102 protein-coding genes, 4 tRNA genes, 1 pseudogene and 1 riboswitch (1 of these 108 running past the window's edge) are annotated in these 115,343 nt (G+C 38.7%); of the genes and pseudogenes, 61 read left to right on the plus strand and 46 right to left on the minus strand.

The window, feature by feature from the left end; translation table 11 throughout:
• Nucleotides 1–263: 263 nt before the first annotated feature.
• The 12 genes and pseudogenes from QZ738_RS10855 to QZ738_RS10905 form a co-directional block, all read right to left on the minus strand.
• On the minus strand, nt 264–737 hold the full coding sequence (locus tag QZ738_RS10855; protein ID WP_293787412.1) for a hypothetical protein: 474 nt from the start codon (nt 735–737) through the stop codon (nt 264–266).
• 83 nt (nt 738–820) lie between these two features.
• The gene (locus tag QZ738_RS10860; RefSeq protein ID WP_293787414.1) at nt 821–1,219 is read right to left on the minus strand and encodes a helix-turn-helix domain-containing protein; all 399 of its coding nucleotides are present in this window, start codon (nt 1,217–1,219) and stop codon (nt 821–823) included.
• A 121-nt stretch (nt 1,220–1,340) separates the two neighbouring features.
• Nucleotides 1,341–1,535: a hypothetical protein gene (locus tag QZ738_RS10865; RefSeq protein ID WP_090984532.1), complete on the minus strand. Its 195-nt coding sequence runs from the start codon at nt 1,533–1,535 to the stop codon at nt 1,341–1,343.
• Nucleotides 1,536–1,646: 111 nt separating this feature from the next.
• A complete protein-coding gene (locus QZ738_RS10870; RefSeq protein WP_293787416.1) occupies nt 1,647–1,871 on the minus strand; it encodes a CDGSH iron-sulfur domain-containing protein in 225 nt (74 codons plus the stop codon).
• A 90-nt stretch (nt 1,872–1,961) separates the two neighbouring features.
• Nucleotides 1,962–2,639, minus strand: a complete 678-nt coding sequence (locus QZ738_RS10875; RefSeq protein WP_293787418.1) for a GNAT family N-acetyltransferase — start codon at nt 2,637–2,639, stop codon at nt 1,962–1,964.
• 139 nt (nt 2,640–2,778) lie between these two features.
• Nucleotides 2,779–3,351, minus strand: a complete 573-nt coding sequence (locus QZ738_RS10880; protein WP_293787420.1) for a hypothetical protein — start codon at nt 3,349–3,351, stop codon at nt 2,779–2,781.
• A 42-nt stretch (nt 3,352–3,393) separates the two neighbouring features.
• Nucleotides 3,394–3,600, minus strand: coding sequence for a hypothetical protein (locus QZ738_RS10885; RefSeq protein WP_293787422.1), 207 nt, complete (start codon nt 3,598–3,600; stop codon nt 3,394–3,396).
• A gap of 74 nt (nt 3,601–3,674) precedes the next feature.
• Nucleotides 3,675–3,920 (minus strand): annotated as a pseudogene (locus tag QZ738_RS21320) (RNA polymerase sigma factor); the annotation flags it as partial.
• 33 nt (nt 3,921–3,953) lie between these two features.
• A complete protein-coding gene (locus QZ738_RS10890; protein ID WP_293787424.1) occupies nt 3,954–4,265 on the minus strand; it encodes a sigma factor in 312 nt (103 codons plus the stop codon).
• A gap of 260 nt (nt 4,266–4,525) precedes the next feature.
• Complete coding sequence (locus QZ738_RS10895) at nt 4,526–7,195, minus strand: carboxypeptidase-like regulatory domain-containing protein (RefSeq protein ID WP_293787426.1); 2,670 nt, start codon at nt 7,193–7,195, stop codon at nt 4,526–4,528.
• Between the two features lie 7 nt (nt 7,196–7,202).
• Entirely contained in the window at nt 7,203–8,036 is an 834-nt protein-coding gene (locus tag QZ738_RS10900; RefSeq protein ID WP_293787428.1) for a GLPGLI family protein, read from the minus strand.
• 109 nt (nt 8,037–8,145) lie between these two features.
• Nucleotides 8,146–8,424 (minus strand): hypothetical protein, encoded by a 279-nt coding sequence (locus QZ738_RS10905; RefSeq protein WP_293787429.1) that lies wholly within the window; start codon nt 8,422–8,424, stop codon nt 8,146–8,148.
• Nucleotides 8,425–8,822: 398 nt separating this feature from the next.
• On the opposite strand from QZ738_RS10905, the gene QZ738_RS10910 reads away from it, so the two are divergent.
• The 8 genes from QZ738_RS10910 to QZ738_RS10945 all read left to right on the plus strand — a co-directional run bounded on the left by QZ738_RS10910 (nt 8,823) and on the right by QZ738_RS10945 (nt 23,509).
• Nucleotides 8,823–10,748, plus strand: a complete 1,926-nt coding sequence (locus QZ738_RS10910; protein ID WP_293787430.1) for a histidine kinase — start codon at nt 8,823–8,825, stop codon at nt 10,746–10,748.
• A 12-nt stretch (nt 10,749–10,760) separates the two neighbouring features.
• Nucleotides 10,761–11,507 (plus strand): LytTR family DNA-binding domain-containing protein, encoded by a 747-nt coding sequence (locus QZ738_RS10915; protein WP_293787431.1) that lies wholly within the window; start codon nt 10,761–10,763, stop codon nt 11,505–11,507.
• Between the two features lie 288 nt (nt 11,508–11,795).
• A complete protein-coding gene (locus tag QZ738_RS10920; RefSeq protein WP_293787433.1) occupies nt 11,796–15,524 on the plus strand; it encodes a tetratricopeptide repeat protein in 3,729 nt (1,242 codons plus the stop codon).
• A gap of 813 nt (nt 15,525–16,337) precedes the next feature.
• A complete protein-coding gene (locus QZ738_RS10925) occupies nt 16,338–17,168 on the plus strand; it encodes a hypothetical protein (RefSeq protein ID WP_293787435.1) in 831 nt (276 codons plus the stop codon).
• A gap of 2 nt (nt 17,169–17,170) precedes the next feature.
• Complete coding sequence (locus tag QZ738_RS10930) at nt 17,171–18,403, plus strand: hypothetical protein (RefSeq protein ID WP_293787437.1); 1,233 nt, start codon at nt 17,171–17,173, stop codon at nt 18,401–18,403.
• A gap of 2 nt (nt 18,404–18,405) precedes the next feature.
• Complete coding sequence (locus QZ738_RS10935; protein ID WP_293787439.1) at nt 18,406–19,335, plus strand: glycosyltransferase family 2 protein; 930 nt, start codon at nt 18,406–18,408, stop codon at nt 19,333–19,335.
• On the plus strand, nt 19,332–20,501 hold the full coding sequence (locus tag QZ738_RS10940) for an AMP-binding protein (RefSeq protein ID WP_293787441.1): 1,170 nt from the start codon (nt 19,332–19,334) through the stop codon (nt 20,499–20,501). Before QZ738_RS10935 ends, QZ738_RS10940 begins: the two co-directional genes overlap by 4 nt.
• Before the next feature lie 665 nt (nt 20,502–21,166).
• The gene (locus QZ738_RS10945; RefSeq protein WP_293787443.1) at nt 21,167–23,509 is read left to right on the plus strand and encodes a glycoside hydrolase TIM-barrel-like domain-containing protein; all 2,343 of its coding nucleotides are present in this window, start codon (nt 21,167–21,169) and stop codon (nt 23,507–23,509) included.
• 144 nt (nt 23,510–23,653) lie between these two features.
• Here the strand turns inward: QZ738_RS10945 and QZ738_RS10950 are convergent, their stop codons facing one another.
• Nucleotides 23,654–24,793: a PepSY domain-containing protein gene (locus QZ738_RS10950; protein WP_293787445.1), complete on the minus strand. Its 1,140-nt coding sequence runs from the start codon at nt 24,791–24,793 to the stop codon at nt 23,654–23,656.
• 4 nt (nt 24,794–24,797) lie between these two features.
• Nucleotides 24,798–27,179 (minus strand): TonB-dependent receptor, encoded by a 2,382-nt coding sequence (locus tag QZ738_RS10955; RefSeq protein ID WP_293787447.1) that lies wholly within the window; start codon nt 27,177–27,179, stop codon nt 24,798–24,800.
• 800 nt (nt 27,180–27,979) lie between these two features.
• Between QZ738_RS10955 and QZ738_RS10960 the strand changes: the two genes are divergently transcribed.
• Nucleotides 27,980–29,737 (plus strand): T6SS effector amidase Tae4 family protein, encoded by a 1,758-nt coding sequence (locus QZ738_RS10960; RefSeq protein ID WP_293787449.1) that lies wholly within the window; start codon nt 27,980–27,982, stop codon nt 29,735–29,737.
• Nucleotides 29,734–30,153, plus strand: coding sequence for a hypothetical protein (locus QZ738_RS10965; RefSeq protein WP_293787451.1), 420 nt, complete (start codon nt 29,734–29,736; stop codon nt 30,151–30,153). Before QZ738_RS10960 ends, QZ738_RS10965 begins: the two co-directional genes overlap by 4 nt.
• 740 nt (nt 30,154–30,893) lie before the next feature.
• Here QZ738_RS10965 and QZ738_RS10970 read toward each other — a convergent pair.
• The 7 genes from QZ738_RS10970 to QZ738_RS10995 all read right to left on the minus strand — a co-directional run bounded on the left by QZ738_RS10970 (nt 30,894) and on the right by QZ738_RS10995 (nt 33,510).
• Nucleotides 30,894–31,103, minus strand: coding sequence for a helix-turn-helix transcriptional regulator (locus QZ738_RS10970; RefSeq protein WP_293787453.1), 210 nt, complete (start codon nt 31,101–31,103; stop codon nt 30,894–30,896).
• Nucleotides 31,100–31,366: an Arm DNA-binding domain-containing protein gene (locus QZ738_RS21325; RefSeq protein WP_367268582.1), complete on the minus strand. Its 267-nt coding sequence runs from the start codon at nt 31,364–31,366 to the stop codon at nt 31,100–31,102. The genes QZ738_RS10970 and QZ738_RS21325 overlap by 4 nt, the downstream gene beginning before the upstream one ends.
• Before the next feature lie 249 nt (nt 31,367–31,615).
• A tRNA-Glu gene (locus QZ738_RS10975) sits at nt 31,616–31,687 on the minus strand.
• 67 nt (nt 31,688–31,754) lie between these two features.
• Nucleotides 31,755–31,830: transfer RNA gene (locus QZ738_RS10980), tRNA-Met, on the minus strand.
• A gap of 287 nt (nt 31,831–32,117) precedes the next feature.
• Nucleotides 32,118–33,134, minus strand: a complete 1,017-nt coding sequence (locus tag QZ738_RS10985; protein ID WP_293787455.1) for a hypothetical protein — start codon at nt 33,132–33,134, stop codon at nt 32,118–32,120.
• Nucleotides 33,135–33,293: 159 nt separating this feature from the next.
• A tRNA-Glu gene (locus tag QZ738_RS10990) sits at nt 33,294–33,365 on the minus strand.
• Nucleotides 33,366–33,437: 72 nt separating this feature from the next.
• Nucleotides 33,438–33,510: transfer RNA gene (locus QZ738_RS10995), tRNA-Met, on the minus strand.
• A gap of 114 nt (nt 33,511–33,624) precedes the next feature.
• On the opposite strand from QZ738_RS10995, the gene era reads away from it, so the two are divergent.
• The 3 genes from era to QZ738_RS11010 all read left to right on the plus strand — a co-directional run bounded on the left by era (nt 33,625) and on the right by QZ738_RS11010 (nt 36,701).
• The gene (gene era / locus QZ738_RS11000) at nt 33,625–34,521 is read left to right on the plus strand and encodes a GTPase Era (RefSeq protein ID WP_293787457.1); all 897 of its coding nucleotides are present in this window, start codon (nt 33,625–33,627) and stop codon (nt 34,519–34,521) included.
• A gap of 185 nt (nt 34,522–34,706) precedes the next feature.
• The gene (der, locus tag QZ738_RS11005; protein WP_293787459.1) at nt 34,707–36,008 is read left to right on the plus strand and encodes a ribosome biogenesis GTPase Der; all 1,302 of its coding nucleotides are present in this window, start codon (nt 34,707–34,709) and stop codon (nt 36,006–36,008) included.
• A 183-nt stretch (nt 36,009–36,191) separates the two neighbouring features.
• The gene (locus tag QZ738_RS11010; protein WP_293787461.1) at nt 36,192–36,701 is read left to right on the plus strand and encodes an N-acetyltransferase; all 510 of its coding nucleotides are present in this window, start codon (nt 36,192–36,194) and stop codon (nt 36,699–36,701) included.
• A gap of 212 nt (nt 36,702–36,913) precedes the next feature.
• Here QZ738_RS11010 and blaB1PEDO read toward each other — a convergent pair whose 3' ends face one another.
• From blaB1PEDO to QZ738_RS11035, 5 genes are all read right to left on the minus strand, one after another.
• Nucleotides 36,914–37,627 carry a PEDO-3 family subclass B1 metallo-beta-lactamase gene (blaB1PEDO, locus tag QZ738_RS11015; protein WP_293787463.1) on the minus strand — a complete coding sequence of 238 codons (714 nt, stop codon included), beginning with the start codon at nt 37,625–37,627 and terminating at the stop codon, nt 36,914–36,916.
• 65 nt (nt 37,628–37,692) lie between these two features.
• Nucleotides 37,693–38,199 (minus strand): GNAT family protein, encoded by a 507-nt coding sequence (locus tag QZ738_RS11020; RefSeq protein ID WP_293787465.1) that lies wholly within the window; start codon nt 38,197–38,199, stop codon nt 37,693–37,695.
• A 114-nt stretch (nt 38,200–38,313) separates the two neighbouring features.
• Nucleotides 38,314–38,910 carry a short chain dehydrogenase gene (locus QZ738_RS11025; RefSeq protein ID WP_293787467.1) on the minus strand — a complete coding sequence of 199 codons (597 nt, stop codon included), beginning with the start codon at nt 38,908–38,910 and terminating at the stop codon, nt 38,314–38,316.
• A 63-nt stretch (nt 38,911–38,973) separates the two neighbouring features.
• A complete protein-coding gene (locus QZ738_RS11030; protein WP_293787469.1) occupies nt 38,974–40,107 on the minus strand; it encodes a histidine decarboxylase in 1,134 nt (377 codons plus the stop codon).
• A 153-nt stretch (nt 40,108–40,260) separates the two neighbouring features.
• Nucleotides 40,261–41,868: a S41 family peptidase gene (locus QZ738_RS11035; protein WP_293787471.1), complete on the minus strand. Its 1,608-nt coding sequence runs from the start codon at nt 41,866–41,868 to the stop codon at nt 40,261–40,263.
• A 190-nt stretch (nt 41,869–42,058) separates the two neighbouring features.
• Between QZ738_RS11035 and murQ the strand changes: the two genes are divergently transcribed.
• The 9 genes from murQ to QZ738_RS11075 all read left to right on the plus strand — a co-directional run bounded on the left by murQ (nt 42,059) and on the right by QZ738_RS11075 (nt 50,748).
• Entirely contained in the window at nt 42,059–42,862 is an 804-nt protein-coding gene (murQ, locus tag QZ738_RS11040; protein ID WP_293787473.1) for an N-acetylmuramic acid 6-phosphate etherase, read from the plus strand.
• Nucleotides 42,863–42,964: 102 nt separating this feature from the next.
• Nucleotides 42,965–43,531, plus strand: a complete 567-nt coding sequence (locus QZ738_RS11045; protein WP_293787475.1) for a hypothetical protein — start codon at nt 42,965–42,967, stop codon at nt 43,529–43,531.
• Nucleotides 43,532–43,563: 32 nt separating this feature from the next.
• Nucleotides 43,564–43,785, plus strand: a complete 222-nt coding sequence (locus QZ738_RS21330; protein ID WP_367268585.1) for a DUF4160 domain-containing protein — start codon at nt 43,564–43,566, stop codon at nt 43,783–43,785.
• On the plus strand, nt 43,775–43,990 hold the full coding sequence (locus tag QZ738_RS11050; RefSeq protein WP_293787477.1) for a DUF2442 domain-containing protein: 216 nt from the start codon (nt 43,775–43,777) through the stop codon (nt 43,988–43,990). The genes QZ738_RS21330 and QZ738_RS11050 overlap by 11 nt, the downstream gene beginning before the upstream one ends.
• Before the next feature lie 19 nt (nt 43,991–44,009).
• Nucleotides 44,010–44,753, plus strand: a complete 744-nt coding sequence (locus QZ738_RS11055; RefSeq protein WP_293787479.1) for a Bax inhibitor-1/YccA family protein — start codon at nt 44,010–44,012, stop codon at nt 44,751–44,753.
• A 115-nt stretch (nt 44,754–44,868) separates the two neighbouring features.
• Nucleotides 44,869–44,972: riboswitch (SAM riboswitch) on the plus strand.
• A 133-nt stretch (nt 44,973–45,105) separates the two neighbouring features.
• Nucleotides 45,106–48,804, plus strand: coding sequence for a methionine synthase (metH, locus tag QZ738_RS11060; RefSeq protein ID WP_293787481.1), 3,699 nt, complete (start codon nt 45,106–45,108; stop codon nt 48,802–48,804).
• A gap of 67 nt (nt 48,805–48,871) precedes the next feature.
• Nucleotides 48,872–49,825, plus strand: coding sequence for a methylenetetrahydrofolate reductase [NAD(P)H] (gene metF / locus QZ738_RS11065; RefSeq protein ID WP_293787483.1), 954 nt, complete (start codon nt 48,872–48,874; stop codon nt 49,823–49,825).
• Nucleotides 49,826–49,951: 126 nt separating this feature from the next.
• Nucleotides 49,952–50,254, plus strand: a complete 303-nt coding sequence (locus QZ738_RS11070) for a hypothetical protein (protein ID WP_293787485.1) — start codon at nt 49,952–49,954, stop codon at nt 50,252–50,254.
• An 80-nt stretch (nt 50,255–50,334) separates the two neighbouring features.
• Nucleotides 50,335–50,748, plus strand: coding sequence for a tail fiber domain-containing protein (locus tag QZ738_RS11075; protein WP_293787487.1), 414 nt, complete (start codon nt 50,335–50,337; stop codon nt 50,746–50,748).
• Between the two features lie 337 nt (nt 50,749–51,085).
• Here the strand turns inward: QZ738_RS11075 and QZ738_RS11080 are convergent, their stop codons facing one another.
• Entirely contained in the window at nt 51,086–51,628 is a 543-nt protein-coding gene (locus QZ738_RS11080) for a transposase (protein WP_293787489.1), read from the minus strand.
• Between the two features lie 298 nt (nt 51,629–51,926).
• On the opposite strand from QZ738_RS11080, the gene QZ738_RS11085 reads away from it, so the two are divergent.
• The gene (locus QZ738_RS11085) at nt 51,927–52,286 is read left to right on the plus strand and encodes a hypothetical protein (protein ID WP_293787491.1); all 360 of its coding nucleotides are present in this window, start codon (nt 51,927–51,929) and stop codon (nt 52,284–52,286) included.
• 310 nt (nt 52,287–52,596) lie between these two features.
• On the opposite strand, the gene thrC is transcribed toward QZ738_RS11085, so the two are convergent.
• The 3 genes from thrC to thrA form a co-directional block, all read right to left on the minus strand.
• Nucleotides 52,597–53,904: a threonine synthase gene (gene thrC, locus QZ738_RS11090; protein ID WP_293787492.1), complete on the minus strand. Its 1,308-nt coding sequence runs from the start codon at nt 53,902–53,904 to the stop codon at nt 52,597–52,599.
• A gap of 90 nt (nt 53,905–53,994) precedes the next feature.
• Complete coding sequence (locus QZ738_RS11095) at nt 53,995–54,927, minus strand: homoserine kinase (RefSeq protein ID WP_293787494.1); 933 nt, start codon at nt 54,925–54,927, stop codon at nt 53,995–53,997.
• Between the two features lie 16 nt (nt 54,928–54,943).
• Nucleotides 54,944–57,397, minus strand: a complete 2,454-nt coding sequence (thrA, locus tag QZ738_RS11100) for a bifunctional aspartate kinase/homoserine dehydrogenase I (RefSeq protein WP_293787496.1) — start codon at nt 57,395–57,397, stop codon at nt 54,944–54,946.
• Between the two features lie 908 nt (nt 57,398–58,305).
• Between thrA and pckA the strand changes: the two genes are divergently transcribed.
• From pckA to QZ738_RS11240, 28 genes are all read left to right on the plus strand, one after another.
• Nucleotides 58,306–59,901, plus strand: coding sequence for a phosphoenolpyruvate carboxykinase (ATP) (gene pckA / locus QZ738_RS11105; protein ID WP_293787498.1), 1,596 nt, complete (start codon nt 58,306–58,308; stop codon nt 59,899–59,901).
• Between the two features lie 297 nt (nt 59,902–60,198).
• Nucleotides 60,199–61,029 carry a MotA/TolQ/ExbB proton channel family protein gene (locus tag QZ738_RS11110; protein ID WP_293787500.1) on the plus strand — a complete coding sequence of 277 codons (831 nt, stop codon included), beginning with the start codon at nt 60,199–60,201 and terminating at the stop codon, nt 61,027–61,029.
• A gap of 78 nt (nt 61,030–61,107) precedes the next feature.
• Nucleotides 61,108–61,725, plus strand: a complete 618-nt coding sequence (locus QZ738_RS11115; RefSeq protein WP_293787502.1) for a biopolymer transporter ExbD — start codon at nt 61,108–61,110, stop codon at nt 61,723–61,725.
• Nucleotides 61,726–61,728: 3 nt separating this feature from the next.
• Entirely contained in the window at nt 61,729–62,235 is a 507-nt protein-coding gene (locus QZ738_RS11120; protein ID WP_293787504.1) for a biopolymer transporter ExbD, read from the plus strand.
• A gap of 18 nt (nt 62,236–62,253) precedes the next feature.
• On the plus strand, nt 62,254–63,072 hold the full coding sequence (locus QZ738_RS11125) for an energy transducer TonB (RefSeq protein ID WP_293787506.1): 819 nt from the start codon (nt 62,254–62,256) through the stop codon (nt 63,070–63,072).
• Nucleotides 63,073–63,313: 241 nt separating this feature from the next.
• Complete coding sequence (locus QZ738_RS11130; RefSeq protein ID WP_293787508.1) at nt 63,314–64,219, plus strand: PstS family phosphate ABC transporter substrate-binding protein; 906 nt, start codon at nt 63,314–63,316, stop codon at nt 64,217–64,219.
• 79 nt (nt 64,220–64,298) lie between these two features.
• A complete protein-coding gene (locus QZ738_RS11135) occupies nt 64,299–66,020 on the plus strand; it encodes a hypothetical protein (RefSeq protein ID WP_293787510.1) in 1,722 nt (573 codons plus the stop codon).
• Nucleotides 66,021–66,103: 83 nt separating this feature from the next.
• Nucleotides 66,104–66,475, plus strand: coding sequence for an NADH-quinone oxidoreductase subunit A (locus QZ738_RS11140; protein WP_293787512.1), 372 nt, complete (start codon nt 66,104–66,106; stop codon nt 66,473–66,475).
• Nucleotides 66,476–66,717: 242 nt separating this feature from the next.
• Nucleotides 66,718–67,260, plus strand: coding sequence for an NADH-quinone oxidoreductase subunit B (locus QZ738_RS11145; RefSeq protein ID WP_039472971.1), 543 nt, complete (start codon nt 66,718–66,720; stop codon nt 67,258–67,260).
• Nucleotides 67,260–67,760, plus strand: coding sequence for an NADH-quinone oxidoreductase subunit C (locus QZ738_RS11150; RefSeq protein ID WP_293787514.1), 501 nt, complete (start codon nt 67,260–67,262; stop codon nt 67,758–67,760). The genes QZ738_RS11145 and QZ738_RS11150 overlap by 1 nt, the downstream gene beginning before the upstream one ends.
• A 3-nt stretch (nt 67,761–67,763) precedes the next feature.
• Nucleotides 67,764–68,978, plus strand: a complete 1,215-nt coding sequence (locus tag QZ738_RS11155; RefSeq protein WP_293787516.1) for an NADH-quinone oxidoreductase subunit D — start codon at nt 67,764–67,766, stop codon at nt 68,976–68,978.
• Nucleotides 68,971–69,486: an NAD(P)H-dependent oxidoreductase subunit E gene (nuoE, locus tag QZ738_RS11160; RefSeq protein ID WP_293787518.1), complete on the plus strand. Its 516-nt coding sequence runs from the start codon at nt 68,971–68,973 to the stop codon at nt 69,484–69,486. Before QZ738_RS11155 ends, nuoE begins: the two co-directional genes overlap by 8 nt.
• 75 nt (nt 69,487–69,561) lie before the next feature.
• The gene (gene nuoF / locus QZ738_RS11165) at nt 69,562–70,929 is read left to right on the plus strand and encodes an NADH-quinone oxidoreductase subunit NuoF (protein WP_293787520.1); all 1,368 of its coding nucleotides are present in this window, start codon (nt 69,562–69,564) and stop codon (nt 70,927–70,929) included.
• 103 nt (nt 70,930–71,032) lie between these two features.
• Entirely contained in the window at nt 71,033–71,572 is a 540-nt protein-coding gene (locus tag QZ738_RS11170) for an ORF6N domain-containing protein (RefSeq protein ID WP_293787522.1), read from the plus strand.
• 69 nt (nt 71,573–71,641) lie between these two features.
• Nucleotides 71,642–72,652 (plus strand): 2Fe-2S iron-sulfur cluster-binding protein, encoded by a 1,011-nt coding sequence (locus tag QZ738_RS11175; RefSeq protein ID WP_090984390.1) that lies wholly within the window; start codon nt 71,642–71,644, stop codon nt 72,650–72,652.
• A complete protein-coding gene (nuoH, locus tag QZ738_RS11180) occupies nt 72,652–73,707 on the plus strand; it encodes an NADH-quinone oxidoreductase subunit NuoH (protein WP_293787526.1) in 1,056 nt (351 codons plus the stop codon). The genes QZ738_RS11175 and nuoH overlap by 1 nt, the downstream gene beginning before the upstream one ends.
• Before the next feature lie 2 nt (nt 73,708–73,709).
• A complete protein-coding gene (locus tag QZ738_RS11185; RefSeq protein ID WP_090504254.1) occupies nt 73,710–74,213 on the plus strand; it encodes an NADH-quinone oxidoreductase subunit I in 504 nt (167 codons plus the stop codon).
• A gap of 129 nt (nt 74,214–74,342) precedes the next feature.
• Nucleotides 74,343–74,846 carry an NADH-quinone oxidoreductase subunit J gene (locus QZ738_RS11190; RefSeq protein WP_293787528.1) on the plus strand — a complete coding sequence of 168 codons (504 nt, stop codon included), beginning with the start codon at nt 74,343–74,345 and terminating at the stop codon, nt 74,844–74,846.
• Nucleotides 74,846–75,175 (plus strand): NADH-quinone oxidoreductase subunit NuoK, encoded by a 330-nt coding sequence (gene nuoK, locus QZ738_RS11195; protein WP_055908793.1) that lies wholly within the window; start codon nt 74,846–74,848, stop codon nt 75,173–75,175. Before QZ738_RS11190 ends, nuoK begins: the two co-directional genes overlap by 1 nt.
• A gap of 19 nt (nt 75,176–75,194) precedes the next feature.
• Complete coding sequence (gene nuoL, locus QZ738_RS11200) at nt 75,195–77,090, plus strand: NADH-quinone oxidoreductase subunit L (RefSeq protein ID WP_293787702.1); 1,896 nt, start codon at nt 75,195–75,197, stop codon at nt 77,088–77,090.
• Nucleotides 77,091–77,109: 19 nt separating this feature from the next.
• The gene (locus tag QZ738_RS11205; RefSeq protein ID WP_293787530.1) at nt 77,110–78,573 is read left to right on the plus strand and encodes a NuoM family protein; all 1,464 of its coding nucleotides are present in this window, start codon (nt 77,110–77,112) and stop codon (nt 78,571–78,573) included.
• Between the two features lie 3 nt (nt 78,574–78,576).
• Nucleotides 78,577–79,947: an NADH-quinone oxidoreductase subunit N gene (locus tag QZ738_RS11210; RefSeq protein ID WP_293787532.1), complete on the plus strand. Its 1,371-nt coding sequence runs from the start codon at nt 78,577–78,579 to the stop codon at nt 79,945–79,947.
• A gap of 47 nt (nt 79,948–79,994) precedes the next feature.
• Nucleotides 79,995–80,654 carry a DedA family protein gene (locus tag QZ738_RS11215; RefSeq protein ID WP_293787534.1) on the plus strand — a complete coding sequence of 220 codons (660 nt, stop codon included), beginning with the start codon at nt 79,995–79,997 and terminating at the stop codon, nt 80,652–80,654.
• A 2-nt stretch (nt 80,655–80,656) separates the two neighbouring features.
• Nucleotides 80,657–81,208, plus strand: coding sequence for an inorganic diphosphatase (locus tag QZ738_RS11220; RefSeq protein WP_293787536.1), 552 nt, complete (start codon nt 80,657–80,659; stop codon nt 81,206–81,208).
• On the plus strand, nt 81,208–82,632 hold the full coding sequence (locus QZ738_RS11225) for a hemolysin family protein (RefSeq protein WP_293787538.1): 1,425 nt from the start codon (nt 81,208–81,210) through the stop codon (nt 82,630–82,632). The genes QZ738_RS11220 and QZ738_RS11225 overlap by 1 nt, the downstream gene beginning before the upstream one ends.
• Nucleotides 82,633–82,640: 8 nt before the next feature.
• Entirely contained in the window at nt 82,641–83,345 is a 705-nt protein-coding gene (locus tag QZ738_RS11230; RefSeq protein ID WP_293787540.1) for a 16S rRNA (uracil(1498)-N(3))-methyltransferase, read from the plus strand.
• 122 nt (nt 83,346–83,467) lie between these two features.
• Nucleotides 83,468–84,052 carry a DUF4159 domain-containing protein gene (locus tag QZ738_RS11235; protein WP_293787704.1) on the plus strand — a complete coding sequence of 195 codons (585 nt, stop codon included), beginning with the start codon at nt 83,468–83,470 and terminating at the stop codon, nt 84,050–84,052.
• A 3-nt stretch (nt 84,053–84,055) separates the two neighbouring features.
• On the plus strand, nt 84,056–84,556 hold the full coding sequence (locus tag QZ738_RS11240; protein ID WP_293787542.1) for an acetyl-CoA carboxylase biotin carboxyl carrier protein subunit: 501 nt from the start codon (nt 84,056–84,058) through the stop codon (nt 84,554–84,556).
• 524 nt (nt 84,557–85,080) lie between these two features.
• Here QZ738_RS11240 and QZ738_RS11245 read toward each other — a convergent pair.
• On the minus strand, nt 85,081–86,763 hold the full coding sequence (locus tag QZ738_RS11245) for an SUMF1/EgtB/PvdO family nonheme iron enzyme (protein ID WP_293787544.1): 1,683 nt from the start codon (nt 86,761–86,763) through the stop codon (nt 85,081–85,083).
• 629 nt (nt 86,764–87,392) lie between these two features.
• On the opposite strand from QZ738_RS11245, the gene porV reads away from it, so the two are divergent.
• Together porV and ispF are read left to right on the plus strand one after the other, a co-directional pair.
• Nucleotides 87,393–88,583, plus strand: coding sequence for a type IX secretion system outer membrane channel protein PorV (gene porV, locus QZ738_RS11250; RefSeq protein WP_293787546.1), 1,191 nt, complete (start codon nt 87,393–87,395; stop codon nt 88,581–88,583).
• A 17-nt stretch (nt 88,584–88,600) separates the two neighbouring features.
• The gene (gene ispF / locus QZ738_RS11255) at nt 88,601–89,077 is read left to right on the plus strand and encodes a 2-C-methyl-D-erythritol 2,4-cyclodiphosphate synthase (RefSeq protein WP_293787548.1); all 477 of its coding nucleotides are present in this window, start codon (nt 88,601–88,603) and stop codon (nt 89,075–89,077) included.
• 80 nt (nt 89,078–89,157) lie between these two features.
• Here ispF and QZ738_RS11260 read toward each other — a convergent pair whose 3' ends face one another.
• The 10 genes from QZ738_RS11260 to QZ738_RS11305 all read right to left on the minus strand — a co-directional run bounded on the left by QZ738_RS11260 (nt 89,158) and on the right by QZ738_RS11305 (nt 101,976).
• Nucleotides 89,158–92,562 carry a glycosyltransferase gene (locus QZ738_RS11260; RefSeq protein WP_293787550.1) on the minus strand — a complete coding sequence of 1,135 codons (3,405 nt, stop codon included), beginning with the start codon at nt 92,560–92,562 and terminating at the stop codon, nt 89,158–89,160.
• Between the two features lie 988 nt (nt 92,563–93,550).
• Nucleotides 93,551–94,420, minus strand: a complete 870-nt coding sequence (locus QZ738_RS11265; protein WP_293787552.1) for a pirin family protein — start codon at nt 94,418–94,420, stop codon at nt 93,551–93,553.
• 67 nt (nt 94,421–94,487) lie between these two features.
• Nucleotides 94,488–95,018 carry a YceI family protein gene (locus QZ738_RS11270; protein ID WP_293787554.1) on the minus strand — a complete coding sequence of 177 codons (531 nt, stop codon included), beginning with the start codon at nt 95,016–95,018 and terminating at the stop codon, nt 94,488–94,490.
• A 174-nt stretch (nt 95,019–95,192) separates the two neighbouring features.
• Nucleotides 95,193–95,780, minus strand: coding sequence for a Crp/Fnr family transcriptional regulator (locus QZ738_RS11275; RefSeq protein ID WP_293787556.1), 588 nt, complete (start codon nt 95,778–95,780; stop codon nt 95,193–95,195).
• 12 nt (nt 95,781–95,792) lie between these two features.
• The gene (locus QZ738_RS11280; RefSeq protein ID WP_082458743.1) at nt 95,793–95,951 is read right to left on the minus strand and encodes a FeoB-associated Cys-rich membrane protein; all 159 of its coding nucleotides are present in this window, start codon (nt 95,949–95,951) and stop codon (nt 95,793–95,795) included.
• 626 nt (nt 95,952–96,577) lie between these two features.
• Nucleotides 96,578–97,765, minus strand: a complete 1,188-nt coding sequence (locus QZ738_RS11285) for a hypothetical protein (protein ID WP_293787558.1) — start codon at nt 97,763–97,765, stop codon at nt 96,578–96,580.
• Between the two features lie 364 nt (nt 97,766–98,129).
• A complete protein-coding gene (locus QZ738_RS11290; RefSeq protein WP_293787560.1) occupies nt 98,130–98,957 on the minus strand; it encodes a GMP synthase in 828 nt (275 codons plus the stop codon).
• 8 nt (nt 98,958–98,965) lie between these two features.
• Nucleotides 98,966–100,066 (minus strand): carboxylate-amine ligase, encoded by a 1,101-nt coding sequence (locus QZ738_RS11295; protein ID WP_293787562.1) that lies wholly within the window; start codon nt 100,064–100,066, stop codon nt 98,966–98,968.
• A 28-nt stretch (nt 100,067–100,094) separates the two neighbouring features.
• Nucleotides 100,095–101,165, minus strand: a complete 1,071-nt coding sequence (locus QZ738_RS11300) for a hypothetical protein (RefSeq protein WP_293787564.1) — start codon at nt 101,163–101,165, stop codon at nt 100,095–100,097.
• 103 nt (nt 101,166–101,268) lie between these two features.
• Nucleotides 101,269–101,976: an alpha/beta hydrolase-fold protein gene (locus QZ738_RS11305; protein WP_293787566.1), complete on the minus strand. Its 708-nt coding sequence runs from the start codon at nt 101,974–101,976 to the stop codon at nt 101,269–101,271.
• A 181-nt stretch (nt 101,977–102,157) separates the two neighbouring features.
• Here QZ738_RS11305 and QZ738_RS11310 point away from each other — a divergent pair, with 181 nt between their 5' ends.
• The 3 genes from QZ738_RS11310 to QZ738_RS11320 all read left to right on the plus strand — a co-directional run bounded on the left by QZ738_RS11310 (nt 102,158) and on the right by QZ738_RS11320 (nt 105,716).
• Nucleotides 102,158–102,970, plus strand: coding sequence for an alpha/beta hydrolase-fold protein (locus QZ738_RS11310; RefSeq protein WP_293787568.1), 813 nt, complete (start codon nt 102,158–102,160; stop codon nt 102,968–102,970).
• A gap of 329 nt (nt 102,971–103,299) precedes the next feature.
• Nucleotides 103,300–104,967: a sensor histidine kinase gene (locus QZ738_RS11315; protein WP_293787570.1), complete on the plus strand. Its 1,668-nt coding sequence runs from the start codon at nt 103,300–103,302 to the stop codon at nt 104,965–104,967.
• Nucleotides 104,964–105,716: a LytTR family DNA-binding domain-containing protein gene (locus QZ738_RS11320; protein ID WP_293787572.1), complete on the plus strand. Its 753-nt coding sequence runs from the start codon at nt 104,964–104,966 to the stop codon at nt 105,714–105,716. Before QZ738_RS11315 ends, QZ738_RS11320 begins: the two co-directional genes overlap by 4 nt.
• 138 nt (nt 105,717–105,854) lie before the next feature.
• Here QZ738_RS11320 and QZ738_RS11325 read toward each other — a convergent pair whose 3' ends face one another.
• Entirely contained in the window at nt 105,855–106,532 is a 678-nt protein-coding gene (locus QZ738_RS11325) for a TIGR02117 family protein (RefSeq protein WP_293787574.1), read from the minus strand.
• A gap of 140 nt (nt 106,533–106,672) precedes the next feature.
• Here QZ738_RS11325 and QZ738_RS11330 point away from each other — a divergent pair, with 140 nt between their 5' ends.
• The gene (locus QZ738_RS11330; protein WP_293787576.1) at nt 106,673–107,125 is read left to right on the plus strand and encodes a VOC family protein; all 453 of its coding nucleotides are present in this window, start codon (nt 106,673–106,675) and stop codon (nt 107,123–107,125) included.
• An 84-nt stretch (nt 107,126–107,209) separates the two neighbouring features.
• Here QZ738_RS11330 and QZ738_RS11335 read toward each other — a convergent pair whose 3' ends face one another.
• Nucleotides 107,210–107,557: a hypothetical protein gene (locus tag QZ738_RS11335; RefSeq protein WP_293787577.1), complete on the minus strand. Its 348-nt coding sequence runs from the start codon at nt 107,555–107,557 to the stop codon at nt 107,210–107,212.
• Between the two features lie 281 nt (nt 107,558–107,838).
• On the opposite strand from QZ738_RS11335, the gene typA reads away from it, so the two are divergent.
• From typA to QZ738_RS11355, 4 genes are all read left to right on the plus strand, one after another.
• A complete protein-coding gene (gene typA / locus QZ738_RS11340) occupies nt 107,839–109,644 on the plus strand; it encodes a translational GTPase TypA (RefSeq protein WP_293787578.1) in 1,806 nt (601 codons plus the stop codon).
• A gap of 341 nt (nt 109,645–109,985) precedes the next feature.
• Nucleotides 109,986–110,861, plus strand: coding sequence for a lysophospholipid acyltransferase family protein (locus QZ738_RS11345; RefSeq protein ID WP_293787579.1), 876 nt, complete (start codon nt 109,986–109,988; stop codon nt 110,859–110,861).
• An 82-nt stretch (nt 110,862–110,943) separates the two neighbouring features.
• On the plus strand, nt 110,944–112,134 hold the full coding sequence (locus QZ738_RS11350; RefSeq protein WP_293787580.1) for a serine hydrolase: 1,191 nt from the start codon (nt 110,944–110,946) through the stop codon (nt 112,132–112,134).
• A gap of 163 nt (nt 112,135–112,297) precedes the next feature.
• A complete protein-coding gene (locus QZ738_RS11355) occupies nt 112,298–113,341 on the plus strand; it encodes a hypothetical protein (RefSeq protein WP_293787581.1) in 1,044 nt (347 codons plus the stop codon).
• 175 nt (nt 113,342–113,516) lie between these two features.
• On the opposite strand, the gene QZ738_RS11360 is transcribed toward QZ738_RS11355, so the two are convergent.
• The 3 genes from QZ738_RS11360 to QZ738_RS11370 form a co-directional block, all read right to left on the minus strand.
• Nucleotides 113,517–114,077 carry a type 1 glutamine amidotransferase domain-containing protein gene (locus QZ738_RS11360; protein WP_293787582.1) on the minus strand — a complete coding sequence of 187 codons (561 nt, stop codon included), beginning with the start codon at nt 114,075–114,077 and terminating at the stop codon, nt 113,517–113,519.
• 65 nt (nt 114,078–114,142) lie between these two features.
• The gene (locus QZ738_RS11365) at nt 114,143–114,844 is read right to left on the minus strand and encodes a hypothetical protein (RefSeq protein ID WP_293787583.1); all 702 of its coding nucleotides are present in this window, start codon (nt 114,842–114,844) and stop codon (nt 114,143–114,145) included.
• Between the two features lie 3 nt (nt 114,845–114,847).
• A protein-coding gene (locus QZ738_RS11370) for a glycosyltransferase family 2 protein (RefSeq protein ID WP_293787584.1) crosses the window boundary here: on the minus strand, nt 114,848–115,343 show its 3' portion. 251 nt of this gene lie beyond the right edge of the window; 496 of the gene's 747 nt are visible here — the last part of the coding sequence; its start codon lies off the right edge, out of view; it ends in the stop codon at nt 114,848–114,850.

Raw genomic sequence — 115,343 nt, forward strand, 5'->3', positions numbered from 1 at the left:
TTTGATGCCAAAAAGTAAGAGCCCTTCGGCGGCGGTGAGCCGAGGCAAGACTGTGCTGTATGGCATAAGAAATCAGTTACGTCATTTATATTGATTTTTATACCATAAATTATTCCTCAGCATGACAACGGAGAGTAACCGAATAAAAAGCTCAAAAAAGAACGGGGATAAATCATACCGACCTATCCCCGTCATCTAAATTAACGCTCTCATATATATAAACAACCAAAAAGGTGATTTATTATATTTGATGTAAAATATTTTTATTTTTTTGTTACAGGCTTTTTGGTTGCTCCTGATTTTGTTTTCTTTTCATCCAGGGGAGCTTCTTCTGTTGCCACTGCTTTTTTCTTTGCAGGAGTTTTAGCTTTTTTAACTTCTACTGTTGGCGTTTCAGCTGCTTCTGTCTTCTTCTTATCTGGAGTTTTGGCTGTTTTAACTTCGGTTGCAGGTAATTCTGTAACGGATTCTTCTTTAGCCTCTACTACTTTGGGCGTATGATTTTGTTGCAGGTAGTTGGCTAAGACCTGTTTTAAATATACCTCGGGTTTAGGCATATTGATGATGGTGCCAGGTTCTTTATCCTGAGATTGCTTAATATAGGCTGATTTAATTTTGCCCCAATCTTTAGAATATAGTTTAATAAACATTTCTACAAATTGTTCGTCTGTATATTTTTTAGGCAATCTGCCGAGCACTGCCTGAATTTTTTCTTCTTTTCTGTGTAATACCGCCATGGATTTTATTTTGTACAAAGATAGCTGAATTTTATCATTATCGGTTTTGCCCTTTCAGGTAGACGGATAGTTAACATTGCCCGCTAAAGGGATGCCGGTATTTCTGCAGCGGTAGATTCGATTTTTCGATTTTTAACCAACCGTTCGCGATGTTTTAGTCCCCATTCTCTTAGTTCATTAATCACTCGGTCAAGCGATTCGCTATAGGGGGTAAGTTCATAAGTTACGGTAACGGGAGTGGTAGAAAATACCTTTCGGACCAGAAACTCATTCAATTCCAAATCCTTAAGTTCTTTCGATAATATTTTTGGCGTAATCTCACCGAGCGATTTCTGGATCTCATTAAACCGCTTGGGTCCATCTTGCAATGCAATAATTAACGGAAACTTCCACTTCCCGTTTAATACATATAACGCGTCTTTTACTGCATTTAAACTTGCCGTACAGGTTTCTTTATTACGGTGTTGTTTTCTTGTTTCCATAACACAAAGGTACATGCTTTCATAAAGATAGTACTATTCGTTGGGATATTAATAGCTTTAAGATAGTTGTCAGTAAACAATTTTATTCAACGTATGAAAACAATGCCGTTAAACTTCGAAACTACTTCTTCCATCCTTTTTGCATTTTTTTGTAGGCTTTTTTGCTGATTTTTGACTTTTTCTTGGATCTTGATTTGCCTTTTTTCTTCCGGGCGTTAATATTATTTACCAATGAGTTTTTAACCCCTAGCTTGTTCTTTTTTTTGCCTTTCTTTTTATCTTTTTTCTTTTTGCTTTTTTTCTTTTCTTTTGCCATGATGTAAATTATTTATTAATTAACACCAAATTGCATCAAAAGGTTCCGGTAAAAGTTTCTTAAAATAAAAAAGCACCAACCGTGGAAGATTAATGCTTTTAATACTGTTGATTAAACCTTTTTTGGAGGAAGATCGAATGCAATGGCATCATGCTCAAAATGGCCTTTATGAGCACCATCGCAAAATGGTTTGTTTTTAGATAAGCCACAACGACAGATTGAAACGACTTCTCTGCCCTGTAAGCCATAAGCATTCCCGTTTCTATCTACTATTTCAAAATCGCCCTCTATTTTAACAGAGCCGTTATTGTTAATGGTAAGTTTTGTTTTAGACATGTATGTATTAGTTTGGTGCAAAACTAAAACATCGGCACATTATTTTCAGAGCAGTTTTCTATTTAGAAACATTCTCTTCTTGGTTTAAGCTTATTTTCTGATGACGTACGCTATCATATCTGTTCTGATTTCGAAACCTAGTTTCTGGTAAAGTTTAATAGCGCCTTCATTGTCATTTCTAACGTGAAGAAAAGGTATTTCCGAACGGAGTAATATCCTTTTAACCTGCTCTTGTAAAATCTTAAATGCATAACCTTTGCCTAAATGATCAGGGTGTGTACAAACGGCGCTTATTTCACGATAGGGGCTTGGGAAAAACCGGTGACCGGCCATTGCAGCTAGTTGTTCATCTACAAATATGCCCGTGTAATTACTGAGTTCAATAGTTCTGGCCAGGAACGGTCCTGGTTTGGTCAGTTCTACCAGATCGATCATTTCATTAACATGTTTTAAATCCAGTTCTGTAAGGCCGCTTGCATCTGGCGTTGGAATTTCTTTGCCACGGAAAATGAATTGAAACATATCAATCTGAGTTAACAGATTCCATTTTTCGGGTATTTCTACTGGGGTTTTTGAGAAAAATACGAAAAGACTTTCTGCCGGACTGATTTGATAGAGGGTATTTAGGTTCTCCTGCGAATTATCTTTCAAACCGGCGAATGCGGTGATATCTTCAACGTAGTATTTTACCTCATCAGTTCCTTTTGAGATATGGCTATGCCCTGATGTTAAGGCATAATAAATCGGATTATCTAATACTTCTTCCATCCAACAAAGATATTAAATGCGCGGTTAGGCAGGGGTAGATTTTGTTTAGGCTAACCGAATGAAATTTTTGGGATTGAAAAAAAATACCCGCGGTTTTTAATCGCGGGCATCTGAGCGTGCTGTTAATATTAAGCTAAATTTATTGATTTGATCCTGATCGCACCAGTTTCCATAGTGATTCAACAGGTACCGTATTTTTTACCACCATCTGTACACTGGGATTCATTTCACTATGCGTGTACATTTTTGTGTTAGAAACCGTTCCCACTACACGCCCATAAACATCCAATACCGGGCCATCGCTTGATCCGGTTGCATAATCTGCAGAAATAGCCATCATTTCCCTGAAGAAATGGGCATCATCTGGTCCTGCTTCTTCCATGTATTTATTTGTTACGTTACCCTGGCACTGCCCACCTTTTGGAGTGGATAAGGTAAAATTCTGAATTTGATCTTCTTTAGCGAGCAATGCTCCATCTTTGTAGCGGATCGTATTTTTATCGGCAATAATCTCTTGTTTACTGCCCTCTAATTGATAGACTTTACCATTAGTTGACTGTAACGTTGCCCGATGAGTACCAGGAAGGATGTCATGTGCAATATCTTTTCGAAGAGTATCTTTAAGATAATTGGATTTATAAATAAAAAATGTGGTGAATAAAAAAATCAAGATGGCTGCTGCGGCTGCTGCATATTGTAGAGATGAAAACAATTTCCGCTGCTTAGGCTGAACCTTTTCTATTTTCTGAGCGATTTAATTCCAGACTAAATCGCCAATAGCTTTAGATTTTGGATGAACTGAGTGAGATGTTGAATCAAAATATCCGCTAACTACCTCATCAAACTGTACCTCATCTTCATTATTCTGAAGAAGTTGGTTAAGTTCGGTCAATTCATCCTTTGTGATGACATCGTTTAGGTACTGATCAAATAAAAACTTAATTCTGTTTGGTTTGCTCATGGTAAACTAGGGAAAAATCATCCCTTTTAAGTAGAATACACATGAAAAAGAAAAAATAGCACCTCTTGGTAAAATTATTTTTTTAATATGGTGGGTAGCAGGAGAACAAATAGCTCAAATGATCTTGATTTTAATACCGTTTTTAGGTGTTTGTTAGCTTTTTGAATATGATGATTGATAACAGAAAGGCTGATATTCAGTTTTTCGCTAATTTCCTGATAGCTTAGACCCTCCAGTTTATGTAAGGTGTATACCTCCCGCTGTCGATTAGTAAGCTGATCCATGGCCTGATTTAAAATGGCCCTGGCCTGTTCTGCATCATCGCCTTCTTCTACAGGATGATATAATTCTTCTTAGCCAACCTCATGGCGCATAAGCTGATCGTAAACATTTTTCCGGATTACATTTTTAGACAGGTTTGAGGCGATCTTGTAAAGAAATGCGCCAAAACTTAGTTCTGTATCAATCATTTCGCGGTTGATCCAGATCTTTAGAAATACATCTTGTAAGATATCCTGGGCCAGGTCTTCAGATTTTAAAAGATAAATCAGTTTACTGGCGAGTTTCTCTGAATAAATCTGGTACAACTGCCTGAAGGCTGCCTGATCACCATCTTTTAATTCAATTAATAGCTTCTTTTCGACAGTAATAGGAGTAGACTTCACTTAACCTCAGTCGTTTAGTTTTGCTAATTTATATAAAAACTGAGTAGTGTCAATGTTTTTTTAAATAAAGTGGTCTGTTATTTAATAAAATATAGAAAACTAACTATTTTTTGATCGGTTTTTTACTTCATTTTGTCTTCTTCAATCGTTATATCCAAAAATGCTCAAAAAGCAGAATATATTAGCAAAATATCGTTTGCTAAACCTATGTTGAGATCTTTTTAAAAAGAAAAGTTTTTCAGAATTTGCCACATCGGTGTCTAGAAGTTGAAGCTGTATTTAATTAAAAATGTTCTTTGCCTTAAGGGCATGTCATAAATACTGAGTTCATTAGTATTGGAACTGCTCTGTGTATAAGCCTGCTGACCGATCAGGTTGATACATTGAAACTCAAAAACACCTGTTGTTTTACCTGGTGAATATCTAAAATTGAAATCTAAAAAAGATTGTTGATTCCGGTTCTGGAAGGACTGGTTAAAGCTGATTAAGTTATAGTTGAGTTGATAGGAAAGTTTATGTCCAATCCGGTGGTTCCATTCTGCCCTCAATTTATGATTGCTCACCACATTCTCGGTCAAGCTGCCGTTATAGGCTTTCTGCCGGTTAGTGGCCTTCATAAAATCGTACATCAGCAACAGGCTAAGCTGATTGGAAAATTTTCTTCTCAGAGAAGTGCCTGCATTTATCTGTGTACCATCATACGGAACAATGTCATTATTATAAAAGTTAAAGCCCTGCTGAAAGCCTATATTGGATCTGAACGAAAGGTTAAGCCCGGCAAAAAACAGGTATTTTGATATATTTGTACCAATATTATATTCTTTTAGCCGATTATCAAAATCTACGGCCACGGCACGGGTTTGTATACTTTCTACCGCATATGAACGGATATAGTTTTGCCTGCTTGCCACATAACTCAGATCAATGTTGAAAAAAAACATATTGATTGGCTTGCGGAAAGAATACCTTGCAGAAAGCGATGTTTGATCTAGTACGGGAATTGGGATGGCATTTGAATTGAACTGCCGGAAATTGACCAGGATAATGCCCTGGTAAATATCTTTTACGTCGCCAAAACTTTTATCAGCTGCGTAACTGAACTGCATATCTGCAAACTTTCCCGCATTTGTTCGAAAGGATACGGCGGGATTTAAACTAAAATATCTACTTTCTGTGGAGTACTGTTTAATCCGGTTATCATCACTGATAAAATTGTATCCGGGAGCTAACGTAACATTAAGTTCGCCTTTTTTTAAACGGTATAGCGCAGATGATTTTACCCTGACTTCCACATTCTGAAATCCGGTGTTATTAATATAATCATTTCCAGGATGATGTTCGCTGAGGGTATCCTGTAAAATCAGTAAACCGCTCTTTAAACTGTTTTTTTCAAGACCAAAGTTGACAGAAGAAGAGAGCACTACTCTGCCGGTTTTTTTACGGAGTGCAACACTTTCATCCACAAAAATATTATTGGTAAAAACTGACTGTTTGAGCTGCCGGTAATCTGCTCCATTGTTCAGAATTGACTTATGGATTCCAGGCATTATCTTCAGTTGTTCATCAACCTTTTGATATTGTAGCAATCCGTTGTATTCCAGTACTGTTTCAGTTCCCAAAACCTTTACCATTTTCGTTTGATTATACACGGAACGGGTTTTCATCGGTTGTTCCTGCGCAAAATCGGCATCATTCTGCGAAGCTTGCCCCCTGCGCTGCCAGTTGGGTATTTCCAAACTGGTTTGCGATTGGAAATAAAGTTTACTGCTGTTTTTTTCTATCTGCATCTTGGCTTTCCAACTGTTTAGGCGGTATACATTGTCCTGTTCTTCAACGTAGCTAACGGTATCTGCCCCTGTTAAAAAGTAACTCACGCTATTGTTAAAACGATAATGGCATTTAAGTTGCAGTGTCGATAAGTTAAATCTCAGGCGCCAGTCTTGCCCAAGGTTCAGCAGTGTATTTGCAGATGCACTAAGGTCGTTATTGAAGAGATAGTATTTGGGTTGTAAATCAGGAATGATTTCACTTTGCATGGATAAATAGCTTTGCGGATCTCTGGCTCTGAATTCATTCGCCGAAAGCTGGCCGGCTTCTTCCTGTTCTACCTGCAGATCGTTACCTATGTTGTTGGCTTTTAGGGTATTGATTCCCTTAATACCTTTTCTAAAAATCATATTGTTAAAGTCGGCCAGGTAAGCTTTATTCCCTGCACCTGCCTGTGCGTTATTGCTAATCATTGTTTTAACACTATCGCTCAAAGTGAGATTGAGCGCTACATCATCGCTGCTCACATAACCGTTTAAAGCTTTAACAGGCTGGTCGCGTTCAATTACCTGCAACTGGGAAATGGCCGAAGCCGGAATATTAGAGGTGGCAAGTTTGTAATTTCGGTCTAATAGATTTTCACCATCAATATAGACTTTTGATATTCTTTTACCATTAAAACTGATCCCTCCTTTATCATCAACCTGTAGGCCGGGCATGCGTCCAATCACATCGGCAATTACCCGATCCTGATTTTCTTTAAACCGTCTTACATCATATTTTAAGGTGTCGGCCATTTTGCTGACCGGACCTGACGATTTAACATTAACTTCCTGTAGGTTGATGATGCTGTGTTTAAGGATAATAAGAAGATTGTTAACTGATTTATTTTTGAGTTTCAAAGTGTAGGGTTTAAACCCAAGTACTGTGGCTTTGATAAGCAGGCTATCTTCGGCTGTTTCGAGCTTGCAAACGAAGTTACCAGTTTGATCAGTTTTGGAAAATAATAGGCCTGCGCCTTTATTGTTTATAACGGTTATTGAAGCACCTGGTATGGCGGTACCGCTACTATCGCGCACGGCACCTGCAATGACGCTTTGCGCATGTACCTGTTGTAGGCAGATGAGCAAAAAAAAGCAGATACAGATTACCCTTGTAAACATGAACTGTTTATTTTTCCAGTTCCAGAGGAAAGTTTATGCTCAATTTTTTTCCGTTTGTACTTTTCGTCTGTCCACTGCTCATCAGCATCATTACACTTTGTGGATCGAAAGCATCCATATCGAGATTTTCGGCGTAAGCTTTTTCCATCCGTTCATATTGGGCTAAGGTGGTAGTGGTTAATTCCCGAGGAAGATCTAACGAAACTGCAGAAGGCAGCTTTACAGGGGGCACCACTTTTGTACAACTAAAAGTTATCCTTCCGGTTTTATCATTCGCTTCAAGTATTAGGCCGGGTAGTCCATGGAGTTTCCACGGACCAAAACTGACAGGTATATCGGTTGTAAACCATGCGGTATAGGTTCGTCCCTTCCAGGTACCGGTTGCCTCCTGGCAGTTATAGCCTAAAATGGTTTTGGTTTCGGCGGAAATCTTCCAGTTTATTTTATCAGTGATTTCGTTAATAAGATAATCGGCACCATTAAAATTTTTAACAACAGCTAGCTTGTTGCCATTGTTAAAAACCTGTTCGGCAGTTACGGGTGTATAAGTGCCCATATCAACCTCTTCGCTTTCGCTTTCCTCGGCATTTTTAATGATCTCTGCATTCACAGAATCCTGTACAAGTTTAGTATGGCTGGTATAAATACTTTTATCTGCGTTAAATGCCAGTAAAAATTCTTCCGTCCATACTTTCGCATTTTGCGTAGAGTCTTTAATGTGGGTAAAACGATAATATGCTGCACGCGCTGCTTGTTTCTGTGCAAAAACAGATTCGCAGCATAAACTATACGCCAAAAAAAGTGAAAGCCCTAATAAACAATTTTTTAAATGTTTTTTCATAATGCCCTGTTTAAAGAGACCATCCTCTTCTAGATAAAATAAACAGGGGCGTAGTTCACACCCCTGTCTCGGTGTTCGCGCTGAATTTAGATTACAGCTGGTTTAGTATTTAGTGGCAGTTTTGCTGGTCCAGGTGGTTCCAGATCCCGCTCATTACACCTGGTGCATTGACAGCATCGGTGTAAACATTTACAACTACATCACCACAGGTTAAATGAAATACATATTTCTTGGTTTTTCTCCTCTGACTTTTGCTGGCTTGTTTTTCGGCAACTTTTTTTTCTGAGGTGTTTTTAGATAGGGGTAGGGCCTTTGTTGGTGCTACTTCGCCGGCGAATGCGCCGAATCCCATTGCTGTAAATGCTAGTGCAATAAATAAACGTTTCATAGTTTTTCTTGTTAAGTAAATGGTTAAAATATTTGAAAAAGAGGATGGTGCTCGTTTTTCTACCGTGAATTTCAATAGAAAAGCGTGGACAGAGAAGGGCCAACCCACATTCGGTAATTTCCGTTCCATATTCGCAATACTTTTCCAAAAATCTGTTAAGGCACTTTATCTGCTGTTCATTTTTTAAAGGAACTGGTGATGTACTGATTTTGTGTAAATAGTCTAAATCTCATTATTGCTTCAAATTCTAGCTTTAATCCTCAATCGAATAATCAAAGTTTATCAACGGATATAGCCTCAAAGTTCCCGAATATCGATAGGGGTTTTTGCGCTACCCTTTTGATTGATATATTTAGGCATTAATTCTGGGGAAGATCCTCAACGATCAATTAAGCAACATGAATCTTTTTTTTCGATATCGCTTTATTCCTGTTTTTACGCTTGCCCTGTTCTGCCTGCTATCGTGCCGGCAAAAGCCCGAGGCAAATGGCAGTGGTCAGTCCGTGTCAGCTCAGGGACAATCTACAGCGGATCTGCTCTCATTTATCATTTCATTAGATACACTAGTAGGATCTAAAAAGTTAAAGACAGTCATCGATAGGCAGGATAGTATCCTCTCTTTAATGCCGGCAAAGGAGAAAAATCCTTTTTACCATTATTTCAAAGCAAGAAAATTTTCCATTGCGAAGAAAAGGGATAGCGCGCTTGCTGCTTATGAGCAAATGAGGGGATACCGTAAAAATGACGATATTGAGTTGTTAAAGGAAAATGCAATCATTTCGTATGCCATAGGCAATGGCTCAATGGTAGAGGCCCGGCTTATGAACCGGATACTATCAGGTTTAAAGGCCGCAGAAATACAGAAAAGCCGGTTAACCTACCGTTATTATGATTTAATTGCGCAAGCCTATTATCAAAACGATAACGAACAAAAATCGTTGGAATACGCTGCCAGGTATTATGCGGCCCACCCTTATAAAAATTCTTCCGTTATCAAACAACGGTATTTTGATATCTCTTTTTTGCTTGCTTCGAGGCTTGGTGATTTGAACAAAATGTTATATTACAACAACCAGGCGCGCATACTGGCTGTTAACATCAAAGATAGCCTGGCGCTGGCCCGCACTTACGATAATCAGGCTCAGATTTACAGTAAGCAGAGAAAAAACGGAAAGGCACTTGAGTGTAGTCGTATATACTTTAACTTTTTGAAAAAGACGAATAACCTGAATGATATTGCTTACAGTAATCTCGCTACTTCTTTTATCCGTAATACCCAGCCAGACTCGGCTATTTTTTATTTCCGCGCAGGGATGGAAATGGAGAAAAAAGATCCATCAGGCAAGCGCAAAACTTCTCCCTACATGGGGCTTATTGATGCTTATAAGTTAAAAGGCAATTTCAAATCGGCATTGGCAGCTGCCGATTCTCTTTATAAAACTGAAATCAGCAACAGTAAAGCGATAGAGGCGGCAAGGATAGCTGAATTACATGAAAAATATGAGGTAGAAAAAAAAGACCGTAGTATTAACGAACTGAACAGCCGAAATCAGCTAAATGAGAAACTGATTAACCAACAGCGCTGGTTACTGTTTATGGTGTTGGTTATTTCCGTTGCCGCTGTGTCGCTGTTCATCATCATTTATCGCCAGCTTCGTTTAAAAGATAAGAACAAGCTTCTGGCAGCTGATAACCAGCGTTTGATTATGGAACAAAAACTTCTTCAGGTACAACTGAATCCACATTTCATATTTAATGCCATTTCCAATCTGCAAGGTCTGATTTCATCGGGCAATACCTCTGAGTCTGTAAGGTATTTAAAATCTTTTTCAGGTTTATTAAGGGCGGTTCTTGAACAAAACAGGAAGGATTTTATCTCCATCGAAGAAGAGATATCTTCGTTAAATAATTACCTTTTATTACAGCAGATGCGTTATGCCGATACCTTTACGTATCGGATTTCGGTTTCGAAAGAAATTGATGCACAGGCCACACTCATTCCTCCTATGTTTATCCAGCCTTTTGTCGAGAATTCGATTGAGCATGGATTTAGGAATATCCCTTATAAAGGATTACTTAAAATTTCTTTTCATCAGCAAGACAATCAGCTCGGAATAACAATAGACGACAATGGCTGCGGCTTAAATAATAAGGTAGCTGGAAATAAGCAAAAGCAGTCTTTGGCACAAACCATTCTGACCGAACGGTTCGAAGCGCTTTTTTGCCGTTATAGCCAAAATGCCAATTTTACGCTTACCAACAAAAATGATACTGGTGAGCATGGTGTGCTGGTGAAAATCAATATTCCGATTATCAACGATTAATTTACGTTCATTATGAAACTTTATATACTGGAAGACGAGCCGCGGATTATGCAGCATATTTTACAGATTGTAAGCCGGATCGATTATGTACAAGTGATAGGCGGGGCTGCAGAAATAGCTGTTGCCGCCGCTGAAATACCGGTTTTAAAGCCCGAAATCATTCTTGCTGATATCAGACTAAAGGATGGTGACAGTTTTGAGCTTTTTGAACGGATTGGCGTAACAGATTTTCAGGTCATCTTTTTAACTGCTTACGATCAATATGCGATACAGGCACTTAATCTTGGTGCTTTAGCTTATCTGCTTAAGCCAGTTGACGAAGAGTCGCTTACCTCTGCCATAAATAAATGCTTTCACCACCGTAAACAGGAGTTATTTGACCAACACCAATTAAGCATTGCCAAAGAACATTATCTATCCCAGGGTTTATCGGCCAACAAGCGTATTGCACTTAAAACACTCGAATATATTGAAGTGGTTGCTATAGAGAATATTATGTTCTGCAAAGGCGATAAAGGATATACCACTTTTGTGATCAAAGGATCAAATGAAATACTGGTATCAAAAGGTTTGAAAGATTATGAAAGCCTGCTGTCTCCTTTTGGCTTTTTAAGATGCCACCAATCCTATCTGGTCAATTTTGCCTATGTTAAAAAATATTTCAGGGAAGGCTATCTTCAAATGGATAATGGAGAGAAGATCCAGGTTTCCAGCAGAAAGAAAGAAGAGGTATTAAGGTATCTGGAGAATATTGCTTAAGCTTATCTGGGCAGAAAATTTTCAAAACGCTCATGTAAACCGGAAGTATATATTAAACTGGTTAATTCCTATACTTCTTATAAACACATTGATCCACGATCATTGCGGTGTTGACTATTGATACACTTGGTGATCAACATTTAGCTCTTCTTATTTGGCTAATCCTTTTCACTATGATTAAATATTTGGTTCAATATTCTAAATACTCACTGTAAATAAGGTGTTTTTATGTTTATTTTGATCAAAAATTGCTTTTGATTCAGATTTGTTTTTTTTTATAATTACAAAATGAAATTCAAACTATTAATTCTCTCTATTCTTGTTTCTTCGTCTATTCAGGCACAAACAAATTTAAACCCAGGTTGGGAATATTTTTTCAAAAACGACCGTACAGCAGCACGTGATTTTTTTACCAAAGCAGCCCTAAAACCTGCATCTTCAGATGAAGCAAATGTTGCGCTTTCTATGATGACTGAAATGGACCGTTCGGATAAAGAGGGCTTTGACTATTTAAATAAATTAGCCAATACCTCGAAAAACCCGCAACCATACCTGGTCGCACTCTGGAGTGATATGCCCAACAGGGCTTCCAGAATAAAAACAGCCGATCAGCTGGAGTTTTATAAAAAACTTGCAGCAAGAAAAGACGTTGACGGAACCCTAAATGCATTGGCCTATTCGTCATTAGGTTCGCATTACGAAGAGAAAAAGCAATATGCCGATGCAGATCAGTATTTCAATAAGATTGGCGAAATCGAAAATTGGTTAATTACTGGCGAGTATGAAAATATTTCGACCAGTGGTTTTGATAAACCATATGATGATATTTTAGCCCATCCGGAACTTAATTATGTTTTTACGGGGAAGAAGAACCGGAAATTTAGCTGGAGAACGGTACCTTATACCAGGCACGATAAATGGTTCGATTTTACCTATTACAATACTTACGAAAATGCATTACAGTTTGCCCAAACCTTTGTTAATGCACCTGTAAATACAACGGCGCAGTTGAGGATCGGCGTATCCGGATCGGTAAAGGTTTGGGTAAACGACCGGCTTGTCATCAGCGAATCTGAAGAAAGAAACAACGATCTTGATGCCTATATCGTTCCGGTTAACTTAAACCAGGGCTACAACCGGATTTTGGTACAGATTGGTGAAAGTTATGCAGGTAGATCGAATTTTATGCTGCGGTTAACAGATGCTAACGGAACCCCGTTAGATAAGCTTTCTGCCACAAGTACACCGCAAGCCTATTCAAAAGACACTAACCCTGTTGCTGCTCAGCTCAAGTCGGTTGGCTTTAAGTATTTTGAAGATGCCCTAAAAGCAAAACCTCAGAACTATTTAAATCAGTTAATGATGGCGAAGCTTTACCTGCGTTTAGGGAATGTATTTGATGCGAGATTGATCCTGGAGAAACTTAAAAAGCGTTTCCCCGAAAGCACCTATCTGAACCTGATGATGATAGAGCTTTTTGGGAAAGCGGACAATAGAACCGGAATAGAAACCCTGAAAGAAGAAATCAAAACTCACGACCCTGATTGTTCACTTGCGCTTGAACTGATGTACAACGAGCATTTTCAACAGAATGATTACGTACGGGCAAAAGAAATTATAGCCAAACTCGAAAAAATCTATGGTGAGAATGAAGCGGTTTTGATTAAAAAACTTAATATACTCGGGCAAGAGAAAAAACAACCGGAAATTATCGACCTGGTTGAAAAAATTTATCCTCAGCATTTAAGTTCAGCAGATATTGTGAATTTAAAATACCTGATTGAAGTGCAGATTAGGAAAAATCCTAAGGCTATTGATATTCTTCAAAAGTATATTAACGAAAATAACGATTATAAAGCGGCTAAATATGTAGCTAAATTATACATGGATAAAGGAGAAACTGATGCGGGGATTGATATCTATAAGAAAGAACTGAAAGATGATCCGATTGGTTTTTCAGTTTATACCGACCTGGCAGCCGTTTATTATAAGTTGCAACAGTATGATGAAGCTGAAAAATTATATTTAAAGGTACTGGAGATTGACCCTAACAACGCGTTTGTGTATTCGCAGTTGGGTATGTTGTATGATGCAAATAAGCAGAAAGAAAAAAGTATTAAGGCTTACGAAACGAGTTTACAGATCGATCCGAACAATTACACTGTGATTCAGTTGTTAAGAACCCTTCAGGATAAAAAGGCCGTTTTCGATTACTTCGAAAAACCCGACGTGAAAGCGATGGTTAGCCAGGCACCATCCAAAACCGAATATCCTGATGGGCAGGTTGTGGTTTTAAATAATGAGGTGCAGAAAGTTGTTTATGAAAACGGAGGATCGGAAGAGAAACACTTTTTTACGGCAAAAATCCTCACCCAGAAAGGGCTTGAAAGCTTTAAGGAGTACGCCATTCCTTATAACAATGATCAGAACTATGCTATCGAAATTGCTGAGGTGATAAAAACCAATGGAACGAAAGTTCCGGCCGAAACCAACAATAATGAATTGGTGTTTACCAACCTGGAAGTTGGCGACGTAATCAATATCCGCTATAAAATCGAAAATTTCCACATGGGAGCCATGTCGAGCCATTTTTGGGATGCCTTCTATTTTAGTGATGGACTCGATAATCTTAAAATTAAATATTCGCTGCTCATCCACCGCGACAAAGCGTTTAAATATGTGTTTTCGCAACAGGATATTGCTCCCCTTAAAACAACAAAGGATGAATTTGATTTGTACGTTTGGGAGAAGAATAAACAAGAAGCATTAAGATACGAAGATAAAATGCCGCCAATGGATGATGTAACCAATATGCTGTATTTATCATCTATTCCGGATTGGAAATTTATTGCAGATTGGTACGATAATATTGCTTCGGCCAAGGCAAGGAGCAGTTATGAAATTAAAACAGTAGTAAACGATTTGTTTGCGGGCAAAGGTAATCCGGATGATTTGACCAAAATCAAAATGATTTATAATTACATCATTACCAACATCGCATATAGCTCTGTATCGTTCAGGCAAAGTGGTATTATTCCACAAAACCCATCAACAGTGATTAATACCAGAATTGGCGATTGTAAAGATGTGTCTACACTTTTTGTTAGCATGTGTAAAGAAGCAGGTATTTCAGCAACGCTGGCTTTGGCAAATACCAGAGATCGGGGACAGCATACGCTATTATTGCCAAGTATCGAATTTAATCACTGCATTGCCAAATCTACCATAGGTGGAAAAGATTATTGGGTAGAACTCACTTCCGGAACCTTGCCTTTTAACACTTTCAGTAATACTTTTCTTGGTTCTAATATTCTGGAAATTAACAAAACGAGCATAGGCTTGACTCCATTTAATCCCGGTATAAGAGGAAAAAATATTATGGGTTACAAAACCGAAGTGAAGTTGGAAAATGCCGATATGATGGTAAAGGAAACGAATTGGAATACCGGATCAATGTCTAGCTACATGAGAAGTGTCTTTAACGATTTGAGCAATGCGGATCAAATCAAGAAAATGAAGGAAGATTTAACGGGTACTTATCCTGAAAATGAGATTTATAGCTTGAATTTTACCAACCTAAATGCCGCAAAGTCAACTTCTGATACAGTAGCGACCGCCTGCTCATATAAATTGCTCAATGTGAGCAAAAGTGTAGCAGGGATGTCTATATTCTCTATTCCATGGTCAAATAAATCATATGCCACCGCACTGCAGGTGATTTCACCGCGTAAATTTGGTTTAGATCTTACCCAATTGTTTGGCATTGATGAGTCTAACCAGGAATTATCATTAGAATTGCCAACGGGCAAAGCGATGGTTCAGCCTTTTAAAACTGTACAACTGACCAACGATTTTATTGATTTTAAGCTGGAAAGTGAACAACAGGGAAATAAAATCTTATTAAAGCGGCGTTTTGTATTAAAGAAAGATTACGTTCCTGTAGATAAGATCGATCAGTTTAAGGCATTTTATAAGGAAATGGCCGAAGCTGATGATCAGCAATTGGCGATGAAGTAGAACTGGAGTCCATACCGAAATAGATTTCCGTTTCAGATATATTTGTTTGTAAAAATTAATAGTGTAAATGGAAAAAACTAACGGTATGGGCATACATCTACCCGCATATCCAATGGCTTTTCATATAGCAGCAGTTTTCGCCAGCTTTTTTTCCGGCCAGTTTTCTGAAAATCAATGTCAAAACATATGGCCATTATTCAGGCAATAGAATTGCCTGGAATCTCTTAACGCCAAAAGGCCGCCGCTGCAGTTTGAGTAAAGGGCCATATTTTATTGTTTTTGAATCAAGGGCTCAATCTGTGTAAAATCAATAACCTCCTTCTGATTGTGAAGTTTGCATCAGACAAAATTCATTGCTTACGTTTTTGTATGGTTTTAATGGTAAACGGAAATACGTTTCCATAGTTGTGTGCTTGTGCCTGATGTTTACTTCATCATAAGATTTTATGTATTTTAAATTATACACAAATGTATTTTTAAAAAATATATTTGTGTATTTTTAATATATATTTCGTATGTATTTTTTTTAATAATAAAAAAGTACGTATCTATGTGTAAGTCAAATCCATCTTATCACTCAAACCGCTCATCAAAATGAAAAACGCTCATTCATCAATTATTCCAATCATTATAATTTAACTGCATATTGCTAAATATCAGTTAGTTGTATTTTGCTTGTCGTCAATATTAATATCATACCTGATCAGCCAAGTATGAAGCTAATACTGGTTTAGTTATTAATATTTTAAAACAAATTAACAATATTTTATCTGCCTTAATCTACTTTTTTAATAAACCTTAAACCTAACAAACGTGAAAAATTTATTATCAATTATCATTCCTGTACTCGAGGGGATGGAAGAATCTCCGTTGAAGCACCAACTTTTGGCCTATTTTCCAGAGCAAGCTGAACATTTTAAAACCATTGAAGACAGCTTTGTAAAACTCACCGCAGTGCTGCATGATCGGGATCATCTTAAACCTTTTTTTCATAGCTGGAGCCAAACAAACAATAGTGCCGTTACTGTTGCCGGATTGAGTAACCGCATGACCATGCTGATCCATAAAAATATACCTGTAGCAGACGAAGCGCAGCTTTTCAGATCGGTAGCCAGTTTAAACAGGATCGTTGATGAAGACCTGGCTGTTGTTGGCAAAGTATTACACTCTGATCTGTTCTATACCATGGCTACAAATACCTGCGGTGATGATGGATGGTTGTTGAGGCAATATCTTGATCCAAGTGCACGTGCCTTTAAATATTGGAAAGACCAGAACTCGTTGCGGAATAAAGATTTATTGATCGGCCTGTTAACCACGCTGGTGCATGAAATTTATACCCATGGAGAGGTGGAATTTATACTTCCAAAATTTACGCGTTGGCTGGAAGATGACTTTGGTTTTGACAAAGATACGCTAAAACATACATTGGCCTGGATAACCGTACATTGCGGACCAACAGAAAAAAACCATTTCTTTTATGCGGTTAGTGCTATCAATTATTACATTAAAGCGATGGACGTAAATTTGGCTGATTATGATCTGCGCGAGATTGTTGCCGATTACTTAAGTAAAAAAGCGGCCGTAATGGAAACCATTAGTGCCAGTTTGGAACCCGTAATGCATGAAGAAGAAATTGCATAAAGATGAGGGGCGAACTTGTAGCAGACCAAATCATCTGTAGTCGAGAGGCACTAAATGAAATGCTGATGAAGCACCTGGGCGAAATACCCTGCAATGGTGCTGATTCATTTTCTCCGGTTCCGGTGGCTGTAAACCGTGATGAAATTGCACAGATGGAAAAGCTATGTCAGGTATTGAATAAGGCATTAACCAGTGTAGTCAATGCGTATTTTGCTGATGAAAGGATACGTGCCTTTTATAATTTTGATGATTGTTTGAACGATATCTTAAACACTGCAAACATGCAGCCTTATGAAGTGGGCATGTACCGTCCTGATTTTTTACAGGCAGAAGATGGCAGCATCAAAATCTGCGAAATAGGAGCCAGGTATCCGGTTAACGGGTGGATGTTGAGTTACTACCTAAACTTGATTGCTGAAGATAGCCGTTTATCATCACTGGAGAACATTCCACATCAGCGTGATTTTATTGATGCTATTTTTAGCCGTTTCAACAGTAATGAGCCCGTTGTACTGGTACACGACAAAGAAAAAGGCACCGAAGTATTTTATCTGCTAAAGGAGTTCAGCAAACAGGGTTTAAATTATGTTTCTGCAAGTCCAGCCCAGTTAACATGCGAAAACGGATTTATTGTTTTGCACGGTAAACCTGTTCATCAGTTTATATTGGAAATGGACCGCGAAGAACTGCGTAATTTTGACCCTGAAGTGTTAAAGCTGATCATTAGTAAAGGAAACTATTTTAACGATGTCCGGACATTGATATTGGTCCATGACAAGCGCATCCTTGCTGTGCTGTATAGTGAAGAGATCATGAAAAATTATCTTTCTGAAGAAGAATATCTTTTTTTACGCTCTTTTTTAATACCTACTTATGCCTTGCATACACCCGAAAAACGAAATGAAGTAAGCAACTCATGCTTAAATTGGGTATTAAAGCGCAACAGCGGTGGCCGGGGTATTGATATGTATGTAAAAGGCGATTGTGAAGCCGTTGTTTGGTCTGATATTATTGATAAACAATGGCCCGAATACATGATACAGGAATATGTACCGCAACGTTGGTTTAAATACAGTAGTGGTGCAGAGAAAAGCCTGATCAATTTAGTAGGGATGTTGCTGTGTTACAATAACCGGTCATTTGGTCCCGGATTGTTCCGTGGTTCAGCAGAAAGCGTGGTTAATGTTCACCAGGGTAGGGGAGTCATTTTTCCCGCCATGATGTCGGCATCGTAAATATGACACATGCCGTCATTATACCATTGTTTAATAAAGCAGCTTATATTACGCAAACGTTAACTTCACTCATCCGGCAAAGTAAACTGCCGGATGAGTTGATTATTGTAGACGATTTAAGTACAGATAATAGCCTCTCCGTTGTCTATGATTTTTTACGTGATCATATTTCAGCTTTTGGCCATTGCAGGATACAGGTAATTAGACTCACCGAAAACAAAGGACCGGGTAATGCACGCAATATCGGTTTTGCGGCTATCCATTCCGAATTGGTAAGTTTTTTGGATGCTGACGATGAATACCATCCAGATTTACTAAGCGTTGCAGCTCGTGCATTTGAAATGCATCAGCTCGATTTTATGGTACTTAATATTGCTTTTATGCCAGGCAACGAAATATGCCCTAAGCTGAAACCATTGAAAAGATACCTGGAACCGCTGGAGACAGATTTATATCTGATTAAACATCCTTTATTGGCCGTTAGCGATCCGCATTTTATTATGGGGGTTGGCAGTAATGTAATTACACGAAGTAAGTGGATTGCCGCTAACCGATATGATTCGGAAGTACAGTTAAATGAAGGTATTGATTTTTGGTATCGGGTGCTTAAAGGAATATTGAGCAAAGTGCCCGGAAAAATAGTATTGCAAGCAGGAGCTTATCTTTATGTTAACGAGGTTCCGGAGAGCCTTTCCAGGAAAAAATACAGCCATTTTAAACAGATCGAATTGCCGCCGGTAATTGCGAGGTATAGGAACAGTAAAGATAAACACGACCAGCTGTTGATGGGCATGATCGGTGAACGCTGGTATAAATATGCTTTACAGAATTTACCCTCCAACAGCCAAAAAATCAGATTTTTATGGCATTATCGCCACTTCTGGGCGAAGTATCTTAGCTATTTGTTCATCAAAAGTTTAAACCTTGAATGATTAATCCTATCCTGAATCAATACTATCACATTGTTAAACAATCAGACCTTTTTAGGTCTCATTATCTTAACTATGATGATTATCGAAATGCACCCATTATAGGTAAAAAGGAATTAATTGGTCTGCTGAATGATAATTTTGACTTGCATAGTCAGAAACGAGGCGTTTATTTAGTACGATCGGGCGGATCTACCCAAAAACCACTGGTTTTTCCCGTTGATATTGCAGAAAATCTCGAACAGCGTGCAGCCCTTGCATCCGCATTAAAACAAGCTGAAGTATTTACACCAAAAACCATCGCACTTAATATGTTTGGTTACATGGATATGTACCGTACCGCTGCAATTATGGATGATCTGCTGGAGAGGTGTAATGCAACAACCTTAGTTGCCAGCGCCAGCCTACCTTACGAAGAGGCTTACCAGATGGCGCTAAATTTTAAGCCAGATTTATTATTGGGAACACCATCAAAATTATTCCTTTTCGCGCAATACCTTAAAAAAAAACAGCTTCGCTTATCCATTACCAACCTTTTATTTGGTGGCGAGTTTTTGCCGCCGTCACATATCAAACTTTTCGAAGATATTTTCGGAACCCGACAGATCTATTCATTATATGGTGCTGCAGAAACAGGGATATGGGCCTGGTGCAACTATAGCCGGTCGCCATCATTGTTCAGGGTAATTGATGGTCTGATAGTAGAACCAAACAATCCTGATGCTAATGGCTATGGCCCGCTACTCGTAAGCAATCTATTCCGTAAGCGTTTCCCCATCTTTAGGTATGATACCGGCGATATCGGCAAATGGGTAGAAGTTGAGGGGCAATTGTATCTGGAATTAAAAGGGAGGTATTCAAATTCTTTTATGTTTAACGAATGCAACTATGAGCTTGATGATTTTAATGCTGTTTTTGCGGATGTTGAACGGTTTCAGATACAAATTATACCTCATGAAGAACATACATCCATAATATTTATGCTGGTAACCGATATCACCAATGTTGACCAAAATGTATATGTTGAACAAAAACTCCGACAGCTATATGAGGTATTTGGTTACAAAGTAAAAAAATTAGAGGTTTTAGTCGGTCATGAGTTAAATCTGTATACCAATGTTGTTACTGGTAAAACACCCGCGTTGATTGATTATCGGATTTGTACCTGATAATTGATGTATTTTGGATATTAGTGGTATTCAGACCAATGCTTCTTCAAGTGTGCCTTTAAACTAAGCAAATTGGAAATTTCTCTAAGTTTTGAGAAAGTAAAACGCCGTGACAGGTTAAATATACGGCATGTATTGGCTTTCTCCGAAACGCTTAACTATTTTAATTTATACTGATTTTTAAGTATTGCTCTCCGATAGAATCAATTGTATCTTGTAAACAGATGCATGTACTTCTTTATAATTAGAAAAATTAGTTTTGATTTAAATGGCTAAAAATTCTAAAATGCACTATAGTCTATCCCGAATATAATCCTATTCATGTAGAGAATGATAACATCTACATAATGTATTCTTATTTCGGATTTTATATTTAGATATTATGTTTGAATTAGATTGATGATGTGTTAAATGGTTTTCACTTTTGAGGTATGTTATGCGGAAAAAAGAAATGGATTTTGATAGTTAAAAAATTCAAACCTGATAATTAGATAGTGCATGTTATGCCTGTTAGTAATTCCTGCGCTTGATAAGGAAAGAATTGATCAAAGCATTAAGATTCATACTGAAATCGCCTTTTAGCTCACCAGATACACAATCATGGTAATTACCATTCAAAAAATTAACTTATCACCTATTTATAGCACTTATTTGATATAAAAGTCATGGCAAAAATAACACCAATAACAGATGGATATATAAATGAAATCATCAAGGCATCTGGTCCTTTCAATCCAAATTTAAACAAAACACAGGGCATTAAGTTAAGGGAGCTTATAAAAAAACTGAGAGATGGGGCAGCAGACGAAACCAGTATTTATAATTTAATTAGTCCAGCCATTAATGCAGTAATGGTCACTAGCTTTGATGAATTTGGTTATGATACAACCATACGAAGCAATATTGGGGCAACTAAATATTTCAATGCTATTTACGAATCTTTGGTTATTGGCAGTTCATCGCCAGAGAAAACTGATTTTACCTATACTGTTGAAGAGAATCTTTCCAGGTTAACTGAGGTAGATACCTGTGTAATGTGGTTGAACTGGTTTAGTGAAGGCTTTATCAATCCAACGGTTGTAAAGGCTGGGATCAGTCAGGATGTAAAAGCGGAAATAGCTGATGGCGTGTGGACTGCTGGAGGTTATAGTAAGGATACAGCCCTTCAAATATCTAATGTTATTGATCTGGCCGGAACACAAAATGATCAAAGCTTCATCAATGGAGCGCGTTACCTTCAAGAGCGAGGCTATAAGGTTGGCTTTGCACCTATTGTCAGATTTATAAATAACAGCGATATCAACAATAAAGAGCGCTGGAGAGGAGAAGTCATATTCTCAGAAGAATCATCAGTGCATGCTTGGATAGAAAGTTATAGAACTTTCGTAGAATATTACCTTGAGCTTTCAAGTGATGCAGGTATTGATTTATCACTCATCTACATTGGATCGGAGATGGTTACACTGTCTACGAATAGCAATGCAGCCATCCGAAACAAATGGTTTGTAACGTTAAAACAACTTGCAGCATCTGCCAGGCATTATTTTCCTGCCTCAAAAATTACATATGCGGCAGATTGGACAGAGTTTGGTTATACAAATAATCAATTTTTTATGGATTGGCTTTGGGCAGATCCGAATATCGACCATCCTGGGATTGACTATTATATGCCCATATTGGAAGAGCATTCAGATGATGTAGGTACAATAAAAAAAGGATTTATTGCTGGAGAACTAATGGATTATTATTACAGCGGGCATACTAGTGAGTATAGGAAATATTCTGTTTCTAATGGTAAAGGTAAATCTGCATTGAGCAAAACAAAAATGAGTGTTCAGTATGGTTTAAAAAACATCCGTTCATTTATCAACAATCAACACTATCAAACAAAAAGAGAAGGCTTCATCGCCGATTCGTCTCCTCTGGTTATTGATAGCAATTATATTAATTCCATACAGGAGACTAATAAATTGATAAACGGACTTACCGGAAATGGGTTAGTTGATTCCGTTATGAAATCAGGTGCTAAAGGTGGGGTCGGAAAAGCACTTGGATTAAATAAAAAATGGTTACGGTTAAATGGTGCACAATTTGCAAAATGTGATTTGTCAAATATGCCTGGTAGCCCGCAAATCATAGATTTTTCTTTAAATTTTCTGATTGAGGAAATTCCAGGCGGATATGGACGTGTTTTCAAATGTGATCTTTTAGACTTATTCTTTGACGGAAATACCTTAAAATTGGCTATCAATAATAGTACTTATTTAGATGTCATCACTTCGGTAAATATAAATTCAGCCTATCACCTGACGGTAAAGATTGAAAATGGTTCTGCTATGGTTAAATGTGGAACTTTCGTAAATACATCTGCTGTCAGTCAGACTGGTTTAGGTAGCACATTTTTTCTCGGGGCTGGCGGAGAGACTTGGGATTTTGTAAAATGTAAAATATATCAGTGCAGAATTGCGGTAAAAAATGCTACCGATTGGTATGGGGGAACGTTTCATTTTGAAGATGAATATTTGGGGAGAAGAACAGAATGGGATGCCAATTTTATACTTGGACAAAACAAAACCTTAATGGCCACAGAACTGGGGGTTGCCTCTATTTCGGGTTCTTTAGTGGAGCCCAATGTTTTTCCACATATACGCAAATCGAATCAATCGGATGCTATTCTCCCACAAAATAACAGTAATGAATATTTTAGAAGATTGCAGTATTTTAGTTTTTACATTAATGAAATTTTTGGTCCATATGGCTCATCATTTGATATTGATGAAGTTCACCAATCACTAGGCCTGAGGCTTTTGATCGAGTTTTTAAAAGCTGCAGGTTGTTCTACCCAAGTTGTATACAACCTGGATGCAAGGTACCACCTCTCTTTAAAAGCCGTTACAGGAGGTGCCTTATATTATGTAGATGCACCAAACCATTTATTTAACCATGCATTAAATGGTAAATTGGTTAATCATTATATAAACGGGATAGATCAGGAAATCCGGCCTTAGCGGATTGCAATCAGTTCTTTGATATGCATGCTGCCAACCTTTAAGAGCAATTTTTAGAATTGTTCTTAAGGGTAGGTTTGACATCTACATCACATCCCGATAGAACTGAATTAAAGTCTTAGTTATTTTATGCTTGGTTTACCACTAAACTCTTGCCAATATTTTTAAAGAGCGCTGAACAGCCCTGGGCTTTTTTTTCTTTTTGCGTTTACCAAGCCAGATCAGAAAGCCGGTTACTGGCAGGCTTGCTGTAAACAGTGTAACCACAAATGTGAATATTTTTGTGCCCAAACCATATATACTTCCGGCATGCAAGGGCAAAACATATTTCTTGATCTTCGTACCCAAGCTTAAAGCGGCAAAAGGCTGCGGTTTGATGAGATGTCCGGTTTTGCTGTCAAAATAAGCTGCGTTTGTACATCCGGGAGGTAACTGCTCACTTTCTTTTTGCCCCATGATCGCCTGGCCACCTTTGGGTGGGAAATTGAAGTTAAGTCTGCCCGGATGAGGATACAGCTCATTCATAATATGTTCCATCTTCTGTAAGATGCCTGGACAGGCCGTTTTAATCTTGGCCTGATTTTTTGTAGGAGGTTCATTTTGCGATTTGCCATCCGCCAGTTGATAGATCAGGTTTTCGGCCCAATCGTAACTCATTACCAGGCCTGTAAGGGTAATCAGAATCAGGAAAAACGATAGATAAAAGCCGGTTACCGCATGCAGGTCCCAGTTAAGCCGTTTGCTTTTCGCATTCCACTTAATTTTAAAGCGTTGTTTGACGGCATTTTTATTCGCAGGCCACCAGATAAAAATCCCGCTGATAGTCAGAAACAAACAAATAAGGCAGGAAATACCTGTTATTGCCTTTCCTGTTTTATCCAGCAGCAAATAGCGGTGCAGGTTTCGGACTGTTCTGAAAAACTGTTGCTGGAAAAGGCCTTTGTATAATATCGTGCCATTAAATGGGTTGATGTAAACAACCTTCATTTCAGGGCCTTTACCAACACGAGCCTCTGCGCTTCGTTCAGGTGCTGCCTCCAAAATCAATTTAGATACCTTTTTGCCGGGGTAAATGCTGTTGGCGATATTAAATAGACTGTCTGCGGTTAAACGCTGCTGTGTGGGACGTACAAAATGACGCTCTTTAAAAAATACCAGTTCCAGTTCATCCTCAAAAGAAAGTAAGCAACCTGAAATGGCAACGACCATTAAAATAAGGCCAGTGATTAATCCTAGCCACAAATGCAGCCAGCCTGTAATGCCTTTAAACCGGTTATTAGCCATCCTATTAAAACTTAAGCGCAATGCTGCCAATAAATTGCGCCGGATTTTGCGGAGTCAACCTTACCGACCAGGCTTTTTCGCTGGTTAAATTATTTACCTTAAAGTTAACGCGGTATCTGGGCTGGTCATAAAACAGGGCGGCATCCAGCATGGTGTAAGCCGGTATGGTAATCTTGGTACTCTGTGTGTTGGTTTGGTATGATTTACTTCCATAATTACCCCCAAAGCCAATGCCTAATCCACGCAGGCTGCCCTTTTGTAAACGATAACTCACCCAAAGGTTAGCCATTTTGTCCGGTCCTGATAAGGCCGGGCGCAGATTATTTACTGTTGCATCAGCATTGGTAAATAAGCTGTAATTGTAAGCATAACCTGCTATGATATTTAAACCGCTGAAAGGATTTGCGATAATATCAACCTCAATTCCCCGGCTGAGTTGCGAACCGTCCTGGATAGAATAATTAATATCCCGTGGGTCTAAGCGTAAAACATTATCTACTTTTATATCATAGTAACTTATTGTTCCAGACAAACGGTTATTAAATAAGTCGCCTTTCAAACCGAATTCAAGCTGGTTGGCATGTTCTGGTTTGAATGCAGTACCATCAAGTGATTGACCATTTCGATTAAAAAATCCGCCCATATAATTACCGAATAACGACAGGTGGTCTTTACTGATTTCATAAACCAATCCTAACTTTTGTGAAACCGCCGTTTGTTTATAAGGGCCGGCAGATGTGCCGCTTGAACCTAATCCTCCTGTGATCTGCCCGGTTACAATGTTATAAACACCCTTGTAATCAAATCTGTTTACCCTGATGCTCGCCATGGCCAGCAATTGGTCGGTAATGTTAAATACGTCTGATACGTAAGCCCCATAAGTATTATCCCGGTTGTATTCTTTACGTAGCGTGCCCCTGCTGCTCAGAGAGTCTACTTTGAAACGGCTGATGCGATAGGCAGGCTGTGGGTTTATAAAGTTTACATCCTGGTTGTAATTAACCGTAACCCGGTCAAAATCGTTATAGTTGTTATAAAAATCTATCCCTGCAACGATACGGTTACGGAATTTGCCTACTTTGAAATCACCGATAAAGTTCTGCTGTATGTTTGTCGCAATGAAATTGGTATTTCCAACAATGATCTGCGGGCGTACCGTAGTTGCAGATCTTCCGTTCAGCGCGGTGATGTAGCCGTCAATGGTGGAGCGGTTTCTTGAAAGAATGGTTTGAGATGTCCAGCTACCGGATATTTTATAATTTACCTGTGCAAAGATGTTCAGCATCTGTGTGGAATAAGTAAGATCGTTGCTCAGGAATGTCTTATTATAGGGGAAGCCGATATCGGTAATAGACTGATTGGTATTTGGTGTGATAAAGGGATTGAAACGTACAACAGACGTACCTTTTTCCTGTCCGAATTCAACGTCCATCAAAAGGGATAATTTGTCAGTTATTTGATAGGAGAAACTTGGGGCTATTGCGATATTATTCGTGAAACCAAGATCCTGAAAGCTTTTTTGATGAGTGGTGGCGGCATTGAGGCGGAATAAAGCTGTCTTATCCGCATTAACGGGTGTGTTTACATCAAGTGTTAAACGGTTTAGGTTCCAGCTTCCTGCCGTATAGGCTACTTCCCCACCAAAATCATTATAAGGCTTTTTAGTTACACGGTTATATAATCCCCCGTAGCTGCTGGAAATATTGGTGCCAAACAACGTTGTGGACGGTCCTTTGATGGCTTCAATACGCTCCAGATTCACCGGGTCAATGAATGAAAAAGCTGGTCCGGCCACACCGTTGCGTGCATTCGGCTCAGTTTCAAAACCGCGAGAGCGGAAAGTTACCCGACCTTGGTTCAGAATTAAAGGGATGCCGGCTCCAGGTACGTTTTTTGAGATGCTACCCAAATCTATTACAGCTTGCTCCCGCATCAATTCTTTTGATACTGAATTGTAAACCTGCGGATTCTCCAGGTTTTTGAGCGGTAAACGCGCCACATAACGGCTTTCACGTTTTGAAAATTTATTGATGTTGGAAGCAATGGTCACTTCCTGTAAAGCCTGTACGTTTTCTGTAGGGAGTTGAAAATTGCCCATCGCGGTTTGTCCAGCAACAACGGCAACTTCTATAAGGTATTCCGGAGCACCCAAAACCTGGATTTTTAAATGATAACTTCCAGGGCTAATATGGTTGAAATGATAAGTACCCGTCTCATCTGTTAGTGTGGCCTTGTCGAGTTCGGTGATGGTAACGGATGCTGATGTATAGGGAGTGCCGTTTACCAGAAGAATTTTACCGATGATGTTTCCTGTATTTTGAGCTTTTGCTGTTACACTGGTGGATAATATAGAGATTACCAGGAGTATACGTAAATAACTTGCCATTAGTTTAAGGGATAGAAATAATGGCGCAAATATATTAATTAAAATAAGTCTAAATAAGTTTAGTGAAATAATATTTCATTTTAGGCACATTTTACACTAGAGAATTATTGCAATTCATTGAAGATAACTGAAAGTGGTAATTTTGGTGGCGTAAATCGATCGGTTTTACTGGGTATTGTTTTCGCTTTTGATGCTGTTATCCGAAATGGCAGACAGGTGAGACACTAAGCGTGTGAAATATTTACATGGAAAATCTCCGGAATTATTAAGTGTCAACTACGAACGAAGAAAATATGAAGGATACTCAGGATTAACAAATAGCAAAGGCTGCTCCATTTGGAGCAGCCTTTGAGTGTTTTGGGAGTTACTCCCTTCGTAGCCCGTAGGGGAATATGATCATATTCTTATCTTACTAGCTTTCAATATCTTAATGGCTGTTTGAATTCCTGCGCAACGAATTACTCACCCTTATCTTGATGAAGATTAACTCTGAAACTTACAATTCAAAGATGCAATTCGATATTCCAGAATACAAATATTGATCTGTCAATTTCTATCATGTATTGAAAGTTTTAAAGCAATCAAAACGTTATGAATCACTCTCGCATTAGATTATTGGTACGGGTCGTATCAACTTGAAATGTATTTTGATGTGATACATCAAAGAGTCTAAGTTAAATTATTATTTGTGTTCATTATAAGATAATTGAGAGTCTATTATATAATACAGCTATAACAAATTTGATAACAGATGTCAATATATCTATATTTACATCTTAATATAATAATCAAATAAATTAATGCGAAAATTTTTAACCCTTATCACTTGTCTTTTAGCATTTTCTTGTGCTAAAGAATCTCTACGATTTAAAAAAAATGACCAATTAACAACTTCAGAAGCGAAACAGTATTATGATAACCTAAGCAAGAACCAGCAGTTTAAATTTACTAATGGTAACGTGGCGCCGATTACGTCTGTGATTACGCCTAATTGGAAAAGTACCACTGAAGTTGTGATAAATTCTTACAGCATAGTCGAGGTAGCTATTGCAATCCAAAAAAATGAGATTTCAATTTACCATTTAAATGGTGAGCGTGCAAAAGATGATCTTAAAAGGTCAAAATTTTCATTATCAAGACTGATTGTTTTCAAAGACTCTTTGGCCTCTCTTAAATCAAGTATTATAACTTATATCCCAGACATTAGCTATATAGAAAAGGGAAAAAGCATACGGGAGAATACTTTTGCGAAGTTAGGCTCCTCTTTTACCGGATATATTGAGTTCAAGAAAATGGATGGAGCACCATATCGTCTGCTACGTATAGAAAACGGTAAGGTTATAGGGAAATATAAAATCAGCAATTCGTCGATGAATAAACAATTGAGCGCGAGTACTGAAATGTCTGCCTCATCTTGTGTTCCAATGTGTACGCCCATCTTTCAGACTATTTGCTCGGGTCCGGGTGGTCCCGGGAGTGGAGACGATAGCGATTGGATCTGTGAGACTCAGGAAATCGGGCAAAATTGTACATTAATATGTAGCGGTGGTGGTGATTATCCTGACCCAGGAACAGGAGGTCCGGGTACTCCAGGCGTATTTGGTATTAATGGTAGTAATGCAGTTGTACCAGTATCCAATTTTGGCGCTTTGATTGACTATGTTAAATCAATGGGATACTTCGTTTCAGATCAGTATCAAACGACCCTGACTGTTGACGGTGTAAGTTACACAGGAACAATGATAGAAATATATACTAACGAGGGACAGGTAATCTCGGCATATTTCCGTATAGACGCAACGCAAGGTCCTTTCGCAGAAGGTTATTACTATAATATAGGAAAAGGTAACGGAACGAATACATCCGGCGGGAACCCTCCTTCATTCCTTCCCGAAACCATAACCGGCACAGATATCACTTGGACGAATGGGACATCATCTTATTCTTCTGTTTCCGCTGAAGCGATTCCCAACCTTTCGGATACTGATCCGGAGGTAGCGGCGTGGAACGATCCGCCGCAAGCGCAATATGGTGTGAAGGTTGCTCCCTCTTATAGTACGATGTATGCCAACTATCCAAAAAATTCCACAGGCGGAGATATGCCAGCTCCAGATGTATATACATTGGTAGGTGGAAACATCCTAAGCTTATATCAGTCTGATCCGGTAGCATACGCAAATGCTTGCGCATTGCGCGTTTCGCGAGCTTTAAATTATTCGGGAATTGCCATTCCTTATATCCCGGGAAAGACAACAAGCGGTGCAGATGGTAAGTATTACTTCGTTTCATCAGCACATCTCTATAATTATGTAAAGCAGATTTTTTCAACCACTGATAAAGTTGAATTGAACGCTGCTGACGGCGGCCCCCAAGGAACGCTTTTTAGGGGGAAATTAAAAAACATAAAAGGTTTGTATATTATGCAACCGAACTACCCTTCAAAATTCGGGGCCATGGGGCATGCAACTTTGTGGACAGGAAGCATGGCTATTGGTGGTCACGATTATTTTAATGCAAAAGGCGGAACGGCAAAAGTTACAGTTTGGAAGTTACCATGAAAAAAACATTTTTGATAATGCCATTTATGAGCATTTTACTTTACACAGGAGGCTGTAAGGTGAGTAAAAAACAAGCCGAAGCGTCGGTCTTAAACGAAAAACGCCAATGGGCAAAGGAGTATGCATTGTGCAGTTGTTTGTCGTTGATAAGCAAGCAAGATACAGCGCTTCAAAACGACATCAGTAAAACAGTTTATGTAGAGATAACTGATTACAATCGTTCCGGCGCCCGAAACATTTACAAGGCTATTGACAGTCTTGCATACAAAATTTTTCTGTCTATTGAACCTTCCGAGATCGCAGATTATGAAGGGAGGAAGCCTTATATGAAGTCTTGTATCGAATTTTCACAGAGTAAGCAATTGGATTCATTAATTCGCAGCTATGATTCACAAATACAGGCTGATCCTCATTAAGCTACTCTAGGTATTCAAAAGTATACAACGCTATTAATAGTGAGGTGTCAATTCCAAGGGGTTGGTGCTTCACTATTCTACTATCAAACTAAACCGAATTTAAACTATTTTAAGACGCCTTGGGAATATGGACAACATTTTAAATCAGCCAGCATACCTTAATGAATGTAGTAAAATACACATGGTAATCCAGGATCCTATTATATATATAATAAATAATAATTTTGAGGCAATAATCAATAGCTAAATTGGGAATAACCTATTTGTTTTAAGTTGCTTTCTTTCAGATAGACTTCGATATCGAGTATCTTGAAAACGGGAATTAGAGAATTTCGCTAAAGTCCTACAATATTTGATTAGCAGAAATGTGGCTACGAAAAAATATGTAAACGTTACGATTAACGTTTCAGTATAACTTTCTTAATTCTTGGGGGCTGCTTTGTCAGCCCCTTTATTTTGTTATCTAACAGTATAGCAGAAGGTCGCTTACTTACTTAGTCAATCGGATCATGCCTGATTCATTAAGGGCTTATCTAAATTTGAAAAATTGCTCAATGAAAATATTCATCATTGAAAAAATCAGTCAAATTTATATCAAGGCAATTCATAATATATGGAACGATTTTATGGTATGTTTTTATTTTCTTAATTCAGAATTGCTCTTCTAGGATTTGCCAGCCTTGAGGTCTACATAAAGAATTTGGCTAATGACTATAATCAAATATTATTAAAAAAACTATTTATTTTTTAATAGAAACTAGCGAGTCACCTGCTTGGACATCTAAATAGGAAGAGATTTCAAACAATCTTTTTATTGAAGGTTTAGCAGAGTTTGTACACCAACTGGAAACAGTTTCTTGGGCTATCCTTAAAGCATCAGCCAAATCTTTATTTGTCTTTCCCTTTTCGGCTAGTACCGACTTGATGCGATTATAGATTGTTTTACTCATTTACAACTGTCGAGTAAAGCCTGATGAGCCATTCTCATCTTGCTTTGTAAGCTATCCAGATAGCTATTGAGTGATCTGACATCCTCCTTTTTGCCAATAGCACGCCCTGCCGAATTATTCCATTTGTCGGATTCACATTCACGACCAATAGACATCTCTGCCCGTCTACCATCTACGGTGATGCGCATATAAATGGCCCTAGGGCCTCCTTTGTAGACTTTTTGCTTTCTTAGATAATAAAGCAGGTGGAAATTACTTTTCATAAAACTTACTTAAAGTGAAACAAAAGTAAGGCAGCAGCTTATTCGCATCAAGATGGTTAATTGCTGAACATGTTGGCGTTCAGTTTGTTATTGAGAATTCGGTGCGTAGTGTTTTCCATTTTAGATACGCACCGAAATACACACTTTTTTATTGCGATTTGATGTATATTTTAAGTTTTTAATATCAATAAAAAAACCCTGCAAATGTTTGATTTGCAGGGTTTTGACATCATTTGATGATGATTTTCGTAGCCCGTAGGGGAATCGAACCCCTGTTTCCAGAATGAAAATCTGGCGTCCTCACCCCTAGACGAACGGGCCATTTCAGTATTTAAATTTTCAGTTTCCAATTTGCAGTAAACTGCCAACTGAGAACCACCAACTGAATTGGTAGCGGGGACACGACTCGAACGTGCGACCTTCGGGTTATGAGCCCGACGAGCTACCAACTGCTCCACCCCGCACTCTATTTTTCGCCCCAAATATCCGTTTGAGGGAGTGCAAAGGTATAAATTGTTTTGGTATCTGCAAAGTCATCCTTGATATTTTTTTTAATATTTTGAATTGCCTATTTATTTGAAATAACGCAATTCATCCAGATGGGTGCATTTTGATTTGATTATGAGTGGGTTATGTTTGGTAAGGCTTAACCGATGATAAAGATAATCTGATGAAATAATTTTTTTGCTTTTATTTCGGTAAAAGCCCTGGTTGCCCGATGCAATTCGATTCAGGCAATCAGGTAGCATTTTTAAAATATCTTTGGTTTCTCGATCTGAGGGGCATTATCTTTTACTACAATATTGGTAAATGGTGCAGTTTGCCTGAAGGCGACCGTATCTGCAGGGGTATTGGCCACAAAAACAGCGAGTTTTCCGTTGGTAAAACTATCGTTATGTATGGTAGACGGTTTAATGGCCAGGGCAGATCCATCGGCAGGAACCCTGAAAGTGGTAAATATAATTCTGGGGTTTTCTTTTTCCGGATCTGTAACCTCCACTTTGTGTCCTAATGTAACCTTCGCTTCGCAGTATACCGCTCCGTTTTCATTTGGTTTGGGAAGAAAAATATGTGGAAAAGGATGGTGTTCTACAAACATGCCGCCACCGCCAATGGGCGACAAGGCATAGTTACGGATATAATCTGGCAAAGAGGTGTTGTATTCCATACCAAATAAAATATCTTTAAAACCCATGTAAAAAGGTTCTTTTGGCCTGAGTAATCTGGCCCCGTAAAATGCCAGTGTTTCTTCATAATCCGGGTGGCTCGGATCCATAACGGGGAAAATTACGGCAGATTCATTCACATAAAGCGAACCTGTTTGTCCAAATACATTTGCAGCAGGGTCTAAATTGGGCAATCTTCCGCCTTTATCGCTGCTCACCCAGTTGGAATTAACGGTAGTGGCATTCCCCTCCTTAGGTGGTTGGGCATTTCGTGCGAGATTTTCCAGTTCCTCAATTAATGATATCTCCATTGGTTCGTTTGGAATTTCCATTACCCCGGTTCCTTCTCCTGGAGTTAAAACTACTCTTTTATGCGGATGTATCGGGCCATAAATTGCGGTAGTTGTCATTAAAGGAACACCCTCACTGCTTTGTCTTAAAACAACGGCGTCGTTTAAAAACCATATATTTTTTTTAAGGTCTTCTAATGATATTTTAATATCAACGGTTTGCCACTTCCGCTGTCCGATAATTTCTTTTAATTTACTTTCGGCTACTGTGTCTGGATCCTGTGTGTAGGATGTTCTGAATACGGAACTCATGAATTGCGTTTTAGATGTGACTTAGAATTTGTTATTGTTAAAAATAGGATTTAAAAACTGATAATCCTATGGGGAAGGAGTAACGATCGTTGATTGAGGTGGTTTTCGTTTCAAAAGAGAATAAACAAAAAAAGCCGCTTCAAATAGAAGCGGCTTTCGTAGCCCGTAGGGGAATCGAACCCCTGTTTCCAGAATGAAAATCTGGCGTCCTCACCCCTAGACGAACGGGCCATTTTCAGTTTTTAAATTCCCAGTTCCCAGCTTTCAGTTAAACTGATCACTGTAAACTGCCCACTGAATTAGTAGCGGGGACACGACTCGAACGTGCGACCTTCGGGTTATGAGCCCGACGAGCTACCAACTGCTCCACCCCGCACTCTACATACAACTCGTTTTTTAATGAATTAAATCCTTAACTCTGTTTCCGAATTGGAATGCAAAGATATAATTCGTTTCTTTGTACTGCAAATTTTTTTTAAAAAATATTTTAATGGCGCATAAAGCAGGTTTTGTTAGTATAATAGGTAAACCCAATGTAGGTAAATCCACCCTTATGAATGTGCTTGTAGGCGAGCGGCTTAGCATTATCACCCCTAAGGCGCAAACCACCAGGCACCGTATTTTAGGTATTGTAAATGAAGAAGATTATCAGATCGTTTTCTCTGATACACCGGGCATAATTAAGCCAAAATACAGTTTGCAGGAAAGTATGATGAGCTTTGTTAACGGATCTTTAACCGATGCTGATGTACTTTTATTCGTAACCGACATTAATGAGGTACATGATGAAGACGATGTTCTGGAAAAAATTCTGAATAAGAATATTCTAACAATTGTGTTGATCAATAAGATAGATCAGGCTACACAAGAACAGGTAGAAGAGAAAATTGCCTACTGGCAGGAAAAGTTAAACCCGGTTGCGGTTTATGCAATATCCGCTTTACATCAACACAATGTAGACGGATTACTGGATCGCGTACTCGATATGCTGCCGGAACATCCGCCATATTACGACAAAGAAGATTTAACCGACCGCTCGGAGCGTTTCTTTGTTTCGGAAATGATCCGCGAAAAAATCTTCCTGAATTACCAGAAAGAAATTCCTTACAGCACCGAAGTAATCGTAAAGAGCTTTAAGGAGGAAGAAATGAAAAATGGCAAAGGCTCCATGATCAGGATTACTGCAGAGATTGTGGTTGAACGCGATTCGCAAAAAAACATTTTAATTGGTACGGGCGGAAGCATGTTAAAAAAGGTAGGAACTGAAGCCCGGGCTGAGATCGAAAAATTTTTAGACAGCAAGGTGTTTCTGGAGATGTTCGTAAAGGTAATTCCCGACTGGAGAAGTAAAAAGAATTATTTAAAAAGTTTCGGTTACGATAATTAATTTCGATTTTAGAAAAGTATAAAAGTTAATATTAATAGCGGTTACGAAAAAAATAACCGTACCTTTGCAGCCCGAAATAAATCGGTTAGTAGTTGATAGTCAATGGCTGATAGCCAAATTTTTGAACAGCTTGTTTAAAACACCAGGACCATTAACTACGGCCATTAACTGTCAAAAGAGCACCCATGAGTAACATTATAGCCATCGTAGGCAGGCCAAACGTAGGCAAGAGCACCCTTTTTAATAGATTAACAGAAAGTCGCAAAGCTATTGTAGACGATATGAGCGGCGTAACCCGCGACAGGCACTATGGTGTGGGCGAATGGATTGATAAACAATTTACCGTAATTGATACGGGTGGTTACGTAGCTAACTCAGAAGATGTTTATGAAGCAGCCATTCGTGAGCAGGTGATGATTGCCATTGAAGAAGCTACGGTGTTGATTTTTATGGTAGATGTAACTACCGGTATTACCGATTTGGATGATGATATTGCCCAGGTATTGCGCAGAAGTAACAAACCCGTTTTTGTTTGCGCTAATAAAGTAGATAATACCGCTCTGTATAATGAAATACATACTTTTTATGGTTTTGGATTAGGCGAAGTCTATCCTTTATCATCTATGACAGGCTCCGGAACCGGCGAGTTGTTGGATGAAATTGTAAAAAATTTCGAAGATATCCAGGAGGAAGAAAATCAATTGCCTAAAGTGACCATTGCTGGTCGTCCGAATGTGGGTAAATCTTCTCTGGTTAATGCATTAATTGGCAAGGAACGGAATATTGTGACTGCAAACGCAGGTACAACCCGCGATTCTATCAAAATTCACTATAACCAATTCGGTCATGAGTTTATGCTGATCGATACGGCCGGATTACGTAAAAAGACCAAGGTTAAAGAAAATCTCGAGTTCTATTCTGTAATGCGTACCATTAAAGCTTTGGAAGAAGCTGATGTGGTGGTATTAATGATCGACGCCGTGGAAGGGATTGAAAGTCAGGATATCAATATTTTCCATTTGGCCGAGAAAAACAAAAAAGGCATTGTCATTCTGGTTAACAAATGGGATCTGATCGAAAAAAATACCCAAACCATGAAAGCTTTTGAAGAGCAGATTCATGAGCGTATCCGCCCGTTTACCGATGTACCGATCATTTTCACATCGGTACTGAACAAACAGCGTATTTTTAAAGCAATAGAGGCAGCCTTAGAGGTTTATAAAAACCGAAGCAAAAAAATTCCTACATCAAAATTAAATGATGTGATGTTGCCGCTGATCGAGAAATTCCCGCCGCCGGCTTTAAAAGGAAAACACATTAAGATCAAATATATCACACAGATTAACGGAAATTCGCCAATGTTTGCCTTTTTCTGTAATCTGCCACAGTACATTAAAGATCCGTATAAACGTTTCATCGAGAATAAACTAAGGGAAAACTTTGATTTTTCAGGTGCACCGATCCAGATTTATTTCAGACAGAAATAGATGTGAGGTTTAAGGTTTAAAGGTAGAGGGCGTAAGGCCTAAAATAAAATTATTTAGACAGGGTTGTTTCTTAAAGAAGCAGCCCTGTTTTTATTTTTAGTTAATAACAGTACGGCGGCATCTCGACTTCGCTGAGCTCCGCTCAAAATGACGATATTTATTAATTACCCTTACCTTTACAGCATGCAGTTACAAGTACAAAACAGTTTGTCAGCAGAGATCGATACCATTTTCGGATTTTACGATATGGCCATTGCCCATCAAAAGAAAGTATTTAACAAACACTGGCAAGGCTTTAGCCGAGAAATGATACAAACCGAAATTGATGAAAGCCGTCAGTATAAAATTCTGGCAGATGGCACTGCTGCCTGTGTTTTTGCGGTTACGTTTAACGATCAGTTGATCTGGGGAGAACGAGATCATAATGCGATTTATATCCATAGGATTGTCACCCATCCCGCATTTAGAGGCTATTCTTTTGTAAAAGAAATTATTAAATGGGCCAAAGTTTTTGCTGCAGAAAACGGGATTAAATTTATCAGAATGGATACCTGGGCCGATAATGAAAAACTGCTCGAATATTACACGGGTTGTGGTTTCGATTATGTTGGTGTGGTAAGCATGGAAAAAACTGATGGTTTACCAAAACATTATGAAGGAATCAGTTTAAGTTTGTTTGAAATTGCACTATAGCAACTGAAAATTATCATAAATGATCATTGAGGCTATACCATAAGTATAAAATTGTAATCCTGAGCTTATCTAATAACTTCTTTTAGATGTTTTAGACGCTTTGATACAATCATCGGGGTCATTTCAGGCTGAGCTCAACGTTAAAATTTTCGATGGAAAACTACTATTAGTGATACAGGCTCTTTTTAATTTTATAACGTTATAGGTATATTTTACTTTTTCTCCGTCAAAAGCTTTAGCGTATGATCTAAAGATTCCCTGTTGCCCCAGGCATCGTGTCCTGTGATAACAAATTTGGTATCGGGATATTTCTGCTTTAATTTCTGGATGCTTTTTGGCCATTCTGCTAAATCTGCTTCTCTGATATAGCCCAGATTATCTGCTTCAGTGCTTTTAATTAAACAGCCGCCGAATAAAACTTTATCTTTTGGAAACCAGACCACTATATTGTCTTTGGTATGTCCCTTGCCGGCATAGTAAGTGCTTATTTTATATTGTCCAACTGTAAAAGTGGTATCATTGGTAAAAGTATAAGCCGCACGTGGCTCTTTGTTGGTTTTCAATAGCTCGTCGGTTAGTTTACTGGTATAGGTTTTTATACCTTTGCTTTTAAAAAAAGCCAAGCCACCCGCACGGTCGCCATGCGAATGTGTGGCAATAGCCAATACTACTTTTTGATGATGTTTGGCAGCGATAGAATCTAAAAATTGCTGAAATTGTTTGGAATCCCAAGGTGCGTCAATTACCACAACTCCTCTGTTGGTCACCAGGTATACTGCATTAGCATCTGTTACAGCGCCATTATAAGTGTTATAAGTAGTGTAGGCATAAAGATCGCCGGTTAAATGTTTGATTTTTAATTTCGGATTTTGTGCGAAAGAGGCAAATGCAGATAAACCAAATAAAAAGGAAAGAAAATAACGCATAAGGTAAAATTTAATAATTCTTTAAAATTAATGTCTTTAATGCAAACGAATAGCATTCATAGAAATTACTTCAATTCAATTTTCCAGCTTAACATATCATCAACTTCGCCCACATGGATAAAGTTATTCTTTTCTAAAATGGTGTAAGAGGCCACATTATCTTTTGTAGTAGCGGCAAAAATCGATTTCACTTTGGGCTGTTCCCGGGCCCAAGCAATTAATCTGCCAATGGCTTCAGTCATAAATCCTTTACCTCTAAATTCTTCATAAGTACCATAACCGATCTCGATCTCGCCATTTTGATCAGGCTCACCCACAAAACAGATATCACCTACCATTCTGTGGTCTGGTTTCGATATAATCGTCCATAAGGTATGATATAAATAATCCTTATCCTGATCAGATACGTTAGGTAAAATCGTTTGTTTCAATGCCTCCTGAAGCGAAGGGGAAATATTTTTCTTAGTCGGTAATAGGCCAAATTCTTGTTCTAAAGAATGATCATCCTTAATATACTTTAACAGCTGATCATGTGTTAATGGTTTCAAAATGAGGCGTTCTGTTTCTATCATACCCGTTTGCTTATAAAGGCTAATCTATACTTTGTACTTTTGAATAAGTGAAATTTTACGAGAAGTTTTGGTTAAGTCATCATATTACAGCCTTTTTTAAAATACTTCAGGTGGTTAATAAACTCTAATTACCTGGCCCGTAATAATACCCAATACACTTTTTTCATAAGCTTTAATTACCTTTTCCATGGTAACCGGAATCTCTCCGGGGAAAGAGTCAAAGTAGGCAGGCGAATCTTCAACTACGTTAGGACTGACGGCATTGATGCGGATGCCGTTTCCAAGTTCCGGAGCGGCCGCTGTGATAAAAGCATTTAAGCCTCCGTTTATGGTACTCAATACCGAACCTGCGGCCACGGGGTTTTCGGCTAATATACCTGAAGTTAATGTGAATGATCCGCTTTTGTTGATATAATGCTGGCCAATTAATACCAGGTTAATCTGTCCCAACAATTTATCCAGCAGACCACCTTTAAATACTTCACCCGTTAGTTGACTTACAGGGGCAAATGGGCCTTTCCCGCTCGTACTGATCAGGGCATCAAAAGACCCGATCTGCTCAAACATATTTTTAATCGATGCTTCATTGGTTATGTCAACCTGGACATCGCCTTTGGTATTTCCAACACGGATGATTTCGTGTTTTTGCGAAAAATTTTCAGCTACTCTTTTACCTAATGTGCCTGTAGCACCTACAATGATTATTTTCATTTAAGTCTGTTCAACATGTATATCATCATTAAACGTCAGCTGTATTGAAATGTTTGTCTAAACTCAATCTTGCAATACCGATTCGGCTTTAAGGTCGGTAATGAGCAGGTCGATGTGCGATTGCGTGACATTTGGCATGCAGATGATATGCGAATTTCCATGCTCAGCTGCAAGCTGCCATTTTTTGCATATTTCTGCTGAAGGAGTAGGGAAGTTGACGGTGATGGCATTGGTATTCCGCCAGGCTGAGATGCCTAACGCTTTAAGTTTTTGTTCAGTGTAAGCGGCAGTTGCTAAACTGTGCATGGCTCTGTTTTTTAAACCTGCTATGCCCAAATGTTTAATGGTGTACCATAAAAATAAGGGGCTATGGCCATTTCTTGATCCCGTAATGGTTGTATCAATATTTCCAATATAAGCCACAGAACGGGCGATCCGATCACGGTTTGATTTTTTGGCTAATACTACGCCACAAGGCATCGGTGAACCAAAAAACTTATGACCGCTAATAGCGATACTGTCTGCACCATCTTCAAAATCAAAGGCAGGCCTTGGTTCAATTAGTGCGCTGTAGGTGCCAGAAAGTGCCGCGTCAGCGTGAATATAATAATGTTGGATGGCCAGTTTTTTCAAAATGGCTTTAATTTTGCCTACATCATCACGTGCTTCAGTCATGGTGGTGCCAATATTGGCCATAATAATAACAGGCATGTGGCGGTTCATTCTAATGGTATACTCCAGATCCTTATAGTCAATTTCTCCGTTTGCAAGCGTGCGGATCACAATATTGGGCATATTGAGTAAATGCAGGTTTTTCTGCACACTGTAGTGCGTAGCTTCTGAGTAATAGGTCATTCCTTTAGGATGTAACTCACGGGCAAGGTACAAGCCATAAAGATTACCTTCAGAACCACCATTGGTTACATAGCCCCACCAATTATCAGCCGGTGCACGAAAAAGCTCGGCAAAAAATTGCACTACTTCTTTTTCCAGTTCGCGTGAACCTACACCATAAGTAGAGTTAACGAAGGGATCACCCAGGTTATTCATCGGGTATTTTAAGAAGTCGGAAAGCGGCTGGTAATCAAAATCTTTAGCCACAGGGTAACCTAAAAATAAATCGGTTTGTTGCTTAACTTTTTCCAGAAGGTCTTTTAATACTTTTTGATCTTTTCCTGCTAATTTGCTCGCTTCCATAAATGACATGATTTGCAGGCAAATTTACTTAAAACAGAATATGATATTGATTATTATGTTTAAATAAGAATATTATATTATTTTATGTTTATTAATTAAAATATAATTTTAAATCGGTAAGTTAATCATATAGCCGAAACATATAAAATACGGCTATTGAAGGTTAAGGAGTGCTTGCCTTACCGCATTGTCGGTTTGGTTTACAGCCTTATAATAGCCTACATCGCCCAGATAATAGCGACACAATAAAGCTTTAAGATCGTTTAAGATCACATTTTTTGAATTGTACAATTGAAAGCGATCTATGGCTATGTTTTTGCGTTGAAGAAATCCGATAAAATCCTTAAAATCGTTGTCATTTATCGTAAAGATATTAATGTTCTGTTCTACAAAACTGGCGCTGTATTTATTTGTAAGTACATTAAACACGTAATCCGAAAGTATTTTTTTGCTAACTAAATTGCTGTAAAACTTATTATAGCCATTGGTGTCCAATTTTACAAATATATCTGGCTGGATTCCGCCAACCGGTCTGACTTTTTTGCTCGGTTGAATATTTACTCCTTCGGCTTTCTCGATAGAATCCTGGAAAGAAGTACGGTCTCCTGTAAGTTCCCCGTCCATCATCCGTTCGTCTAACTCATGTTTATAAGCGTCATAACCTTTTTTATACGATTTTTGGATACTTCTGCCGGATGGTGTATAATATCGTGCGATAGTTAAATTCAGTGCAGAGCCATCGCCAAAAGCAAATTGCTCTTGTACCAGACCTTTACCAAAAGAACGGCGGCCAACAATAATTCCACGGCCTAAATCTTGTATAGCTCCGGCTACAATCTCGCTGGCCGAAGCGGTATTTTCATTAATCAAAACAGCCAGTTTGCCATTTTGGAAAGATCCGGTTCCGGTAGAAAAATAATCGGTGCGTGGCTCATGCTTTCCCTGTGTATACACAATGAGTTTGTTCTCGCCCAAAAACTGATCTGCCAGACCTGTAGCTGCGGTAAAATAACCACCTCCGTTATCGCGTAAATCGAGAATCAATTTTTTCATGCCCTTCGCCTTCAGGTTATTGGCTGCAGCAGCGAAATCATTATCTGTATTGGCGCCGAATTTACTGATCCTCACATAACCGGTTTCGTTGTTAATCATATAAGCGGCATCAATGCTGCTGATGTTTACTTTGCCACGGGTAACCATAATGCGGTTGCTCTGTGATGCGCCCGGGTGTAAAAGCACTACGCTTACCCCGGTTCCGGATTTGCCTTTAAAACGACCGGAAAGCTGATCTTTAGGTAGGTTTCGTCCGCTCACTACAGCAGTATCAATACTTAGGATTTTATCGCCCAGTTTAATTCCTGCCTGGTATGCTGGTCCATCCTTCACTACACCCGTAACCATCATGGTATCGTTAAGCATATAATATTCTATACCTACACCTTCGAAATTTCCTTCCAGGTTATCGGTCATATCCTGCGCATCGGTTGGTGGAAGGTAAACGCTATGCGGATCTAGCTGGTGCAGAACACTATCTATCGGTAAATTCTGAAGTGAATCGGTATTGATGTCATCAACATAATTACCGTTGATGATATGTAAGATTTCGCTTAGTTTTTCATCGCTGTTCTGAGCAAGCTGAGGATTTTTTTTAACGCCAAAGCCTTGATCTTTAATGAATTTGATGCCCAAAAACATGCCTACTATCAAGATAACAGAATAGCTTAAGGCGATGAGTATGTTGTTTCTGGTATTTTTTTTCATTGGCGCTACTGCAAATTTATGAAAATTAGCGGGTTGATATATTTTTTAACTGCATTTTCATGTCTTTTGTTTATAATATTTAACATTAAATAACACCTGGTACCGTTGGTTAAAATTAATAGCAGATATTTTTTAGATTTTTAGCCTAGTTTTTAAAAAGAATTTACCGAATTTTATCAAAATTAAATTTATGAATAGAGTTACCGAGCAAGAATCTAACTATAACCACATTGATCAGATGTCGGTATTGGAAGTTTTGCAGGGCATTAATAACGAAGATAAAACTGTCGCATTCGCGGTTGAAAAATCTTTGCCTCAAATCGAGAAGTTAACATCGGCCGTGGCCAGGCGAATGAAAAAAGGCGGTCGCCTCTTTTATATTGGTGCAGGGACCAGCGGTCGCTTAGGTGTAGTAGATGCCTCAGAATGTCCGCCTACTTACGGTGTGCCCTTTGATTGGGTTGTTGGGATTATCGCCGGCGGAGATACTGCGATTAGAAGAGCAGTAGAATTTGCTGAAGACGACGCGGAGCAGGCCTGGAAAGACCTACAGGAATTTGAGATCAATGAAAAGGACTGTTTGGTTGGCCTGGCAGCATCAGGTACTACTCCCTATGTGGTTGGCGGATTAAAAACGGCACGTAAGCATGGAGTTTTGACAGGCTGCATTGTTTGTAACACCGGTGGACCTATTGCCGCAGCCTCGGATTTTCCGGTTGAGGTGGTGGTTGGCCCTGAATTTATTACCGGCTCTACCCGCATGAAATCTGGTACAGCGCAGAAAATGGTATTAAACATGTTGAGTACCACAGTTATGGTTCAACTGGGGCGTGTAGTTGGCAATAAAATGGTCGATATGCAGTTAACTAATCATAAGCTGGTCGACCGTGGTACACAAATGGTGGCCAACGAACTGAACATTGGCTACGATGAAGCAGCTGAATTGTTAACCCGTTATGGAAGTGTACGTAAAGCGGTGGAAGCAGGACATTAAAAATGAGAGAATGATAAATGAGTAGCTGAAGATTGATGTGATGCAGAAAGGATCTTAACATTCACTCATTCAAAACTCAATTCTTCAATAATTAAAAAAAGTATGCACGAGATTGAGCCTTATTACCAGTGGAGAGATGATTATATTTCGGCAGAAGATGAGCGTTCGCCATTTTACAATACCGAATATTCGGAACTTTACTTCGATAAGCAGATTTATAACTTTTTGCTGCACCCGCAGTGGGATGAATTTGGCTCGAATACCTTATACATGAAGGTATTGTATGCTGATTATGATCGAAGTTACGTCATTATAGAATTTATAGGGGAGTGGAACGACGCCATTAATAATGATATCATGTTGCTGAAACGCGATATTTTGGAGATGATGATGGATGAAGGGCTTAATAAATTTATCCTGATCGGTGAAAATGTACTGAATTTTCATGCATCAGATGATAGCTATTATGAAGAATGGTTTCAGGAAGTGGAAGATGGCTGGATTGTTGGGGTGAATTTTCAGGAACACGTGATCAGCGAATTCCGTGATAACAGCATTGATTACTACATTAACTTTGGCGGTGCATTCGATAATCTGCCATGGCGTACGCTAAAACCATTACAGTTTTTTAAAAAAGTTGAAGAACTGCTGACAAAAAGATTGAACTAAGTTTTTATTTTAGAGTTTATAATGCCTACGTTATTTATAATTTTTGGACTGCGTTTCTTTTTTATTCAAATGATCATTTGCCGATACACGTACATGTCAGAAATGCAGATGGTGAGGCTAAATTTGAAGTTGAAGAAGTTAAACTTGTCAGTAATAAGGGGCTGAAGAACAAAGATATAAATCTTGCACAATCTTTGATAGAAGAGAATAAAGAAATTATTATTGCAAAGTGGCACGAATATCATGGAAAATAAAATAAAAGTGTGGTTTGAAAATAATCGAATCTTCATTAAGACGTTAAAAGGAGAAAGTAAAAGCCATCCCTTAAGCTGGTTTCCAAAACTATTAAACGCGAGTGAAGAGGAGCGAGAGGATTATACCATTTCACCTTTTGGAATACATTGGGAGAAAATAGATGAAGATTTAAGTTTTGAAGGTTTTACTTCTTTCTACAAATAATTGCTAAAATAAATTTAAAATGGAACAACAAAATTATCAATATCAAGACAACAGTGTTTTCGTTCAGGAACGATCTGTTTCTAAAAAATTCTTTGCCAACGTTTTCTTATGGATGTTTGTGGCGTTAAGTTTATCTACAATCGCTGCCTTTTATATTTCTAATAGCGAGCCTGCTTTGCACGCATTGATCAATTTCGAAACCGGACAAAGAACGGGTTTAGGTTATGTAGCCATGTTTGCACCATTAGGCCTAGTTCTGCTAATGGGTGCTGGTTTTAACAAATTATCTTACGGAGCCCTTTTAGGGGTTTTTGTGCTTTTCTCGGTACTTTTAGGTGTTAGTTTAAGTTTTATTCTGCTTATTTATACCGGTGCATCTGTAATTACCTGTTTTGCTGCTGCAGCCGGAATATTTGGAATTATGGCATTTATGGGATACACCACTAATATTGATTTAAGTAAATTTGGCCCGATTTTAATGGTAGGAGTAGCAGGCTTATTCATTGCCAGTATTCTTAATATGTTTATTAAAAGTGAGCAGTTTAGCTTGATCATGGCTTTTATAGGTATTGCAGTGTTTACAGCGTTAACAGCTTACGATGTTCAGAAAATTAAAAGAATTGGAATGGGGATTCAAGAAAGCGGAGAAGCTATTCCCGAGGCTGATACTAAGAAATTAGCTATAATGGCTGCTTTGAATTTATATCTTGATTTTATCAACATTTTCCTCTTCTTACTACGTATTTTCGGTAGCAGAAGATAGATCTTATAACAGAATAATATTCTTAAGGCCGTGCAGAATTGCATGGCCTTTGTAATTTTATTTGGCGGCAAAGCGATATTTTTTGGAATTGATCATGCTTTGTTGCATTTTTGTACGCTTATTAAGAAAGACGGAGGGATTAGACCCAACGAAGTCTTAGCAACCTGTAGCCTACAAGGTGCTAAATTCTATTCTGCAAATAGCGGAAACAGATAAGTTTAGGATTACGATTCACGTACCAACTTTTTCAATAAGCCTTTAGAGACTCGAGAAAGTAGATTTGAGATTTTAGACATTACGTCTAATCCATTCTCATATCTAACCTCTCATATCTCAAATCTTACAACAGCAAATGGGTATAAGAGAAGAATTAGAGAAACGTATTTTGGTGATCGATGGTGCAATGGGTACCATGATTCAGCGATATAACTTAAGCGAAGCGGATTTTAGGGGAGAGCGGTTTAAATCCCATCCTTGTGACGTGAAAGGCAATAACGATTTGCTCAACATTACGCGTCCGGATATCATCAAAACCATACACCTGGAATACCTGGCGGCTGGTGCCGATATTATTGAAACCAATACATTCAGTACACAGCGCATTTCCATGGCCGATTACCAAATGGAAGATCTTTCTTACGAAATGAGTTTTGAAGGCGCACGGGTGGCAAAAGAAGCTGTAAATGAATTTATGGCAGCAAATCCTGATCGTAAATGTTTCGTCGCCGGTGCTATCGGCCCAACAAACCGCACCCTTTCCATGTCGCCGAATGTAAACGATCCTGGTTTTAGGGCAGTTTATTTTGATGAGCTGGAAGAAGCTTATTATGAGCAGGTACGTGGTTTGGTAGATGGTGGTTCGGATGTATTGTTGATTGAAACTATTTTTGATACTTTAAATGCTAAAGTGGCTATTGTAGCCATTAAAAAATATGAAGAGGTAATCGGGCGTAAACTCGAAATCATGATTTCTGGTACCATTACCGATGCTTCCGGACGAACACTTTCCGGGCAAACTGCCGAAGCTTTCTTAAACTCTGTAATGCACGCAAAACCGCTCAGTATTGGTTTTAACTGTGCTTTGGGCGCAAAAGAAATGCGCCCGCATATTGAAGAGCTGGCTACAAAAGCAGGTTGTTATGTTTCGGCTTATCCAAATGCAGGTTTACCGAACGAGTTTGGTGCTTACGATGAACAGCCGCACGAAACCGCCCACCTGGTTGATGATTTTATTGCCTCGGGTTTTGTGAATATTGTTGGGGGCTGCTGTGGTACTACGCCAGAACATATTGGCTGCATTGCAAAAAATGCACGAAAAGCCAAACCCAGAAAATTGCCTGAACTTCCACAATATATGCGTTTAAGCGGTTTGGAGCCGGTAACCATTACGCCAGAAAGTATTTTTGTGAACATTGGAGAGCGGACCAATATTACCGGATCTCCAAAATTCTCCAAACTGATTTTGGGTGGAGATTATGAGGCTGCATTGGCCGTTGCACTGCAGCAGGTTGAAGGCGGTGCACAGGTAATTGATGTGAACATGGACGAAGGAATGCTGGATTCGGAAGCTGCCATGACTAAATTCTTAAACCTCATTGCCTCCGAACCAGATATCGCCAAACTACCGATCATGGTTGATTCATCAAAATGGTCGGTGATTGAAAACGGCTTAAAATGCCTGCAGGGAAAGGGGATCGTTAACTCCATTTCTTTAAAAGAAGGTGAAGATAAATTCCGCGAGAGTGCCCGTAAAATTATGCAATATGGTGCAGCTGTAGTGGTAATGGCTTTTGATGAGCAGGGTCAGGCCGACAATTATGAGCGCCGGATCGAAATCTGCAAACGCAGTTACGATATTTTGGTAAATGAAATCGGCTTTCCGCCGGAAGATATTATTTTCGACCCTAATATTTTAACGGTGGCAACCGGACTGGAGGAACATAATAATTATGCAGTCGATTTTATTAATGCCACCCGATGGATCAAAGAAAATCTGCCTCACGCCAAGGTAAGCGGCGGGGTTTCTAATATTTCTTTCTCCTTTAGGGGAAATAATGTTGTGCGCGAAGCCATGCATTCGGCTTTCCTATATCATGCCATACGTGCGGGTTTAGATATGGGTATCGTAAATGCCGGTATGCTGGAGGTTTACCAGGAAATTCCGCCTGAGTTGCTGGAAAGGGTGGAGGATGTACTGTTAAATCGCAGGGAAGATGCAACCGAACGGTTGGTTGAATATGCCGATACGGTAAAAACCAAAGGCAAAGAAGTGGTTAAAGACGAAGGCTGGAGAAAAGGTTCAGTAGAGGAAAGATTATCCCATGCCTTGGTTAAGGGGATTGTTGAGTACCTGGATGATGATGTAGAAGAAGCCCGTCAGAAATACGACCGTCCAATCCAGGTTATTGAAGGACCATTGATGGACGGGATGAATATTGTGGGCGATTTATTTGGGGCCGGAAAGATGTTCTTGCCCCAGGTGGTAAAATCGGCCCGGGTAATGAAAAAAGCGGTTGCTTATCTCTTGCCTTTTATTGAGCAGGAGAAACTGAACAATCCCGATCAGGATCAGAATTCTTCAGCCGGAAAAGTGTTGATGGCTACCGTGAAAGGCGATGTACACGATATCGGTAAAAATATTGTAGGCGTAGTACTGGCCTGTAATAACTTCGAAATTGTAGACATGGGTGTGATGGTTCCGGCGCAGGATATCATCAAAAAAGCCAAAGAAATAAATGCTGATATTATTGGTTTGAGTGGTTTAATCACGCCTTCGCTGGACGAAATGGTTCACTTTGCCAAGGAAATGGAACGCGAAGGTTTTACTATTCCATTGATTATTGGTGGAGCTACTACTTCACGTATCCATGCAGCGGTTAAAGTGGCGCCAAATTACTCAGGACCAGCTATCCACGTATTAGATGCCTCAAGAAGTGTTACCGTTTGCAGTACCTTGATGAACCCTGAAACGAGAGATGACTATATAGCTGGCATCAAAGCTGAATATGATAAAGCACGAGAAGCGCATTTAAATAAACGTTCAGATAAACGCTTTAAAACTTTAGAAGAAGCGCGTGCAAACAAGTTCAAGATTAATTTTCAGCCGAACTTGCCTGTTCCGGAATTTACAGGCACCAGGGTTTTTGATCATTATCCCTTAGAAGAACTGATTCCATATATCGATTGGACACCATTTTTTCACACCTGGGAGCTCCGGGGCAGTTATCCTAAAATTTTCGACGATAAAAATGTAGGCGATGAAGCAAAAAAACTGTTTGACGATGCACAGGTTCTGTTAAAACGCATCCTCGACGAGAAATTACTAACCGCAAGAGCTGTAATTGGTTTTTGGCCAGCGAATGCGGTAGGAGACGACATCGAGTTGAGCGTTGAGAGTGATGAGTTGGGAGACTCCAAACCCCAAACTCCAAACTCCAAATTAGTCAAAATCCACACCCTTCGCCAACAGGCAGAAAAAGTAGATGGACAGCCTTATTATGCTTTATCAGATTTTATTGCACCGAAAGAAAGCGGAATTCAGGATTATTTTGGTGGATTTGCGATTACTGCAGGGATCGGGATTGACGAACTGGTGAATGAGTTTGAATCCAATTACGATGATTACAACAGCATTATGGCCAAAGCACTGGCCGATCGTTTGGCAGAAGCCTTTGCCGAGCGCATGCACGAACGTGTACGTAAAGAATTTTGGGGTTATGCCCAGGATGAAAACCTAAGCAACCAGGAATTGATTAAGGAAGAATATGCGGGGATCCGTCCGGCACCAGGTTATCCTGCGTGCCCGGAGCATACTGAAAAAGGAACATTGTTCGAATTACTTGATGCCGAAAATAAAATCGGATTACGCTTAACCGAAAGTTATGCCATGTATCCAACAGCTGCGGTAAGTGGATTTTACTTTGCCCATCCTGATTCGAGGTATTTTGGATTGGGAAAAATTACCAAAGACCAGATTGAAGATTACGCCACCAGGAAAAATATGCCGGTTGAAGAAGTGGAGCGGTGGTTAAGTCCGAATTTAGCTTATTAATCCCCAGCCCCTAAAGGGGAGGGAATCGTTTACAAATTAAAATTAAAGCCCCTTTAGGGGTTGGGGTATGAAGATTACAGACCATATAAAAAATGCAAAGGGTAAAACCCTGTTCTCTTTTGAATTATTGCCGCCCATTAAAGGGCAAAGCATCCAATGGATTTATGATGCGATAGAGCCATTGTTAGAATTTAATCCGCCTTTTATCGATGTAACTTCACTTCGTGAAGATTATATTTACAAAGAACAGGCCAATGGTTTGCTACAAAAGGTATCTTACCGTAAACGCCCGGGTACCATTGCCATTTGTGCAGCTATTATTCATAAATATAAAGTTGATGCCGTTCCACATCTTATCTGTGGTGGATTCACCAAGGAAGAAACCGAAAATGCATTGATCGACCTACAGTTTTTGGGGATTGATAACGTTTTGGCTTTGCGTGGCGATGCCCGTAAGGCAGATGGGAATTTCGTGCCAACCCCCGGCGGACACTGTTATGCCACAGATTTAATTGAGCACATCAAGAACCACAATGAAGGTAAATTTCTGCACGAAGATGTAGAAACTTTTAAAAGTGATTTCTGTATTGGTGTGGCAGGTTATCCGGAAAAACACTTCGAAGCACCCAATATGAATACCGATTTTAAGTATTTGAAAAAGAAGGTTGAAGCGGGAGCAGAGTTTATTGTTACCCAGATGTTCTTCGATAATCAGAAGTATTTCGATTTCGTGAAGAAATGTAGGGAAAATGATATCAATATTCCAATTATACCAGGCTTGAAACCCATCAGTACCTTATCACAATTAAACGTATTGCCCAAAATATTTCATATTGATTTACCTGATGAATTAACAGATGCATTATCGCATGCGAAAAATAACAATGAAGCAAAAGAAATCGGTACGGAAGCCATGATTAAACAATGCAAAGAACTGATTGATTTTGGTGCGCCAGTGTTACATTTTTATACCATGGGCCGCCCCGAGCAGACCAAGCAAATTGCGAAAGATATTTTTTAGCAAAAATAACCCGCAGGTTTCAAAAATCTGCGGGGTCGTATACAAACCATCATCAATATCTCAAATTCTTACAGAACATTAAGCTTAAATTATTGTTTTAGTAGGATAGCAATTATATTTGTAGCAATGAAATCTGATGGTCTTAAATATATATTGATTGCCTGCATTACACTTGCTTTTTTATTAAAAGTGAGTCATGTGGTTTCGTATTTAAGCTATTATGTCCAGAATGTTGAGCTTTCATCTACAAATGATGATGCGGCTGAGAAGGAAGAAAAGAAGACAGAAAGCGAATTTGTAGTGCATGGAGTCTTATTTAATGCCAGCTTATACTTCCCATTTCAGCCAACAAAAAAGGTGATCATACCTGATCGTACTTTCCAACTGGCATACTTTCCAGAGGTTTTAACGCCGCCGCCATCCGTTTAATACATCTCTTTAAATTTACTTCCTGTTTTCAAACAAACAGAACCAATTCTCTATTTCAAAAATTCAAATACTTAATAGATATGAAACGAGCAATTTCATTCGCAGTGCTTTTGATCGCTGCCTCTTTTAAAATCAGTGCACAGGAAGTGGTGCAAAATAATGTAAAACCTGTAGAGAATGCTTTAAGCCAGGTTACTAAATTGGAGCCCGTAAGTTTTAATTATGATAAAGTCTGGGCTGAAAAGTTAAAGTTATCAGCCAGGCCGCAATATGGTTTTGTAGGTGCTGATGCAAAAGCAGCAATTCCCGGTATTGTTTCGGTACAATCCAAAGATTATAGTGCCGGGAAGAATGCTTTTAAAAGTGCTACCATTACCAAGGTGGATTATGAGAACTTAGTTCCGCTTTTGGTAGCGAGCATAAAAGAGCAACAGCAACAGATCGAAGCACTGAGGCATGAGCTAAAAATGCTGAAATCGCAAGGCGCTAAGTAGTAATTGTTAAGTTGGTCCGGATTTGTAATCCGGACCGATTGTATTCCAGATTTGTAATCTGGTTAATTAATATCCGATCATAAATAAACAACTTTAAGTCGGTCCTGATTTGTAATCTGGGCCAATATTTTTTCAGATTCAAAATCTTGTACGAATAGCTAATCATAAATGAACAATTTTGGGTTGTTCTGGATTTGCAATCCAGACCTATAATGCTCCAGATTTACAATCTGGTTATAGGCTCTCAATCATAAATAAACAGCTTCTGACGTTAGTCCGGATTTTGTAATCCGGGTTTATAGTTCTCCAGATTTATAATCTGGTTCATAACTCCTCATCATAAATAAACAACTTCCAACAGGCCTAAACCACCAGCGTAGTTTATAGCAGAGCTATAATTATAATGTTCCGCTTCAGAAACAATTCCTGATTCAATAGGATTATGATGGATATAATCTAATTTTTGATCTTTAAATTCGTTTGAATATAAAGCAATGGGATGGAAGCCATCTTGCCAAAATTTATATTCCTTGTTTTTCATATTGATCCGCGCCGCAAACGAAAACTTATCTAAGAGCCATTCTCTACTTTCATTGATTTCTCCAATCGTTTTGATGATCTTTTTAGAAGTGAATTTTTTAAAGTCCCTGATAATGTCCGAAAGTTTGTAATTTTCTTTTGCACTAACAATCATATGTAAATGGCTTGGCATTAAACACCATGCATAAATAACTAATCCTTTTTCTGATTGGCAATATCGAAGACTCTCGATGATAACTTCGGCCAGTTCTTTTCTTGTAGACGCATCAATCCATCCCACTACCGTTGTAGTAATGAAGTAAATATCATTTCGATCGGTAACAGCATATTTGAAAGCCATATTTTATGAATTTCACTAAGAATAAGGATTATAAATCCTAAGTCCAAAAGTCGGGATTGCAAATCCCGACTAACTTCAGCTATTCCATGTGTTGTTCCCGGATTTGTAATCCGGACCTATGGAGAATTGTAATTTGGTTTAAGCTAGTTCCCAAAAAAAATAAGTCTGGTCGGGATTGGATTGTATTAATGAACATATTGGTATGACTATTTATTTTTACAAATGTCATCCTACTTAATGCTTTATTTGTTATTTTTATATTATTAACCAATATAAATCTACACTAAAAACAATTCTTATGAGAAAGCTTATTCAATTATTCCTGTTTTGTACAGCGCTGGCTGTATTACCTTTGCAAAATACCCGGGCTGAAATTAGCGCCAGGAAGTTTTTTAGCATTGGTTTGAATTTAAGTAATGGAACTACTGATAACGGTTCTATTTACCTGTACGGACCTACGCCAGTGAGTGCTTATTTTGGCCCCGGTGGAAGTTCATATGGTCCATTAACCGCCGGCACCTATACGGTTATCATTTATACTTCAGCGCCGGGCTCACGCACTTTTAGATTTAATGGACAAGCGATTACCACCAGCTCGGGAAGCGCGACATTTAATAACGTGAGCATTACTTCTACAGCTTTCGCTTCTGTTAATTAAATATATTTCCCAGAAGAGGTTATATCATATTTTGTATTTTACCTCTAATTTGTCCATGTTGAGCATGTCGAAACGTCCTTAAAATATTTAAGCTGGTCCGGATTTGCAATCCGGACCTTTGTGTTGTATGACTTTTTTGATTAAGGATTACAAATCCCGGCTAACTTTAGAGATAGGTCAGAAGTTGGAATGGATTTGCATTTTTATAAATCGTCATCTCGACTGTAGCGTAGCGGAACGGAGAGATCTATCTCTAGACAGATTTCTCGACTTCGTTGCACTCCGCTCGAAATGACGATCAATCTAATTATTACCCTTTAAGCAAATATTCTTTAAATCCTTCAAAACCCACATCCAACTGATCAGCATGTTTAGGTTTGCTTTCCAAAGTTTTTACCTGCGCTGGGATTTCGATTTTAGCAGCAATTTCCGACGGAAAAATATCAGGGAATTTACAGGCATGTGCAGTGGATAAGAAAACAGCGGCACTGCTATCTGCAGGGTTTTCATTTCTGTATTTTTCAATGGCCAGGTAAGCTATCGCGGTATGTGGGCAAGCTACGTAATGTAATTTGCTGTCTATTTCTTTAATACCCTCAAGTGTTTCATCATCCGTAAAACGGTAAGAAGTAACCACTTTTTTAAGCGCTTCTACATCCTGATCAAATAAATCCATAATGCGGACCCAATTGCTTGGTGCACCAACATCCATGGCATTCGAATAGGTTTGCGTTGAAGGCCTGGTTTCATAAATGCCACTTTCTAAGAAGCGTGGCACCGTATCATTAACATTGGTAGCCGCTATAAATTGTTTAACCGGTAATCCCAATTTGTAAGCCAATAAACCTGCGCCAATGTTTCCGAAATTTCCACTTGGAACAGAAAATATCACATCCTTAAATCCTTGCTTTTTAAGCTGCGCATAAGTGTTAAAATAATAAAATGTTTGTGGAATCAATCGGGAGATATTGATTGAATTTGCGGAAGTTAACCTGAATTTTGCGTTCAGTTCATCATCCGCAAAAGCCTGTTTAACCAAAGCCTGGCAATCATCAAATGTTCCCTTTACCTCGATAGCCCTGATATTTTCACCATTAGTGGTCAACTGCAGTTCCTGTATCGGGCTTACTTTTCCTTCCGGATAAAGTATCGTTACCCTGGTATTGGGTACGCCTAAAAAACCTAAAGCTACCGCGCCGCCCGTATCTCCTGAGGTTGCAACCAAAACATCCAGGAGCTGTTCGCCATCTTTTAAGAAATAAGACATTACGCGGCTCATAAAACGGGCGCCAAAATCCTTAAAAGCCAAAGATGGGCCATGGAAGAGTTCCAAAACAAATGTTTTACCATCTAATTGAACAGCCGGCGCATCAAAATTTATGGCATCGTTAATCAATGCTTTTAGATCTTCAGCCGGAATTTCTTCTTTTAATAGCGTTGAAGCGACTTTGTAAGCAATTTCAGGTAAAGAATACTGCTCAATATTTTGAATGAATTCGGTATCAAGCTGTGGTATTTCAACAGGCATGTATAAGCCCTTATCCTGCGGCATGCTGTTAAAAACGGCTTCTTTAAAAGAAACACGTAAATCTTTATTGTTAGTTGAGTATAGTTTCATTTTAGGGTGTAGGGTTTAGGGTGGAAGGTTTAGGGTTAAAACGTTGAATTTATATTCCATACGCCTTAAACCTTTTGCCTTATACCTTATTTACATTACGCTAGGTCCTTCGGCATTCACCGGAGAAACAAAAGCTTTGCTGTTAATATTTATTTTGTGTAAATGTTGTTGTTGCGATTTGGTAATTTTTCTGGCCGTTTCTTCGTCTTTGGTTAAAGCGAAAACCGATGGCCCGGAACCTGAAATCCCAAATCCAATCGCACCGTTCTCTGTTGCCAGTTTTCTCATTTCTTCAAAACCGGGAATCAGGATTGAACGGGTTGGTTCTACCAGAACATCTTGCATGCTTCTTCCAATCAGGTCGAAATCATTCATGAATAGTCCGCTTACCAAACCTGCAACATTCCCCCATTGCTTAACTGCATCTTTTAAGGCCACCTTACTGCGAATCATCTGGCGGGCATCTTTGGTGGGTACATCAACTTCCGGATAAACAATTGCAGCGTACATGCCTGCAGGAGTGGGTAGTGAGATTACATCCAAGGGTTCATAACTTCTCACCAGTACAAAACCACCTAGCAAAGCCGGTGCAACATTGTCAGCATGGCCATAACCGCAGGCCAGTTCTTCGCCTTTCATGGCGAAAGGAACCAGTTCCTTAGCGGTTAATAAATCGCCCATCAATTTGTTAATGGCAAATAAACCGGCAACGGTACTGGCAGAACTTGAACCTAAGCCACTGCCAATAGGCATTTTTTTATGCAGTTCAATTTCTACGCCTACATCTAACCGGTTGATGTGTTTTAAATAATGCTGAACACTGGCGCTTACGGTATTTTTTTCTGCATCTAAAGGTAAACGGCCATCATCGCCGGTAATTCTTTTGATTACCACACCCGGTGTATCGGTAAATCGCATTTCAACTTCGTCGCCAGGCTCGTTTACGGCGAAACCCAACACATCGAAACCACAAACTACGTTTGCAACGGTTGCCGGAGCGAAAACTTTTATACTATTTTTCATTATTTTAATTGGCTAGCTATTTGTTTAAGGTACCTACATTGATAATATCGGCAAAAACTCCGGCAGCCGTAACTTCAGCACCGGCACCTGGTCCTTTTACCACCAACGGGCGGGTTTTGTAGCGGTCTGTAGTGAAAGAGATGATGTTGTCACTGCCCGATAGCATATAAAAAGGGTGATTGTCATCCACCATTTGCAGGCTGATTCCTACCTGACCGTTTTCCAGTTTGCCGATGTAACGTAAAACTTTTCCCTCACTGGCTGCCGTATTTTTTAAATTTTCGAAGTAAGCAGTGTTGGCTTGTAATTCTGAATAAAAATCTTCAACAGATGCTGCATTTAAGCAGGCATCAGGTAAAATATTGTCGATTTTCACATCACTGGCTTCCAAAGGATAACCAGCATCTCGGGCGAGGATCAGCATCTTACGCATAAAATCTTTTCCATTTAAGTCGTCGCGGGGATCAGGTTCAGTATAGCCCAATTCCTGTGCTTCTTTTACTGTTTCGTAAAAGCCGGCATCGCCTTTAAAGTTATTGAAGATATAAGAAATCGTTCCTGATAAAATGGCTTCAATCCGTGCTACCTTATCGCCACTCATCATCAGCTCGCGCAGGGTGCGGATAATTGGTAAGCCCGCGCCAACATTGGTTTCGTAATAAAAATCAACACCAAATTTACGGGCAGTATCTTTGAATGATTTGTACTGTGCATAATCAGCTGAGTTTCCCTTTTTATTACAGGTTACCACCGAAATACTGCTTTCGAATATACCCTGATAAAATTCGATTGGCTGTTCGGCGGCCGTATTATCTACGAAAACACAGTTGGGTAAGTTTAAAGCTTTCATTTTGGCAACAAAGCCGGCTAAATCTGCTTGTTCACCATCGGTATTCAATTCTGTTTCCCAATTTTCTAAAGAAAGTCCGTCGGCATTGAAGATCATTTTACGTGTATTACTGATACCTGTTACTTTCACCTGGAGATCGTTATTGGCTGCGAGAAAAGGCATCTGCTCTCTTAACTGTTTAAATAAAGTTTTGCCGATGTTTCCGGTGCCCAAACAGAAAACGTTCAATGTTCTTTTCAGGTCAGTAAAAAAAGCATCATGCACTGCATTTACGGCTTTTGATAAATCAGCTGCACTGATAATTACCGAGATGTTGTATTCTGAAGAACCTTGGGCGATTGCTCTTACGTTGATACCATTACGGCCTAATGCGCTGAACAAACGTCCGCTCATGCCTGGAGTGCGTTTCATGTTTTCGCCAACAATGGCCAAAACGGCAAGGTTATTTTCAACTTCCGGCAGTTCCAGTTTTTTAGCATCCAGTTCCAGCTCGAATTCTTTTTTGATTAACCAAATGGCCTGTGAAGCATCTGTTGGTTTTACAGCGAAAGTAATGCTGTGTTCTGATGAAGATTGTGTAATTAATACCACATTGATCTGTTCGCGCGAAAGCAGTGAGAATAACCTTCCGCTAAAGCCTGCTTTACCCACCATACCACTTCCGGTAAGGTTGATAATACTGATATGATCAATAGAAGAAATTCCTTTGATGGGCAAATTTGATGTTTTTACATCGCTTTTGATATAGGTGCCCGCGAAATCAGGCTCGAAAGTGTTTTTAATCACAATCGGAATCTTTTTCATGAAAGCAGGTATCATGGTTGGCGGGTAAATCACTTTCGCCCCGAAATAACTCAGTTCCATTGCTTCGGTATAGCTCAGTTCAGGCAGGGAGAAGGCTTTCTTCACCATACGCGGATCGGCGGTCATCATGCCGTTTACATCCGTCCATATTTCTATTTCTTCGGCATTTAATGCCGCACCCCAAACCGCCGCGGTATAATCAGAACCACCACGGCCCAGGGTAGTCACTCTGCCGGTGGCATTGCTGGCGATAAAACCAGTTACAAAAAGTACCTTATCTTTATTTTCCTGATAAAAATTGTTGATCAGTAGCTCGGTCAGTTCAGTATCAACCTTAGCTTGTCCAAAATTGCTGTCGGTTTTGATCAGGTCAGATCCATTCACATAAAGCGCATCACCAATGTTTTGCGAAGCAATATGGCTGATCATAAAGGTAGAACAGCGTTCGCCATAACTCAAAATCTGATCTTTTGTCTGTAAACTTAATTCACGCAGATTGTTTACGGCCTGTAGCAGGTCGTCTAACTCGTTAAAAAAGATTTTTAAGCGGGTAAACACAGGGTTTTGTGCTGCCGCAGGCAAAAGCGCACGGATGACAGCAAAGTGTCTGGCCTCAATTTCCTTTAAATGTGCGTTATAATCTTCACCCCGTTCAGCCATTTCGGCCATGTCGGTAAGCAAATTGGTTACACCACTCATTGCCGATAATACAACTACCGGACTATTTTTCTGTTTTTCTTCGCCAACCAGGAGTAAAAGCGTTTTAATGTTCTCGGCCGAACCTACGGATGTGCCGCCGAATTTGAGTACTTTCATTGTTTATATGAGGTTTAACTGTCTGTTGCTGCATTCAACTTTGGTTTGAAATGCCCGTTTGTGCAGGTTCATTCAGCATGGGTTAAAAAAAAAGCGTCCCGATCTTCATCGGGACGCTTTCTGTGTTTTATGTTTTTTCAATTTATAACAAATTAGCCCCGCTGGTTTATACCGGTGGTAATAATAATCGTTGTAATAATTGAAGTATTAAAATTCATCTTGTCTTTGTGTACTTTGTACACCGTAAAGTAGAAGATTATTTTTTTAAAATGCAAATGTTTTTTGATTTTTATTTCCAAATTGCTATTAAAACGTTTAAGCAAATGAAATAGCTGTATTTTTTGAACCTGAAACCAAATCATTCCACTATGAACAGTGCCTGCAGGACGAGCAGGTTTGATTTGTGTTTTTTTGAAAAGATGCTTCAGCAGCTTTTTGGATAGGGCAGCCCTGCTTACCGCTATAGTCCCGATGTCAGTGCTGTTTTATTGTTTTTGCAATTGGGAGCTGCCGCTTTTATCAGGTTTAGTTCATGCGGGCTGGTGCTGCTATTTAAGCGGCTTGCCTTTACAGCGTTGATTGTTTTCTCCTTCGGAGCGTCTGCTCCGATTTTTTCGGAGTCGTTCGTAGTTTAGGTGATCAATTGATGTTGAATCGAAAAAGCATAAGTTCTTCAACTCATGATAAGTGTGTATAACCATGAAAACTTAAACGTACTAAAACCTTTTATCAGATTTTACTTAGTGTATATTTTTAATTTTTTTAAGGTTTAAAAATATGTGTTAATTAGTTTTAAATCAGATGATTAAATCATAGTGTATTTGCTACAATATGTAAAAAATACGTTTTAAAACTCGTTTTTGTATGTAATAAGTCTTTACCTTTGCCTCACTAACTAACTTATTGTTATGAGCAAAAAGAAACTGCAAACGCCAGATTTAAGCTATTTGAATCTCGGTGATATTATTGCTGTAAAGTACCAATTATCTCCAGCGGAGTTAATTGATGAGGCCTTATTAAATAAAGAAGGTACGTTGGCCACTTCAGGAGCACTTGCGGTTGATACCGGAAAGTTTACCGGGCGTTCTCCTAAAGATCGTTTTATTGTATGCGACGACATCACCGAAGATCAGGTGTGGTGGGGCGATGTTAACATCAAAATTTCTCCTGAAAAATTCGATCAGTTATTTTATAAGCTAACCAATTACCTTAAAGACAAGAAAATCTATGTCCGTGATTCTTCTGCCTGTGCCCATACGGAATATTCCATATCCATTAGGGTAATTACCGAAACAGCTTATCAGAATCTTTTTGCCCATCATTTGTTTATTCGTCCGGATGAAGATCATTTAGAGGTAACACCAGCGTGGACCATCCTTGCGGCACCAGGCTTCTTTGCCGATCCGGCACTAGATGGAACCAGGCAGGAAAATTTTTCCATCATCAATTTTACCAAAAAAATGATTTTGATTGGCGGAACCGGTTATACAGGTGAAATAAAAAAAGGAATTTTTTCTGTCCTAAATTTTATTTTACCCGTATATCATAATACCTTATCCATGCACTGCTCGGCCAATAGGGGTAAAAATGGCGATACAGCTATATTCTTCGGTTTATCGGGAACAGGAAAAACCACGCTTTCCGCCGATCCCGAAAGAGAGCTGATTGGCGATGATGAACATGGTTGGGGCGAAGATTCGGTATTTAACTTTGAAGGCGGTTGCTATGCCAAATGTGTGGATTTAACCGAAGAGAAAGAACCCCAGATATTTAGAGCAGTCAGATTTGGGGCATTATTGGAGAATGTTAATTTTTTTCCGGGTACACAGGAGGTTGATTATCGTAACATCAGTAAAACGGAGAATACCCGTGTAGCCTATCCGATAGATTACATTGACAATGCGATCTTACCCTCAATAGGAGCCATTCCCAAAAATATTTTTTTCTTAACTGCAGATGCGTTTGGCGTTTTGCCTCCCATTTCAAAGTTAAATGTAGAGCAGGCCATGTTTCACTTCATGAGCGGTTATACCGCAAAGGTTGCCGGAACCGAAACTGGGGTAACAGAGCCACAATTAACTTTTTCCGCTTGCTTTGGTAAGGCCTTTTTACCGCTGCATCCGTCAAAATATGCCGCGTTATTAGGCAAAAAGATGGGGCAACACCAGGTAAATGTGTGGCTAGTGAATACCGGTTGGAGTGGAGGGCCTTACGGTGTGGGTAAAAGGATGAAACTGAACTACACCAGAGCAATGATTGCTGCAGCCTTAAATGGCGGTTTAGATCACAATAGATATAAGCAGCACCACGTGTTTAAATTGATGATGCCATTAAGCTGTCCCGGGGTGCCAGACGAAATTTTAGATCCTGCGAAAACATGGAACAACCAGGAAGAATACTTTTTAAAAGCCTATGAACTCTCCAATGCTTTTACGGAGAATTTCAGGCAATTTGAACTGACAAAAGTGCCAAAAAGCAGACACACGGCGTTAAAATTATGTTAAATGTGCTTTAAAATGCATTTTTTGAACGAAAAATTTGCAATTCGATTTTTTTTTAGTTTTTATTGTGAAAGAATTGCCTCGGCTGGGGCAATTTTTTTGTTATACACCCGTAGTGATTACCGGAACAAAATTCTAAGTAACGATTTAATTGCTGATTGATTTATTAATTTGTAATTTAAAATCAATTTATAAATTTGTTTTTCGCAACAATTTCGGATATGAAACGTTGAGTGTAGTACAAAAAGAACAAACAGCTAAAATTAAAAACAAGAACTAAAACTAAAAATTCAAAAAAAAATGGCAAACGCACCAAAACCAGCAACTGTTAAAAAAGAGAGCTCTTCTAGTGCTTCAAATGTTTTCGCAACATTAGTTATTCCTATTTGTATCATTATCGGATTCGTGATTTGGAAATATGTATTGGGAGATCCGTCGAACTTCATCGATAACAACAACGAAAACTTACCATTACCAAACAACTATCCAGGTACAGCTTACAAAGGAGGTCCTATTGTTGCCGTTTTGATCGGTTTATTATTAACTACAATCGTTTTCTCTATCGAGCGTTTAATTGTTATTGGTAAAGCTAGTGGTAAATCAAGCTTAGATTCTTTCATCATTAAAGTAAAAGGTTTATTAAACGCAGGTAATATCGAAGCAGCTAAAGCTGAATGTGATAAACAACAAGGTTCAGTTGCTAACGTAATTAAATCTGGTTTGAAAAAATATAGCGAAGTTGAAGCGGATACTAATATGGATGTTGAGCAATCTATCGTTGCCATCCAAAAAGAAGTTGAAGAAGCTACTGCTTTAGAAATGCCAATGTTAGAGCAAAACTTAACTATCATTGCTACTTTGGTATCAATCGGTACTTTGATCGGTTTATTGGGTACGGTAACAGGTATGATCCGTGCATTCGCCGGTTTAGCTAACTCTGGCGCTCCGGATCAGGCAGCATTAGCGGTAGGTATCTCTGAGGCTTTGATCAATACCATGACAGGTATCTCGGTATCAACTTTGGCGATCATCATGTACAACATCTTAACATCTAAAATTGATAAGTTAACTTACGCAATCGATGAGGCTGGTTTCAGCATCGTTCAAACATACGCTAGTTCGCATAAATAAGAATTTTGAAAAAATTTTTACCGGCTTTATGGAAAACCGGAAAAAAGATCATCATTATTAAAACTAGTAAAAAAAATTATGCCTAGAATTAAAGTAAAAAGGACAAGTACAGTAACAGACATGACCGCAATGTGCGATGTGGCGGCATTGTTACTGACGTTCTTCATTTTAACTGCTACGGCAAGACAACCAGAACCCCTAGCTGTTTCTACCCCTTCATCTACATATGAGTTTAAGGTGCCGGTAGAAAACAATGCAATATTAACCATTGGCCAGGGAAAAGTTTTCTTTGAAGTAGCAGGACCGAAAGTGAGAGAAAAAACATTGCAGTTGATGGGTGAGCAATATGGCGTGAAATTCACACCAGAAGAAACAGTTAGATTCTCAGGAATCGGAAGTTTCGGTGTTCCTATTCAAAGCTTGAAGCAGTTAATTGCGATGAATGCGGGCGATCGTATGAAACCAGGTATTCAGCCAGGTATCCCTACTGATTCAACCGACAACCAACTGAATGCTTGGGTGCTGAACGCACGTAAGGCTACAAAAGAGATCAACAATCAGGATATGCGGATCAGTATCAAAGGTGATGCTAAAGAAGAGTATCCGGTTGTGAAAAAGGTTATTGATGTACTTCAGAAACAGAGTGTAAACAAATTTTTGTTGGTAACTAACTCTGAAGCTAAAAAGAAGAAATAAGAAATGGCAGAATTAAACACGGGCGGGAAGAAAGCCACGCCAAGGGTTGATATGACCCCAATGGTGGATCTAATGTTTCTTTTGGTAACTTTCTTTATCTTAACAACAGTAATCTCTACGCCCCAAGCGATGGATATTGCAAAGCCGGATAAAAACGAGAAGTTACCTGAAAATAGATTAGAGCTGAAAGCAAGTAAAACGATGACCATTTTATTGGGTAAAAACAATAAGGTAGCATGGTACATGGGAGTAGCTGGAGAAAGCGCACCAACAATCGAATCAGCTTCACAGATCGAAGATGCTATTGTTAAAAACAGAAAAGTAGCTGATGCTTCTGGTGTTGCAGGCGACTTCGTTGTCCTGGTAAAACCAACATCGGGTTCTACCTTTCAGAACTTTGTTGATATTATGGATGAGTTGGAAATCCTCAAGGTAAAAGTTCGTCAGATCGATGATGATAATATCATGCCTATTGAGAAACAGTTCATGAAAGAGCAAGGAATTTTATAATCAAATAAAACCAATTTTATGTCGAAGTTAGATATATTCAGAAAAGAATGGCTTGAAGTGGTTTTTGAAGATAAAAACAAAAGCTATGGTGCGTACCAATTGCGTAAAACCAATGGTGCTAACACTACAAGAGCCTTAATTATTGGATCTATTATCTTCCTTATTTTATTTTTCTCTCCAAAGATCTATAGCCTGATTAAGGGCTCCATGGATCAGCCGGAAGAACAGGTAAAAGCACAGGAAGTGATTTTAGCTCCACCACCACCGGTAAACCCGGAAACACCTCCACCGCCACCGGTAGAGCCACCGCCACCAAAGGTTGACCAGGTGAAAATGCCACCTCCAATTGTAAAACCTGATATTGAGGTTCGTGATGAACCACCTACAGTTGAAAAGTTGAAGGAAGCTGATCCAGGTCAGAGAGATATCAAAGGCGATCCGACTGCCGATATCGTGATCAACGAGCCGGTAGGTGAAGGACCAAAAAGAGAAGCTGCTGTTGCGGTTGATGACAATAAAGTTTATGACTTTGTGAGTATCGAGAAACAGCCAGAATTTCCGGGAGGTATCTCTAAATTTTATGCCTACCTGGGTAGAGCAATAAAATACCCTCCAATGGCGCAAGAAAACAACGTTCAGGGTAAAGTATTTTTATCTTTCGTTGTGGAAAAAGATGGTAAACTAACTGATATCACAGTTACCCGTGGTTTGGGTAGCGGAACTGATGAGGAGGCCATCCGCGTATTGAAAGCGAGTCCGCGCTGGAACCCAGGTATCCAGAATGGTAAGCCGGTAAGGGTAAAATATAACATCAACGTTAACTTTACATTGAACTAATCGTAAATGTTAAATTTCGATATCTTTAAGCAAAAATCGCCTAAACAGCGGTTTTTGCTCATTTTAGGGCTAATCATGTTCATCTTTTATGTGATACTGGGTGTCGCATTTATATTTTATAAACCTATTGCACTTCGGTTAAGTGCTATTCCGGAATGGGGGCGTATTACAATTGGTATCTTCCTCATTATTTATGCTTTTGTACGACTTTTAAGCCTAGGTAGGCGCGATTAATCATTTAATGAAAAAAATCCTTTTAATATTTTGTGTACTGGCTTTATTCCTATCCTGCAAACGCAGGAATAAAGCAGTTGTGGTTAAAGAAACCAGAACAAGTGGCACATTAAAAATATTGGTTGATGAAAGTGTTGGGCCGATTGTTCAAAATCAGATCGATATCTTCAGTTTAGATTATCCGGATGCCAAATTTCAGGCTACAGTTAAACCGGAAGAAAAATTATTGCCTGCATTCCTGAATGATAGCGTAAGGGTAATTGTTTTACCCAGATTATTAACCAAAGCAGAAGAAAAATATTACAATCAACGTCATATTAAAATCAATACTTCACGTTTTGCCATTGATGGAATCGCTTTAATAACCAATAAAGGCAATATTGACAGTACAATTACCGTTAAAGAAGTAATTGACATCTTACAGGAGAAGAAATCGGACAAAAAATTGGTTTTTGATAACGCTTATTCAAGTACCTTTCAGTATTTTAAAGAGTTGGCTCATATCAGCCAATTTCCCGCTACAGGTGTTTACTCAAAAAATTCTAGCAAAGAAGTAATTAAATTTATTGCAGAAGATAAAAATTTTATTGGTATTTTGGGCGTGAATTGGATCACGGACAAAGACGCAGAAATGAGCAAATACCTTTCTCAGGTAAAGATGTTGGGGGTGAAGAATGTGAAAGGTAAGGTAGGAGACGATCAGTTCTATAAACCAACTCAGGATAACCTGATTAATGGTGTCTATCCTTTCCTAAGAAATATAAATATTATTGATTGCGAGGGAAGAGATGGTTTAGGCACAGGATTTGCAACATGGTTAAGAAGTCAGCGGGGGCAATTGATCGTACTTAAATCTGGACTTGGTCCACATAAATTGATGCCGAGACAAATTAACCTGACCAAAGGAAATTAAATTAAAAATTATAAATTGAACCACGAAGTAAATCTAAAGAGACACTTCATTTTTATTAAATAAAAAAACAGGATATCCGATGAAAATTTTAAAGAAAGCAATAACCTTAAATGTAGGTTTGGTGTTGATGGGTTCTGCAGTTTTTGCTCAAGATTTAAATGACGCGAAAAAAGCCATCGACGCGGAGCAGTATCAAAAAGCATCATCAATGCTTAAATCATTGGTGAACTCAAAGGCTTCAGAAGGTGATAATTATTACAATCTTGGTTTGGTTTACTTAAAAACCGGTTATATCGACTCTGCCAGAGCTGTATTTACTAAAGGGCTTACAGCTGATCCTAAAAATAACTTGAACTTAATTGGCCTTGGCGAAGCGGATATATTATCCAATGATCCAACCTCTGCAAAGACTAATTTTGATAAAGCTGTAGCATTAGCTCCTAAAGATTACAAAACTTATTTGTATATCGGTAAAGCTTATTTAGCACAGGATAAACCAAGTGATGATGTGTCAAAACCTGACTTTACCAATGCTTTAGCCAATATTACCAAAGCTGATGAGCTGGATTCGAAAGATAAAGATGCCGAGGTATTCCTGGCGCAGGGTGATGCGTATGCTTTGCAAAAGAAAAACTCTGAAGCATTGGGGCCATACATGCGTGTAAATGATGTTGATCCGAACAACAGAAGAGCTAAAACGCAGATCGGTAAAATGTTTAAAGAATCGAGGGCTTTTCCGGAAGGAGAGAAAGAATTACAAGATGTAATTGCAGCTGATCCAAATTATGGTCCTGCCTACCGTGAGTTAGGTGAATTATACTTACAGTGGAGTAGCTTTGGTGTTGATAAAGAAAAAGCAGCAAAAGCAATTGAGAATTACAAAAAATACATGGATTTAACCGATAAATCTTTAGAATCTCAGTTACGTTATGCGCAGTTCTTGTTTTATGCGAAAGATTATAAAGCCTTAGAGCAAGTTGCTTCTTCTTTACAGGTTCCCGCAAATGACCCTAAAGGTAATGTTGTTGCCAGGATGAAAGGTTGGGCAGCTTATGAGAATGGTAACTACCCTCAGGCATTAACCAGCTTGACAGAGTTTTTTGCTAAAGAGAAAGATAAATCTAAAATTTTAGGTAACGATTACCTTTATTTAGGTAAAGCGCAGTTAAAAGCTGGCCAGGATAGTTTAGGTGTAATTAATATTATTGAAGCAGCTAAAATCGATTCAACAAACGCTGATGCCTTAGCTGAGGCTGGTTTAGCCTTGTACAAAGCGAAGAAATATGGCAAAGCGGCAGAAATTTACACTTTGGCGACTAAATATAATCCAAACGGTAAAGGTTCGTTAACCAATTACTATTATATCGGTCAAACCAGGTTTTTGGAGGGATATTTTGCCCAAAGAGAGAAAAAACCTTTGAATACTGCGGCTTTAGTTGAGGCAGACTCAGCATTGAGCCACCTTAATAAGGTTTCTCCTGATTTTGCATTAGGTTATTTTACAAGAGCAAGGATTGCCAATCTTTTAGAAGATAAAGCGAACCCAAAATATGCTTCAATTCCATATTTCGAAAAATATATTAGCTTGGTTAAACCAGAAGAACAAGCAGCTAATAAAACAAACCTGGTTGAAGCTTATGACTATCTCGGAGCATATTATGCCGATAAGGATAAAGCGAAAGCTATCGACTTTTTAAACAAAAGTATAGCGCTGGATCCACAGGGCCCTTTTGCATCAGCAAAGCTTAAAGAATTGCAATCACCTGCTGCGGCTTCAAAAGCTAAAGGTAAAGGCAAATAATTTAAAAGTTAAATAATTTAGAAAAGGCAGAGTTTGGTTACTCTGCCTTTTTCTTTTACTTTTGCATCACAAAAATTAAAATTATGCAAGCGCAAAGTTCGGCTATAGATTTTTTACCAATTATATTTCAGGTAATTGTTGCTTTAGGTTTTGTGGTAACTACCTTGGTTGCTACCCACTTTTTAGGACCAAAACGCAAGACCAGCGATAAGCTGGAGACTTTTGAAGCCGGAGTAAAATCAATAGGTAATGCACGCCAGCCCTTCTCTATCAAATATTTCGTAGTAGCCATACTCTTTGTGTTATTTGATGTAGAGGTGATCTTTATGTATCCCTGGGCAGTTAATTTCCGTGCATTACAAATGAATGGAATGATTGAAATGTTCATTTTCATGGGTACTTTATTACTCGGTTTCATTTACGTTATCAAGAAGAAAGTTTTAGACTGGAACTAGTCAGTTCGCAGTTATCAATTTGCCGTTATCAGTTTGCAATTGGCGGTTGTTTATCTGGTGTTTTCAAATCAGTAACTGTAAACTGACAACTATAAACTGAGACGTGTATGCTTTACACTAACTCATGGCGGTTTTTTTATTTAGAAAGGTTCTAAATCAAGTAAAGCTCGCTTTTTTGCCTTTAAAATATTGTAAATTTGTTGCTCATTCTTTAAAGGGATGAGCATTTTTTGTTTACAAACATGAGTGAAATTAATATAGTTGATGCGCCTCCAGGAACCGAAGGACCTGGCTATTTTGCCACTTCGCTTGACAAGGTGATTGGTTTGGCACGGTCAAATTCATTATGGCCTTTACCTTTCGCAACTTCTTGTTGTGGGATTGAGTTTATGGCGACCATGGGTTCTCACTATGATTTGGGTCGTTTTGGTGCAGAGCGTTTAAGCTTTTCTCCCCGCCAGGCAGATGTTTTGATGGTAATGGGTACCATCGCAAAAAAAATGGCCCCGGTATTAAAGCAGGTTTATATCCAGATGGCGGAGCCACGTTGGGTAATGGCTGTTGGCGCCTGTGCAAGTAGTGGTGGTATTTTCGATACTTATTCCGTATTGCAAGGCATTGATGAGGTAATTCCTGTAGATGTTTATGTTCCGGGATGCCCGCCAAGACCAGAAGCTATCTTGGATGGTTTTCAGCGTATTCAGGATTTAGTGAAGAACGAATCAGGCAGAAGAAGAAATTCCGATTATTATAAAGAACTTTTAGGTCAATACGGCATTAAATAATGGAAGAAACGACATTAAATAACGGAATACACGTTAAGCTGACTGAAAAGTTTGGCGAAAAAGTTACTGCTGTTTCTGAACCTTATGGCCTGTTAACTTTTGTAACCTACAAAGATGTTATCGTAAATGTGCTTTCGCATCTTAAAGAGGAATTAAAATTTAATTTCCTGACTGATATTACAGCTGTTCATTATCCTGGTAAGGATCATGGTATCGCAGTAGTTTACCACTTGCATAACATGGTTGAAAAACTAAGGATCAGGATAAAAGTATTTATTTCAGAGCAGAACCCTACCATCCCAACGGCAACCACTATATGGAAAGGCGCCAATTGGATGGAGCGTGAAACTTATGATCTGTTTGGGGTTAAATTCGAAGGTCACCCCGATCTACGCCGTATTTTAAACATGGATGATTTAGGTGTTCATCCCATGCTCAAACAATATCCATTGGAAGATCCGAACAGGGTAGATAAAAAAGATGAATTTTTTGGAAGGTAAACTATGAATCATAACCATCCGGTATTTACAGATAACGATCCGCAAAGTGAACTGGTAACCCTAAACTTAGGGCCCACACACCCAGCAACCCACGGCGTTTTTCAAAATGTTCTGCAGTTAGACGGCGAACGTATTGTAAGCGGCGTTTCCACTATTGGGTACATACACCGTGCTTTCGAAAAGATTGCCGAGCATCGCCCGTTTTATCAAATTACACCACTCACTGACCGTTTAAACTATTGTTCTTCGCCTATCAATAACATGGGCTGGCACATGACGGTGGAGAAGTTGTTAAATATTCAGACACCAAAACGTGTAGATTATCTTCGGGTAATCATTATGGAACTTTCGCGTATTGCCGATCATATTATCTGTAATACGATTATTGGTCAGGATACGGGAGCAACCACCACTTTTTTATATCTTTTTCAGTTCCGTGAGCATATCTACGAAATCTTTGAAGAAGTGTGTGGTGCGCGTTTAACCACTAATATTGGACGTATAGGTGGTTTTGAAAGAGATTTCAATGATATCGCCTTTGCCAAAATCGATAAATTTTTAAAAGAATTTCCCAAAGCATTAAAGGAGTTCGAAAACCTGTTAACTCGTAACCGTATTTTTATTGACAGAACGGCTGGTGTTGCAGAAGTAAGTAAAGAAACTGCTTTAGAATACAGCTGGACTGGCCCTTTATTGCGTGCAACTGGAGTAGATTATGATGTGCGTGTAAGCGATCCGTATTCTTCCTATCAGGATTTTGATTTTGATATACCTGTTGGTACAAGTGGTGATATTTACGACCGTTATTTAGTGCGTAACGAAGAGATGTGGCAAAGTGTCCGCATTATCGAACAAGCTGTTGTAAAGTTAAAAACAGAGCCAAAAGGTATTTTCCATGCCAATGTTCCTGAATTTTACCTTCCTCCAAAACAGGAAGTTTACAACAATATGGAGGCATTAATCTATCACTTTAAAATTGTGATGGGTGAGATTGATGCGCCAAAAGCAGAAGTTTATCACGCTGTAGAAGGTGGGAATGGTGAATTGGGATTTTATCTGATTAACGATGGAGGCCGTACACCATACCGTTTACACTTCCGCAGACCAAGTTTTATAAACTACCAGATGTTTGCACCGATGAGCGAAGGCATGTTATTGTCTGACGCTATTATCAACATGAGTAGTATGAATATTATTGCAGGAGAATTAGATGCTTAAAGTAGAAGAACAAACACCTGTAGTGTTTTCATCAGAATTGCTGGCCAAATTTGATGAAGTAAAAAGCCGTTATCCGGAAGGAAAACAAAAATCAGCTTTATTGCCATTGTTACATTTGGTACAGGCTGAATTTCTGTGGGTACCTACTTCAGCCATGGATCAGGTTGCTGAATATTTGAACATTCAGCCGATTGAAGTTTACGAGGTAGCTACATTTTATACCATGTACTTTTTAAAACCACAGGGTAAATATGCCTTAGAGGTTTGCCGTACCGGCCCTTGTTGCCTGGTGGGAGCGGAAAAAATATTAAGTCACCTGGAAAACAAATTAGGGGTGAAAGAAGGTGAAGTTACCGCCGATGGTTTATTCAGCTTTAGAGGAGTTGAATGTTTGGCCGCCTGTGGTTATGGACCGGTATTGCAGATTAGCCCGGAATATACTTTCTATGAAAACTTAACTACTGAAAGTGTAGATAAATTGATTGAAGATTTGAAAAATAAGTCCTAAGTCGAAAGTCTTAAGTCATGAGTCGATTTGATTCAGGACTATAGACTACGGACTACAGACTATAGACTAATAAAAATGTCTCGAAAACTGTTACTTGAGCATATAAACGTACCAGGCATTAACACACTTGAGGTCTATCGCCAGAAAGGCGGGTACCGTGCCGTGGAAAAAGCCCTGAAAACCTTAACACCAGAAGAGATTGTAGAAGAGGTTAAAAAGTCAGGTCTACGCGGTCGCGGTGGTGCGGGTTTCCCTACAGGGATGAAATGGAGCTTTTTGGCTAAACCAGAAGGTGTTGCGCGTTATTTGGTATGCAATGCTGACGAATCTGAGCCAGGAACTTTTAAAGACCGTTATTTGATGACTTATATTCCTCATGCATTAATTGAGGGGATGATTGTATCAAGTTTCGCATTGGGAGCCAATACATCTTACATCTATGTACGTGGCGAGATGATGCCTCAGATCCGTATTTTAGAAAAAGCAATTGCCGAAGCTAAAGCTGCCGGATGGTTGGGTAAAAACATTTTAGGAACCGGTTATGATTTAGAATTATACGTTCAGCCGGGTGGTGGTGCTTACATTTGCGGTGAAGAAACTGCTTTGTTAGAATCATTGGAAGGCAAAAGAGGTAACCCGCGCATTAAACCACCATTTCCGGCTATCGCAGGTTTATATGGTTGCCCTACTGTGGTCAATAATGTTGAATCTATTGCTGCAGTAGTGCCGATTATCAATGATGGTGGCGATGAATATGCCAAAATTGGTATCGGTAGAAGTACAGGTACAAAATTAATATCAGCATCCGGTAATTTGGTAAAACCAGGTGTTTATGAAATAGAATTAGGTTTACCCGTAGAAGAATTTATTTATTCGGATGAATATTGTGGTGGTATCGCCAATGGCAAACGCCTTAAAGCAACAGTTGCAGGTGGTTCTTCCGTACCTGTTTTGCCTGCTAACCTCACGTTAAAATTAGCTAACGGTGAACCTCGTTTAATGAGTTACGAATCATTATCAGAAGGTGGATTTGCAACAGGGACTATGCTAGGTTCGGGTGGTTTTATCGCTTTTGATGAAGATCAGTGTATTGTTCGGAATACCTGGAACTTCTCCCGTTTTTATCATCACGAAAGTTGTGGACAGTGTTCTCCTTGTCGTGAAGGTACAGGATGGATGGAAAAAGTATTGCACAAAATCGAACATGGCCATGGAACTATGGAAGATGTGGATTTATTGTGGGATATCCAACGCAAAATTGAGGGAAATACCATTTGTCCGTTGGGCGATGCGGCAGCCTGGCCGGTTGCCAGTGCAATCCGTCATTTCAGGGATGAATTTGAATGGCACATTAAAGAACCGGTAAAAAGTCAGAGCCAAAATTATGGTATTGCCGATTATGCAACACCGATTGAAAAAGCTCCGGTAGCGGAAGAGAAATAAGATCTTAAGGTCGCAATTTGCGACCTTAGAAGTTTGTTTAATTACTTTGATTTTAGAGCCGGTCGCAATTTGCGACCACCTTTGAGAGATGTAACATACGAATATGAGCGAAGAAAAGTTATCCGTAAAGATACCTGCTGAAATTATCCTTAACAAAATAATTGAAATGAGAGGTAAGAAAGTTATGGTTGACAGCGACTTGGCCGAACTTTATGGAGTAACTACAAAGAGATTAAATGAACAAGTAAAGAGAAATATAAAACGTTTTCCAGAGGATTTTATGTTTCAGGTTACAAAAGAGGAAAAAGACGCTGTTATTTTGCAATTTGAACATTTAAATAAACTAAAATTCTCTTCAACTTTACCATATGTTTTTACAGAGCACGGTGCAGTGATGCTGGCAAGTGTATTAAATAGTGATAAAGCGGTAGAAGTAAATATCCAAATTGTGAGGGTATTTACACAGATTAGAGAATTGTTAGCTTCGAATCTGAATTTAAGATTAGAAGTAGAAAAGATAAAAAAAAAGATAGATAATCAGGATAAGAATATTGAAGTGATCTTTAGATATTTTGATGAATTACTAGAGCAGCAACAACAGCCAAGGAAAGAAATTGGTTATAAAATCTCGAAAGAGAAATAATATAAATAGAATTGGTTCGCGGAGACACGAACCAAGGCAGATAAAGAAATAAAAAGAATATCATTAACCATGAGTGAAAAAGTTAAGGTTACGATAGATGGGATAACAGTAGAGGTTGATAACGGAACGACCATTCTGAATGCTGCAAGGCAGATCGGGGGGGATATTGTTCCGCCAGCCATGTGCTATTATTCTAAATTACAGGGCAGTGGCGGTAAATGCCGTACCTGTATTGTAAAGGTGACTAAAGGTTCGGAAAAGGATCCCCGCCCCATGCCTAAATTGGTGGCTTCCTGCCGAACCACGGTAATGGATGGGATGGAGGTACTTAACATTACTTCGCCGGAAGTTTTGGAAGCCCGTGCAGGTGTGGTAGAGATCTTATTGATTAACCATCCTTTAGATTGTCCGGTTTGTGACCAGGCAGGTGAATGTGATTTGCAGAATTTAGGTTACGAGCATGGTTTACAAAAAACACGTTATGAGTTTGAGCGCCGTACTTTCGAACGGATAGATATAGGCGATAAGATTCAGTTGCATATGAACCGTTGCATTTTATGCTATCGTTGTGTTTTTACTGCAGATCAGATTACCAATAAACGTGTTCACGGTATCTTAAACCGTGGCGATCATTCAGAAATTTCTACTTATATCCAGCAGGCGGTTGATAACGATTTTTCAGGAAACGTAATCGATGTCTGCCCGGTAGGTGCTTTAACCGATAAAACTTTCCGTTTTAAAAACCGCGTTTGGTTTACCAAACCTGTTGATGCGCACCGCGATTGCGATCATGAAAAATGTAGTGGTAAGGTAACACTTTGGTATAAAGGAGCAGATGTTTTACGTGTTACTGCCCGTAAAGATCAGTTTGGCGAGGTAGAAGACTTTATTTGCAATACCTGCCGCTTCGATAAAAAAGCAACTGCTGATTGGGTAATTGAACGCCCGACGCACATTGATGATACCTCAGTAATTGCATCTAACCACTACGAAACATTAAAACCTTTGCATGTAATTCAGCCAAATGAGGCTTTACAGGCTGCAAATGAAATTGAACTACATAAAACAGTTAAATACTAATGGATAGTGCTTTTGTTATAGAAAAATTTATCCTGGTAGCTGTAATTTTCGGCATCAGTTTAGTTATTGCCATGTATTCTACTTATGCAGAGCGTAAAGTTGCTGCATATTTACAGGATCGTTTAGGTCCGGATAGAGCTGGCCCCTTCGGTATCCTACAACCACTTGCCGATGGTGTTAAAATGTTTATGAAAGAGGAGATTATTCCCGCTTCGTCTAACAGGTGGTTGTTTATTGTTGGTCCGGGTTTAGCATTGCTATGTGCTTGCATTGGTACCGCTGTAATTCCATGGGGTAGTCCAATTGAAATCGGGGGTAAAATTGTTCCGCTTCAGGTTGCTGATATTAACGTAGGAGTTTTATACATCTTTGGTGTAGTTTCTTTAGGTGTTTATGGGGTAATGATTGGCGGTTGGGCATCCAATAATAAATATTCTTTATTAAGTGCCATTCGTGCCGCATCACAGAATATCAGTTATGAAATTGCAATGGGATTATCGATCATCGCTTTGCTATTGGTTACTAACTCGTTGAGTTTGAAAGAAATCGTAGATAAACAACACGGTTTTTGGGAAAATGGATGGTTTACCTGGTATTTTTTCAAACAGCCACTAGGATTTTTAATCTTTATGGTTTGTTCTTTTGCTGAAACCAACCGGGCACCTTTTGATTTACCTGAATGTGAAACGGAGTTAATTGGCGGTTACCATACAGAGTATTCATCAATGAAGTTAGGCTTTTATCTATTTGCCGAATATATCAATATGTTTGTGTCATCGGCAGTAATGGCTACCTTGTATTTCGGAGGCTTTAATTATCCATTTATGGATTCAGCTGTTACCCACCTAGGGCAGAATTGGGCATCAATAATCGGTGTTGCTGCATTATTCGGTAAAATCGTCTTTTTCATCTTTTTCTTTATGTGGGTACGCTGGACAATCCCTCGTTTCCGTTACGATCAATTGATGAATTTAGGCTGGAAAGGTTTAATACCTTTGGCTATTGCCAATATTATAATAACAGGGGTTGTGATTGCGATTATCGAGAAGTTTTAATTATGGAATCATTAAGTAATAAGAAAAAAGTACTGGAACAAAAGCCCTTAAGCTTTATGGAACGGATGTACCTGCCGGCAATTGCCAAGGGTATGGGCATCACTATCAGTCACTTATTTAAAAAAGAGGCTACCGTAAGATATCCTGAAGTAGAACGCGAATTCTCGACCAACTTCAGGGGGATGCACTCGCTAAAACGAGATGAGAACGGTAAAGAACGTTGTACTGCTTGTGGTTTATGTGCTTTATCTTGTCCGGCTGAAGCCATTACCATGATTGCCGCTGAACGTAAGCCGGAAGAGAAACATTTATACCGTGAAGAAAAATATGCAGCCACGTATGAAATCAATATGTTACGCTGTATTTTCTGTGGTTTATGTGAAGAAGCTTGCCCAAAAGAGGCTATTTATTTAGATGGCCCGATTGTACCTGCTGATTATTTACGTAAAGATTTCATTTACGGAAAAGATAAGCTGGTAGAGGCGCCATTGGAAATGAAAAAATAAAGTAATGCTTCGTGAGTACACGAACAATATCAATAAGATAATCGTCATGCCGAATTTATTTCAGCATCTCCTTCAAAGACCCTGAAATAAATTCAGGGTGACGAAAACAAATAAAATAAATAATAATTAATGAGTACACAAGTATTCTATTTCGTAGCCACATTAAGTATCATCTTTTCGCTGCTGGTGATTTTTGCAAAAAATCCGATCCACAGTGTATTGTACTTAATCCTTACCTTTTTTACTTTCACTGTTCACTATGTACTGCTAAACGCACAGTTTTTGGCAGTGGTAAACTTTATCGTTTACATGGGAGCAATTATGGTACTTTTCTTATTTGTACTGATGTTGCTTAACCTGAATAAAGAGACCGAACCCAGTAAATCACCACTGATTAAAATCGTTGGGGTGATTGCCGGTGGCTGTCTGGTGGTAACCTTAATCGGCTCTTTAAAATCAGCCAGTATCTCCAGTCCGTTGATGTTGAAAAATCCGGGATTGGGACTGGTAGAAAATCTAGGTAAGGAGCTTTTTGGGCCATTCTTATTACCGTTCGAATTGTCATCTCTATTACTATTGGCAGCAATGGTTGGAGCAGTTTTATTATCTAAAAGAGATGAGGTAGAAGCATAATGGAAAATTTAACATCACAACTTCAGGGCGTTCCGCTAAACCACTACATCTATTTAAGTGCCATTATTTTTTCTATTGGCGTAATCGGTGTACTTACCCGTAGAAATGCCATCGTAATCTTCATGTCGGTTGAGCTGATGCTTAATGCTGTTAACTTGCTGTTAACCGCCTTCTCTGTGCATAGCAATGACCCATCCGGACAGGTTTTCGTATTCTTCATTATGGCATTGGCAGCTGCAGAGGTTGCGGTTGGCTTAGCCATCATTGTAATGGTTTACAGAAATACGAAATCGATAGATATTAATGTTTTAAATCGCCTTAAGTGGTAAATATATAATAAGAATGACAATAGAACAATTGATTTGGTTGGTTCCGTTACTTCCTTTCTTAGGGTTTGTAATTAATGGACTGGGCAGAAACTCTTTATCTAAAGGACTTGTTGGTATCATCGGTAGCGGGGTAATTTTAGCCTCTTTTATCATCAGCATAGTTATTTTCTTTAGTTTACAAGGCGGCACACAAAAATCTCACGAAGTATTTTTATTCGATTGGATCAGTGCCGGTACATTACACATTCCATTATCATTCCTCGTTGATCCTTTAAGCGCTATTATGCTTTTGATCATTACCGGAATTGGTTTTCTGATCCATTTATATTCCACCAGTTATATGCATGGTGATGCAGGGTTTGGTAAGTTCTTTGCTTATCTTAACCTGTTTGTATTTTTCATGCTTTTGCTGGTATTGGGTTCAAATTATATCGTGATGTTTATCGGTTGGGAAGGAGTAGGTTTATGTTCTTACCTGCTCATTGGGTTCTGGTACACTAACAACGCTTATGCATCGGCAGCAAAAAAAGCTTTTATAATGAACCGCATTGGCGATTTGGGCTTTCTACTAGGTGTGTTTTTAGTATTCACTACTTTTGGCAGTGTAGAATTTGCTAAAGTTTTCCCTCAGGCAGCCAATATGTTGCCTGGCAATGAGACTTTGGTTTTAATTACCATTTTATTGTTCATCGGCGCCTGTGGTAAATCGGCTCAATTGCCTTTATTTACCTGGTTACCTGATGCAATGGCCGGACCAACACCGGTTTCAGCTTTAATCCATGCTGCAACGATGGTAACTGCCGGTATTTATATGATTGCACGTTCGAGCATATTATTTGATCTTGCTCCATTTACTCAACATATTATTGCTGTTATAGGTGCAGCAACCGCTTTAGTTGCCGCAATTATTGCCCTAACGCAAACTGATATTAAAAAGGTATTGGCTTACTCTACGGTGTCGCAATTGGGATATATGTTTTTAGGTTTAGGCGTTGGTGCTTATACTGGTTCATTCTTCCATGTATTAACGCACGCATTCTTTAAAGCATTATTGTTTTTGGGTGCAGGTTCTGTAATTCATGCCATGCACCATGAACAGGATATGCGCCACATGGGTGGTTTGAGAAAGAAACTTCCGGTTACTTTTTTAACGATGATGATCGGTACCATTGCCATTGCCGGTTTACCACCACTCTCAGGTTTTTTCTCTAAAGATGAAATTTTGGCACATGCTTTCCAGGCGAGTCCAGTATTGTGGGGAATTGGCGTTTTAACTGCGTTTTTAACAGCCTTCTATATGTTTAGAATGATGTTCTTAACCTTCTCCGGTAAATATCGAGGAACACATCATGAGGAGAGCCATGTGCACGAATCGCCAACAGCGATGACTTTGCCTTTAATTATTTTAGCGATTCTGGCTGCATTTGGTGGAGCAATTAATTTCCCTCATGTTTTTGGTGGAAATGAATGGCTGGCCCATTGGTTATCGGGTGCTGGAGTTTCTCAGCATGAGCTGGAACTAAGCCATTCAACAGAATATTCTTTAATGGCAGTTTCGGTAGCGGCAGCTGTAATTGCTCTACTGTATGCTTACACCAGATATGTTAAGGGAGCGCGGGTTCCTGTTGCTGATGAAGCACCACGTTCGCCATTGGCAAAACTATCCTACAACAAATTCTATTTGGATGAGATTTATGATTTCATCATCACAAAACCTTTGGATGCACTCTCGAAATTCTTTTATAGAATTATCGACAATAAATTTATTGATGGAATCGTAAATGGATTGGGATGGAGCACAAATGAGGCCAGTAAAGGTATTCGTTTATTGCAAAGCGGAAACGTAGGCTTCTATATATTTATGATGGTATTCGGTATCGTCGCGTTGCTATTGTATACATTTTTCTACATATAAAAAGGGTTCAAAATAAATAATGGAACAACTTTTACTACTTATATTCTTACCGCTTGCAGGAGCAATTATTACAGCACTTGCTGGCAAGTCGGCAAAAATCGTTTCTACCGTATCTTCGGTGGCTTCTTTAGTGCTGGCTTTGGTAATCGCCTGTAATTTCATTCCTGATGCAAGTACCCAGTTGGAGGTCAACCTGCCATGGATTGCTGATCTGGGTATTAATTTCCATGCAGGTATTGATGGCATTAGCCTTTTGGTGGTTTTACTTACCAATTTGCTGGTCCCGATCATTATTTTATCGAGCTACAACCATGAGTATAAAAATCCGGCTGCATTTTATGCCTTGATTTTATTTATGCAAACCGGCTTGTTATTGGTATTTACCGCATTGGATGCTTTCTTGTTTTATATTGGATGGGAAGCAGCATTAATCCCGATTTACTTTATCTGTGCCATTTGGGGCGGAAAAGACCGTATCCGGATCAACATGAAGTTTTTCGTGTATACTATTGCAGGTTCGTTATTTATGTTAATGGGGATTATTTACTTATATCTTCAAAATCCGGCACATAATTTTAACATTCAGGCTTTTTATGCTTTAAACTTAGATAGTACGCAACAGGGATGGATTTTCTGGGCTTTCTTTATCTCCTTTGCGATCAAGATGCCAATTTTTCCTTTCCACACCTGGCAGCCTGATACCTATACTGCAGCACCCGCACAGGGAACGATGTTACTTTCAGGTATTATGTTAAAAATGGGTATTTATGGTGTAATCAGGTGGTTATTGCCAATTGTTCCGGCTGGCGTTCATGATTGGGGCCAGGTGGCCATTATTTTATCAATCATCGGTATCGTCTATGCTTCACTGATTGCTTTTACCCAGAAGGATGCAAAACGTTTAGTTGCCTATTCATCTATCGCTCACGTTGGATTAATATCCGCAGGAATCTTTGCTTTTAACCAGCAGGGTATGCAAGGGGCAATGGTGCAGATGTTGAGCCATGGTATCAATGTGGTGGGCTTATTCTTTGTTTTAGACATTATCTTCTCTCGTGTTAAAACCAATAAGATTGAAGAGTTAGGTGGAATTGCAAAAGTAGCACCACAGTTGGCGCTTAGTTTTCTGATCATTGTTTTAGGCACCGTAGCCTTACCAGGAACGAACGGATTTATAGGTGAGTTTTTATTGCTGATGGGCGTTTACAACTATGGTATCTGGGCAGCTGCTGTTGCCGGTTTAACCATTATTTTCGGAGCAGTTTACATGTTACGCATGTATCAGAATGTGATGCTGGGGCAAACCAATAGCTTAACCATCACTTTTACCGATATTAAAGGAACCGAAAAGTTGGTTCTCTATACCATATGTGCATTAATTATTGTTTTGGGTGTTTATCCAAAACCGGTTTTGCATTTAACAGAGGCATCTGTACAACATTTATTAGAACAGGTAAATCAAAAATTAAACACAGTAAATTAAGCGATGAATATTATAATAACCATTAGTATAACAGCTTTTATAGTGCTTTATGCAGGTTTGTTTAAGGCAAATAAAGCATTACTACCTCTTACCGTTATTGGCTTACTTACTGCATTAGTGTTTACTTGTTCAGCATGGAATGGTAATGCTGTTCATTTCGGAATGATGCAGACTGATAACTTTGCTCTGGCATTTTCGGGGATTTGTATTGCAGGTACCCTTTTAATCTTCTTATTAACACAAAACTATTTCCACGCCAAAAGCGATAACATAGCTGAATATTACACCTTGATTCTTTTCGCACTAGCGGGCATGATCATGATGATATCGTATAAAAATATGGCCATGTTATTTGTAGGTCTGGAAATCATGTCTGTGAGTTTGTATATTTTGGCGGGTATCCGTAAAAAGGATTTTGCCTCAAACGAAGCTTCATTAAAGTATTTTTTGATGGGGGCCTTCTCAACCGGTTTTCTGTTATTTGGAATCACCTTAATTTATGGTGCTACAGGTTCATTCGATTTAGATAAAATACAAGCTTACCTGGTAAATAATCAGGCCATTTCACCAATATTTTATCCTGGTGTGATCCTGATGATGATTGGTTTAAGCTTTAAGGTTGGTGCTGCGCCGTTCCATTTCTGGACGCCAGATGTGTATGAAGGTTCGCCATCCCTGATCACCACTTTTATGAGTACGGTGGTTAAAACTGCAGGTTTCGCGGCATTTTTACGGTTGTTTGCTGATGCATTTGCACCACTTCACGATTTTTGGGTTGCACCACTTGTAGTAATAGTTTGTTTAACTTTATTTATTGGTAATGTAACTGCACTATTCCAGAAGAATTTCAAGCGTATGTTAGCATACTCCAGTATTTCACATGCCGGTTATCTGTTGTTCTCGTTAATTGTACTCACTAAAAACTCCGGAAATAATGTATTGGTTTATGCAGCAGCCTATACTTTTGCATCAATTATCGCTTTTGCCGTATTAATATTAGTAAAGCAAAAAACAGGTAGTGATAGCTTCGAAAGCTTTAATGGGCTGGCTAAACGGAATCCATTAGTTGCATTATGCTTAACTGTAGCTATGCTTTCACTGGCAGGTATTCCGCTCACAGCTGGCTTTATTGGAAAATATTTGATGTTCCTCAATGTAATGACAGAATATAAGACCCTGCTTGTTGCATTTGCCATTTTAAATGCATTGGTTGGCTTCTATTATTATTTCAGGGTGATTGTAGCCATGTGGTTTAAAGACGGTGCAGAAACAGAACTTTCAACACCTTCGCAATATAAAGTGGTTTTATTGGTTTCAGTAGCCATAACATTGGTTTTGGGTATTTACCCTGCAATTATTTTAAACCTGATATAGGTATGCTGTTGTTTAATAATTATTTGTAGTTTTACGAATAATTGAATATGCACGATTTTTGGAATAACCTGCATCAGCTACTTGATCCCGAGAAATTATTGAGGGAGGGCGGGTTCTATTTAGTCGTATTCGTTATATATGCAGAAACAGGTCTGTTTTTTGGCTTCTTTCTTCCTGGTGACTATTTATTGTTTTTGGCAGGAATGTTTGTGGCAACGGGCAAGCTTGACGTAAACATTGCTGTGCTCCTGGCTGGTTTGTGTATTGCGGCCGTCTCCGGAAATTTTACAGGTTATTGGTTCGGACGTAAAACAGGCCCGGTATTGTATACCAGAAAAGACAGTTTCTTTTTTAAGAAGAGATATTTAAAGGCAGCAGAAGATTATTATCATAAACAAGGTGCCTTTGCTTTGATAATGGGCAGATTTGTACCGATTGTGAGAACTTTTGCTCCGATTTTTGCAGGGGTTGTAAAACTAGACTTTAAAAAATTTGCTTTATATAATATCGTAGGTGGGGTACTCTGGATCTGTTCCTTAACTTTGCTTGGTTATTTTTTAGGCAGACGATTTGAAAAAGAAATAAACGATTATTTATTATATATTATTATTGGCTTTATCCTTATTACAACTATACCATTATTAATTACCTTTGTAAAAAGTAAAGTAGTGAGTGGGGTTGAAGAGGATAAAACAGATTTAAATTAAAAATGACAAAAGACGATCATCACGCGTGGCATAGCGTATCGCCAGGACATAATGTTCCAGAAATTGTAAACGCAATTATTGAAATTCCTAAGGGCTCAAAAGCGAAATATGAAATAGATAAAGAATCTGGCTTGATTAAGTTAGACAGGGTTCTTTTTTCATCTGTAATGTATCCTGCAAACTATGGCTTTATTCCGCAAACGTATTGCGATGATAAAGATCCATTAGATATTTTGGTGCTTTGTTCAGTAGATGTCTATCCAATGACATTGATTGAGGCTAAAGTAGTTGGTGTAATGCACATGGTAGATAATGGTGAGCAGGATGATAAAATTATAGCTGTAGCTGCTCACGATATGTCGGTAAACTATATCAACGATTTAGATGAGTTGCCTCCACACCAGATGAAGGAAATTGTTCGTTTCTTTCAGGATTATAAAGCATTAGAAGATAAAAATGTAACTATCGAACATTTACTTGGTGTTCGCTACGCGCATAAAGTAATAAAAGAAAGCATAGAACTTTATAACACAACATTTAGAGAATTAGCATAATGGATTTACCCACGGTCTGTTTGTTTTTAAATTTAGAGCTTAGTGCAATCCTGCCTGCAAACGGAATTGTAGCTGCGGTACAGGAAACCGATACCAACGCTGTTGGCTGGAGATTATTCCTTGCACTATTTTTGGTGTTACTTAACGGATTTTTTGTTGCAGCGGAGTTTGCAATTGTAAAAGTTCGGGCATCACAGATCGAAATTAAAGCAAAAACAGGCAGTCGGGTTGGCAAAATGGCCAAAGGGATTATCCATAATCTCGATGGATATTTAGCCGCCACACAGCTAGGTATAACGCTTGCATCACTCGGCTTAGGTTGGGTAGGTGAAGGCGTTATGCATACTATTTTTAAAAATCTCTTCGATAGTTTGGAATGGGGTTTAAGCGATGCTTCTATCCACACCGCATCAACAATCGTCGCATTCTCGCTCATTACGATCATGCATATCGTATTTGGCGAACTGGCACCAAAATCTTTTGCCATTCAAAGACCTGTAGCCACAACACTTTTTGTTTCTATACCGCTCCAATTATTCTATGTGGTATTTAAACCGTTCATCTGGACACTAAATAGTCTTGCAGCCATTATCCTTAAACCTTTTGGTATCGATACCTCTGCTGGCCATGAGTCTATCCACAGTACCGAAGAACTACAGTATTTACTGGATCAAGGTAAAGAAAGTGGTGCATTGGATAATAATGAACATGAGCTGATTAAAAATGTATTTGATTTTAATGAGCGTGTGGTGAAGAATATCATGGTGCCCAGAACCAAGATTTCTGGCATAGAGCTAACTTCTCCAAAAGAAGAAGTGATTGATACCATTATTAAAGAGGGATATTCCCGCTTGCCGGTTTACGATGACATTATGGATAAAATTGTCGGTATTATCCATGCAAAAGATATTTTACCATTAGTAGCAGCAGGTAACCAACACTGGACACTAAAAGATATTATCAGAAAACCATATTTCGTTACCGAAACCAAAAAAATTAATGATCTGATGAGCGAACTGCAAAGTAATCGCATACAGATTGCGATTGTATTGGATGAGTTTGGTGGTACAGCAGGTATGGTTACCCTGGAAGATATTGTAGAAGAGCTTGTAGGGGAAATACAAGACGAATACGATGAGGAAAAACCATTGGTAGAAAAGGTATCCGATAATGAGTTTATCGTTAATGCATTTGCTACAGTATATGATGTGAATGAATATCTGCCTCATGATCTGCCAGAAGATGAAGATTTTGATACCGTTGGTGGATTGGTATCTCACATTTTTGAACGTATTCCAGAGGTGGGTGAAAGCAATGAATCATATGGTTATTTGTTTACGATCTTAAAAAAGACAGAACAAAATATCGAGACCATTAAATTAGAACTGGTGATCAATGAAGAAGATATGGTTGATAATCATTAATTTCAACCATGCATATTTTTTACACACCAGATATTACCCAAAATACTTATACACTTAACGAAGAAGAGAGTAAACACTGCGTTAGGGTACTTAGGCTTACTATTGGCGCTGTTGTTAATCTGGTTGATGGGAAAGGGGGCTTTTATACTGCCGAAATAACCTCTGATAATCCGAAGAAAGTTTCTTTATCTGTTTTAAACATTGAAACCGAGTTTCATAAAAGAAACCATTATCTGCATATTGCGGTTGCGCCAACTAAAAATATTGATCGTATAGAATGGTTTTTAGAAAAAGCCACAGAGTTGGGTATTGATGAAATTACGCCAATTATCACTGATCGATCGGAGCGCAGGATAGTAAAAGAAGATCGGCTTAATAAGGTCATTACATCCGCAGTAAAACAATCTATCAAAGCTTACCACCCTAAATTAAACGATGCCATCGCTTTTGAAACTTTTTTAAAGGAACCTTTTGATGGTAATAGATTAATTGCGCATTGTATTGATAATGGAGAAAAACAATATATATCCAAACTGGTAGCTCCACATCAAAAATATTTAATTCTTATTGGCCCTGAAGGAGATTTCACACCAAATGAAGTTAATTTAGCTTTGAACAAAGGCTTTAAAGCATTAACTTTAGGTGATAACAGGTTGCGCACAGAAACGGCGGCTTTATCTGTTTGTTTTGAAATCAATTACCTTAACCGATAATCAGTTTGAAGTTTTCAGTTTCTAGTTTTCAATTTTCAAAAGGGGTAAAGTTTTTAACTTTTGGCTTTGGTATTTTAGCTTTAAGCTTTATTCTTATCGCTTCTATTCCGCCTACTTATCGCATGGCTAAATTAAAGTATAGCGGCGGCGGAGATTGGTATGCAGACAGAACGGCATTACCCAATTTAATTGCCTATTGTAATGCCAATCTGAAGACTAATTTTTATGCGGAAGAAAGCATCGTGGAAGTTGGTTCAAAAGAAATTTTCAATTATCCGTTTATTTATATGACGGGACATGGAAATGTTGTTTTTAGCGATCAGGAAATTAAAAATTTACGGCAATACCTTATAGGAGGTGGATTTCTTCATATAGATGATAACTATGGTTTAGATAAGTTTATCAGGCCCCAGATGAAAAAGGTATTCCCGGAACTTAGTTTTGTAGAATTGCCTTCCAGCCATCCTATTTACAATCAAAAGTTTAAATTTCCCGGGGGCTTGCCCAAAATCCATGAACATGACAACAAACGTCCGCAGGGATTTGCTCTAATTTACAAGGGTAGAGTGGTTTGTTATTATACCTTTGAGTGCGATTTAGGGAACGGCTGGGAAGATTTTGGTACTTATCCTGAAGATACCCAGGAAACACGGACCAAAGCGCTAAAAATGGGTGCAAATTTAGTTCAATATGCCTTAACACAATAGTTTATGTATAAAGTAAAGGTAAACGATCAGTTTTCATTCGAGGTCGAGAATGAGGACTCTGCTTTTTCAATAAATGGAGATCGGGTGCAGCTCGACCTACGGCAGATTGGGGATCATAGTACCCATGTGTTATACCAAAATAGGTCTTTCAACACGGAACTTATTGATATAAATAAAAACGAAAAAACCTGTAAAATAAGGGTAAACGGAAATATTTATCAAATCAGTATCGAAGATCAGTTTGATGTTTTATTAAAACAACTCGGTCTGGATAATTTGTCTGCTAATAAAGTTTTAGAGATAAAAGCACCTATGCCAGGTTTAGCACTTAAGGTTTTAGTAGAAGAAGATGCTGAAGTAAAAAAAGGTGATAATCTTTTGATATTGGAGGCGATGAAAATGGAGAATATCCTAAAATCATCGACAGATGGAGTGGTTAAAAAGATTTTGATTAAACAAGGAGATAAGGTAGAAAAAAACCAGATTTTGGTACAGTTTAGGTAGGCAATTGGCAACCTGCAAACTGGATTCAAGATTGAATAAATGCCTGGAACAATGTTTTGATCACATACCTATTGATTCGTGTCGTAGAGGCTGTATCAGAAATAATTTTGGAGATTTTTACCGGAATAATATTTGGAACGATCGGCATTCCCGAGAAAACGGGAACCACGAAGTGTTCGGCGAAGCTAATTTTAATACGCTGGAACGGCAGATAAGTAAGCCCTACTGAAAATCATTAAGATGCCTATCCGATAGCAATCGGATCAGGCTGAACATGACGAAACCGCCAAATTTAGTTCTTTTACCAGCTTTAAATCTTTTATTTTGATGCAACCCCCTTTCAAAGTATCTTTTTTAAATGTTATTTAGATTCATTTCTAACCACCAGTTTTGAACAGGCCTGTCCGCATTGGCAGGCATGAAGTTGCCGATGAAAATCGACAAGTTCCAGTTGAAAAGGACGATTCCCCACAAAACATAACGTACAAAAAAAAGTCCCGATTTGGTGTCGGGACTTTTCGTTATTATCTGCCTCTGCTAACCCTGTAAGGTTTTTGTGGAGGGTTTTTAAAACTTCTTTTGCCTACGGTACTAATTTCAGGGGCACCAAGCATGGTCATGGCACAACGGAAACCTACTTCAGCTGATGATTCGTCCTGCTGCATGAAGCGACGGGTTGCCGGGTTTAACCAGTAAGCCATATCATTCCAGGAACCGCCTTTATAAACTCTTGATTTATCGTTTACAAGCGTTACACCTTCTTCATTTAATAGCGTGTTTTGTCTGTCGCGATAGCCTCTTTGATCGGCTTGATAAGTGGTTGATGCTAATGGTGATTGTGGATCAGTCGATTTTGAAATCGAATCAGCGCGTTTTGCTTGCGCCTGTTTTTCTGCCCAGGTTTGTTTTCTTCCGGAATAAGCATTTTCCTTGATCGGATTGCCATATTTATCCAACGCGATTTTCCCACTTTGCGGGTCGGCTAACTTTTTGTTGGTAAAATAGTTACCACGGTAAGGGTTAAATGCATCTGCATCAGTAAAAGTACCTGTTCTGTAAACATCATTCACCCATTCGTTTACGTTTCCTGCCATATTATATAAGCCAAAATCGTTTGGAGCATATTGAATAACAGGAACCGTTAAATCTCCTTTATCGTTTAAGGAACCGCCAACACCCATATAATCACCAGGTGCCCTTTTAAAGTTGGCCTGAATCATACCTCTGGTTTTCTTTTTAGCAGAACTAACACCTAAGCCATTCCAGGGATAAATTTTATTTTGATTGATGTTCTCATATTCGGTGTTGCCAATTAAACCTAAGGCAGCGTATTCCCACTCGGCCTCAGTTGGCAGGCGGTATGGTTGCATAATTACCCCATCTTCTAAGGTAGCCGTTCTTCTTGGCTGATTGTTTCTACCTGTCCCTGCAGCTGCTGTTCCTCCGGCTGTGGTTGTAGCGGCACCAGATTTGGTATTGTAATCAATAAATGCATTTTTACCTTTATCATCATACTGGCCATTGAGGTAGGCGTCTGTATTAAAAGGTTTATCCGGTTTAGGCGTTGCAGCAGCAGTGGTCGCGCCAGCTCTACCTTTTCCATTGCCTGCAAGCGTTTTATAATCAGTTAGGATTCCTTTTTCGCGTAATATAAATTCGTTTGCTCTTGAAGTCCTCCACTCACAATACCGTGAGGCCTGTTCCCAGGAAACACCTACTACAGGATAATCACGGTAAGCAGGGTGCCTCAAATAATTATCTACGTAAGGTTCATTGTAAGATAATGCCTGGCGCCAAACCAAAGTATCAGGAAGCTCATTGTAATAGTATTCCTGATCTTCAGGATAATTGTACCTGATCCAATGCAGGTATTCTAACCAGTCGGTATTTGATACCTCAGTTTCATCCATGTAAAAAGAAGGTACAGTTACCTGTCTTTTGTAATTATAAATATTGGGTTCAACACCTGGTATTTCGATGGCACTACCACCAACAACTAAAACCCCTCCTTCGATTGGAATTAATCCAGGTCCTGGTGCTCTTTTATACTGGGTAGCAACGGCAAAAGCACCCGACTGGTTGTTTTTACTTTTCCTATTGGCATAAGGAATACCTGTTTTGCTTGAACTCGCGCTTTTAGAGCTACAACCCGAAAGCAAGGCGGCTAATGTTAAACAAGTAAAAGAATATAGTATTAGTTTTTTCATATGAAGCAACTGGATATGGCCTAATGGCCTTTCAACCGATAAAATTAAACAAATTTTAAATGAATATATCAATAATGTAACAATAAAATATCTAATATATTTTTGAGCGATGGCGTATTATTTTAACTGTGTGATGTTTGTTTTGTATGTAAACGAAATTATTGCTAAATAATTATAAATAAGCAAGATAAAATTATCAGTTCACGGTGGTGCTGTCAATTGATAAGTAATTACCATTTGTTTTAATTGAAGTTTATAACAGGATAATCAATTAAAATTGACGTATATCTGATCTTACACAAGAGATATGGTTGATGTAATCGGTGGCAACATCATCATAAATAATATTTATTTTGGAATCTCAATGGATTGGCTACATTTGGTTTTTGACTTTAGGCTGTGAGGTTGGTTTTTTACCAGCGAGATAAAGAAATAGCTTATTCGCTAAATGGCTATTAGCTTTGTACTTGCAGGTTAAGCACGAACACCCATCTGTAAAAATCGTATGCTTAATTAGTAAATAAGCTTAGAATTCGTATTTTGGTGAAATATAAGTTTTGGTTTTACGTTACTGATATATTCTTCCAGTGATTATTATACCAAAATCTAAAATTACGTACCTTTAAAGGATGAATTTCAAGTACATCAGTAAACTTGCTTTTTCTGCACTCTCAATGGCCTTGGTGTTTGGTAAAACAAATGCGCAGGTTACTATAGGCAATACCCAAACTAACGGTAGCGAGGCAAACAATATTGTAACGGCAGTTCCATTTCTGCTCATTACGCCCGATGCCCGTGCCGGTGCAATGGGCAATGCCGGCGTAGCCGTAGCAGGTGATGTAAATTCAGCCAGTATTAATGCTTCTAAATTTGCTTTTCTAGATAAACCTTACGGATTTTCTGTTTCATACAGCCCATGGCTAAAAAGTTTGGTTCCAGATATTAATCTCGCTTATTTAAGCGGATTTTATAAGCTGGACGACCGCAACACCATTGGTGCATCTTTGCGATATTTTTCTTTGGGGTCCATCCAGCTTACCGATATTAATCAACAGGATCTTGGGATTGCCAATCCTAACGAACTGGCTTTTGATGTTTCTTTTGCACGTAATTTTGGTAAGGAGTTTTCGCTAGGCACTTCATTAAGATATATTTATTCAAATTTGGCTTCCGGTCAGTTTTCTTCTTCAGGGCAGGTACGCGGTGGAAATGCTATAGCGGTTGATGTTTCTGGTTTGTATAAAACAGCCACCATATTATTTGGCAAACAGGCAATTCTTTCTGCCGGCGCCAATATTTCAAATATTGGAACCAAAATGAGCTATTCAGACGGAGGCGAGAATTTCTTTTTGCCCACCAATTTTAAAATCGGAGGAGCATCTACATTTACCGTAGATGATTTTAGCACTTTAACTTTTGCCCTTGATTTTAACAAATTACTGGTACCCACACAACCTATATACGATTCAAACAATAACATAGTCAGCGGAAAAAATCCAAACCGTTCGGTACCTGCCGGAATTTTTGGTTCGTTTAGCGATGCACCTGGTGGTTTTAGCGAAGAACTGAAGGAAGTCGGGATTTCAACAGGCCTGGAATACTGGTATAATCAACAGTTTGCAGTTAGGGCAGGTTACAACTATCAGAGTCCTATGAAAGGTGATAGCCGGTATTTTACTTTGGGACTTGGATTAAAATACAATGTTTTTAACATTGATTTTTCTTATTTGATTGCTAATGCACAAACTAGTCCGCTGGCAAATACCTTACGTTTTGGTCTATTGTTTAACTTTGGCGAAAATAAAGCAAAAGATAAATAAGACTAAAGCAAATAGACATGAAAATTAGAGTAGGTTTCGGATTCGATGTACATCAGTTAAAAGATCATCATCCTTTTGTTGTTGGCGGTGTTGTTCTGGATCACCATAAGGGAGCTTTCGGACACTCGGATGCTGATGTTTTACTTCATGCCATCTGCGATGCGCTTTTAGGTGCAGCTAACCTTCGCGATATTGGTTTCCATTTTAAAAATACCGATGAAAGATGGAAAGGCATCAGTAGCTTGATCCTGCTGAAAGAAACGGTTAAATTACTGGCTGAAAAAGGCTGGCGGATCGGAAATATCGATGCTATGCTTTGTTTAGAAGCCCCGAAAATCAACCCTCATATTCCAGCCATGCAACAAAACATTGCTGATGCCATTGGAATTTCAACTGAAGATATCTCGATAAAAGCAACCACCAATGAACAGATGGGTTTTATCGGTAGGGAAGAAGGGGTTGTTTCTTATGCCGTTTGTTTAATCGAAAAGTAAAAGATTTTTTCTAACTGAATCAAAGAAGTCAAGTTTTTTATAGTACACTGGCTATTAACTTGACTTCTTTTGAAATTCTATTACGCTACCTGTTGCTTCACATTCCCCGTTCTTTTTATGGTGCCCCAGGTTTCCAGTTCACCTTTAATCGCTTTCCTGAACGAACGGAATAACACTACATACATTAACTGTCTCCAGAAAAAACGCTGAGGAAAAATGTAAAGTAAATTCTTATATCTTTCTTTTTCCATCCTAAAAGCAATCGCCGCAAAAATCATGTCTACAAAGATAAAGATGATATAATAGAACAATACCTGACCAAAACCATTGTGGAGACTTAAAATTCCTGAAAATCCAGTGAGTGTTAGATTATTGATCGCGCTTAGTGAGAACAGACCGTTAATTAAAGAAATAAGCATAAAAAGGTCGGCAAGCGGTGAAAATAGTGGTAAAATAATCTGGTAGATCAAGATATTAGGCATCCCCACCATCCCAAAATAGCCATACTTCTTATTTAGCAATGTTTTTCTGTTTTTCCAGAAACTTTGCATTACACCAAAACTCCAGCGAAAACGTTGTTTTAGCAGCATATTTACGGTTTCTGGTGCTTCTGTGTAAGCAATTGCACTGTCGCAGTTTTTAACTTTATAACCGGCCTTCAGAATGCGCATGGTTAAGTCACAGTCTTCAGCAAGGGTATCAATGGTAAAACCACCAATTTCAAGGATCACCTTTTTTCTAAAGGCACCTATCGCTCCTGGCACTACTGTAATCGTATTTAGCAGATCGAAAGCCCTTCTATCCATGTTTTGAGCAGTGATATATTCTATCGATTGCCATTTGGTAATGATGTTGTTGGTGTTTCCAACTTTTACGGTTCCGGCTACGGCTGCTACTTTGTCACTGTAGAAATAGCGCATAAGCTCGGTTACCGCATCATTTTTTAATTGTGTATCAGCATCTATACAGACTACAAATTCAGCAGCAGCTTTTGATATACCGTAATTTAATGCAGATGCTTTACCGCCATTTTCTTTACGGAAAACCTTCACCTGAGGATGATTGCCAAAATGTTCATTAACGATTTGAAAGGTTTTATCCTTTGAACCATCATCCACAAAAATCAATTCGAAGTCAGGGTAGGTGGTTTTTAAAAGGCTATTGATGGTTTGAATTGCGGTAACTTCTTCATTGTAGGCAGGAATGATAATACTGACTTTTTCAGAAGGATGCTGTATCAATTTGCCCACACTGCGTTTTGATCTTTTGCGCTGCCTAATGGCTAAGTAAGCGATAAATATGGTCCTTAATATCGCCAGTACAATGGCAATAGAAAAAATAATATTTAAAATCATGTTTCCATAATAGAAGAAATTGATAAAAAAGTAATCACCAGAACCTGAAAAGCCACTGTTTGCGGTAGATTTTACTGCAGGCATGAGTTCTGATCTTTTTTTGCCCATCAAATCGCCCACTGTGGTAAAGGTATAACCTTTGGCTTTAAAGAATTTTATAATCCGCGGTAAGGCTGCCACGGTAGCTTCACGGTTTCCTCCTGCATCGTGTAATAAAAGGATATTACCGTTATTTTGCTGTTTTACCACCTCTTTAAAAATCTGATCGGCAGTTTTACCCGGCTCCCAATCTTCGGGGTCAATGTATTCACCAATGTTGATATAGTTTTCTTTACGGCTTTGTGCAACCGGTAAAATTTCTGAAATATTTTGTGGCTCGGCATCGGCATTAAATGGTGCACGGAACAGAATGGTGCTGTGGCCGGTAACTGCTTCAATTAACCTACGTGTTGCATTGAGCTCAAATTTAACTCTTCTGGGGCCAATCGCCGACATATCAGGATGGAAAAACGTATGATTGCCGATTTCGTAACCATCATTGTATTCCTGTCTTAACAACTCCATGTTCTGTTCGGCCATAATGCCAACCACAAAGAAACAGCCAGGCACTTTCTCCCGTTTCAAAATATTTAATATCTGCGGGGTATAAACCGGATCGGGACCGTCATCAAAAGTCAAGGCAATCTTTTTATCCGCCTCCCCAAACCTTTTAATTACATATTGCTCTGGAAGTCTGGTATATTTTTGGTCTGCAATGGAGAAATTTTCTTTATTTAAAGTGAATTTTACACTGCCTGGTTTGGGGGTAGAAATAAGGTCTAATATTTCGCCATCGCCTAAATAAGAGATACCGCCCATGTTTAACGAAGCAATTTTGCGTAGATCAAAAGGTTTTTTCTTTAAGGTATCCAGACTGAGGTCGTTGGAAATAAATGACCATAAACGTTTGTCTTCCGAGCCTAAGCGCCACAGGGCAATACCAGCAATATCCCAGTCGTCTGCTTTTCGGATCAAATTAAAATAAGTAGCGGCATCTGTAAAATATACTTCATGTTTAATACCGCTTCCATCATTGTAGGTGTAATTTAAATTGGCAGAGGCCGGGTCGTAGTTTATTTTGCTTTTATAAGTAACAGCCCTTGTCATTGCCTGCTCGTAGGTAAGCGGCTCCCCAACGCTATTTTTCGGCCAATCGTAACCATAACAGGCCAAAGCCAGAATAACCTTATCCGGATTTACCTTATTACAGATATCATCAAGCTTCTCTTCAACCCATTCCTGATGCGAAATATCGCCGGCATTACTTTGTTCAGTATGTTGGTCATAAGCCATTAATATCAGGTAATCGTTATATTTCTGAAGAATTTCTGGTTTATAATCGTCATTTTCAGGGGAAATATCTTGAGAAACAATCAGTTTTTCAGCGTGAAACTGATTATATAGATTTTTCATAAAAGCGTTAAAACTATCGCTGTTTTTAAGGTTTAGTTCTTCAAAATCTATGTTTATTCCGCGATAGCCATACTTTTTTGTTATGGCTATGAGGTCATAGATCAGTTTTTGCTGGGCTGGCTGATCCGTTAATAATCTCCTTACTGCTGCGCCGTCCCAGTGGTCCTGATTATAATTTGAAACTACTGCCAGAGCAGACTTTTTACTGGCATGTATCACCTTTAGGGCTGCAGTATCTACTTTGTTTACAATAGAATCGCCGTTTAAAAAAAATGATTCTGTAGCCACCATATCCAGGTGGCTGATGTTGCGTTTCAAGTCCGATATTGACGCTTCTTTACTTGCCGCCCAACTTACGTAAAAGGCCATGTTGATACGCTTATTATCGCCATGACGGGTCAAGATGCGGCGTTCACGGTCTTTTCTTATCTTTTGCAACTTTGATTTTTCGATGGTAAAATCCTTATACCGTTGCGATTTTTTTAATTTCTCTAATTGCTTTTGTGTTAAGGGTGTATTCGTATTAATAAAAGGCAAATTAGGCGCCTGTACCGAAGACAGCGTGTACACTACACAAATGATAGCAATGATGAAGACTATAAAAAACGTACGACTTACCCAGGTAAATGCGTGCCAGCGTGTTTTAGTCTCAGTTTGAAATATTTGTTTTCCGGACATTTTTCTTTTCTGATTTATTAATCAAATGTCACTAACGAATATGAAGATTGGATGAAAGATTTAAAAATTAGGCGCCGTAAATTTAGATCGTTAGTTTTACCGAAGATACTAATTTAATCGTCTGTTGAAATTTTTAAAAAGAGTCGTTATCCCGTTTTAAAGATCCTCAAGCTTAGTGCTTAAAAAATAATTGTTTGTGAAAAAAGTAATTAAACCAGTTTTCCAGGTTTTGGAAACGAAAGGGCCGTGTTTCATAGGGGTATGCAGTCCTGCTGTTCGCTGTAGCCCTCATTCTTCGGGGCTGCCGCTGCCATCAGGTTTATGAATATCATTTTTGCAGCTTGTATACCAAATGAAATACTGTTTTGGCCTTATAGCCCTGGGTGCAGCGGTACCCCGCAGGGTTGAGGAACGATGCCCGAAGCGTACAAGCGGAACACAGGAACTCTGCTGTTTTCTTGCAGAGTCATTGCGCTCCCAAAGAAGATAAACAAACCATCATCGAGGCATGCGCCCCTGCTATTGGTTCCAGGCAATGGAAAGCTACATAATAAAAATCCTCAAGCTTAGTGCTTAAAAAATAATTGTTTGTGAAAAAAAGTAGTTGGGCCAGTTTTCCAGGTTTTGGAAACGAAAGGGCCGTGTTTCATAGGGGTATGCAGTCCTGCTGTTCGCTGTAGCCCTCATTCTTCGGGACTGCCGCTACCATCAGGTTTATGAACATCATTTTTATACCATTAAAATGGAATACTGTCTTGGCCTTATAGCCCTGGGTGCAGCGGTACCCTGCAGGGCAGAGAAACGATGCCCGAAGCGTACAAGCGGAACACAGGAACACCATTATTTTCTTGCAGATTCATTGCGCTCCCAAAGAAGATAAAAACTACCTTATATGCAGTATAAAGCAAAAAAAAACGGCAATTTTCTAAAAAAAAAGCGCCGTTTTTAAATTTCGTTTTAAAAATAATATTAGGTAACAATGAGCAGTTTATTCTTCTAAATAACCAAATTTACCGTGATTGTAATCTTCAATGGCCTGATGAATCTCAGCCTCGGTATTCATTAAAAATGGACCATATTGTGCAATAGGCTCATCTATGGGCTCTCCGCTCAATATTAAAATCACACTATTTTCCAGGGCTTCGATTTTAATCATTGTGCCTTTGTTGCCGAAGTAAACAAAAGTATCTGCCGCCACATTTTCTGACCCATTTACTTTAATCGAACCTTCAATGATCATCAATCCGGTGTTAGAATGCTCGGGAAAGTTAAAAGTAGCCTGCCCATCTTTATTTAACCGGGAATTATAAAGTTCTATCGGGCTAAAAGTTTTGGCATTGCCTTTTACGCCTTCATAATTGCCCGCTATAATTTCAATTTTACCGCCACTTTCAGGGAGGTCAAAACGGGCCATATCAGCTTGTTTAATTGCTTGATAGCCTGGTTTTCCCATTTTATATTTGGCAGGTAAATTAACCCATAACTGCACCATCTGGAACGGTCCGCCAGCTAAGCTATAGTTGGTTTCATGATATTCCTTATGTAATATACCACTTGCTGCCGTCATCCATTGTATATCACCAGGGTAAATTACTCCGCTGTTTCCGGAGCTATCATGATGTGCAACCGCGCCATGATAGGCAATCGTTACCGTTTCGAAGCCACGATGTGGATGAACGCCAACACCCCTTGGTTCTTTCCTTGCAGAAAATTCGATCTTTGAACCATAATCCATCAGGAAAAAAGGGTTCATATTGATCTGATAACCATTTGGAAAAAAATTATGTACCCTAAACCCATCGCCAACCATATGTGGCGCTGGTGCTTTTAGTACATTCTCTACTTGTTTTGTTTCCATGATTGGAACCTTTCAGTTATGCGTTTGGCGTTTTGCGGAATTACGCTAATCGCCAAACGCCTATCGCTTATACGCTTTTCACAAACTGTAATTCACCTAAAATGCGCACTTCTTCACTTACCATTACACCGCCGGTTTCTAATGCAGCATTCCAGGTTAAACCAAAATCAGAGCGGTTGATTTTTCCACTTAAGGTAAAACCGGCTTTGGTGTTGCCCCATGGATCGGCAGCAATACCACCAAATTCTGCGGTTAATTTAACCGGTTTAGTTTCTCCCTTGATGGTTAAATCGCCTTTAACGATATAATCACTGCCATCTTTTTCTACTGAACTGGATTTAAATTCGATGTGGGCAAATTTTTCAGCATCGAAGAAATCACCACTTTTTAAATGGTTATCACGATCAGTGTTTCCGGTATCAAGCGAACCGATATCACCTTTGAAAGAAATTTCCGCATTTTCGAACTCATCACCGTCAGACAATAATTCTGCTGAGAAAGATTTTAAACTACCTGTAACCGTAGTAATCATCAAGTGTTTTACTTTAAACTGTAATTCGCTGTGGGTTGGATCCAATGTCCATTTCTGTTGTGCCATATCTTTTGTTTTTTGAGTTTTTATATTAACAACACAAAAGTAAAGCGTAGGTTTTCGCTACCTATTGATGTATGATAAGTAATTGGAAATGATTGGATGAGCGAATGTTGAAAGCTGAAAACTTAGATTTAACTCAAGCATTTACAGATTCAAAACTCACTCCTTCAAGATTGCCTATGGCCTGAAATGTTTATTTGCCAGTTCTTTCCTTACCCGGCTTAACGATTCGGGCGTAATACCCAGATAGGATGCAATCATCCATTGTGGCACACGGAGGGTAAGGTTTGGATAAAGTTTGATAAAATCGAGGTATCTTTCTTCTGCCGTCGCACTAAGCAGCATATTAATGCGCTTTTGCATAAAGCGGATCGAATTGTTGAGTAGTCTAATTTGCATAGGCTGTAAGCATGGTACCTGCCTGGCTGCTTCTTCCATGAAATTGTTGGGCATTAACACAGCTTCGGTTGCTTCTATGGCATCGATGAAAAATATCGAGGGTTCGTTATTCATGTTGTTGCGATCAGAAACCAACCAGTTTTCGGGTGCGAACTGGAGGATGTGTTCCTTGCCTTTCGCATCAATTGAATAAGCACGTAACAAACCTTTGCCAACAAAATACCCGTGCTTGAAGTTATCACCTGTATATTGTACGATTTCGTTTTTCTCGAATTTTTTAATCTTTAAAACAGATGATATGCTTTCGAACTGTTCATCAGTGATCTCTATTTTTTCCTGTAAGTATTTTTGAAACTGATGAATCATAAAGGTAAGCTGTTATTTTTTTACAGGCTTAATATCGGAAAAATCTACGCCACATTTACAATTGCCACCACATCCATCTTTTTTTACCTGTAAAGATTTAAAAACCAAACGGCCAACATATACCAATGCTACCGCAAAAAGTAAAAAGACTAAAATCGTTTGAATATCCATAATACAAATATAAAGGGTTTTAGGAGGAAGGTGTTCAGTTAAATGTAAATTATTGGAATGCTACTTATTATTAACCGCAAACTATACGAACGGTTTCGCGAAGAGCGCTAAGTTTTTTACCACAGAGTGAACGGAGTTTTACACGGAGGAAAAAAGAGGTTTTTATGTGTACGGATGGTCTATGATTAACCGCAAAGTACACGAAGGTTTTTCGCGAAGGGCGCTAAGTTTGTTTAACCACAGAGAAAAATGAGTTTAACACAAAGGATAAAGAGGGGTTTTTATGTATATGCATAGTTTATTGTTAAACGCAAACTATACGAAGGGTTTGGCGAAGAGCGCTAAGTTTTTTACCAAGGAGAGAACGGAGTTTTACACGGAGAAAAAAAAGGTCTTTATGTGTACGGACGGTCTATTATTAACCGCAAAGTACACGAAGGTTTTAGCGAAGAGCGCTAAGTTTGTTTAACCACAGAGAAAAAGAGTTTACACAGAGGGCATAGAGCATGTGTTATTCGTTATCGGATCAGGTTCATTTTTTAAGTTTACCATAGAATTACGGAGTGTATCTCAGCGTTCCTCTGTGTCTTATTCTTAGTGATCTCTGTGGTTAAGGAAAACATAGTTTATTTCTCCATAAAACATACTGTACCTCCAACCCAATCAAAATCGGCATTGTAGCGTACGCCGATCATTTTACCACGGCTTAGCCGGGCGAGATTAATGCATAGTTGGGGTTCGCCACCATCTGGCCATAAATACATCATCCTGATTTCAGCTTTTACACCACCATCGGGCGATTGTACAGCAGGTTCATAATTTACTTTCCGCTGTAAAATCCAGTTTTCAGGATCCTTGATGTTGGCAATATCCGTTTTGGTCACATCAATCATAACGCCCATACCTGCAAAAGAAAATAAGGGTTTCAGTACATAGTTTTCTAAATCCCCTGGAAGTTTTTCTATTTCGTTTAAAAAGCGTGTTTCGGGTATAAATTCACTTTTCAGGAAAGGCATGGTGAACTTACTGATCCGATAAAACCAATTGGGATGTGTTACCCATTCCACTTCGAGTTCTTCACGCGGATCGAAACTGTTTTTGAAGATTTCGGTGTTATTGGCTACTTCATCAAAGATCAGTCGGTTATAAATTCTTTTTAACTGGATCTTTTCGCCATTTTCTTCGTAAAAGAGCTTTGTGCCTGCTTGTTTAATCTCTTCCAGTGCCAAAATTTTAATACCAAGCATTTTCTGGGTTACAAAAAAATCAATCGCTGTTTTCTGGTTTGGGGCATCCACATCCATTAACGCCACTTCTTCGGGTTTATGCTGGCCGATAATAACTTCTTTGAGTAAGGCAATGTATTTTTCTTCGTTAAAGCCATTTAAGAAATAATCTACGGAATCATCTATACCGAAACTGCTTTGAAAAGTCTTACCCAGATGATGTTGAAATCCATATAAAGAAGGAAATCCCTGCATTTCGATCAGCATGGGCGTAAGTTCTCCGGCCTGGTTTTTACAAATGCCGAAATCAAAAGTTAAAAAGTGTGGCTGCTGATTTTCGTTAGGTACGTTCCAATCAGAAGGAATTGCTTTTTGGGTGAGTGCCTTAAAATTAGGTTGCTTAATCAGTTTTATGATTTCTTCGCCTGCTGCAATTAATTTTTCTTTTAAAGCTCTTGGAACAAAAATAGGCGTTTCTGCAACCCGAAATGGGATTTCTGGGTAACTGCTTTGCAGTTGAATGAGGAAGTTTTGGTACTTTTCATCCGTAAATTGTTGATTGTACTTTTGGCGTTGAGCAGGTATCATAGTATTATTATTTAGGGGTTTCGTCATTGCGAGGAGGTACGGACGAAGCAATCTATTATGTCGGAATAGTGCTGTATCTAACATTCTTCATTTCCTCCCATAAATTCTTTCACTATAGATTATTCTCTTTTACGATTCTATAATAATGCTAGTTTATCCGATTTATACCTGCCGAAACCAAAATAGGATATTTCTTTATATCCTTGTATCCCAGAAAAAAAATCAGAACCAACTTTGTATCTAAAGTAGTATCGTTTTTTGCTTAAAATGTTGCTATACGTGTCAAAATAGTTAATCTGCGGGAAAGATTGCTTCACCCCGGTGCTAATCCTTTGCTTCAGTTCGCAATGACGAAGCCTTAAGACTACACCTCTTGCAAATTCCGAATTGCTTTATGCAGAAAATTAGGTAAAATAATACTTTGCGTTAATACAATCCTTGCCGGATCATCTAAGCTGTTTAACATATCCAGGTATTTTTGTTCCCCGTGCATATCTACAATGGCTTTTTTTCTTTCGTCTTGTAGCAGGTACATTTTCATACCTATCGGATCTGCCTCTGGATGGAATTGCGTACCAATGATTTCGTCCGAAAAGCGGATCGACATCATACAACGTTCCAAATCAACATGTTTACGTTCTTTTTCGATAGCCAATAATTTAGCGCCTTTTTGCTCAAAAGCAACAAAATCCGGCTCTATAACCTGCCAGTCTCTGCTATCGACCGAAAAAAAGGGGTTCGTAATGCCCTTAAAAATTTCGTCTTTTTCTCCCTCTTCGGTTAAGTTGATCGGGAAAATACCAAAAGCGTTCGAGCGTCTTTCGGTAACGTTGCCCAGATTATATTTTCTACAAGCCAATTGAAAGGAATGGCAGATCAAAAAAGCATATTTCTTTTTTTCTTCATGGATTTGGTTAAATACCTCAATCTGATCAAGCAGATTAAAAAAATCATTTTCCCATTGTTCACCTTTACTTTCAATTGGGCTACCCGGGCCACCGCTTGAAATATAAGCATCATAATTAATGCCTGGTATTTCTCCTTTTTGTCTTAAGTCAAAAATATCAAAGCTTAAATCGATATTGTTTTCGTTTTTAAAACGGGATAAAATTTCCTGAATTCCCCGCATGCCCTGGTTAGGTGCACCGTTATTCATGTCGATAACAGCTACCTTTAAACTTCTTTTATCCATTTCTAAAGTTACTTTGCGCCAATAAGTGTTTGATTAGTAATATAATCTACCACCGCTTCAAAGTTACCGGTTTGTTGGTAAACAGCCAACTGCCGGTCTGCACCGGTACCGTGTTCCAATATTTTATGCACATAATTGATATCATTGCGGCAGCCTAAATCATCCACTACATCGTCAACAAAATCCAGTAATTCCAAAACAAGGTTACGGCAGTTTACTTCCATTTCTTTCCCAAAATCAATAAGGTTTCCATCAATTCCATAACGGGCTGCCCGCCATTTGTTTTCATTAATCAGCGCCCTCGAATAGCTGATAAACTCCATGTTCTGTAAACGCAATTTGTACAGTTTGGCACACAAAGATTGAAATAAGGCCGTAAGCGCCATCGTTTCGTCAATTAACATCGGACAATCGCAAATGCGGAATTCAACGGTATCAAAGAAAGGATGCACACGGATATCCCACCAGATTTTTTTGGCGTTATCCATGCAATTGGTTTTGATGAGCAGTTTTACGTAATTGTCGTAATCTTCGATGCTGTTAAAGATATCAGGAATCCCGGTGCGCGGAAATTTGTCGAAAATTTTAGTGCGGAAAGATTTATAACCGGTATTGCGCGATTCCCAGAAAGGAGAATTGGTCGATAAGGCAAACACGTGGGGTAAAAAATACCTCACCTGATTGGCGATATGGATAGCCAGTTCGCGCGATTGAAAGCCCACGTGCACATGCAAACCAAAAATAAGGTTTGAACGTGCGGCTTCCTGTAGCTCATTCACAATTTCGTTATAACGTGGATGCTCGGTAATCAACTGCTTTTCCCAGTGTGAAAAAGGATGTGTGCCGGCAGCTCCGATTCTTAAGCCCTGCTCTCCGGCCAGTTGAGAAACCGTATAACGCAATTGTGCAATTTCCTGACGGGCTTCGGTAGTGGTGCGGCAAATACCTGTGCCCACCTCTACCACGGCCTGGTGCATTTCTGCCTTAACCTGGTCTTTGTGTATTTTTTGTGCGGCCTCTACAATTTTTTGTTCGTGAGAAGTAAGTTCTCTGGTAACGGGATCAATTACCATGTATTCTTCTTCTATGCCCAGCGTAAACTCGTTCATCCTGTTATTGATTAAAAATTAAATCCCATTATTTTTTTGCTGCGGCTTTTTTAGGTTTTGCAGGTGTTGTTTCTGTTTTAGCCTTTGCTGTAGTGGCAACTTTCTTGGGCGCTGCGGCCTTAACCACTTTCGGGGTTGCTTTAGCAATCAATGGTGTACCGCCAACTGATGATTTAATGTATTTGCCCCAGGTTAAATTATCTTGTCCTTCTTTTTGCGCTTTAGCCCTTTCAATCGCATAATTTGCAGTGGTTTCCACTACCCAGTCAAAATTTTCCTGGCCAACACTTTTAATGTCGGCATCCGGGGCAGGGTTACAGAAGTCGATAGCAATAGGTACGCCATTACGCACCGCAAATTCAACCGTATTAAAATCGTATCCTAAATAATTACACAATTTTAGGGTGTACTCTTCTACTGTTTTAAGCAATTTCGGATCTGGAGTTTTACCTTCTGTAGCATAACGTAAATGATGTGGATTGCGGGGGTCGTACTGCATAATACGAACATGTTTGCCTCCTATGCAATAACACCTAAAATATTCTTCGAAAATAATCTCTTCCTGCAAAAGCATCACCAATTGCTGGGTGCCACTATGTTTTTCAAAAAAATCTTCTTTATCATGAAGTTTATAAACATCTCTCCAACCACCACCATCGTAAGGTTTCATATAAGCAGGAAAACCCACATAATCAAAAATTGCATCCCAATTTAGTGGCATTTCGAGATTAGAAAATGATTCTGATGTTGTCCCTGTTGGATGTTCCCTGGAAGGGATCAAGGCAGTTTTGGGTACTGGAACACCAATTTGCTCGGCCAGGGCATTATTGAAAAATTTCTCGTCGGCACTCCACCAAAATGGATTATTGATTACGGCAGTTCCGGTAATAGCAGCATTTTTTAACGAGGCGCGGTAAAATGGCACATCCTGCGAAATACGATCGATGATTACGGAATAACCTAAAGGTACATTCTGAAATATCTTATCAATCTTGACCGCTTCGGCAGTAATGCCTTTTTCTGCTTTTTGATTAATTCTTTCGATTACTGCTTCAGGAAAAGAGCGTTCCTGTCCAAATAAAATCCCTATTTTCTTCATTGGTAAATTTTAAGTTTAATTGCTTAACTGGTTAATCGGTTAATTGTTTGATGACGATATCCTAAATCGGCCGGTGACTTAAGACTGCCGACTTTGGACTAAACTAAAGCTGTGCAATATAATCCGGAAACATTTCTCTCCAGACCGGCCAATCATGATCTGCATTTTGTCTGATATCCAGCCAGTGGCTGATGCCTTTTTTATTTAAAATGTTAGATAAACGCTCATTATCCGGCCTGCACATATCGCGGTCTGTTGTACCCAATACGATTTTCATGTAATGCAGTTCAGGGTTACTGTTGTTTAATACGAAATCAACCGGGTTGTTGAAATAAACATCATCATTGTAAAAACCATCCAGCTGGCCGGTTATATCAAAAGCACCGCTCATGCTAAACATATGGCTAACCAGCCATGGATGCCTAAAAGCAAAATTTGCGGCGTGATAACCGCCAAAACTGCAGCCAGCGGTAATCATTTTACTATGCCCGGTTTCATGCCTGGCAAGCGGGGCTACTTCTTCCAATAAATATTTATCGTACCAGATGTGGTTTTTAACCCTGTCGGCAGGATGAATACTTTTATTGTACCAGCTTAATTTGTCAATGCCATCCGGGCAATAAATTTTGATTTTTCCTTCATTGATAAATCCCTCAACAGAATCTATCAATTTAAAGTCCTTGTTTTCAAAATATCGGCCCATACTTGTAGGGAACAGTAGGATAGGGATGCCACCGTGACCAAAGATGAGCATGTCGATTTCGCCACTTAAATTGGGGCTGTACCATTTCTTATGTTCTTCTTTAACCATAATACAAATTGAATGTTTAAGGTATAAATTAAAATCTGTATTAAGAATAGTATAAACATTAAAAATAGATCAAATGAGTTGACAATTGTAAAAATTAACCTATGATAATTAATAGTTTATGGAGATTTGTAACTTTGCAGCCTAATTCTGAGGCGATAGCCATGTGATAGGGATTCTGATTATGAAGTACACCACCATTTTATCGGTAAAAGTCAATACCAGCAACTTTAAAATATCTTCAAATTATTTAAAGCGCGAGGTTGAAATAGATATTTATACACCCGAAGGTATTTTGGGTAATGAAAAAATAGAACTTCTTTTATTAAACGACGGACAAGATGTGGCCAGGATGAATTTTAGTCAGATTTTAGAAGCGGCACATCATGCCAAAAGAAATCACAGGCTAATTGTTGTAGCCATCAAGTCATCGGAAGACAGGTTAATGGAATATGGTGTTGCCGGCGTGCCCGATTTTAAAGGACGTGGCGCAAAAGCTAACTTATATAATGATTTTGTAATCAAAGAACTTTTGCCTTTTGTTAAAAAGAGAATTGCAATGCCGGTTACCGGTAAAGTGGGTTTTGCCGGATTCTCGCTGGGAGGATTATCTGCTTTTGATATTGCCTGGAATAATCCTGCAGCGTTTGATGTTGTTGGCGTTTTTTCAGCCGCATTTTGGTGGAGAAAAAAAGATTTAAATGATGGCTATACCGATGCCGACCGCATTATGCATCAGCAACTGGAAAATACTTCCAGCAAGCCGGATATGAAATTCTGGTTGATGACCGGAACGGAAGATGAAAAGGCTGATCGGAATAAAAACTTAATTATAGACTCCATAGATGATACCATTGATGTGGTTAAAATTCTTTTGAATAAAGGCTACAAACGGCCTGACCAGGTTTTTTACTATGAAAAAGTTGGCGGTAAACACGATGTTGAAACCTGGGAAAGTGTGATGCCTGCTTTTTTAAATTGGGCATTTGAGGTTTAGAAATCGTATTATATAACTTGTTTAAAGTCAATTTCCATAAGATGTTTTTGTTTAGTGCATAATAAATTTGGTTGCGACGATGTCAATTTTAATATTCTCAAAAGATTAATTTTCTCCTCATTATTCTGGTTCTACTTTGCTACCTTTCTAAGAACAAAACTTGGGAATCAGAATGTCGTAATTATACTTCGAAACGACCAGATTCTAGTTTCTTTCTTCCGTATCCTCAGAAGATGTTGTCCGGATTATTTTCAAGCTACACTTTTGTGATAATACATTTAAACTTAAACGTAATTATGACAAGAAAGATTCTTTTAATCTGTTGCCTAATGCTTGGAACTATCATCCACGCGAACTCACAAAAATTCATTTTCCACGCCGGAAGTGGAACTTCCTATGAGGCCGTACCTGACCACCAAATTTTTGTGGGAGTGCAGTCGCTTCTACAATATCGACGTATAAATAAAGATCCCAGTCTTACGGGCAAGTATCAGATAGGGCTATTTTCCAGATTCAGCTCTTTAACAAAAGAACCAGTTGAATTTACGGGCGCTCCGGTACAAGTAGGTACCAAAACTTACCCCAGCTATTTGATCGATGACGGTTCTGCTGCCACACTCATCGCACTGGGCGTTTCCAAAGAAAATATAAAAGATTACAGGTATCACATAGTTAAAAACGATAGTGTAGAAATTGTACCCTGGTCGCCCCTTTCAAAACTAGAGATGAAATACGGCGCCAAAGTTCCCTATGCAGCGTTAGGAACGTTCACTTCGCCAGAGGGCACAATCATGGTAGAAGTCATTAACAAAAACAACTACAACATCAGGGATGGTATAATTTACGATTGGAGAACTCATTATAAGCCATTTATTACCAGTATATCCATGATCAAAGATACCGTTAATTATGAACTTACTGATCCTAAGCGTATTCATGGTTATTCCAGTCAGATAGATCCTGAAACCGGTGCACCAAAGGAGCTGTATTTTCCTGCCGACTCTGTAGCCTACATGCGTATCTATTTTAAAGCCCACGAAACGATCCCTTATCGCATTTGTTTGGAAAATCTGGATAATGATACTGTACAGAATAATGAACTAATCTATTATCTGCTAAAAGATTATTATGATATTGAAACTAAACTACTTAAGAATCCTGGGAAATATCGGATAAGTATACAGCCTCTGACACCGGGTTATGGAGATCAAAGCAAAGGAGCTAGAGGCAATATAGTATACATTCCCATTACGATAAAACCGAGACCAGCTCAGGAGGCATCGCTAAAGCAAATGCTGCCTTATATCTTAGTAATACTCTCGGGTGCTGCTTTGCTATTTTTTATTTACCATACCCGTAACCAGCGTAAATTGAAAACTACCGTTCAGGAGAAACAGTTTGCCGGACTGAAACTGAAGTCAATCCGTTCGCAGCTTAATCCGCATTTTATGTTCAACGCGCTATCTTCCATCCAAGCCCTAATTAACAAAAATGATTTAGACAAAGCAAATTATTACCTCTCTATTTTTTCTGGTCTCACCAGACAGGTACTGGATGGCAATAATGAAGAAATGTTGAGCATTAGCGACGAATTAAAAATGCTGGAAGATTACCTGCAAATGGAGCAACTTAGGTTCGGGTTCCAATATGAGATTTCGATTGAAAAAGGTTTGAATCATGATAACATAGAGATTCCGGCCATGCTTTTGCAACCCCTTGTAGAAAATGCAGTAAAGCACGGTGTTTCAGGACTAAGAGAACTGGGGGAAATCCACATCAATGTTGTAAGTGTAAATTACAATCTTATCATATCACTTTCTGATAATGGCAAAGGATTTAATCCATTAGAAAAAACTTCAGGCTACGGTATCAAATTAAGCCTGGAAAGAATTACCTTGCTTAATCAAATCTACAGCGATCAGCCTACCCATCTGGACATCAAAAGCGACAAGGGGGGTACTATAATTACGATAACTTTAACCAATTGGCTATCATGAACATCAGTGCAATAATTATTGATGACGAATCCCATAACATCGAAAATTTACAACTTATTATTACAAAGTATTGCTCCGATATCACCATTAAAGCAACTGCGGCCAACGCTATAGATGGTGTATCAATCATTCAGCAATATCAGCCAGATCTGGTATTCCTTGATATCCAAATGCCAGATCAGTCTGGATTTGATTTATTGAGCAAACTATCAAGTATTACATTTGAAATTATTTTTATCACCGCCTATGACAAGTATGGGATACAGGCTATTAAATTTTCAGCGCTCGATTATCTTCTCAAGCCTATTAATGTGAGAGAATTTGGGCTTGCCGTAGAAAAGGCCAGATTGAGAATTCAGGAAAAACAACGCAATAGCAATTTGGAAAATCTCCTCAGTTACATTAAAGCAGGTAATCGCGATCCAAAAATCGCCTTGCCCACTCAAAAAGAAACGCTTTACGTGAAGATCAGCGACATTGTTAGATGCGAGGCTGTTAACAACTACACAACTTTTTGTCTAAAAAACCGAGAACAAATCCTCGTTTGCAAAACCTTGAAAGAATTTTCCGATCTGCTCAAACCACAGGGATTTGCACGTACTCATCAATCACATCTGGTAAATATAAAGTATGTGAAAAGTTATCTGAAAGAAGATGGCGGGACGCTATTGCTTGATAATCAGGATAAAATTCCAATATCAAGGCAAAATAGAGAATCGATTAAAATCGTATTAAATCAAATGTTTTGATTCAATCTTTGAAAATAATCAATCTTATACAATCAAATTGTATTGTTTTCGGGTTGACAATAGATACTTCGATGAGTACTCCGTGGTTCCCATCCGATGGTTATCGGATCGAGTTGGGAATGGCGATCGATCGCATGGCTACTCATACTTTAAAAAAATACCGGTATCAAATATTGTCCACAAACAACTGCGTTGCCCACAGCTTTTTAGCGCTGCGTTAGCCCAGGTATTGCAGGTTTTGAAAATACTATAACTGCCCTTGGCTTCGTAAAAGGCATCGCCAATATCATAATGGATGTTTGATTTAACAGGAATTAAATGTCCTGAATCATCTTTTTGAAAACTGTTTGAAATATAATGTGCCAGCTGCCGGTATTGTGCCTTGCTGATCATGATTTTTATACAGCTTGCATCTTCCCTTATATTTTTATAATAAGTAGTGTGCATGGCGGATGTGCTCAGACCAGAGATTGCCCGCAGTCCATTACTCAGTTTAAGATCTGAAAATTCCGGGGTTTCCAGATAGAATTGTTTATCTCCCCAGCCTATGGCCAGGTATTGATAACTGCTGTCTGCTTCTAAAGTGAGCTGATAACGGATTTCTTTCGTCCAGTTTATTTCTGTGCTAACAGCCGGAACCACAATATCCGTGTGCACGCCATTCGTCATAATATATATGGCAACTTCTTTTGCATTGGTTGGGTTGGCATTTATGGTTATACGCGAGCAGCAAAACGCAGTAAGGAAGTAAATTCCGACTAATGCCATAAAAACAATTAAAAATCTGCCTGTATGCTTTAGAATCTTTTTATTCATCCCAGCTCTATTATTTCAGTTATACGTCAACTGGATTTTGGTAACCCAATTTATAAAATAATTATGTTAATCGATTTTATTGATGTGAACATCGAAAAACATGATTTTTTGCGTTTACAAGTTATCCCTACCTTGACAGCATGATAAAAGGATTGTTTGAAACGCATATTGATGTGGAAGATCTGGAAAGATCAGTTGATTTTTACACCAATGTTTTAGGTTTAACGCAATGCCATTATGAAGCGGAACGCAGAATCGCGTTTTTCTGGATTGGTAAACCGCAGGAAGCCATGTTGGGAATTTGGGAAAAGCCAAAAGCAGAAATTGATGTAAGACATTTTGCATTTCGCTGTGAGCTGGTTGACGTATTGAATAAATCAGTTCAATTTCTGGAATCTAAAAATCTACAGCCTTATAATTTTCTTAACAGTGACAATCATGAACCCATGGTTTTTGCCTGGATGCCCGCAGTGTCGATTTATTTTAATGATCCTGATGGGCATGCACTGGAGTTTATTGCCATTTTGGAAGGGGAAGAAAGACCAGAATTGGGCGTGATTTCTTATCCGGATTGGCTAAGGGTAAACTTATAAAGTTAAATTTATGAATGTTATTCTAATGCCATAATAGTTTTAATTAACTTAGGTAGTTCTTGTAAGGATCTAGTAATTAATTTGTTAATTTACTTCTTTGTCTTCAACCATAATGGCGCCGCCTTCGCAATGAATCAACACGGTGCATTCATCCCGTTTATCTTTTACCAGAACTTTGGTGTTGATTTTACAAAGTTTTTCAGCCAATTCATCCTGAATTTCAGACCACTCCTGGCTGAGGTTTTCCAGTTCCTTTTCTTTCTGTTCCCTTTCTATACAGGCAATAAGGTGTTCGTCGGCCTGTGGGGCGGTAATAAACTCTTCCTTTGATAAATCTGGTACTTCAGCCGCGTCCATGGCCCTTTTTGCTGCTTCTACCTGAAGCGACTTTTCTTCATACTGATCAAATAATTCTTGTATTGATTTTTCCATTTACATAATACCTTCAAATTGTTCATTTGTTTTGTTCATTTGAACTTGAACGATTTTTTAAAAACAAGCTTTGGATTCTAAACCTGACGGAAACGGCTGCCCCGAATTTTTTATGAGGGCTAAAGTGCAGAGTGGGACAGATTAGACCGAAGTGCTACTGCTATTGCTTTTCTAATTAAAAATGAGACTATTGCAGCGTTATCAAAGCATTAAATAGTAAGCGTTATAGTGAAAAATCCATTTCTAAACACTATCTTTGCGCCAAATTTGAGGCGCATTTTATGCAAAAGATTAGAAACATAGCTATTATAGCACACGTTGACCACGGTAAAACCACGTTGGTTGATAAGATTTTACACTCTTGTTCTATTTTTCGTGACAACGAACAAACAGGAGAGTTGATATTGGATAACAACGATTTAGAGCGTGAGCGTGGTATCACAATCGTATCTAAAAACGTTTCTGTTAAATATAAAGACGTAAAAATTAACATTATCGATACACCTGGTCACGCTGATTTTGGCGGTGAGGTAGAGCGTGTTTTGAAAATGGCCGATGGTGTACTTTTACTTTGCGATGCTTTTGAAGGTGCAATGCCTCAAACCCGTTTCGTAACACAAAAAGCTTTGGCGCTGGGTTTAAAACCAATTGTGGTGGTAAACAAAGTAGATAAAGAAAACTGCCGTCCTGAAGAGGTTTACGAGCAAATCTTCGAATTGTTCTTCAACCTCGAAGCTACTGAAGAGCAATTGGATTTCCCGGTTATTTACGGTTCATCTAAACAAGGATGGATGAGTACCGACTGGCAGAAACCAACAACTGATATTTTTGCTTTGTTAGATGCTGTGGTAGAAAATATTCCTGCTGCACCAATAAACGAAGGTACTTTACAAATGCAGATCACTTCGTTAGATTATTCATCTTTCGTTGGCCGTATTGCAATTGGCCGTGTTCACCGTGGCACGATTAAAGAAAACCAGCCGGTTACTTTAATTAAACGCGATGGCAAAATCGTGAAATCAAGAGTAAAAGAACTTTACACTTTCGAAGGTTTAGGCAAGGTAAAGGCTACAGAAGTAAACTCTGGCGATATCTGTGCTGTGGTAGGTATTGATGGTTTTGAAATTGGTGATACCATCGCTGATTTTGAAGCACCAGAACAATTACCGGTAATCAGTATCGATGAGCCAACAATGAACATGTTGTTTACCATTAATAACTCTCCTTTCTTTGGTAAAGAGGGTAAACTGGTAACTTCTCAGCGGATTAAAGATCGTTTGATCAAGGAGATGGAGAAAAACCTGGCCTTAAAAGTTGTTGAAACTCAAGGTGCAGATTCATGGTTGGTATATGGCCGTGGTATCCTTCACTTATCGGTGTTAATTGAAACAATGCGTCGTGAAGGTTACGAATTACAGGTGGGTCAGCCACAGGTTATCGTGAAAGAAATCGACGGTAAAAAACATGAGCCAATCGAAACATTAATTGTAGATGTACCTGCTGAAGTTTCTGGTAAAGTAATCGAACTGGTAACCCAACGTAAAGGTGAGTTATTGATTATGGAACCCAAAGGTGATTTACAACACTTAGAATTCGAAATTCCATCTCGTGGTATCATCGGTTTACGTAACAACGTTTTAACAGCTACAGCTGGTGAAGCGATTATGGCACACCGTTTTAAAGCTTATGAACCTTGGAAAGGTACGATTCCTGGCCGTTTAAATGGTGTGTTAATTTCCATGGATAAAGGTACTACTACTGCTTATTCGATCGATAAATTACAGGATAGAGGTCGTTTCTTTGTTGATCCGGGAGTTGATATTTATGAGGGACAAATCTTGGGAGAACATATCCGTGATAATGATTTAGTAATCAATATCGTGAAAGGTAAAGCTTTAACCAACATGCGTGCATCAGGTACTGATGATAACACCCGCATTGCGCCGGCAATTAAATTTTCGCTGGAAGAGGCTATGGAATACATTCAGGCTGACGAGTATATCGAAGTTACTCCACAGAGTATGCGTTTACGCAAGATCTTCTTAACAGAACAGGAACGTAAGGTTAAAGGAAAGCAATTTGCTTAATCAAAATATCTTTTAGCAGGAGAATAAAATATATTTTACTAAAGCCCCGATGTAAATCGGGGCTTTTTTGCTCTAAAGGTTTTATTCATGCTACCATTTTAACCTTAAACAGGACTCGAATATTATCGGCTCTTATCTTTGTGATTAAACAAAATCGTAAAATTTTTGCTTACATGATTGAGATGTCTCATGTCGTGATAAAAAATACAAGCCTGAATAAAGGCTTTAGCAATCATTAAAATATTACACACAATAAGATAGCTTTATAATTAAGAAATCTAACATTTTCGTGGCATAATTTCGTAACATGCTGTTTAAATTAGCGCCTCAACCAGCCTGATGTGATTAAAACGTGGATTTCCCATTTGGGAATATTTCTTTTAGGTGTATTATCCCTGCTTCCATTATCTGTATTGTACATTTTGGCCGATTTCGCTTATCTGTTATTGTATTTTTTATTTCGCTACCGTAGGAAAGTAGTCAGAGAAAATCTGTTAAATTCACTCCCCGATAGGACATTACATGAGATCTTAATTATAGAGAAGCGGTTTTACCGTTATCTGGCCTCATTGGTTTTTGAAATTGTTAAAATGCAGAGCATTTCCAAACGGCAGATCGAAAAACGGTTTGTGTTTAAAAATAAAGAACAGATTCAGGCGTATTTAGATCGTGGCCAGAGTGTATTAATCTGTTCGGCACATTATGGCAACTGGGAGTGGGGTACCATGGGTGTCGGGCTCAATTTTCGTGCTGATCATTATCCTATTTATAAACCCTTAAGCAACCCAATATTTGACAACTGGTTTAAAAGAATGAGGAGCAGGTTCGGGAATAAGCTAATTGCCATGAGGCAAACCATGCGTGCATTACAGGCTAGCAAAGGTAAGCCAAGCCTGTTTAGTTTTGGTAACGACCAGGCACCATCGAAAGATGAATCACATTATTGGACTAATTTTTTGCATCAACCCAGCTCTGTACAGTTAGGAATTGAAAAAATTGCCAGGCGTACCAATCAGCCTATCTTTTATTTAAAAGTGAAGGTGTTAAAACGCGGTTTTTATGAGGTGGATTGTGTGCCGCTATGTTTATATCCTGCTGAAACCGCTACATTCGAAATTACCGAACTGCATACCCGTTTTCTGGAAAAAATAATCAATGCACAACCCGAATATTGGCTGTGGAGCCATAAGCGTTGGAAATATAAACCTAAAAATTGATTTCTGTTTTACTTCAAATAAATTGTGCGATAGCACATATCATTTCGTAAATATTTTATATTTGGGACTATAACGCCTATCTATGAAAACCTTCAAAAAAATACTTTTAATTCTGATTTATACTTTTTTTTTATCGTTACTGGCCTTATTCCTTTGGAAACCCTATTTGTTGAATGTATTAAAATACAGAACACCAAATACCGAAACCTATAAAATTTTTCCGCAGGAGGTTTCGCATAAAAGTGATTCGGTTTTTCATTTTATCAGGTCGGTAAAACAACGGAATGATCTGGATACGCTACATGTTAGAGATGGAGATAACCGCTATATTCCATTAAAAGACTATTTAAAAAATGGGCAGGTTAATGTTTTTATGGTCATCAGAAATGATAGTATCTTGTATGAAAGATATGCTAAAGGTTATAGTGATAGTACCCTGACCAGTATATTTTCTGGAGCTAAAAGCATGATTTCTATTGCAGTTGGTCAGGCACTGGCAGATCGAAGCATTAGAAGCCTGAACGATAAAGTAACACAGTATATTCCCGAATTAAAATCCAATCCTGCTTTTGCAAAGATTACGCTAAAAAATCTGTTGGATATGAAATCCGGACTTAAATTTCAGGATGCGTTAGGCGGAGTTGTGAAGGCTTTTTTTTCTGACGAGGCTAAATACTATTATACCGATGATATGAAAGCGCAGCTGATGAAAGTTAAACTGGCTAATAAGCCAGGAACGGTTTGGGTGTACAAAAGTATCGATCCGATTTTGTTGGGCTGGGTTTTAAAAAAAGCAACCGGTAAGTCAGTTGCACAATATTTTGAAGCCGGTGTATGGAAAAAAATCGGGACAGCATATGATGCAACCTGGGGGTTAGACCAGGTTAATGGCCTTGCCAATACGGCAAGCCGTTTTCAGGTTACAGCCATCGATTTTGCCAAGATAGGGCGGTTATATTTAAACAAAGGAGAATACAACAGAAAGCAGATCATTCCGGAAAGTTGGGTAGAACAATCAACACACATTGGCGCCGAAAAGCCAGCATCGGCTAAAGGATGGCAAAAATCTGCACATCATTATCTGTGGTGGATCCCGCAAGAAGGGGAGCATGGCGATTATGCGGCAGAAGGGATGCTTGGTCAAAGATTGTATGTTGATCCGAAAACAAATACCATCATTGTACAGTTTGCCGATCATGGCGCAGGAAATTATCCTTACCGGAAAATCAGCAGGTATCTCGCTGGATTGCCTTTTAGTTACCCGAAAGATTAATAACCACAGAGCACACCGAGTTTTCACAGAGAAAAAAGAGTGCTTACAGTAATGTATATTATTTCACTTTCCCGCTATTCTCTGTTTCCTCTGTGTTATTTCTTTGTGAACTTTGTGGTAAAAGATTTAGACATACTTTCATAAAATAGTACATTGCCTTTAAATGGAAAACAACGACGTAAAAATTTCAAAAAAGAAGCCGATTTTTCCGGTAACACCTGCTTTGCAGAAATATTTGCGTACCTACCAGCGTGAAGCAAAATTGCCTATCGGTTATAATGATCTGATGCAATTTAACGAGGCTTTCCCTTTAATGGATAAGTTTGGTAAGGATTCGCTTTGGGAAGGCCCCATATATGCGCAGGATTTAATCGAAAGATTGCATGATGGCTTGAAGGAAATTTATGCAAACCTTAAGGCTTCAGGAAACCTGCGTATTGTTGAGCATAAGTATATTGATAAAATAGAATATTGCACCTTTGGCAATACCCATCCTTTCCGTATCCGTATCGTAAACCGGCTAAATGATGTTTATGATTACTTTTATATCAAAAAGGCTGATGCGTCGCGTATTTACGGTCTCGAAATGGAAGAAATACTTTCACCCAACCAGGTAAATTACCTGGTAGATGGAAATACCCTGGTAGAAGAACATATTGCGGGGATTCCAGGCGATATTTTTACGAAGGGGCAGTTGTATACACCCGGGTTTAACCCTACGCGTATAGCCAAAGAGTTTGTCAAGTTTAATGAGCGCTGTCTGATTATGCTTTTGGGCGATATGCGTGCGTACAATTTTGTGGTCCAGATTACACCCGATTTTGATGATATCCAGTTCCGTATCAGGGCGATAGACTTTGACCAACAATTTTACGAAGGGAATTTGAAAGTTTATCTGCCACAGTTTTTTAAAGAAAACCTTCCTTATGTAAAAATGAGCATGGAGCAACTGACGGAGAAAACCGTATTGCAGTATCAGCAGGAGGAACGGTCGTCAATTGTGCACCGTGTAAGGAGCGAACGGCACCGTTTAACTGATCTACGGGATGTGTCAAATAAAGAAGAACTCACCACACCAGAGAATATTGCTTTATTAAAACAAGGTATGAGCGATTATTTTAAGGATACCAATTATCTGCGATGTAAAACGATGACCGATATTATTGAGTTGAATATTAAAAATATCATCAGACAGGTTAAGTTATAAGTGATGTTGGATGTTAGCATCCGACATCGAAAGCGGTTCTGTAAGGTAATTCCGTTTTATAGAAAATAGCCGTGAGGCGGAAACATTTGACGGCACAAAAGAACAGGTAAAACAAAAAACGGCTGGCAATATAGCCGGCCGTTTTTGAGTGAATCTAGAAAGAGCGTCCAAATTTTTAGGCATGTTGGCCTTCATGAACACCTTCAGCAAATTCCTCTACAATTTTATCGTTAAAAGCAGGTAAGTCTTCAGGTGTGCGGCTCGTAACCAAACCTTGGTCTACCACTACTTCTTCGTCTGACCAGATGGCTCCAGCGTTAATTAAATCCTGTGAAATGTTTTTTACTGAAGTTAATTTTCTTCCCTGTACTAAATCTGCATTAATCAAAGTTTGTGGACCATGACAAATAGCCGCAACTGGTTTTCCATCAGCAAAGAAAGCTTTTACAAAAGCCAGTGCATCTTCATTAACACGTAACTGATCAGGATTAATTACACCGCCTGGTAAAAGTAATCCGTTATAATCATCGGCGTTTGCTTCTGAAATGGTTTTATCTACATCAACTTCGATCGACCAGTGGTCTTGATCCCACGCTTTTATTTTTCCACTTTTAGAGGAGATGATGTGAACAGTTGCTCCCTCCTCTTTTAACCTTTTAACTGGTTCGGTTAATTCTACTTCTTCAAATCCGCTTTCTGAAAGTACAGCAATGGTGCGGTTACTTAATTGTCCCATAATCTTTAAATTTTTAATAGGTGATACATTTAAGACAGCTGGGGAAAATTATTGTTTTTAGAAATTTAAGATTGGGGAATAATTTCAAGAGTTGTTGATTTGTTTACCTGATAATTATAAAAGGCTTCGTAAATTACCCTGCTTACAATTGTTTTGATGGGACTGGCATCTTTAAAGCTATCCAGAGGATGTTTAAGCTGAAAACAGGTACGCAGTTTATTTTTCGTGAATCCGATTTGTTTAAGTACAGTTACTGTAGATTTATTAAAATAATCGCTAACCAAAATATCTGCAAACGGGGTTAGACGGATAATGATTTTGTTCTTTTTAACCGAAAACCTGATATAAAGATTTTCTTCTTTACGGAGGTTAAAAATGAAAGCACTAATCTTATTTTCAACCAGATCAAATACTGCATCATCAAATTCTTGTCCGTCATGAAAAGCAGCAATTTTGCGACTGTTTAGGTCATCTAAATTCAATCTTATTTTCTGAATTTGCTCTTTAATGTAATCACTAATTTGTTCATGGTTTAAAGAAATCTTTTCATAAAGACTGATATGGTTTTGATATTCTTCTTTTTTTAAATAGTAAGGATCATCAAGTGCTTTGAAGATGCGAAGTTGGTTATTAATATAAATTAAAGCCTTCTGGTTTACGTGAGCAGATTTATAGTCTGATTGTTCTACCGCTGCCTTTATCCACAGTTCAAGCTGTGTTTTTTCTTCTTCATAGTGAGAAATGAGCTCGTTAATTTCTTCATTCATAAATTAATCATTTGTTCTTCTATGTTTGATAAAGTACCATGCTAAATTACAGGTAATTATAATATGATTAAAGATATTGGGGACCAGGCCATAATATTTGGTGAAAATTTTAAACCGCTCTTTTAAGCTTTCCCGGTGTTTTTTCTTGCTCATGCCACCAACCAGGTATTTGGCTACATAGCGGTGTACGTTTACGATATTTGAAGCTTTTTTTGCAGCTTTGATAATCCAGTCTATATCAGCACTGTATTGATAGGTTAAATCATAAGGCGTAACAATGCTACGGCGGATATAAATGGCCTGATGACTGATGTTCATTCCATATTTAAAACATGTCCAGTCAAACTCATCTGGTGCCTCATGCCTCCTGCGACCCAAATTTTCCCAGTTATCATTGTACATTTCGGTTTCTCCATAATAAATATCGGCACCTGGAGCAGTTGCGAAAATATCTTCAACCGTATGGGAGTCGTAAATCTCATCTCCTGAGTTCATAAAC

The organism is uncultured Pedobacter sp. (genome assembly GCF_913776295.1).
Lineage (GTDB): Bacteria > Bacteroidota > Bacteroidia > Sphingobacteriales > Sphingobacteriaceae > Pedobacter.

Excerpts from the sequence above, each read along its gene's own strand:
- QZ738_RS10965 (WP_293787451.1), top strand. The coding sequence starts at position 29,734 with ATGAAAAAAACATTTTTGATAATGCCATTTATGAGCATTTTACTTTAC.
- murQ (WP_293787473.1), top strand. The coding sequence starts at position 42,059 with ATGAATAGAGTTACCGAGCAAGAATCTAACTATAACCACATTGATCAG.
- QZ738_RS10900 (WP_293787428.1), bottom strand. The coding sequence starts at position 8,036 with ATGAAAAAACATTTAAAAAATTGTTTATTAGGGCTTTCACTTTTTTTG.
- QZ738_RS10920 (WP_293787433.1), top strand. The coding sequence starts at position 11,796 with ATGAAATTCAAACTATTAATTCTCTCTATTCTTGTTTCTTCGTCTATT.
- QZ738_RS11025 (WP_293787467.1), bottom strand. The coding sequence starts at position 38,910 with ATGAAAATAATCATTGTAGGTGCTACAGGCACATTAGGTAAAAGAGTA.
- QZ738_RS11170 (WP_293787522.1), top strand. The coding sequence starts at position 71,033 with ATGAGCGAAGAAAAGTTATCCGTAAAGATACCTGCTGAAATTATCCTT.
- QZ738_RS11140 (WP_293787512.1), top strand. The coding sequence starts at position 66,104 with ATGCAAGCGCAAAGTTCGGCTATAGATTTTTTACCAATTATATTTCAG.
- QZ738_RS11230 (WP_293787540.1), top strand. The coding sequence starts at position 82,641 with ATGCATATTTTTTACACACCAGATATTACCCAAAATACTTATACACTT.
- QZ738_RS11245 (WP_293787544.1), bottom strand. The coding sequence starts at position 86,763 with ATGAAAAAACTAATACTATATTCTTTTACTTGTTTAACATTAGCCGCC.
- QZ738_RS10935 (WP_293787439.1), top strand. The coding sequence starts at position 18,406 with ATGACACATGCCGTCATTATACCATTGTTTAATAAAGCAGCTTATATT.
- QZ738_RS10855 (WP_293787412.1), bottom strand. The coding sequence starts at position 737 with ATGGCGGTATTACACAGAAAAGAAGAAAAAATTCAGGCAGTGCTCGGC.
- QZ738_RS11215 (WP_293787534.1), top strand. The coding sequence starts at position 79,995 with ATGCACGATTTTTGGAATAACCTGCATCAGCTACTTGATCCCGAGAAA.
- QZ738_RS11350 (WP_293787580.1), top strand. The coding sequence starts at position 110,944 with ATGAAAACCTTCAAAAAAATACTTTTAATTCTGATTTATACTTTTTTT.
- QZ738_RS11145 (WP_039472971.1), top strand. The coding sequence starts at position 66,718 with ATGAGTGAAATTAATATAGTTGATGCGCCTCCAGGAACCGAAGGACCT.
- QZ738_RS11080 (WP_293787489.1), bottom strand. The coding sequence starts at position 51,628 with ATGGCTTTCAAATATGCTGTTACCGATCGAAATGATATTTACTTCATT.
- QZ738_RS21325 (WP_367268582.1), bottom strand. The coding sequence starts at position 31,366 with ATGAAAAGTAATTTCCACCTGCTTTATTATCTAAGAAAGCAAAAAGTC.
- QZ738_RS10950 (WP_293787445.1), bottom strand. The coding sequence starts at position 24,793 with ATGGCTAATAACCGGTTTAAAGGCATTACAGGCTGGCTGCATTTGTGG.
- QZ738_RS11325 (WP_293787574.1), bottom strand. The coding sequence starts at position 106,532 with ATGAATAAAAAGATTCTAAAGCATACAGGCAGATTTTTAATTGTTTTT.
- thrA (WP_293787496.1), bottom strand. The coding sequence starts at position 57,397 with ATGAAAGTACTCAAATTCGGCGGCACATCCGTAGGTTCGGCCGAGAAC.
- QZ738_RS11300 (WP_293787564.1), bottom strand. The coding sequence starts at position 101,165 with ATGAAGAAAATAGGGATTTTATTTGGACAGGAACGCTCTTTTCCTGAA.
- QZ738_RS10970 (WP_293787453.1), bottom strand. The coding sequence starts at position 31,103 with ATGAGTAAAACAATCTATAATCGCATCAAGTCGGTACTAGCCGAAAAG.
- QZ738_RS11310 (WP_293787568.1), top strand. The coding sequence starts at position 102,158 with ATGAAGTACACCACCATTTTATCGGTAAAAGTCAATACCAGCAACTTT.
- QZ738_RS11330 (WP_293787576.1), top strand. The coding sequence starts at position 106,673 with ATGATAAAAGGATTGTTTGAAACGCATATTGATGTGGAAGATCTGGAA.
- QZ738_RS11030 (WP_293787469.1), bottom strand. The coding sequence starts at position 40,107 with ATGGAAGCGAGCAAATTAGCAGGAAAAGATCAAAAAGTATTAAAAGAC.
- QZ738_RS10955 (WP_293787447.1), bottom strand. The coding sequence starts at position 27,179 with ATGGCAAGTTATTTACGTATACTCCTGGTAATCTCTATATTATCCACC.
- QZ738_RS10885 (WP_293787422.1), bottom strand. The coding sequence starts at position 3,600 with ATGAGCAAACCAAACAGAATTAAGTTTTTATTTGATCAGTACCTAAAC.
- QZ738_RS10960 (WP_293787449.1), top strand. The coding sequence starts at position 27,980 with ATGCGAAAATTTTTAACCCTTATCACTTGTCTTTTAGCATTTTCTTGT.
- QZ738_RS11045 (WP_293787475.1), top strand. The coding sequence starts at position 42,965 with ATGCACGAGATTGAGCCTTATTACCAGTGGAGAGATGATTATATTTCG.
- QZ738_RS11320 (WP_293787572.1), top strand. The coding sequence starts at position 104,964 with ATGAACATCAGTGCAATAATTATTGATGACGAATCCCATAACATCGAA.
- QZ738_RS11155 (WP_293787516.1), top strand. The coding sequence starts at position 67,764 with ATGAATCATAACCATCCGGTATTTACAGATAACGATCCGCAAAGTGAA.
- nuoH (WP_293787526.1), top strand. The coding sequence starts at position 72,652 with ATGGATAGTGCTTTTGTTATAGAAAAATTTATCCTGGTAGCTGTAATT.
- QZ738_RS11295 (WP_293787562.1), bottom strand. The coding sequence starts at position 100,066 with ATGAACGAGTTTACGCTGGGCATAGAAGAAGAATACATGGTAATTGAT.
- QZ738_RS11220 (WP_293787536.1), top strand. The coding sequence starts at position 80,657 with ATGACAAAAGACGATCATCACGCGTGGCATAGCGTATCGCCAGGACAT.
- QZ738_RS11125 (WP_293787506.1), top strand. The coding sequence starts at position 62,254 with ATGTCGAAGTTAGATATATTCAGAAAAGAATGGCTTGAAGTGGTTTTT.
- QZ738_RS10930 (WP_293787437.1), top strand. The coding sequence starts at position 17,171 with ATGAGGGGCGAACTTGTAGCAGACCAAATCATCTGTAGTCGAGAGGCA.
- blaB1PEDO (WP_293787463.1), bottom strand. The coding sequence starts at position 37,627 with ATGCGTTATTTTCTTTCCTTTTTATTTGGTTTATCTGCATTTGCCTCT.
- QZ738_RS11280 (WP_082458743.1), bottom strand. The coding sequence starts at position 95,951 with ATGGATATTCAAACGATTTTAGTCTTTTTACTTTTTGCGGTAGCATTG.
- metH (WP_293787481.1), top strand. The coding sequence starts at position 45,106 with ATGGGTATAAGAGAAGAATTAGAGAAACGTATTTTGGTGATCGATGGT.
- QZ738_RS11335 (WP_293787577.1), bottom strand. The coding sequence starts at position 107,557 with ATGGAAAAATCAATACAAGAATTATTTGATCAGTATGAAGAAAAGTCG.
- QZ738_RS11355 (WP_293787581.1), top strand. The coding sequence starts at position 112,298 with ATGGAAAACAACGACGTAAAAATTTCAAAAAAGAAGCCGATTTTTCCG.
- QZ738_RS11075 (WP_293787487.1), top strand. The coding sequence starts at position 50,335 with ATGAAACGAGCAATTTCATTCGCAGTGCTTTTGATCGCTGCCTCTTTT.
- QZ738_RS11260 (WP_293787550.1), bottom strand. The coding sequence starts at position 92,562 with ATGTCCGGAAAACAAATATTTCAAACTGAGACTAAAACACGCTGGCAC.
- QZ738_RS11270 (WP_293787554.1), bottom strand. The coding sequence starts at position 95,018 with ATGGCACAACAGAAATGGACATTGGATCCAACCCACAGCGAATTACAG.
- QZ738_RS11010 (WP_293787461.1), top strand. The coding sequence starts at position 36,192 with ATGCAGTTACAAGTACAAAACAGTTTGTCAGCAGAGATCGATACCATT.
- QZ738_RS11240 (WP_293787542.1), top strand. The coding sequence starts at position 84,056 with ATGTATAAAGTAAAGGTAAACGATCAGTTTTCATTCGAGGTCGAGAAT.
- QZ738_RS11315 (WP_293787570.1), top strand. The coding sequence starts at position 103,300 with ATGCTTGGAACTATCATCCACGCGAACTCACAAAAATTCATTTTCCAC.
- QZ738_RS11035 (WP_293787471.1), bottom strand. The coding sequence starts at position 41,868 with ATGAAAAAAAATACCAGAAACAACATACTCATCGCCTTAAGCTATTCT.
- era (WP_293787457.1), top strand. The coding sequence starts at position 33,625 with ATGGCGCATAAAGCAGGTTTTGTTAGTATAATAGGTAAACCCAATGTA.
- QZ738_RS11360 (WP_293787582.1), bottom strand. The coding sequence starts at position 114,077 with ATGGGACAATTAAGTAACCGCACCATTGCTGTACTTTCAGAAAGCGGA.
- QZ738_RS11070 (WP_293787485.1), top strand. The coding sequence starts at position 49,952 with ATGAAATCTGATGGTCTTAAATATATATTGATTGCCTGCATTACACTT.
- QZ738_RS11050 (WP_293787477.1), top strand. The coding sequence starts at position 43,775 with ATGGAAAATAAAATAAAAGTGTGGTTTGAAAATAATCGAATCTTCATT.
- pckA (WP_293787498.1), top strand. The coding sequence starts at position 58,306 with ATGAGCAAAAAGAAACTGCAAACGCCAGATTTAAGCTATTTGAATCTC.
- QZ738_RS11135 (WP_293787510.1), top strand. The coding sequence starts at position 64,299 with ATGAAAATTTTAAAGAAAGCAATAACCTTAAATGTAGGTTTGGTGTTG.
- QZ738_RS11110 (WP_293787500.1), top strand. The coding sequence starts at position 60,199 with ATGGCAAACGCACCAAAACCAGCAACTGTTAAAAAAGAGAGCTCTTCT.
- QZ738_RS11305 (WP_293787566.1), bottom strand. The coding sequence starts at position 101,976 with ATGGTTAAAGAAGAACATAAGAAATGGTACAGCCCCAATTTAAGTGGC.
- QZ738_RS11285 (WP_293787558.1), bottom strand. The coding sequence starts at position 97,765 with ATGATACCTGCTCAACGCCAAAAGTACAATCAACAATTTACGGATGAA.
- QZ738_RS10985 (WP_293787455.1), bottom strand. The coding sequence starts at position 33,134 with ATGAGTTCCGTATTCAGAACATCCTACACACAGGATCCAGACACAGTA.
- QZ738_RS11225 (WP_293787538.1), top strand. The coding sequence starts at position 81,208 with ATGGATTTACCCACGGTCTGTTTGTTTTTAAATTTAGAGCTTAGTGCA.
- QZ738_RS11120 (WP_293787504.1), top strand. The coding sequence starts at position 61,729 with ATGGCAGAATTAAACACGGGCGGGAAGAAAGCCACGCCAAGGGTTGAT.
- thrC (WP_293787492.1), bottom strand. The coding sequence starts at position 53,904 with ATGAAACTATACTCAACTAACAATAAAGATTTACGTGTTTCTTTTAAA.
- QZ738_RS11290 (WP_293787560.1), bottom strand. The coding sequence starts at position 98,957 with ATGGATAAAAGAAGTTTAAAGGTAGCTGTTATCGACATGAATAACGGT.
- QZ738_RS11205 (WP_293787530.1), top strand. The coding sequence starts at position 77,110 with ATGGAACAACTTTTACTACTTATATTCTTACCGCTTGCAGGAGCAATT.
- QZ738_RS11175 (WP_090984390.1), top strand. The coding sequence starts at position 71,642 with ATGAGTGAAAAAGTTAAGGTTACGATAGATGGGATAACAGTAGAGGTT.
- ispF (WP_293787548.1), top strand. The coding sequence starts at position 88,601 with ATGAAAATTAGAGTAGGTTTCGGATTCGATGTACATCAGTTAAAAGAT.
- metF (WP_293787483.1), top strand. The coding sequence starts at position 48,872 with ATGAAGATTACAGACCATATAAAAAATGCAAAGGGTAAAACCCTGTTC.
- QZ738_RS11150 (WP_293787514.1), top strand. The coding sequence starts at position 67,260 with ATGGAAGAAACGACATTAAATAACGGAATACACGTTAAGCTGACTGAA.
- porV (WP_293787546.1), top strand. The coding sequence starts at position 87,393 with ATGAATTTCAAGTACATCAGTAAACTTGCTTTTTCTGCACTCTCAATG.
- QZ738_RS11365 (WP_293787583.1), bottom strand. The coding sequence starts at position 114,844 with ATGAATGAAGAAATTAACGAGCTCATTTCTCACTATGAAGAAGAAAAA.
- QZ738_RS11095 (WP_293787494.1), bottom strand. The coding sequence starts at position 54,927 with ATGAAAAATAGTATAAAAGTTTTCGCTCCGGCAACCGTTGCAAACGTA.
- QZ738_RS10865 (WP_090984532.1), bottom strand. The coding sequence starts at position 1,535 with ATGGCAAAAGAAAAGAAAAAAAGCAAAAAGAAAAAAGATAAAAAGAAA.
- QZ738_RS10915 (WP_293787431.1), top strand. The coding sequence starts at position 10,761 with ATGAAACTTTATATACTGGAAGACGAGCCGCGGATTATGCAGCATATT.
- QZ738_RS11275 (WP_293787556.1), bottom strand. The coding sequence starts at position 95,780 with ATGATTCATCAGTTTCAAAAATACTTACAGGAAAAAATAGAGATCACT.
- QZ738_RS10940 (WP_293787441.1), top strand. The coding sequence starts at position 19,332 with ATGATTAATCCTATCCTGAATCAATACTATCACATTGTTAAACAATCA.
- QZ738_RS11265 (WP_293787552.1), bottom strand. The coding sequence starts at position 94,420 with ATGGAAACAAAACAAGTAGAGAATGTACTAAAAGCACCAGCGCCACAT.
- nuoK (WP_055908793.1), top strand. The coding sequence starts at position 74,846 with ATGGAAAATTTAACATCACAACTTCAGGGCGTTCCGCTAAACCACTAC.
- QZ738_RS10895 (WP_293787426.1), bottom strand. The coding sequence starts at position 7,195 with ATGTTTACAAGGGTAATCTGTATCTGCTTTTTTTTGCTCATCTGCCTA.
- QZ738_RS10910 (WP_293787430.1), top strand. The coding sequence starts at position 8,823 with ATGAATCTTTTTTTTCGATATCGCTTTATTCCTGTTTTTACGCTTGCC.
- QZ738_RS10945 (WP_293787443.1), top strand. The coding sequence starts at position 21,167 with ATGGCAAAAATAACACCAATAACAGATGGATATATAAATGAAATCATC.
- QZ738_RS11130 (WP_293787508.1), top strand. The coding sequence starts at position 63,314 with ATGAAAAAAATCCTTTTAATATTTTGTGTACTGGCTTTATTCCTATCC.
- QZ738_RS10905 (WP_293787429.1), bottom strand. The coding sequence starts at position 8,424 with ATGAAACGTTTATTTATTGCACTAGCATTTACAGCAATGGGATTCGGC.
- nuoF (WP_293787520.1), top strand. The coding sequence starts at position 69,562 with ATGTCTCGAAAACTGTTACTTGAGCATATAAACGTACCAGGCATTAAC.
- QZ738_RS11020 (WP_293787465.1), bottom strand. The coding sequence starts at position 38,199 with ATGATAGAAACAGAACGCCTCATTTTGAAACCATTAACACATGATCAG.
- QZ738_RS11210 (WP_293787532.1), top strand. The coding sequence starts at position 78,577 with ATGAATATTATAATAACCATTAGTATAACAGCTTTTATAGTGCTTTAT.
- QZ738_RS11185 (WP_090504254.1), top strand. The coding sequence starts at position 73,710 with ATGGAATCATTAAGTAATAAGAAAAAAGTACTGGAACAAAAGCCCTTA.
- QZ738_RS10870 (WP_293787416.1), bottom strand. The coding sequence starts at position 1,871 with ATGTCTAAAACAAAACTTACCATTAACAATAACGGCTCTGTTAAAATA.
- QZ738_RS10860 (WP_293787414.1), bottom strand. The coding sequence starts at position 1,219 with ATGGAAACAAGAAAACAACACCGTAATAAAGAAACCTGTACGGCAAGT.
- nuoE (WP_293787518.1), top strand. The coding sequence starts at position 68,971 with ATGCTTAAAGTAGAAGAACAAACACCTGTAGTGTTTTCATCAGAATTG.
- QZ738_RS11055 (WP_293787479.1), top strand. The coding sequence starts at position 44,010 with ATGGAACAACAAAATTATCAATATCAAGACAACAGTGTTTTCGTTCAG.
- QZ738_RS11235 (WP_293787704.1), top strand. The coding sequence starts at position 83,468 with ATGGCTAAATTAAAGTATAGCGGCGGCGGAGATTGGTATGCAGACAGA.
- der (WP_293787459.1), top strand. The coding sequence starts at position 34,707 with ATGAGTAACATTATAGCCATCGTAGGCAGGCCAAACGTAGGCAAGAGC.
- QZ738_RS11190 (WP_293787528.1), top strand. The coding sequence starts at position 74,343 with ATGAGTACACAAGTATTCTATTTCGTAGCCACATTAAGTATCATCTTT.
- QZ738_RS11085 (WP_293787491.1), top strand. The coding sequence starts at position 51,927 with ATGAGAAAGCTTATTCAATTATTCCTGTTTTGTACAGCGCTGGCTGTA.
- QZ738_RS11115 (WP_293787502.1), top strand. The coding sequence starts at position 61,108 with ATGCCTAGAATTAAAGTAAAAAGGACAAGTACAGTAACAGACATGACC.
- typA (WP_293787578.1), top strand. The coding sequence starts at position 107,839 with ATGCAAAAGATTAGAAACATAGCTATTATAGCACACGTTGACCACGGT.
- QZ738_RS10875 (WP_293787418.1), bottom strand. The coding sequence starts at position 2,639 with ATGGAAGAAGTATTAGATAATCCGATTTATTATGCCTTAACATCAGGG.